Raw genomic sequence first — 115,343 nt, forward strand, 5'->3', positions numbered from 1 at the left:
CGCGCACCGGCGTGCCCGACAAGCCGGAAGCCTGGCTGCTGGCGGTGGCGCGCCGGCGGCGTGTCGATGCGGTGCGGCGGCGGCTGACCAGCGAAGCCGGCCGCGAGCATCTCAGGCTGATCGCCGAGGAAGCGGAGGCGCGCATGACCAACGAAGACTTGCCCGACGAAGACATGCCCGACGAACGCTTGCGGCTGATGTTCGCCTGTGCCCATCCGGCGATCGAATCGAGCGTCCGCGCGCCGCTGATCCTGCAGACCATTCTGGGTTTCGATGCCGCGACCATCGCCTCCGCCTTCCTGGTCTCGCCGGCGACGATGGGCCAGCGCCTGGTGCGTGCAAAGACCCGAATCCGTGAAACCGGCATTCCGTTCCGCGTGCCGGAGCGGGCCGAACTCGGCGAGCGGCTGGACGCGGTGCTGGAAGCCATCTACGCCGCCTTCGCCGAAGGCTGGTCGGACCCGGCCGGCACCGAAACACAACGCCGCAACCTGGCGACCGAAGGCATCTGGCTCGGCCGGCTGGTGGCCTCGCTGATGCCCGATGAGCCGGAGGCGCTGGGTCTGCTTGCGCTGATGCTGTTTGCCGAGGCCCGCCGGGCCGCGCGGCGCGATGCCGAAGGCGACTTCGTGCCGTTGGCGCTACAAGATTGCGAGCTGTGGGACCGTGCCCTCATCAATGAGGCGGAGGCGCTGCTGTCCCGCGCCGCGCAGAGTGGCGTCATCGGCCGTTACCAGCTCGAGGCCGCAGTCCAGTCGGCGCACGCGGCGCGACGGCTGACCGGTCGCACCGACTGGGTGGCGATCCGCGAGCTCTATGACGCGCTGTTTTCGATCGCCGGATCGCCCGTCGTGGCGATCAACCGTGCGGTGGCGGTCGCCGAGGCCGAGGGCGCCGTGGCGGGACTGGCGGCCCTTTACGTGCTGGGTGACGACAAGCGCCTTGACGACTATCAGCCTTATTGGGCCGCGCGCGCCGGGCTTTTGGCCAGGCTCGGGCAAGTGCCGCAGGCGAGCGAAGCCTATGACCGGGCGATCGGCCTCGAGCGCGACCCGGCGGTACGGCGCTTCCTGCAAGGCAAACGGGCAGCGCTGCGAAATTGACCTTCAGCCCGGCCACATCTCGTGCGACGTGTTGAGCGTCTTCATCAGCGGATGGCCGCGCAGCTTCGCCCACAGGCGTTCAATGTTCGGCCATGCCATCCGCGCGGCCTCGATGTCTGGATGCCAGGCCACCAGCATGACGAGATAGATGTCGGCCAGCGACAGGCCGTCGCCGACCAGCCAGTCACGGCCTTTGAGCACGTTGTCGAGAACGGCGAAGCCACGATCCATCTCGGCGACCGCCGCCTGCTTTACGGCCTTCGTGCCGTCGGCATCGGACGTGTAGCGAGGCGCGTAGTAGAAACGCAGCACCGCCGGATAGAGCACCGACGACATGAAGGCCATCCAGCGCAGGAAATCGACGCGGGCCGGCGCGCCGATCGCCGGCGCCAGGCCGGCCTCGGGATGGCGCTCGGCCAGCAGGATGCAGATCGCCGCCGATTCGGTCATCGACTGCCCGTCCGGCAAGGTCAGCACCGGCACCTGGTTCAGCGGGCTGATGTCGAGGAAGGCCGGATCCGGCCGGTCGGTCTTCGGCACGTCGATCTGCTCGAACGGCGCGTTCGCCAGCGCCAGCGCCGCCTCGACGACGAAGCCGCCGCTGCCGGGCCGTGTGTAGAGTTTGTACATCGGATTCTCCCCCGGCCCGCACCAATCGGGCCGTAGGCGATATGGACCGGAAGCAGGGTTATGCTCAAGCGGGCGTCGGTCGCCACGGCTGGTTTTTTCAGCGGGCCAGATGGCTGGTCGATGCAGAACTTTCTATGCTGTCGGGCCAGCGCCCCCCTCTGTCCTGCCGGACATCTCCCCCACGAGGGGGGAGATCAGCTTCGCCACCGATTTCGCCAATCGCAGGCGGTGCGAGAAAGGCGGGACGACCAACACGGCCAATCTCCCCCCTCGTGGGGGAGATGCCCGGCAGGGCAGAGGGGGGCGCGAAGGATCTCGGCGCTTAAGTTCCGCGCGCCTACGCCCCCAGCCCTTCGAACAGGATCGTCGACAGGTAGCGTTCGGCGAAGTCGGGGATGACCACGACCAGGGTCTTGCCCTTGTTTTCCGGCCGCGAGCCGACGACGATTGCCGCCTGCAGGGCGGCACCCGACGAAATGCCGACCGGCACGCCTTCGAGGCGGGCGACGAGACGAGCATTGGCGACGGAATCCTCGTTCGAGACCTTGACGATCTCGTCATAGATCGTGGTGTCGAGGATTTTCGGCGCGAAGCCGGCGCCGATGCCCTGGATCTTGTGCGGACCGGGCTGGCCGCCCGACAGCACCGGCGATGCCTCCGGCTCGACGGCGACGACATGCAGCGAGGGCTTGTGCTTTTTCAGCACCTGGCCGACGCCGGTGATCGTGCCGCCGGTGCCGATGCCGGCGACGAAGATGTCGACCTCGCCATGCGTGTCGTTCCAGATCTCCTCGGCCGTCGTCTTGCGGTGGATCTCCGGGTTGGCCGGGTTTTCGAACTGCTGCGGGATGATCGCGTTGGGGATGGTCGCGGCCAGCTCGTCAGCCTTGGCTATGGCGCCCTTCATGCCTTTCGGGCCCTCGGTCAGCACCAGTTCGGCACCGAGCAGCGCCAGCATCTTGCGGCGCTCGACCGACATCGTCTCCGGCATGGTCAGGATCAGCTTGTAGCCCTTGGCGGCGGCGGCGAAGGCGAGCGCGATGCCGGTGTTGCCCGAGGTCGGTTCGATCAGCGTGGTCTTGCCGGGAGAAATCTTGCCGGCCGCCTCCAGCGCCTCGATCATCGCCACGCCGATGCGGTCCTTGACCGAAGCGATCGGGTTGAAGAATTCGAGCTTGGCGACGAGCTTGGCGACGATGCCCTTTTCCTTGGCGAATTTGTCGAGCCGCACCAAAGGCGTGTCGCCGATCGTGTCGGTGATGGAATTGTAGATGCGGCCGCGGCCGGGGGCGCGGGCGGAGGTGACGGGCTTGTTCATTGGTTTCGCTCCCAGGAGTCAGGCAAGTAATTTCAGGCAATTGGCGGCAAAGGGCCTTCGGTCGCGCAAGATAGACCGTCAGCGAAGAATATCCGAGTGGGGCGCATGTCTAAAGCGCCTGCGTCTCGGAAAAGCGTTTTCCGAAAAGGCCGATATCTGGAATATTTTGGCCGGGCAGAGGCTACTGGCGGGCAGCGATCGCCGCCGCGGCGCCGACCATGAAGCCGGCGGCGGTGCGGTTCAGCACCCTCAGCGCACGCGGCGATTTCAGGAACCAGCGCGCCTTGGCGGCCAGCGCTAGGTAAGGCACCAGCACGACGAACAGGACGACGATCGTCAGCGCGACGAGAATGCCGTAGTCGGCCAGCGTGATGGTCTTCAAGTCGACGATGGTCGGCGTGATCGCCAGATAGAAGATCATCGTCTTCGGATTGCCGAGCGTGACGGTCAGCCCGGCGATGAAGCTCGACGCCAGTCCACCCTTGCCCTTCCGGGCTTCGACGGTTTCGGGTGTGATGCCGGCGGTCCAGAAGCGCCAGCCGAGGAAAGCGAGATACGCGACGCCGGCCCATTTGACGGCCAGGAACACCATGCCGAAAGTCTGCGCGACGAAGGCGAGGCCGAGGACCACGGCGGTCAGGTAGGTGAGGTCGCCGAGCATCAGGCCAAAGGACATGGCCAGCGACGAGCGGAAGCCGGAGCCAAGCGCCCGCGCGACAAGCGCGGTGACACCGGGACCGGGAATGGCGGCGGCGATGCCGAGAGCGGCACTGTAGGCGAGGAAGCCGGTGAAGGTCATGGCTGGTGGTCCCGGATTGGCCTGCCTTGTCGCATGGAACGGACCAGGATTGAATTCTCTGGGGTCGGAATCCATTGCACCAGACATCCGAGATACCTCGCGCTGGCCCCCTCGTCCGGGTGAGGGGGCTTGCGCCGCCCTGCAGGATCAGGAACGGCCGCCATCGTAGGTGACGCGCCAGATGGTGCCGTTGCCGTCTTCGGTCACGATCAGCGCGCCATCCTTGGCCACAGTCACGCCGACCGGCCTGCCCCACACCTCGCCGTTGGAGACGACGAAGCCGGTCATGAAATCCTCGTATTCGCCGGTCGGCTTGCCATCCTTGAACAGCAGGCGCACGACCTTGTAGCCGGTCCTGTTGCCGCGGTTCCAGGAGCCGTGCAGGGCGACGAAGGCATCGCCGCGATATTCCTTGGGAAACCCGGTGTTCGCGGGCAGGTCCTTGCCGTCGTAGAAGGCGATGTTGAGCGGCGCCGAATGCGCCTGCATCAGCACATCGGGAATATCGACCTTGCCGGCAAGGTCGGGGCGCTCGCCCTTGTGGCGCGGATCTTCGTTGTTGCCGATATAGTACCAGGGCCAGCCATAGAAGGCGCCTTCCCTGACCGATGTGGCGTATTCGGCTGGCACATTGTCGCCGAGCGCATCGCGCTCGTTGACGACGCACCACAGCGCGCCGGTCGCCGGCTGGACGGTCATGCCCGAGCAGTTGCGCAGGCCGGTGGCGACGACGCGGCCGTTCTTGCCGTCGGGGTCGAAGGCCTGCACGTCGGCGCGTCCCTCTTCGGAGCCCCAGCTGGCACCGAGCGGCTTTGACTTGATCCATGCATCGAGTCCGCCCCTCGGCCTCTTGCCCATGTCCCCGGCGGCGTTCGAGCCCGAGCCGACCGACAGATAGAGCGTCTTGCCATCGGGCGAAAAGGCGATGTCGCGGGTCCAGTGATGGTTCGATGGAATGTCGTCGACGATGGTTTCCGGGTCGGCGGATGCCTTGAGATCGCCATTGCGGTAGGCAAAGCGCACGATGCTGTCGCTGTTGGCGACATAGACCCATTGCGGGTCGCTGCCCGGCGGGTAGAAGGCAATGCCGTAGGGCTGGTTGAGATCGCCGGCGAAGATGCTTTTCTCGGCGGGCTTGGCGCTGCCCTCGGTCAGGCGGTAGACGCGGATCTGGTTGGCTTCGCTGTCGGCGACGAACAGGTCGCCATTGGGTGCCGCGCGTACCACGCGCGGATTGTCGATGCCGGACGCGATCAGCTCGGCCGAAAAGCCTTCCGGCAGTTGCGGTTTGGCGTCCGCCGGCCTTTCGGCAAGGCCGGCGCTGTTCGAGGCCGACTTGGCGAGATTGGGCTTCGGTAGGTCTTCCGGCTTGATCAGGCGGCGCACGCCGGGCTTGTCGGCGCGCCAGTCGCCAAAGGCGGCCGGACCCTTCAGCACCGGCTGGTCGGCCTGCTGGGCGAACGCCGCGGTCGCGAGGAGCAGTGCGGAAAGCCCCAGTCCGGCCATTCGGGTCCCAGCGATCATTGTCGTCCCTCCACCTGGTCGCGAAGGAAGTATCAACGGCCGGTTTGTCCCTGGGTTCCGTCTTGCTTCCGGGTTCAGGTCCCGGCGGCGTAAAAATCGTCGTCGAGGCGCTTTTCCAAGGCGACGAGATCCGCCGGCAGCGGCAGGCCCATGGCGCGCATTTCGCGCAGCTTCTCGCGCAGCTGTTCCTGGATTTCGTGCTGGTCTTCCGGCTGGTTGACCATTTCCTCCAGCAGCAGGCTGATCCGGGCCTTGAACTCTTCGAGCGCCATTCTTTTTCTCCTTGGCGGCCAGGAAGCGCAGGAAGTCGCCGCTCGCAGGCCGGCTGAATATCAATATACCTAGCGCAGCATGCGCGATATCAGCTGCGCCGTGTAATCCACCATCGGCACGATGCGCGCGTAATTCAGCCGGGTCGGGCCGATGACGCCGAGCGCGCCGACGACGCGGGCGTCCTTGTCGCGATAGGGCGCGACCACCAGCGACGAGCCCGACAGCGAGAACAGCTTGTTTTCCGAGCCGATGAAGATGCGCACGCCCGATCCCTGCTCGGCCAGATCAAGCAGCTGGATCAGCCCGTCCTGCGTCTCCATGTCCTCGAAAAGGTGCCGCAACAGTTCGATATCGGCCTGCGCGGTGACGTTTTCGAGGAGGTTGGCCCGGCCGCGCACGATGAGCCGCGCCGGCAGGCCGCTTTCGGCGCCCGCCCATACCGCCAGCCCCTTCTCGACGAGATCCTGCGACAGCGTGTCCAGCGCTGCCCTTGTCTCTTCCTTGATGCGAGCGATCTCGGTCCGTGCCTCGGCCAGCGTGCGGCCCCGAATATGCGCGTTGAGGAAATTCGAGGCCTCGTGCAGCTGCGAGACGGTGATGCCGGCGGGCAGCTCGACGACGCGGTTCTCGACGTCGCCATTCTGCGACACCAGCACGGCAAGCGCCTTGGTCGGCTCCAGCTGGATGAATTCGATGTGCTTCAGCGCCACCTCGTTCTTGGCGGCCAGCACCAGGCCGGCGCCGCGCGACATGCCCGACAGCATCTGGCTGGCCTCGGTCAGCATATGCTCCAGCGTCGCGCCCGAGCCCGAGGCCCGCACCTGTGCCTCGATGGTGCGGCGCTCCTCGTCGGAGAGGTCGCCAAGTTCCATGAAGGCATCGACGAAGAAACGCAGGCCGGCCTGCGTCGGCAGCCGGCCGGCCGAGATATGCGGCGCGTAGATCAGCCCGAGATGTTCCAGGTCGCTCATCACATTGCGGATGGTGGCCGGCGACAGCGAGGAGGGCAGGATGCGCGACAGGCTGCGCGAGCCCACGGGCTCGCCATCCCTGAGATAGGAATCGACGATGCGCCGGAAGATGTCGCGTGAGCGCATGTCGAGTGATTGAAGTGCGGGCGATTGCGAACTCGGATCGACTGCCTTGGTCATACGGCCAAAAACCTCCTTGTTCAGGATATAGACTTCGGCACGGTGGGCGCAACCCGGTGTCTGCATCAGATCGCCCGGCGTCTGTGTCAGATCGCCCGGTGCCGCGTTTGCGCTCAGCCGGCCATTTTCCTTTGCGCCATGCTCCCCATGCGGCTACAAGCCGGCCAAGATTCCGAAAATGACAAGAAAGAAGCCTGAATGCGCCCCTCCAAACGCCAATTCGACGAAATGCGCGCCATCTCCTTCGAGCGCGGCGTCTCCAAGCACGCCGAAGGCTCGTGCCTGGTGAAGTTCGGCGACACCCATGTCCTGTGCACGGCGAGCCTCGAGGAGAAGGTGCCGGGCTGGATGCGCAATTCCGGCAAGGGCTGGGTGACAGCCGAATATGGCATGCTGCCGCGCTCGACCGGCGAGCGCATGCGCCGCGAGGCATCCGCCGGCAAGCAGGGCGGCCGCACGCTGGAAATCCAGCGTCTCATCGGCCGTTCGCTGCGCGCCGTGGTCGACCTGCAGGCGCTGGGCGAACAGCAGATCACCGTCGACTGCGACGTCATCCAGGCCGATGGCGGCACCCGCACCGCCTCGATCACCGGCGGCTGGGTGGCGCTGTACGACTGCCTGCGCTGGATGGAAGCGCGGCAGATGACCAGCGTTTCCAAGGTGCTGAAGGACCATGTCGCGGCGATTTCCTGCGGCATCCATGACGGCCAGCCGGTCATCGACCTTGATTATCTCGAGGATTCCTCGGCCGGCACCGACGCCAATTTCGTCATGACCGGCAAGGGCGGCATCGTCGAGATCCAGGGCACCGCCGAGGGCGAGCCGTTCTCCGAAGGGCAGTTCGCGGACTTGATGGGCCTGGCCAAGAAAGGCATCCAGCGCCTGGTGAGTTTGCAGCAGATGGCGGTGGCGTAGGGTCAAATGCCGAGCTTGAGCGCCCCCCTCTGCCCTGCCGGGCATCTCCCCCTCGAGGGGGGAGATCGGCTATGGTTGCGGGTTTCGCCAATCATCAACGTCGAGGCGCCGTCAGCGAAACTGCCAATCTCCCCCCTTGAGGGGGAGATGGCCGGCAGGGCAGAGGGGGGTGCCTCGTGACTCCCTCTGCCATTCTTGAATCAGCCCTCTACGTCACAGACTTGCACGCCGCCGAACAATTCTATCGCGACACCCTCGGCCTTCACCTCCTTGGCAAGGCCGACGGCCGCCACCTCTTCTTCCGTTGCGGACCCGGTGTGCTGCTCATCTTCAACGCCGAGGCAACCAAGATCCCGCCAGCGCCCGATGCCAAGCTGAAGGTGCCGCCGCATGGCGCAGTCGGCGAGGGCCATCTCTGCTTTGCGGCGACCGCCGTGGAAATCGCGGCCTGGACGGCCCATCTCAAGGCGAGGAACGTCGCCATCGAAAGCGAATTCGAATGGCCGCAAGGCGGCCGTTCGATTTATATACGCGACCCCTCGGGCAATTCGATCGAGTTTGCCGAGCCAAGAATCTGGGGCCTTTGATGCATTCGCCAACTGTTCACTCACTCGACGGCAAGAAGATCGTCGTTGCGAGCCACAATGCCGGCAAGCTGCGCGAGTTCGCCGACCTGATGCGGCCGTTCGGTTTCGAGGCGAAGTCGGCCAAGGACTATGGCCTGCCGGAACCGGACGAAACCGGCACCACTTTCGAGGAAAACGCCTACATCAAGGCGCTGGCCGCCGCGAAGGCGACCGGCCTGCCAGCGCTATCCGACGATTCCGGCCTGTGCGTCGACGCACTCGACGGCGCGCCCGGCGTCTACACCGCCAACTGGGCCGAAACCCCCGAGGGCGGCAGGGATTTCGCCATGGCCATGCAGCGCACCGAAGTGGCGTTGCAGGAAGTCGGAGCCGCGTTGCCGGAGCAGCGCAAGGGCCGCTTCGTCGCCGTCATCTGCCTCGCCTTCCCCGACGGCGAGGCCGAATATTATCGCGGCGAGGCCGAAGGCACGCTGGTCTGGCCGCCGCGGGGCGAGCTCGGCTTCGGCTACGACCCGGTGTTCTTGCCGGATGGTTTCGACAAGACGTTTGGCGAGATGAGCGCCGAGGAAAAGCATGGCTGGAAGCCTGGCCAGTCGACCGCGCTGTCGCACCGTGCCCGCGCCTTCCAGAAATTCGCCCAGGCACGATTGGATCTGGCGAGATTGGGCGAGGCATGAGCATGCTGCTCGACCGGGCCCCCGGCTTCGGCGTCTACATTCATTGGCCGTTCTGCGCGGCCAAATGCCCCTATTGCGACTTCAACAGCCATGTTCGCCACCAGCCGGTCGACCAGGAGCGCTTTGCCGCCGCCTTCGAGGCGGAACTGGCGACGATGCGCCAGCGCACCGGCCCGCGTGAGGTGACAAGCATCTTTCTCGGCGGCGGCACGCCCTCGCTGATGAAGCCGGAAACCGTGGCCAGGGTTCTGGACGCCGTCGCCAGGAACTGGACCGTGCCTGACGGCATCGAGGTGACGCTGGAGGCCAATCCGTCCTCGGTCGAGGCCGAACGGTTTCGCGGCTACCGGACGGCCGGCGTCAACCGCGTCTCGCTTGGCGTACAGGCGTTGAACGACAAGGATCTGCGCTTCCTCGGCCGCCTGCACAATGTCGAGGAGGCCTTGCACGCCATCGGGCTGGCGCGGGAAATATTCCCGAGGCTCTCCTTCGATCTCATTTACGCCCGGCCCGGCCAGACGCCGGAAGCCTGGGCATCGGAGCTCGAACAGGCGATCGGCCATGCCGCCGACCATCTGTCGCTCTACCAGCTGACCATCGAGGAAGGCACGCCCTTCCACGCGCTGCACGCGGCGAAGAAATTCATCATCCCCGACAACGATCACGCCGCCGACCTCTATGCGTTGACGCAGGAGATCACCACGGCGCATGGTTTGCCGGCTTACGAGATTTCCAACCACGCCCGGCCGGGCGCCGAAAGCCGCCACAATCTGACCTACTGGCGCTACGGCGAATATGTCGGTGTCGGTCCCGGCGCGCATGGCCGCTTCGTCGAGCATGGCCGCCGCACGGTGACGATCGCCGAGCGTATGCCGGAGACCTGGGCCAATCTGGTCGAGGCCAAGGGCCACGGCATCACCGGCGGCGAGATCCTGACGCGCTCGGAGGAGGCCGACGAGTTCCTGCTGATGGGACTGAGGCTGGCCGAAGGCATCGACCTTTCGCGCTACGAGGCGTTTTCCGGCCGCGGCCTGTCGAGCGCGCGGCTGTCGGTGTTGCAGGGCGAAGGACTGGTGGCGCCGATCGGCAATACGCGGCTGCGCGCCACGCCGGCCGGCATGATCGTGCTCGACGCCGTGGTGGCGGATTTGGCGCGATAGACCAAAAGGTAATTTTCTGCTCAGGCAAAAATGCTACATGCTTGGCTGAAAACCGTCACGCCGTTTCCGATGTGGGTGCGCCATGAAGTATCTGATCCATGAGACGCTGCGCACGGTGAACACGGATGATGTCTTCGAGTTTGGATTGACCGAAATTTCAAAGCCTCAGGCCGACGAGGATTTCTATCGAGCCGATGCCGTAATTATCAAAAATCAGAAGGTCATATCGAGACACAAGCCCTCTGGCATGACTGAGTTCGATGTAGTCCGGGGCTTTCTTACCTATGTCGGCATAAATCTGAGAGCACTGCCGCACGAGCACGCCGTAGAGTTTGAACTCTACGGACTGACACTTGATCAGTACATACCGCTGACCAAGTCGATACGCGAAATGTTCGATGAGTAATGTCGCAGCCGCAGCGCCACTGAGCCAGGAAGCCAAGAGCTGGTGAAAAATGTCCTCTTCGTCTGCAGCCAGAACCGCTTGCGCAGTCCCACGGCCGAACAGGTGTTTTCCAAGCGCCGGGATATCGAGGTCGCATCGGCGGGAACCAACCACGACGCCGATACGCCGCTGACGCACGAACTGGTCGCCTGGGCCGACATCATCTTCGTCATGGAAAAGGTGCACCGCACCAAGCTGCAGAAGAAATTCAAGGCCAGCCTGAACAAGGCCCGGGTCATCTGCCTCGATATACCCGATAACTACGAGTTCATGGATCTGGAGTTGATCGAGCTTCTTAAGGCGCGCGTTTCACGCTATCTCGGTTGAAACCCGAAGCGCGAGGCCCGAATGAACCTGACCTTCTCCTCCTGGCAATTCTGGGCGCTGCTGTCCGCGGCCTTCGCGGCACTGACGGCGATCTTCGCCAAGGTCGGCATCGAGAACATCAATTCCGACTTCGCCACCTTCATCCGCACGGTGATCATCCTGGCCGTGCTCGGGGCGATCCTGCTGGCCAGCGGCCAGTTCCAGTCGCCGTCCACGATCTCCGGAAAGACCTGGCTGTTCCTCGGCCTCTCCGGTCTGGCGACCGGGGCCTCCTGGCTCTGCTATTTCCGCGCGCTGAAGATCGGCAATGCGGCGCAGGTGGCGCCCATCGACAAGCTAAGCGTCGTGCTTGTGGCGGTGTTTGGCGCGGTCTTTCTCGGCGAGCGCCTCTCCGGAGCGAACTGGCTTGGCGTCGCCCTTATCGCGGCGGGTGCTGTGCTGGTCGCCTATCGGGGTTAGCGGCACGCCATGGCGTGCGCTCTTCGTTTCAAGACGGGTGATGAAGATATCGAAGCGATTGGGCATCGTCCGGTCAGTGCTCCGTCATGCTTTGGGGTTCGGTGTCGGAATGCCTGATGGTTGTCGGCACGGTGCTCATCGGCAAGCCGCGTGCGGGCCGCCTGGTCGGGCTGGCGTCGGTCTCTGCAGGCAGCCGCGTGTCCTTGGCAACGCGGTTGCGGCCGGCATAATAGGGCTCGAAAGCGTCCTGTATCTTGAGGCTGTCCATCCTGTCCTCCCGGGGAATCAGGGACTAAATCTGCCAAACCCGGTTTCGTTCCCTACTGTGGCAAAGGAATGGCGATTGCCTTACATCGACGTGAGCTTTTGCAAGCCCGCGCCAGCCATGCCAAACAAGGATTTGGCATGGCCAAACAGGCCGAAGGGAGAGTTGATCAGTGACCGGTGAGACGGGCAAGCGCAGCTATGTGGTCGGGCAGGCCGAGATCGCGGCCCGGCCGCTGGAGCCGGCGCTCTATCTGGTGGCGACGCCGATCGGCAATCTCGCCGACATCACGCTGCGCGCGCTGGAGACGCTGGCCGCCGCCGACATCGTCGCCTGCGAGGACACGCGGGTGTCGCGCGTGCTGCTCGACCGCTACGGCATCCGCCGCCGCACCACGGCCTATCATGAGCACAATGCCGGCGAGGCCGGGCCGAAACTGATATCGTCGCTTCAGGCCGGCCAGAGCGTGGCGCTGATTTCCGATGCCGGCACGCCGCTGGTGTCCGATCCCGGCTACCGACTGGTCGGCGAAGCGCTCGACCAGGGGATTCGCGTCGTGCCCATCCCCGGTCCGTCGGCGCCGCTTGCCGCGCTGACGGCGTCGGGCCTGCCGTCGGACGCTTTCCTGTTCGCCGGCTTTTTGCCGGTCAAGGTTGGCCAGCGGCTGTCGCGGCTGGAAGCGCTGAAAGCCGTGCCGGCGACGCTGATCTTCTTCGAATCGCCGCGCCGGCTGGCTGAGTCGCTCGGCGCTATGGTTGAAACCCTGGGCGGCGAACGCAAGGCCGCTATCGGCCGCGAATTGACCAAGACGTTCGAGGAGATGCGCACCGGCACGCTGCAAGCGCTGGCCGATCACTATGCGGCGGCCGATACGCCGAAGGGCGAGATCGTCGTCTGTATCGGTCCGGCAGAGGCCAAGGCGGACGAGCCGGCCGATATCGACCGGTTGCTTTTGTCGCTCGCCGCCGAGATGCCGGCCTCCAAGGCGGCGGCGGAAGCGGCCAAGATGACCGGCGGCCAGAAGCAGACGCTTTACCGGCGGCTCCTGGAACTGAAGGATATGGAAGGCAGCGGTGGCTGAGCGCCCGACCGCCAGCCGCCAAAAGGCCTATCGGCGCGGCCATCGCGGCGAATGGCTGGCCGCGGTGGCGCTGATGCTGAAGGGTTACCGGATCCTGGCGCGCCGCCACCGCACCCGCTTCGGCGAGATCGACCTCATCGCGCGGCGCGGCGACCTCGTGCTGTTCGTCGAGGTCAAGGCGCGCCGCACGCTGATGGAGGCCATGGAGGCGATCGGTCATGAATCGGAGCGCCGCATCGAGGGGGCGGCCGACATCTGGCTGTCGCGGCAGGCGGACTATGGCAAGCTGTCGATGCGCTTCGACATGGTCGCGGTGCTGCCCTGGCGCTGGCCGGTGCATGTCGAGAATGCGTTTTATGGGAGGAGTTAGAGGGTTACTTGCCGGCGTTGCTCGCCCTTCGCTGGCTCAGGGCGTTCGTCGTTCGGAAAGCCAAGCAATTGGCTTTCCGTCCGCTACGCGGACCACTCCTCACCCCCAGATCATCAACGCCACCAGCCCGACGCCGCCGACCACCAGCCGCCACCAGCCGAACAGCGAATAGCCGTTGCGCGAGACGTAATCGAGCAGGAAGCGCACCACGATGAGTGCCGTGACGAAGGCGGCGACGAAGCCGATGGCGATGATCGGCAGGTCGGCACTGCTCAGCACATTGCGGTTCTTGAACAGGTCGAAGGCGAAGGCGCCGACCATGGTCGGAATGGCGAGGAAGAACGAAAACTCCGCCGCCGCCCGCTTGTCGACGCCCAAAAGCAGCGCGCCGACGATGGTCGAGCCCGAGCGCGATGTGCCGGGAATCAGCGACAGGCACTGGAACAGGCCGATCTGCAGGTAAAGCCGGGTCGGAAACCGCTCGACGTCGCGATAGACCGGCTTGAGGTTCATGCGGTCCACCGCCAGCAGCACGACGCCGCCGATGATCAGCATGATGCAGATCAGCCTTGGCGATTCGAACAGCACCGTCTTGATGAAATCATGCGCCAGCGCGCCGATGACCGCCGCCGGCAGGAAGGCGATGAGGATGCCGATGACGAAATGCCTGGTCAGCCGGTCGTGCGGCAGTTCGAGCAGCATTTTCCAGAGGCGGCGGAAATAAACGCTGAGGATCGCCAGGATGGCGCCGAGCTGGATCAGGATCTCGAAGGCCTTGCCGGTCGAGTGGAAGCCGAGGAAATGGCCGGCGAGCAGGATATGACCGGTCGAGGACACCGGTATGAACTCGGTCAGCCCCTCCAGCAGGCCGAGCAGCAGGGCTTCGACGAAGGTCTGGCTTTCCATGGCTACCTCGGCATTTGCGTGATGGCTGACAGAACGGCTTGCTTGTCATGGCCTGCAAGTCCCCCTATAGGTCGCAACACCCTGACGGCCCGCTAACCGGGCGGCCAAGACTTACCGGTGCGCCCGGCGATTCGCCAGTGTGGCAATCCGGAATTCGCCACAGCTGGGACGAGCGCGATGCGCGAATTCCGGATTCTGAGCCACACTGCCAACTTAAGTTCTGGTGTGGTTTGGATTTGAAGTTCCTGAACGCGGATGCCGTTGAGGGGACAGGAACTTCAAATCCGAACCACACCAGTGCGCTTTATCATCGCGGAACCATGCTGACGCTTTTCCACCATCCCATGTTCGCCACCTGCCGCTTTGTCCGCCTCGCCTTTGGCGAGTATGGCGAGGAGCTGGCGCTGATCGAGGAGAAGCCGTGGACGCGGCGCAAGGAGTTCCTGGCGCTGAACCCGGCCGGCACGCTGCCGATCCTTTTGGCCGAAGGCGACGTGCCGATCGTCGGCGCAACGGTCATCTCGGAATATCTCGACGAGACGCGCGGGGTCTTGAAGCGCGACAAGCGGCTGTTCGCCGAGGACCCGATGCAGCGCGCCGAGATCCGCCGGCTGATCGACTGGTATCTCAACAAGGCCGAAAGCGAGGTCACAAGGCATCTGGTGCGCGAGCGCGTGCTGAAGCCGATCATGCCGGAAACGGCGGGCGGCGGCTCACCCGATTCAGGCGCGATCCGTGCCGCGCGCGCCAATATCCGCCAGCACATGAAATACACCAACTGGCTGGCCGGCACCCGCCATTGGCTGGCCGGTTCCAGGGTCACCTATGCCGATCTCGCCGCCGCCGCGACGCTGTCGGTGCTCGACTATCTCGGCGAGATCGACTGGCGCGAACACACTGCCGCGCGCGAGTGGTACACGCGGGTGAAGTCGCGGCCCTCCTTCCGGCCGCTTTTGACCGACCGGGTGCGCGGCCTGTCGCCGGTGTCGCATTATGCGGACCTCGACTTCTGACGCCGCGAAACTGCGCGCGCTGATCGACGCGGAGGCGCGTCGCGCCGGCTTCGACGCCGTCGCCGTCACCTCTCCCGATGCGATCCCGTTGGCGCCGTCGCGGCTGGCCGAATTCGTCGCCGACGGTTTTCACGGCTCGATGGACTGGATCGCCGAGACGCTTGCGCGGCGCAGCGAGCCTTCCACGCTCTGGCCTGAAGTGCGCTCTATCATCGTGCTGGCGATGAACTACGGACCGGACCACGATCCGCGCGATCTGCTGGCCAGGCGCGACCGGGGCGCGATCTCGGTCTATGCGCAAAACCGCGACTATCACGAGGTGATGAAGGGGCGGCTGAAGGAGATCGCCGGCAAGATCGTCGCACGCGCCGGCGGCGACGTCAAAGTGTTCGTCGACACTGCACCGGTCATGGAAAAGCCGCTTGCGGAAGCCGCGGGCCTGGGCTGGCAGGGAAAGCACACCAATCTGGTCAGCCGCGAACACGGTTCCTGGCTGTTCCTCGGCACCATCTTCACGACCGCCGAACTCGCGCCCGACCGGGCCGAGATCGACCATTGCGGCTCCTGCCGCGCCTGCCTTGATGCGTGCCCGACCGATGCCTTCCCGGCGCCCTATAGGCTCGATGCGCGGCGCTGCATTTCCTACCTCACCATCGAGAACAAAGGGCCGATCCCGCATGAATTCCGCGAGGCGATCGGCAACCGCATCTATGGCTGCGACGATTGTCTAGCCGCTTGCCCCTGGAACAAGTTCGCCAGGGCGGCTTCCGAGGCAAAACTCGCCGCGCGCGACGATCTGCGTGAGCCGGCGATCGCCGACCTGCTCGAACTGGACGATGCGGCCTTCCGTGCCTTCTTCTCGGGCTCGCCGATAAAGCGCATCGGCCGCGACCGCTTCCTCCGCAACGTTTTGATCGCAGCCGGCAATTCCGGTGATCCCGCGCTCGCCGGCACCGTGCGCGGACTGCTGGGAGATACCTCGCCGCTGGTGCGGGGCGCGGCAATATGGGCGCTGGCGCGGCTTGTGCCCGATGCCGAATATGCCGAACGGGCCGCCATCGGCCTGGCAACCGAGAACGATGCGGCGGTGCGCGAGGAATGGCGCCTGGCGCGGCCAACCAGGGCACATGCATGAGCGAAAAACAGGTCTTCGTCTTCGGCGCCGGCTACTCGGGCAAGGCCTTTGCCCGGGCCAACCCGGGTGCTGCCGCGATCATCGGCACCACGCGCTCGCCCGACAAATTCGAGGCGCTGCGCCAGGCCGGCATCGCACCGCTGTTGTTCGACGGCGCGCTGACCGCTGAAGTCGGCGAGGCGCTGAAGAAAACGACGCATCTGATGGTTTCGGTCGCCCCCGACGACGCCGGCGATCCCGTGCTGAATGCCGCCCGCGCGGCGATCGCTCGAATGCCGGCGCTGGAGTGGATCGGCTATCTCTCCACCGTCGGCGTCTATGGTGATTATGCCGGCGCCTGGGTCGATGAAACAGCCGAATGCCGGCCGGTGTCGAAGCGCTCGGTGATGCGGGTCGCGGCGGAGCAGGATTGGCTGAAGCTTGGCAGGGACATCGGCCGGCCGGTGGCGATCCTGCGGCTATCCGGCATTTACGGTCCGGGCCGCAACGCCCTGGTCAATCTGGAAAACGGCACCGCGAGGCGATTGGTCAAGCCGGACCAGGTGTTCAACCGCATCCATTGCGACGACATTGCCGGCGCGCTCTGGCAGCTCATCGGGAGCAACAAAGGCGGCATCTTCAACGCCACCGATGATGAGCCGGCGCCGCCGCAGGATGTCGTCGCCTATGCCGCGTCGCTGATGGGCGTCACGCCGCCGCCCGAAATTCCTTTCGACGCCGCCCAACTTTCGCCCATGGCGCGGTCCTTCTATGGCGAAAACAAACGGGTCGCCAATGCGGCGATCAAGGCGGCGGGCTATCGTTTTCGCTTTCCGGATTACCGCACCGCCTTCGACCATATGTGGGCTGACGGCAACTGGCGCGCCGGCGAAGCGCGTAGCCCGATGAAGCGCTGACTGTTGCGTGCTATGATTCGGTCTTGGGCTTGCGTTGGGGATCCGGTTTCATGAATACGGCGATGCGGCTGGGCAAGAAATCACTGTTGGCGGCGGCACTTGGCCTGCTCGCTCTCGCTGCGCAGCCTGCAATGGCCGAGGAGCGGGCCAAAGACCTGTTCGGCGCCAAGAAACTGCCGGCGGCGACCGCGGCGCAGTCGATCGGCTTCTACTCCAAGGGCTGTTTCGCCGGCGGCGTCGCCATTCCAATGGACGGCCCGACCTGGGAGGTGATGCGCCCCTCGCGCAACCGCCGCTGGGGCCATCCGGCGATGATCGCGGTGATCGAGAAATTGTCGCGCGACGCTGCCGCCGATGGCTGGCCCGGCCTTTTGATCGGCGACATTTCGCAACCGCGCGGCGGCCCGATGATGACCGGCCATGCCTCGCACCAGATCGGCCTCGACGCCGATATCTGGCTGACGCCGATGCCCAGCCGACCGCTGTCGACGGCACAGCGCGAATCGATGAGCGCCACCTTGATGGTCGACGAGAAGACCCATCTGGTGAAGGACGCATTGTGGACGCCGCAGCACACGGCGCTTCTGAAACGGGCGGCAAGCTATCCGCAAGTCGAGCGCATCCTGGTCAATCCGGGCATCAAGAAAAAGCTCTGCGACACCGTCAAGGGCGACCGCGCTTGGCTGCGCAAGGTCAGGCCGTTCTGGGGCCACGACTATCATTTCCACATGCGCATCGGCTGCCAGCCGGGTTCGCCCAATTGCAAGGCCCAGGAAACGACGCCGGATGATGACGGCTGTGGCAAGCCATTGGCCTGGTGGTTCACGCAGGAGCCGTGGCGGCCCAACAAGAACCCCGATGCGCCGAAAGCCCGTGACGTGATGACGATGGCGAACCTGCCCAGCGAATGCCGCGCCGTGCTCGACGCGCCGGGGCCGGCCTCGGCCGAAGCCGCGACCTACCATGGCGGCGCCGTGCCGGTCGCGGTGGTCGCATCCGAACCGGAAGCGCCGGCACAGCCCGTCACCACGGTCAGCGGCGCTGGCGATTTGCCAAGCGCGGCCAATGCGTTCGCAGCCACCCCCAGGATGGGCGCTCCGGTGCCACGTCCGCGACCGCCGGCGAACTGACCGCCGCGCACAATGATAGCGTCCCTCGCCCCGTTTACGGGAGAGGATGCCGGCAGGCAGGTGAGGGGCGGCGCCGGCGCTTGAAAACTGGCACTGAAGCGGCTTTCCCTTTGCGGGACCATGCGCTAGTCAACGACGAGGCAGCGAGAAGCTGCCGAGAACGAGGCGGACGAAGAGCATGGCAGGCGATGACGACACTTTGCTGCGGTTTCCGATCCTGATCGGCGACATCGGCGGCACCAATGCGCGCTTTTCGATCGTGCTCGACGCCAATTCCGAACCTACCGAGCCGCAAATCGTCCAGACCGCCAACTACAACACCATCGACGAGGCGATCCAGGCGGCAGTGCTCGACCGCTCGTCGGTCCGGCCCAATTCGGCGGTGCTGGCGGTGGCCGGGCCAGTCGACGGCGACGAGATTGAGCTCACCAACTGCCCTTGGGTGGTCAAGCCCAAGCAGATGTTCGCCAATCTCGGCCTGAGCGACATCGTCGTGCTCAACGATTTCGAGGCGCAGGCGCTGGCCGTCGTCGCGCTCGGCGAGGAGCACATGGAAAAGATCGGCGGCGGCACGCCGGAGCCCAATGCCGGGCGTGTGGTGCTCGGACCCGGAACGGGCCTCGGCGTTGCCGGGCTGGTCCATGCGCTGCGCCACTGGATCCCGGTGCCCGGCGAGGGCGGCCATATGGACATAGGCCCACGCACGCCGCGCGATTTCGAGGTTTTCCCGCATATCGAGAAACTCGAGGGCCGCATTTCGGGCGAACAGATCCTGTGCGGGCGCGGCCTCGTCAACGTCTACCGGGCGGTGGCCAAGGCCGACGGCAAGCCGGCGCCGTTCACCACGCCGGCCGAGGTCACTGGCGCGGCATTGGCCAAGACTGATCCGGTCGCGCAGGAAGCGCTGGAAACATTCGTCACCTGCCTCGGGCGCACCGCCGGCGACCTTGCCCTTGTGTTCATGAGCCGTGGCGGCGTGTTCTTGACCGGCGGCATCGCGCAGAAGATCGTGCCGGCGCTGAAGCAAGGCAATTTTCGCGCCGCCTTCGAGGACAAGGCGCCGCACAGCGCGCTGATGCGCACCATGCCAGTCTATGTCATCACCCATCCCCTGGCGGCACTTCTGGGCCTTGCCGCCTATGCCAGGAACCCCTCGCTGTTCGGCGTCCAGACGGCGGGCCGGCGCTGGCAGGCCTGAAGCTCAGGGGCCGCGGTCCGCTTGGGCGCCCGCGACGAAGTTAATCAGCCGCGGCCATAGGCAAGCCGGCCGCATGGCGCTAAGAGGGGTGCCGAATTTGCAGCCCGGTCCTACGAGGCGGAAAACCACAAAGCGCTCCCGATTTGACCCTTCAAGCCCCACACAAACAGAAAGTCCGGCCCAGCGAGGTCACGGCGGTGCTCCGCCGCATCCTCGCTGAGAACGGCAATGAGTATCGCTGGACCTATGTCGTTGCCGTCACCTGCCTGCTGATTGTTTCCGGCACCACTGCCTTCACGGCGTGGATCATGGCCCCGATGATCAACCAGATCTTCTACGAACGGCGCGGCGATATGATCGTCTGGATCTGCGCCGGTTTCATGGGCGCCTCGGTGCTGCGCGGCTTCGCCGGCTACGGTCAGGCCGTCGCGCTGGCCAAGATCGGCAACAATCTGGTCGCGCGCTACCAGAAGCGCAGCTTCGACCATCTGATGAAGCTCGGCGTCGACTTCTTCAACGATACGCGTTCCGGTCGGCTGGCGGCACAGGTCAACGAGAATGTCGGCGGCGTTCGCGATCTTCTGTCGCTGACACTGACCTCCATCAGCCGCGACGCGGTCACGCTGATCGCTCTCGTCGGCGTCATGATCTACCAGGATCCAGTGTTGTCGCTCAGCTCGCTGCTTATCGGCCCGCCGCTGATCTGGGCCGTCGTCTACATCACCCGCCGACTGCGGCGCATCAACCGGGAATCCGTGCTGATCAATTCGCGGCTGAACGGGTCCGTGCAGGAGGCCACGCAGGGCATCGCCATCGTCAAGGCCTTCACCCTGGAGGAGGAGCTGGCGCGCCGCATCGGCATCATGGCCGATACGGCCGAGCAGCGTAACAACAAGATCGCCCGCGTCTCGGAGCGGCTGTCGCCGATTTCCGAGATCCTGGGCGGCCTCGCCATTACCTCCGTGCTTGCCTATTCCGGCTACCGGGCGTTGGTGCTTGGGCAACCGCCGGGCGCGGTGTTTTCCTTCATCACCGCGCTGATCATGGCCTACGACCCGGCAAGACGCCTGGCGCGCACACAGGTGGGCATGGAACGTGCGCTGGTCAACGCGCGCATGATCTACGAGTTGCTGGACCTGGAGCCGAAACAGGGCGACGCGCCCGATGCCGTCGAGGCCAGGGTCACCACCGGCGAGGTGCGCTTCGACAATGTGACGTTCGGCTACAGCGCCGACCTGCCGGTGCTGAGGGATCTGAGCTTTACTGCCGCCGCCGGCAAGGTGACGGCGATCGTCGGTGCGTCGGGCGCCGGCAAATCGACGCTGGTGGCGCTCCTGCAGCGCTTCTACGACGTCGACCAGGGCACCATCGAGGTCGATGGCCAGGACATCTCGAAAGTGACCAAGCATTCGCTGCGGCAGTCGATCGCCTATGTGGCGCAGGCCCCTTATCTGTTCGAGGGCACGATCCGCGACAACATCCGCTACGGTCGTCTGTCGGCCACGGACGCCGAGATCGAACAGGCGGCCAAACAGGCGGCAGCCGACGAGTTCATCCGCCAGCAGCCGCAAGGTTACGACACGCCGGTCGGCGAAGGCGGCTCGACCCTTTCCGGCGGCCAGCGCCAGCGCGTCTCGATCGCCCGCGCCATCGTGCGCCAGGCACCGATCCTGCTGCTCGACGAGGCCACATCGGCGCTCGACAACGAGGCCGAAGCGCGCGTCCAGGAGGCGCTGACGCATGTCATGCAGGGGCGCACGACGATCGTCATCGCGCACCGGCTGTCGACAGTGATCAATGCCGACCACATCATCGTGCTGGAAGAGGGACGGCTGGTCGAGGAAGGCACGCACGCGACGCTGATGGCCGACCCGGACAGCATCTATGCCCGCTTCCACCGCATACAGGGCGTCAAGGGCCTGGGGCTTGTCGACGACAGCGCGCCGATCCAAACTTCGGGCCGAGACCTAGAGACGCAAAACATCGCCGGGAGCACGGCATGAGCGAGATATCGGCAACGACCGGCAAGCCTGCAAGCGATGGCAAGCCTACAGGCGATATGGGCCTCGTGGTGGTGGGCGCGGCCGGCCGCATGGGCCAGACGCTGATCCGCGCCATCCACACCATTCCGGGCGCGCGCGTCATCGGCGCCGTCGAGCGGGCGGGCTCGCCCCATCTTGGCAAGGATGCCGGCGAATTGGCGGGCATCGGCATCATCAATGTGTCGATATCAGACGATCCGCTGCCGGCCTTCGCCAAGGCCGACGGCGTGCTCGATTTCACCACCCCGGCCTCGACGGTCGAATTCGCCGGCTACGCTGCGCAGGCGCGCATCGTCCATGTCATCGGCACCACCGGCTGCTCGGCGCAAGACAATGCGAAAATCGCGGCCGCCGCGCGCCACGCGACGATCGTCAAGTCAGGCAATATGAGCCTCGGCGTCAATTTGCTGGCGGTGCTGGTCGAACAGGCGGCGCGGGCGCTCGACGCCGACGATTTCGACATCGAGATCCTCGAAATGCACCACAGGCACAAGGTCGACGCGCCGTCCGGCACCGCGTTGCTGCTCGGCGAGGCCGCCGCCGCCGGACGCGACATCGCGTTGGCCGGCAATGACGTGCGTTCACGCGACGGCCACACAGGCGTGCGAAAAACCGGCTCGATCGGCTTTGCCACGCTGCGCGGCGGCTCTGTCGTCGGCGACCACAGCGTGATCCTGGCCGGCACCGGCGAGCGCATCACGCTGTCTCATCATGCCGAGGACCGTGCCATCTTCGCCCGCGGTGCCGTCAAGGCGGCGCTTTGGGCACGCGGCAAGAAGCCGGGGCTGTATTCGATGCGGGACGTGCTCGGCTTAAGCTGAGGCGGACCGTCACATCTTGTAGCGATTGTAGGGAGCAAACATGTCGAGAACCCTCGTGCTCGTGCGCCACGGCCAGAGCGAATGGAATTTGAAAAACCTGTTCACCGGCTGGCGCGACGTCGACCTGACCGAGCAGGGCCATGCCGAAGCCAAGGCCGCCGGGCAAAAACTGAAGGCGCGCGGCCTGAAGTTCGACATCGCCTTCACCTCTGCCCTGGTCCGGGCGCAGAAAACCTGCCAGCATATTCTCGACGCCGTCGGCCAGAGCGACCTCGAGACCATCCGCGACCAGGCGCTGAACGAGCGCGACTATGGCGACCTTTCCGGCCTCAACAAGGACGATGCCCGCAAGAAGTGGGGCGAGGACCAGGTGCACGTCTGGCGCCGCTCCTACGACGTGCCGCCGCCCGGCGGCGAAAGCCTCAAGGACACCGGCGCGCGCGTCTGGCCCTATTACCTGCATGATATGCAGTCGCACGTGCTGCGCGGCGGCACCGTGCTGGTTGCCGCCCACGGCAACTCGCTGCGCGCGCTGATCATGGCGCTGGACGGCAAGTCGGGCGAGGAGATCGTCAAGCTCGAACTCGGCACTGGCGTGCCGGTCATCTACCAGCTCAACGCCGATTCCACCGTCGCGTCGAAGGAAGTGCTGGAGGGCTGAGCCGGCAAGCGGCGAACCGCTTTGAAAAAAGCGCGTTGACAGCAATCACTTGCCCGCTTACATGAGCCCGCACCAGCCCAGATGGCGGAATTGGTAGACGCGCACGGTTCAGGTCCGTGTTCCGCAAGGAGTGGAGGTTCGAGTCCTCTTCTGGGCACCAAATTCCCGTTTCGAACCGTTCTATGTGGTTCAGACGCTTAGACAAAAAGCCCGGTTCGTCCGGGCTTTTTTGTTATTCCGCGGCAGCAAGCTGTCGGCCCTGGCTGTACTCAGACCAAGCCTGTCTCAGGATCTGAACGGACGAGGTCAGGAATATCCCGGCCATCAGTGCGGCGACGACGAGATCCGGCCAGGCGGTGGATGTGCCCCAAACCCCTATGGCGGCAGCCATCACCACCACATTTCCGATGGTGTCGTTGCGCGAGCAAAGCCAGACCGAGCGGACATTCGCGTCGCCATCCTTGTAGGGACGCAGCAGCAGGACGGAGGCGAGGTTTGCCGCCAGCGCCATGAAGCCGATGACACCCATGACCTCCGCACTCGGAACGCCGAGGATCAAGGTCTGGTAGGCCGTCGAGCCGAACACCCACAGCGCCATGACGAACAGCGACAGGCCCTTGAACAAGGCCGCCGTCGCGCGTGTCTGCAGGGTCGCGCCGATCACGGCGAGGCTGAGGCCGTAGGTGACGGTATCGGCGAGGAAGTCCAAGGCATCGGCCTTGAGGGCTTGCGATCCGGCCAGCTGCCCGGCAACCATCTCGGTGAGGAACATCGCGCCGTTGATCGCAATGACAGCCCAAAGCACGCGTTTGTAGCGAATATCCATGCCATCGAAGACGGCCACGCCGCCCGAGCAGCATGAGGCATTCGCCGAGCCCACACCTGCCGCTTCCGCCTTGCCGATCCCGGCCGGCAGCACCAGAGGCGGCGGGCCTGCGCAGATCGTCGTTTCGTGAGCGCAGCAATCGTGGGCCATTGAAAATCTCCATGTTTCAAGCCACTTTAGTTCCTCTAGCCACTAGAGGTTCAAGGGGTTTTATGGATTTCTCAATCGGCGAGCTTTCGCGGCGAACGGCGGTGAAGGTCCCCACCATCCGCTACTATGAGCAGATCGGCCTGCTGCCGGCGCCACCGCGCACCGACGGGCAGCAAAGACGCTACGCCAAGGGCGCCGTTTCGAGGCTGGCTTTCATCAAACATGCCCGCGAACTGGGCTTTGAGGTCGACGCCATTCGGACGCTGCTGGCGCTTCAGGACAGACCAGAGCAGTCCTGTGCGTCAGCCGACGCCATAGCCAAGGCCCGGCTGGCGGAAGTCGAGAGCAGAATCGCCAGCCTCAACGCTCTGCGACTGGAGCTGGCACGCATGGTCGATGAGTGCGCCTGCGGCCGGGTGGCTGAATGCCGGGTCATCGAGACTTTGGCTGATCGGAGCCATGAACACGGCCCTTTGGCTCTGGGGTGAAGTGTCCAATCCGCATGGGCTCTGCTCGGCGGCCAGCCAAATGTCAGCTGCAGCACGGCTTTCCCTCAATTGCCGGTGCACAACATGAAACGCTGGCCTTCTGTTGCGCCTCGAGCCATCGGTCGCGCGGCTTGCAGCTCGCTGGCCGCGGTGACAAGTCGACACGCACGGTGCCCGCGACGATTTCGGGCAGGGCCGCGCTGTAGAGTTGCATGGGCCGCACGCCGTCGCTGACCTCGAAGGTCAGCTTGGCCGAATGGTCGAGCCCGACATGCTCGGTTACCTTGCGGATGATGGCCGAGAACCTGGCCGCCGGCATATGCGTGCGTTCGGCCTCATCCACATCAAGCAACTGCACAAAGATCTCCGACCAGGATTCGGGATTGGCGCTGCAATCGAGCGCGGCGAACTGGCCGGCCTTCACCTCGGTCACGTGATAGCCAGACCGCACCGCGTGTCCGTCATAGACAAACACCAGGGCTTTTTCCCCGTGGGCGGACAGGAACCCAAGCAAGCCCTCTATGGTGATGTCGGCCGAGCCGGGCGGCAGGATATGGTCGAATTCGGGGTGGTCGAATTCGTTGTTGTCAGGGCCGACCATCTGCGGTAATCCTTATTTTGATATTTTTAGGATTATTGAAATATGGATGAACGTCAAGCCCTTTCCGCATTCGGAGCGCTGTCGCAGGAAACGCGCCTGAGGCTCCTGCGGCGGCTGGTCATTGCGGGGCCCGACGGCATCGCCGCCGGTGTCCTGGCCGAGCAGATGGAGGTCTCGCCCTCCAACGTCAGCTTTCACCTGAAGGAACTTGAACGCGCCGGCCTGGTTGCCGCACGGCGAGATTCCAGATCGATCGTCTATAGTGCCGCGTATGACGCGCTGACCGGCCTTATCCGGTTTTTGATGGAGGATTGCTGCTCCGGCCGGCCGGAAATCTGTTCGCCGGCGCTCAACCCGACATGCTGCGTCCCGAACGATGGAAGCCGTGCCGATGCCTGAATACAGCGTGCCGCGCCGTGTCGCGGCCGAGGCGCTCGGTACTGCTTTCCTCGTCGCCACGGTGGTCGGCTCCGNATACAGCGTGCCGCGCCGTGTCGCGGCCGAGGCGCTCGGTACTGCTTTCCTCGTCGCCACGGTGGTCGGCTCCGGCATCATGGCCGAGACGCTGACGCCGGACAAAGCTGTTGCGTTGCTCGGCAACACGCTGCCGACAGGCGCCATTCTTGTGGTCCTCATCACCATCCTGGCGCCCATCTCCGGAGCGCATTTCAATCCGGCGGTCACGCTGGTCTTCACAGTCCTGCGGCAGCTGCCGATGAGCTTGGCTGGACTGTACATCGTGGCCCAGACCCTCGGCGGCATTGCCGGCACGGTGACGGCGCACGCAATGTTCGGCCAGTCGTTCGTGCAGGCCTCAACGCACATACGCACCGGCGGCGCTCAATGGCTGTCTGAAGGTGTCGCGACCTTTGGCCTGGTCGCCGTCATCCTGGCGGGCGTGCGGTTCGAGCGGAAAGCCGTTCCCTGGCTGGTCGGTCTCTACATCGCCGCCGCATACTGGTTCACGGCATCGACGTCGTTCGCCAACCCCGCGGTTGCCGTGGCGCGTTCGCTGTCCAACACCTTTTCCGGCATTCGGCCTGCCGACCTTCCCGGATTCATCGTCGCCGAACTGGCCGGCGCACTCATCGCCGCCGGCACGATGAGCTGGCTGCTTTCGCCAGCCTCGACCGTCGCACACACCGAAAGGGCAGCGCCATGACTGTCACCATCTATCACAACCCGGCTTGCGGCACGTCACGCAACACGCTGGCTCTGATCGAAGCGAGCGGCGAAACGCCCGAAATCATCGAGTATCTGAAAAATCCGCCCTCGCGCTCTCGCCTTGTCGGCCTGCTCAAGGCCATGAACATGCCCGCGCGCGCGCTGCTGCGTGAGAAGGGCACGCCCTATGCCGAGTTGGGCCTGGCCGACGCAAAATGGAGCGAGGACGAGTTGATAGACCAGATGCTCGCCCATCCAATTCTTATCAACCGGCCGATTGTCGAGACACCGCGCGGCACGCGGCTTTGCCGGCCGTCGGAACTGGTGCTGGACTTGCTCGACCAGCCTGTGGGCCGCTTCACCAAGGAGGATGGTGAAGTGGTGACCTATCCGGCCCGTTGATGAGCCGCGACCACCCGATGCCGGACCGTCGCGTCATCGTCACGGCGCTCGGGCTCACGCAAATCATGGCGTGGGGCTCTTCCTACTACCTGCCGGCGGTCATTGGCCCTGCCGTGTCGGCTCGGACCGGCTGGCCGTTTCCCTGGGTGATCGGCAGCCTGTCGCTCGGGCTGCTGGTCGCGGGCCTGATATCGCCGCATGTCGGCGCGGCAATCGAACGCCATGGCGGCCGCATGACGCTCGCCTTCAGCGCCGTTTGCCTCGGCATCGGCCAAGCCGTGCTTGCCGCATCGCCGAACCTGCCCGTCTTCATCGCCGGCTGGCTCATCATGGGTTTCGGAATGGGCGCCGGCCTTTACGATGCGGCCTTCGGCACGCTCGGACGGCTGTATGGGCGCGGTGCCCGTTCGACGATCACCAGCCTGACGCTGTTTGGCGGCTTCGCCAGCACGGTGTGCTGGCCGATTTCGGCGCTTCTGCTCGATGCGTTCGGCTGGCGCGGCGTGTGCCTGGTGTATGCGGCAATCCAGCTCCTGGTGGCGTTGCCCGCCTATCTGCTCGTGCTGCCGCGTGGCGTTCCCGCCGAACCGCCGCTCGCGGCGGCCACCGGCCCGGAAGCCGGCCTGGCGCCGCGCAGCCTGCCCCTGATGGCCACGCTGGCGGCAAGCATCACGCTGTCGGCGGTCATATCGTCTACATTGTCGGTGCATCTGCTGACCGTGCTGCAGTCGACTGGCCTTGCGCTCGCTGCCGCGGTTGGCCTTGGCGCGCTGGTTGGCCCTTCGCAGGTCGGTGCCCGGGCCGTAGAGATGGCCATCGCCCGCTATCATCATCCGATATGGACCAAACTGGCCTCGGTGGCATTTGTCGTCTTCGGCGTTGCCGCGCTGTGGACCGGACTGCCGATGCTGCCCGTCGCCCTTGCGCTTTACGGCGCCGGCATCGGCCTGGAATCCATCGCGCGTGGCACGTTGCCTCTGGCGCTGTTTGGCGCCCCCGGTTACGCGAAACTGATGGGTCGGCTTGCCATGCCAAGCTTGATTGCCCAGGCCGCCGCGCCTTCGCTGGGCGCTCTCTTGCTGGAGCATGTCGGCGCGTCGGGCTTGCTGTCGGTGCTGCTTGGGCTCGCCCTTGTCAATGTCCTATTGGTCGCCGCCCTGCTTGCCTTTCAACGCAACTCCTCGCGACCTGCCCGAACCATCGTACCATCCTAGTCTAGATCGGATACACCGGTCGCGTACCACTATTGCACGATAGCATACCTCCACCGGCCGCTTTTTTTTGCTGGGTGGCAACGTATGTTGCTCAGTACGTTCAATATTGAGTCCATGGACAGGGTGGGAATGAGTGGCTTTCGCATCCGCATCGATTGGTTATCATCGTTTCGGACTCGGGCCGCGATCCCGCGATCTGTCTCTATTGGATGGCGATCCACGCACTGTTCTTCTCAATGAGCTGGATGAGCCGGATATTGCCCTCCTTACTGGTGGGGGTCTCCTGTCCGCCGCCGAAATCATCACGCAACGACATCGCCAGGATCGCCTTCCGCGCGGCTATCTCGCGGCGGCGATCCGCCGCCTCACCTTCTTCGTGCCGATCGATCGCCGGGTGCTCGAAGCGGAAGTCAGGGCCCGGATAGACCGCGCCCTGATCGCCAGGACAGGGCTCGTCGAGCGGCTGGTGACATTCTGGATGAACCATTTCGTGGTCGAGACCAGTGCCAATGGCACTGTCCGGCGCACCGCGGCGGCATTCGAGCGGGAAGCCATCCGGCCTTTCGTGCTCGGGCGGTTCGAAGACATGCTTGTCGCTGTAACCCGGCACCCGGCAATGCTTTCCTACTTCAACAGCGCCAATTCGGTCGGACCGAATTCGGTGATCGGGCGCCGGTCCGGGCGTGGCTGCAATGAAAACCACGCGCGCGAATTGCTGGAATTGCACACGGTCGGGGTCGAGGCGGGCTATTCGCAGGCAGATGTCAGCGCGCTGTCGAAAGTGTTGACCGGCTGGAGTTACAGGGGCGCCAGCGAGGATGATGAACTCGCCGATGACTACGGCTGCTTTTGCTTCACCGCAGATGCACACGAGCCTGGCGGCCAGCAGGTGATGGATGTCGACTATCCGCAAACCGGCCTGGATCAGGGCGAGGCGGTTCTGTCCGCCCTGGCGGGCCATAAAGCAACGGCAAGGCGGATCGCCTGGAAGCTCGTCCGGCACTTCATCAACGATGATCCCGCGCCCGACATTGCCGAAACGATCGCGGCAATCTTCCTGGAGAGTGCCGGGGATCTGAAAGCGTGCGTACGAATGCTGCTTCTCCACGACAAGGCGTGGGGCCCGGCGGTGAAGATCAAGAGCCCCAGCGAATTCCTGTGGTCGGCTCTCAGGGCACTGGATCTCCGCACCGATGTCGCGCAGGTCGCGCGCGTGTTGAGTGCGCTTGGGCAGCCATTGTGGAATCCGAACGCTCCCAATGGCTTTCCTGATCATGCCGATAGCTGGCTGGCGGGCAATGCGATGACCGATCGCCTCGATTTCGCCGAAGAGCTGGCGGCGCGCGCCCGTGTCGACCTGGATCCGCTGGCCCTCGTCGATGCGGTGCTGGGCACGGCCTGTTCCGCAACCACGCGGGAGCATATCGCGCACGCCCGAAGCAGGTCCCAGGCGCTGGCTTTGCTGCTCATGAGCCCGGAGTTTCAACGCAGATGACGGGGACGCCCCCTATGCCTGCTGCAAACGGCAGTTTCGTCGCCTGGTCGAGAATGCCACGCATGGCCCACGCGGCGCCGCGCGATCCACGGATGGTGGTCGTGATCCTGCGCGGAGCTTTGGACGGCCTGGCCGTTGCGCCACCCATCGGGGACCCGGATTACGCCCGGCTGCGGGGCGAGCTTGCGATTGGCGTGGCCGGCATCGGCCGCATCCTGTCATTGGACGGCTTTTTCGGCTTGCACGACGCGATGCGGACATTGCACGACCACTACGTGGCCGGCGACACCCTGATCGTCCATGCCGCCGCCACGCCCTACAGGGATCGATCCCATTTCGACGGCCAGGATGTCCTGGAAAGCGGCATGCCCGGACCGAGAGATACAGCATCCGGCTGGCTCAATCGTGCGGTGCTGGAACTTCCGGTCGGCGACCGGATCGAGATCGCCCGTCCGGTCGGGCTGGCCGTCAGCCCCACTGTCCCGCTGATTTTCCGCGGTGCCGCACCGACATTGACATGGACGCCGCCAAATTTCCGGTCAGCCTCCCCGGACACGCAAGATCGCCTCATGGGCCTTTATGGCGAAATCGATCCGGCGCTGTTGCGTGCCTTTATCGAGGGCCGCGAGATAGACAGCCTGTCCGGTCATGGCGACGATCCGGTGCCGCGCACCAAGATGGCGGGGCCTTCATTTCGCGAGGCTGCGGAGGGCGCCGCGAAATTGCTTGCGTCCGAGTCCGGCCCGCGCATTGCCGCACTCAGCTTCGACGGCTGGGACACACACGCGAAAGAGGGCGCCAAGGACGGGAAGCTGGCAAGGCTGTTGGCGGCCCTGGACGGCGCTTTGGAGGGTTTGGTCAGCGGCCTGAAGTCCGTCTGGCACGATACCGTGATCGTGGTCATCACCGAATTCGGGCGCACGGCGCGGATCAACGGCAATGAGGGGACCGATCATGGTACCGCCACGACGGCCTTCCTGATGGGTGGCGCCGTCAACGGCGGACGGGTGGTGGCGGACTGGCCGGGACTTGGAACCTCGCAATTGTATCAAGGCCGGGACCTGATGCCGACCACCGATCTTCGGGCGGTGCTGAAGGGCCTTCTGCGCGACCATCTCGGCATCTCGGAGCTCGCTTTGTCGCAGCGTGTATTCCCGTCCAGCATCGCCGTCAGGCCCTTGAACGGGCTGATCGGGTAGCGCGCGCTGAACATCTGCGCCCGACGCCGTCTGTCGGCACCTCGTGTCGCTGGCCTCGCCTCCCGGCTAGGCATCAAACAAACCGCTTCAAACCCGGCGCTCGCTTCGTTACGCTCAAGACCATGTCTCAATCCAGCATGTCTCAATCCAGCACCGCGATCTTCGGCGCCCGTCGCGACCAGGCCTTTCCAACGCTGGCCGAGGTGGACATCGACCGGATGCGCCGGTTCGGCGAGGCCGCCGCCTATGCCGCCGGCGAGCCCATCATCAAGGCCGGCGACGTGGCGCCAGGCCTGATCCTCGTGCTGTCGGGCAAGGTCGATATCACACAGGATGGCGGGCTCGGCCGGCGCGAGACCATCGTCACCCATGGACCCGGCAGCTTCGTCGGCGAACTGGCGCAGCTTTCGGCCCGCCCCTCGCTGGTCAATGCCGAGGCCGCCGAACCGGTCGAGGCGTTCGTCATCCCCTCGCAGCGTGTGCGCGACCTGATGGTGCAGGAGGCCAATCTCGGCGAGCGCATCATGCGGGCGCTGATCCTGCGCCGTGTCGGGCTGCTGGAAAGCGCTACCAGCGGGCCGATCATCATCGGACCATCAGACAATGCCGACGTGTTGCGGCTGCAGGGCTTCCTGGCCCGCAGCGGCCAGCCGCACCGCGTGCTCGATTCCGCCAGCGACCCCTGCGCCAAAACCCTGGTCGAGCGCTTCGACGTCGATCCACACCATCTGCCGGTCGTGCTGTGTCCGAACGGCAGGCTGCTGCGCAACCCCACCGAGAAAGACCTCGCCCGCTGCATCGGCCTGCTCAGGCCGATCGATGCCGATACGCTGTATGACGTCGCCATCGTCGGCGCCGGGCCGGCTGGGCTGGCGGCCGCGGTCTATGCGGCGTCCGAAGGGCTGTCGACCATAGTGCTCGACTGCCGGGCCTTCGGCGGGCAGGCCGGCGCCTCCTCGCGCATCGAGAACTATCTCGGTTTCCCGACAGGCATTACCGGCATGGCGCTGATGGCGCGCGCCTACAACCAGGCGCAGAAATTCGGCGTCGAAATGGTGATCCCCGACGAGGCCAAGCTGTTGAGCGCCACGACCGACAAATCCGGCGCCCGCTATCTGCTCGATGTCGGCGACGGCGAGACCGTGCGCGCGCGCAGCGTGGTCATCGCCAGCGGCGCGCGCTATCGCCGCCTCGATGTCGCCAATTTGGCGCAGTTCGAGGGAACCTCCGTGCACTATTGGGCCTCGCCCATCGAAGGGCGGCTTTGCGCCGGCCAGGAAGTGGCGCTGGTCGGCGCCGGCAATTCGGCGGGCCAAGCCGCGGTCTACCTCGCCAGCCATGCGCACAAGGTGGTGCTTTTGGCGCGTGGTGGCAGCCTCGAAGCCTCGATGTCGCGCTATCTGGTCGAGCGCATCAGGGCGCAGCCGAACATCGAGGTGCTGACCGGGACCGAAATCGAGGCGCTGGAGGGCGAGGGTGGCAATCTTGCCACGGTGCGCTGGCGCAACCGCGTCAGCGGCGAGGAGACGACACGCCCGATCCGCCATCTCTTCCTGTTCATCGGCGCCGACCCCAACACCGACTGGCTCGCGCAGTGCAACGTGACGCTGGACGCCAAGGGGTTCATCCGCACCGGATCGGAGCTGGGGCCGGCGCACGGCCTGATGGAGACCAGCCTCGGCGGCGTCTTTGCCATCGGCGACGTGCGCTGCGGCTCGGTCAAGCGCGTCGCGGCGGCCGTTGGCGAAGGTGCCCAGGTGGTCGCCGCATTGCATGCCTATCTTGCGCAAACGAAGAGTTGAGCCTCAACTGGCAGGGAGAGTGTGATGGCGGATGAATGCAAGCATGCGGCCGGGATCAAGGACGTTACGCCGAGCGCGCTTGGCTGCGAGGAGTGCCTGAAAAGCGGCTCGTGGTGGGTGCATCTGCGGCTCTGCCGCACCTGCGGCCATGTCGGCTGCTGCGACGACTCGCCCAACCGCCACGCGACAAAACATTTTCATGCCACCAGCCATCCGATCATCGAAGGCTACGATCCGCCGGAAGGCTGGGGCTGGTGCTATGTCGACGAGGTCTTTCTCGACCTCGGCGACCGCACGACGCCGCAGAAGGGACCGATCCCACGGTTCTATTGAAGGGCGCCGAGATTCAAAGAAAAGCCCGGGTCGTCCGCCAGCCCCTAACTAATATGTGGAGCGGCTAGAATCCGTCGGCTCCACATTCTTTCCCGTTGGGATCTAATAGGCGTATGGACAAACCGGAAGCCTATAATTCGCTCACGGTGCGTGCCGGACTGTCAAAGCGATGGGAAAGCTGCCGCACAAATCGGTCATTGGCTCATACTGCGAATAGAATCGCATAACACCAAACGCATAGAAATTGCGCGCATCCAAATAAGAGAAAAACACGATATTTTGGAATTTTAGAATTCCACTCGGCAACAAACGCCGGAGGGATGGATTTATTATCTAAATTTACATGAGTTTGATTCCTATAACCAAATCTTGCAAATTTCCCAAACCCTTTGTGTTTGCTCACAATTCTGACCTTCATATACAAGAAGGTGTGGACGCTGATCATGAATACCGCTGTAGAGATCATCGTCGCAAATTTCATGTGAAATAGATTACCTCCCCGAACCGCACAGGACCCTTGGCCAGTCCCAGCCGCATGGCTGGCGTCGTCCTATCCCTGCCGCGCTTCTTTCCCCACCCATCTTCAAGTTCCGCAGCCTTCCCGAAGTTCGAGCACAACGGGTCTTGCAGAAATTGACGTTCACCCCGTTGAAGGGGCGGGGAAGGCGCAGTTTTTCGTCTGTTTCAGATCTTTCCAGCAAGAGAAAACCCCGCAAGCCGTTGTGACTTACGGGGTTCGCTAGGAACTTCAACCAGAAGTCCACATTTTGGTTAAGGGCTGGGGGTCGTCCGGGCCTTTCTTGGTCGACGCATCGTGCCATCCGATACCCTGTTGTCAGCGAACTGACAGGTTGCCTGTTCCAGTGTTCATCGAATCACGATCATCACGGCCTTGTCCTTGGACGCTCTCTTGAAAGAGGGGCTCGTCCTCGAACAAAGCTTTGACATGGTCGCGGCTAGTTTAGAAACGTTCAAAACTGGAAGACACGCATGAATCCTACCTATACGAGCGCGCAGAAGGCCATTCACTGGGCAGTGTTCCTGCTGGTCATCGGCCTTTATGGCCTGACATACGTCGAGGAGCTTTTTCCGCGCGGGGATCCGGGACGAGCGCTCGTCTGGTGGTTGCATATTTCGTTCGGTCTGCTGCTTTTCGCGCTGGTCGTCGTCCGAGTCGGCCTGCGCCTGACGCTTGGAACGCCCGGGTTGCCGACGGAAATGTCAGAGCTTGAGCGATGGGCGGCCAAGGTCGCGCATGTGGTGCTTTACGCGCTGCTGGTGGCCATTCCGGTTCTTGGCATCCTGCTGACCTGGTACCGGGACGATGCCTTGAGCTTCTTCGGCCTCTTCACCATCCCGGCCCCGGTTTCGCCGGATCGCGACACGGCCCGGTTCCTCAGGGAGCTGCACAGCCTATGCGCCAATTCCATCCTCATCCTTGCCGGTGTGCATGCGGCGGCGGCGCTGTGGCACCATTATGTCCGCAAGGACGACGTGCTCAAGCGGATGTTGCCGGAAACTGCGCCCTGACAGGCGCACGCCATCTTCCTTCGATCAGTCCGATTGGCGTCACCGGTGCGGATGTCGGATTGTCGACGCTGTTCTGATTAACCTGGAAGGCCTTTCCTTCGACCTTCTTTTTCGTCAGGTCGTCGCCGTCTGCGGTGGCGGCGGGCGCTCGGATCATAATGTTCTCCAGGGGGAATGCCCTGGAGCACAATGGTCAACGCGACGCGGGGGTTCCGCTGAAGGCTCGACCACTGGTGCCGAGCACTGCCGGATGATCTATCGCACCGACCCGGTGACCGTCCGGTCGACATCGGGAACGGATCTGCGTTCGTTGCCGGCAAGGGCGGCGATGGCCAGCAGGCTGGCAACCACCGGAACGAACAGGATGGCGACGCGGGCCTGTACATAAAGAATGGCGCGCCATTCGCTGCGCTTGTCGGGGCTGTCGCTCATCATACTCACTTTGCCATGGACCCCCCGGGCGTCACATAGAGGTGAACGGTTAAACAACTCCTTCCGGCTTCGTTAACGGGTGCAGCGCGCAAAGCTTTCAGTTCAGGCCAATCCGCCTGGCGCCTTGCCGGAACAGCGCCTCGGCATCCGGCTCGAAGCGGAAGGTGCCGATGAAATCGTCGGCGCGGTAATCGGGCATTGTCTTGCGGATGGCGGCGGCGAAACCGTGCGCCTCGTCGAGCCGACCGGCCAGCGCCAGGCAATGTGCCGCGATCGCCAGGATGATGGCATGGGCGTTGGGCCGCGCCGCCGCCTTTAGCGCCCATTCGGCCGCCTCCTCGAACTGGCCGAGCCGGACATGCGACATCGCCCGCGCGCCCAGCATGCCGAACAGCAGCGGGTCGAAGGGGCTGAGATGCCGCGAATGGTCCGACGAACTTATCGCCGCCTGCGGGTCGCCCGACTGCGAATGCACGAAGGACAGCGCGTAGTGGCCGAGCGCGAAATTCGGGCTGAGGTCGACCGCGCGTTCGAGTTCGGAGAGCGATCCGTCCTGCTCGCCGCGCAGCCACAGCGCCCGTCCCATCGCCCAGTGCGCGGCCGGATTGTGGTCGTCGACCAGCACGCTCTGGCCGGCGCTTTCGAAGGCCAGCGCGCTTTCGCGGTCGCGGTCGCCCCAGCGCTGGAAGGCGGCCTGCCAATGGGTGAAGGAGAGGCCGGCATGGGCGCGGGCAAAGGTCGGATCGAGTTCGACGGCCGTGGCAAAGAGGTTCCGCGCCTGCTCGTTTTCCGCCTGCGTGAAACGGTACATGTGCCAGAGGCCGCGATGATAGGCCTCCCAGGCATTGAGCGAATTGGGCGCCTTCAGCATGGCGCGGTTGCGCTCGACGGTTTCGATCTCGGCCGAGATCGACGAGACGATGCTGTCGCCGATATCGTCGAGCACGGCGAAGATGTCGTCGGGCCGGCGTTCGAAGGTCTCGGCCCAGACGATCCTGGCCGTGCGCACCTCGATAAGCTCGACGCTGACGATGAGGCGGCCGGCCGGGCTGCGCACCGTGCCGGTGGCGACGTAGTCGACATTCAGTTTTCTGCCGGCTTCGTCCGGCGCGATGTTCATCTGCGCCAACGCGAACACCGATCCGCGCGCGATGACGAAGAAATCCCTGAGCTTGGCGAGACGGGTGATGATGTCGTGGGTGAAACCATCGGCAAGCCCGCCGCGCGTGCCGCCGGCTTCCTCGACAAACGGCATCACCGCCAGCGAAGCGTGGCTTGGTTCGACCGTGCCGGCATCGCCCGACGGTGCCACCGGCTGCGACAGCGCGGACACCGGCGGCACCCGGAGCGAGACAGCTGGCGCCTGATCGCGGATTGTCCGCCAGGCGGCGCGGAGCGGTGCGAAATCCAGATCCTCCGACTGGAACAACTGTTGCGCCGCCGCCAGATGCCGCTCGGCCGCGCCAACTTCGCCGCGCCGGGCCATGCTGGCCAGCAGCGCGGCGTGTGCGCGCCCGTCGAACGGCGCCAGTTCCACCCATTTGTCGAGATGGCCGATCGCCTCGTCGCAATCCGCAGGCAATCTTGCGACAAGCTGCTCCAGCACCGCCGCATGGCAAGCGCCGAGGCGCCGCCGCTGCGCGATCAGCCAACTGTCGAAAAGCGGGCTGCGGTCGAGCTCCAGCCCATCGAGGAACGCGCCGGCGAAGAGCCCGGCCAGCGTTCGCAACGGCTCCAATTCAAGCGTTTCGATCCCCTGTGTCGCGGCGTGGCTCACCTCCAGCGCGTCGACAGGACAATCGTCGAGATCGAGTGCGACCGTGTCGCCCTGCGTCAGGACCCGGCGCCGGTCCGGCGTGTCGAGCACGCCGCGCAGCTTGCTGAGGCACCAGCGCAATTCGCCACGCGGGTCGTTCGGCACATCCCACAGCATTTCGCACAGGCGGCCGCGGCCGACCGGATGCGGCGCCAGTGCCAGATAGGCAAGCAATGCGCGCACCTTGCGCGACGCCGGCAGCACCACCGGCACGTCATCGCGCATTACCGCCAGCGATCCGAGCGTGCGCACGGAGAGGATCGGCATGTCGCGATCCAGTCTCGATGGTGCGGATTCCACGGCTGTTTCCACGCCTGCTCCCACGCTGGCCTGTCGGCCCCTGCTGTATCATCAAACACGATACGGCATCCGGCAGCGCGTTTTCGCGCCGGCCGCGGCCATTGCCGCAGTGCCGTCCGATCAATCCTAGCGCGGCAAGGTCTCCAAACCTCGCCGCCCAAACCGTCGGTTTGTAACCGGCCTGTGAAGGCAGACACGACGACGAGACACAACGATCGAGGAGATCAGAGATGTTGAACAAACAAAAGATCAGGACCACCGCCGGGCGCGGCCGCCTGTTCGACAGCATTCTTGATACCGTCGGCGACACGCCGGCGGTGCGCATCAACAATCTGGGACCGGCCCATGCGACGATCTATGTCAAGGCCGAGTTCTTCAACCCGGGCGCCTCGGTGAAGGACCGCCTGGCGCTCAACATCATCGAGGAAGGCGAGCGCAGCGGCGCACTGAAGCCTGGCCAGACGGTGGTCGAGGCGACGAGCGGCAACACCGGCATCGGGCTTGCCATGGTCTGTGCGCAGAAAGGCTACCCGCTGGTCGTCACCATGGCCGATAGCTTTTCCGTCGAGCGCCGCAAGCTGATGCGCATGCTGGGCGCCAAGGTGGTGCTGACGCCGCGCGCCGAAAAAGGCTTCGGCATGTACAAGAAGGCGGTGGAACTGGCCGAGGCCAATGGCTGGTTCCTCGCCCGACAGTTCGAGACGGCAGCCAACGCCGCCATCCACGAGGCGACCACCGCGCGCGAGATCATCAACGATTTCGCCGGCTCGCGGCTCGACTGCTTCGTTACCGGCTATGGCACCGGCGGCACCGTCGTCGGCGTGGGGCGCGTCCTGCGCCGCGAGCGGCCGGACACCCGCATCGTGCTCGCCGAACCGGCCAACGCGCAGCTCATCGGCAGCGGCAAGGCGCAGCAGCGCGGCGCCGATGGCGCGCCCGCCGCCAGCCATCCGGCCTTCGAGCCGCATCCGGTGCAAGGCTGGACGCCGGACTTCATCCCCAATGTCCTGCAGGAGGCGATCGACACCAGCCTCTATGACGAGGTGATGCCGGTCGCCGGGCCCGAGGGCATCAAATGGGCCAAGGCGCTGGCACGCCAGGAAGGCATCTTCACCGGCATTTCCGGCGGCGCCACCTTCGCCGTGGCGCGTCAGGTCGCGGAGAATGCGGCGGCCGGCGCGGTGATCCTGTGCATGCTGCCCGACACCGGCGAACGCTACATGTCGACGCCGCTCTTCGACGGCATCGAGGCCGAGATGGACGCCGACGAGACCGCGCTGTCGCGTTCGACGCCGGGCTGCCAATTCCCCGTGGCTTGACGTGAGGACGCTGTCATGGACGTCGCGCCGGAAAGCCTCGGCATGGTGACCGAGGAAACGCTTGACCCTTTGGACTGGGCCGAAGTCCAGGCCCTGTCGCATCGGCTCATCGACGAGGCAGTCGACTATCTGTGCGACCTGCGCGGCCGCCCGGTCTGGCGGGAGATGCCGGCTGATGTGAGAGAGGCTTTCACGGCACCCCTGCCGCGATCGCCGGCGCCGCTGGACGCGGTCTATGGCGAGGTCTCCCGCACGGTGATGTCCTATCCGATGGGCAACGTCCATCCGCGCTTCTGGGCCTGGTACATGGGATCGAGCAATTTCACCGGCGCGCTCGGCGATTTCCTGGCGGCGATCCAAGGCTCCAACCTCGGCGGCGGCAACCACGCCGCCGGGCTGATGGATAACCAGGTGGTCAACTGGTGCAAGGAGATGCTGGGCTTCCCGGCTTCCGCCTCCGGCACGCTGGTCAGCGGCGGCTCGATGGCCAACATCATCGGGCTGACGGTGGCGCGCAACACCAAGGCCGGCATCGACGTGCGCGAACACGGCGTCGCCGCCATTGAAAAGCCGCTGCGCTTCTATGGCTCCGACCAGATCCATTCCTGCCACCGCAAGGCGATGGAAGCGCTCGGCCTCGGCAATCGCGCGCTGCGACGCATCCCGTCCGACGCCGGGCTGCGCATCGACATATCGGCCTTGCGGGCAGCGATATCGGAAGACCGTGCGGCCGGCTTCAAACCGGCCTGCCTCATCGGCAATGCCGGCACGGTGAACACCGGCGCGATCGATGATCTGCGGGCACTCGCCAAACTCGCGCATGAGGAAGACCTCTGGTTCCATGTCGATGGCTGCATCGGCGCGCTGATCGCGATTGCGCCCGACAATGCGCATCGCGTTGCCGGCATCGAATGGGCGGATTCGATCGCGCTCGACCCGCACAAATGGCTGCATGCGCCATTCGAGGCCGGCTGTGCCCTGGTCAGGGATGCGATCGCGCATCGCCGGACTTTCGCGGTCACGCCGGAATATCTGGAATCGACGCCGCGCGGCCTTGCCTCCGGCGACTGGCTGCACGATTACGGCCTGCAGACCTCGCGCGGCTTTCGCGCGCTGAAAGTGTGGATGGCGCTGAAACAGCACGGCATCGACAAGTTCGGCCGCCTGATCGACCAGAACATCGCGCAGGCCTCCTATCTCGCCGGGCTGATCGAGGCCGAGCCGTCGCTGCAACTGGCCATGCCGCCCACCATCAACATCGTCTGCTTCCGTTATCAGCCCGGCGTCAACGGCGAGGCGCTGAAGGCGCTCAACACCGAGATCATGCTGCGGCTTCAGGAGCAGGGCATTGCCACCCTCTCCGATACCACGGTGCATGGCGAGCACTGGCTGCGCGTGGCGATAGCCAACCATCGCACAAGGCGCGACGACCTCGACCTTCTGGTGCGGGAAACGATGCGGTTGGGACGGGAGATCGCGGGTCCAGCGTCTTCCTAGCGACCACGTCTTCCTGGTGATCGAGTCTTCCTAGTTCCCGGCAGGCATGCGATTCTGCCGCGATGATTCGGGGAGGTCCGGCGGTGACGCTGTTTCGTATGGCAGCATTTGCGGCATTGGTCTTCGCCACTTCGGCGCAGGCCGCCGACATGGCCTTCTTCGTCAAGAACCTGCGCAAGGAAGCGGTTGCGGTCGAGCTGTTCAGCCGCGACCGCGAGACGGTCTGGCCGGGCAACGACAAGGTGTTCCTGATCGATCCGGGCTCGCAGAAATCGGTGCCGCTCACCTGCAATCAGGGTGAGCGCATCTGCTACGGCGCCTGGGTCGACGGCAATGATCAGATCTCCGCCGGCGTCGGGCCTGATAACGACCAACCTTGCGATACCTGCTGCTTCATCTGCGTGGAGCACTCGACCGAAACGATCGATCTGGTGCCGTGATCGGCGCTTCTGACCCTGCACGGGAGATCGCGCAGGCGCATCAATCCGGAAGGCCGGCCTTGCGGAAGCCGTCGACGAAATGCTCGAGCATCGCGTCGTCGCGGAAAGGCTCGGTCCAGACCCAGTGGCTGGTTGTGAAATGCGGGTTGCTGACGAGGAACAGTTCGACCTCGGCGCGCGCCTCGTCGAGCCGGCCCAGTTGGGCCAGGCTTGCCGCCAGGAAACGGCGTGAACTCGTGCGATAGGTCTCGTCCCGGCGCAGGGTCTCGACCGCGGCTTCGTAATCGCGCGCCGCATATTGCGCCTGGCCGAGGGTGAGATAGTACCAGCTTGCCGGAAACGGGTTCAGCCGGAACGCCTTGCGGATATGCTCGAGACCCTCCTCGACCCGCCCAGCCAGTGTAGCGATGTCGGCCAGTGTTGCCCAGGCGTCTGCCTCGTTCGGGTCGAGTTCGAACGTCCTGGCGAATTCGGCATCCGCCTCTTCGAAGTTGCGCTCATAGGCAAGCAGATTGCCGAGCACCCAGCGGCAGCCGGCATCGTTGGGATCGATCGCCACGGCCTTGCGCGCCAGCTCCAGGGCGACGCGGCGGTTGGGCTCGACGGGTTCGCCCCAATGCACCCACCCCATCCAGTGGTTCATGGCCAGCCAGCGGTAGGCTTCGGCATAGTCCGGATCGAGCGCGATCGCGCGCGTCAGCATCAGATGCGCTTCCCGCGCCGTCTGCGGCGTATCGTCGATCAGCTTGCGCGCCCGCACGCAGAGATCGTAGGCCTCGAGACTGCTGGGCCGGTTGCGTGGCGGCGGCGCGCGCAGCCGGCCGAGCAGCGCCTCGACGATCTTGGCGATCACCTCGTCCTGTACGGCAAAGATATCGTCCAGCCGACGATCGAAGCGTTCCGCCCACAGGTGTTCGCCGCTCATCGCGTCGACCAGCTGGGCATTGATGCGCACGCGATCCGCGGCGCGCCGTGCGCTGCCTTCCAGCAAATAGCGCACGCCAAGCTCCCTGGCGATCTCGCGCACGTCCATCGCTTTTCCCTTGTAGGCAAAGGTCGAGTTGCGCGCGATGACGAACAGGCCGGAGGCCCGCGACAGGTCGGTGATCAGGTCTTCGGTCAAGCCGTCCGCGAAGGCTTCCTGCCCGGGATCGTTGCTGAGATTGACGAAGGGCAGGACGGCGATCGATGGTTTGTCGGGCAGCGGCAAGGTTTTTCGCTTCACGCCGGCAAGCTGTTCGATGGCCCCGGTAAAGCGGTAGCCGACGCGCGGAACCGTGGTGATCCATTCACCGCCATCGATGGCCGGACCAAGCAGCTTGCGCAGCTGCGCGATCTGGACGGTGAGGTTGCCTTCCTCGACGGCGGTGCCCGGCCACGCCGCATCCATCAACGCCGCCTTGGCCAGGATTTCCCCCGGCCGTTCGACAAACGCCGCAAGCAGCTTCAGCCCGCGGTAGCCGACGGCAACGGGCTCGTCGTTCCGAAGCAGCGTCCCTGCGTCCGGATCAAGCACGAACGGACCGAAGGCAAAGCGCGATCCCTGCATGGAGCGCATCTATAGAGCAATTCCGCGAAAAGTACGAAGCGCTTTTCCGGGCGGAAGCAGGGCGCGCTTTCCCAGCTGGAATTGCATCGAAAACAAACAGTTAGAGCCCGTTTGGAACTTTTGAGAACTATTTGGGAGGCTTTAATTACGGCACCGTCCATATCCGGCAGAATTCAACCTCATTCATTCAGGTCGAGGGGCTCCCAACCCTTGGAACCCCCAACCCTTGGAACGCCATGGAGGTTGTCATGAACAATACCCTTGCATCGGTCCGGCATCAGGCAGCGCGGCCTGCCGGGCGGACGTCGCGCCGGCATTACAGCCTGGCGGCCCTGCGCAGCGCGATCGCGGCCTGGCGGAACCGGGCCCGCTTTCGCTGGGAGCTCAAGCAGATGTCGCTGGCCAATCCCCATTTGATCGACGACATCGGCCTGACGAAACGGCAAGCCGATGCGGAGATCGCCAAGCTGCCCTTCTGGCAACGATGACAGCCGAAAGCACGGGGGAACCTTGAGGTCCGGGGTCGGATTGTCGAAGGGCGGGGTCGGATTATTGAAGGGATTGTCGCCGTCGTCCCTTTAGCGATCGCCTGCATCATGCCATGATCCCGGGATCGGCCGTGGGGCCGATTCTTCATCGGGGGTTTTCATGTCTTTCACTTTCGCGCGCCGGTTCGCCGCCGCGTTTTCGCTTGCCGTCCTTGTCGCACCAGCCGCCCATGCCGGCGACGTCACCTTTGCCATCAAGAACAGCCATCCCAACGCCATGCGCGTCGAGCTCTACAGCCAGGACCGCGATTATATCTGGCCCGGCGGTGGCAAGGACTTCTATCTCGACGATGGCGAGACCAAGCAGCTGCCGATCTCCTGCAACGAGGGCGAATCGATCTGCTACGGCGCCTGGGTCGATGGCGACGAGGAGACCTACTGGGGCGTTGGCCCCGGCAACAAGGAAAAATGCGAGGATTGCTGCTACACCTGCAGCGGCGGCGAGACCGAGGAGATCAATCTGGTCCCCTGACCGGCTTGCCAGCTTGACGTTTTTCCCGCCGACGCCCTAGCCTGCGTCGAGACGATCACCCAGAGCGCGTCGTACAGCTCCCTTTTGAGATGCGGCGTGCTCCAGGCAACAGGAGCACGGCAATGGCGGGCACGGTCGAGGGCGAGAAGATCGACGTCGGGTTCTCCGGCAAGCGCTGCATCCACTCGCGCAACTGCGTGCTCGGCGATCCACATGTCTTCGTGCCCAACGCGCCGGGCCAATGGATCCATCCCGAAGCGGCCAGCGTCGAGAAGATCGTCGCCATCGCCGAAAGCTGTCCGTCCGGCGCCATCACCTACACCAGGAAGGATGGCCGGCCGCAGGAACAACCGCCGGTGGTCAACACCGTGCGGCTGCGCGAAAACGGCCCGCTCGCCGTTCACGCCGAGATCGTGCTCGCCGGCGAGACCTTCCACCGCGCCACGCTCTGCCGTTGCGGCGCTTCGCAAAACAAGCCGTTCTGCGACGGCAGCCACACCAAGGCCGGGTTCACCGCCACCGGCGAACCGGCGCTGAAGGACACGCCGGCGCTTGACGCGAGGAATGGCCCGCTGACGGTGACCCCGACGACGAACGGCCCGCTCAAGCTCGAGGGCAATCTCGAGATCGTCACCGGCACCGGTCATACCGTCGACCGCACGCAACGCACGTTCCTCTGCCGCTGCGGTCACTCGGCCAACAAGCCGTTCTGCGATGGGTCGCATAAGAGGGTTGGGTTTGTGGGGTAGCCAAGCGGCCGAGCTGCCAATCTCCCCCCTCGTGGGGGAGATGTCCGGCAGGACAGAGGGGGGCGCCGTAGGGCACTAACTTCAACAGCCACCGGCATCGCAATGCCTCATACGCCATTGCCGCCAAGGCACCGCGCAAACGCCAGATCGATGCGCAAGGTCATGACATCAGCCGAATTGAAGCTCTGGAACGAGCTTCGCGCGCACCGTCTGATGGGGCTTGGCTTCCGCCGACAATTTCCGGTCGCTGGTTACATTGTCGACTTCGCTTGTCCGGACAAGAAACTCGTCGTCGAAGTCGACGGCTCGCAGCATGCGGAAGCCGGCGCGGTCGCCATCGACGAAACAAGGACATTGCGCTTGGAGCAAGACGGCTGGACTGTCTTGCGCTTCTGGAACGACGACATCATCCGCGACATCGACAATGTCTGCCAGCATATTGTGATTGCGGCTGGGCTCGATGGAACGTCTTGAATGGATCGGCGGGAGGAACTGTAATCGTGGGTAGGCCGGCGGGACAGCCCCCCCCTCTGTCCTGCCGGACATCTCCCCCACGAGGGGGGAGATCGAACTCCTCCCTTGGCCCAGCGCTCGCGGCTTTATCGGCCGGCCCGTATCGGCTAAGGGCTGAGCCAGAAAATTCGTCAGCCGGACCGCCATCCAAAATGACCGCCAAGACCAAGCCAAAACCGCTGTTCCTCGGGATCGATACTGGCGGCACTTATACCGATGCCGTGCTGTGGTCCGAGACCGAAGGCCCGCAGCAGGGGCCGAACAAGGGCAAGGTGCTGGCCAAGGCCAAGGCGCTGACCACGCGGCACGATCTTGCCGTCGGCATTTCCGGTGCCGTCGATGCGGTGCTGCACAAGGCCGGCACCGATCCGGCTGCGATCAAACTGGTCTCGATGTCGACCACGCTCGCCACCAACGCGCTGGTCGAGGGCCAGGGCGGCCGCGTCGCGCTGATCATGATCGGCTTTTCCGAGGCAGATCTCGCCCGCGACGGGCTGAAGGCAGCACTCGGCACCGATCCGGTGGTGTTTTGTCCGGGCGGCCACGATGTCCACGGCAATGCCGCTAAGCTCGATCTTTCCGGGCTTGAGGCCGCCTTGCCGGAACTCGGCGCCTCGGTGTCCGGCTTTGCCGTCTGCGCCTATTTCGCCACCCGCAATCCAGCGCATGAGATCGCCGCCCGCGAGCTGATCCGCGACAGGACCGGCCTGCCGGTCACCTCGAGCCACGAACTGTCGGCCAAGCTCGGCGGCCCGCGCCGGGCGCTGACCACCTTGCTCAACGCCAGGCTGATCTCGATGATCGACCGGCTGGTGGCGGCGACCGAGGGCTTTCTCGCGGAGCGCAACATCGCCGCCCCCTTGATGGTGGTGCGCGGCGACGGCGCGCTGGTCTCGGCGGCCTTCGCCCGCCAGCGGCCGATCGAGACGATCCTCTCCGGGCCTGCCGCCAGCCTGGTCGGCGCTCGCCACATGACCGGGCTCGACAACGCCGTGGTCTCCGACATCGGCGGCACTACGACCGACGTTGCCGTGCTCGATGGAGGTCGTCCACGCCTCGATCCGGAAGGCGCCACCGTCGGCGGCTTCCGCACCATGGTCGAGGCCGTCGCCATGCGCACCTTTGGCCTTGGCGGCGATTCCGAAGTGGCGCTGGAGGATGGCGCGCTCAACCCGAGGATCCTGCTTGGGCCGCGCCGCCTGGTGCCGCTGGCGCTGGCTGGCATGGCGCATGGCGACGCCGTGAGATCGGAACTCGAACGCCAGCTGCGGGCACCCAATACCGGCCGCATGGATGGCCGTTTCGCGGTGCGCACCGGCGTGCCGGACAGGCTCGCCGCCGGGCTGACGGCTCCGGAGGCACGGCTTTACGAGGCGATCGGCGCGACCCCGCTTGCCCTCGACAGGCTGCTGACATCGAATGCCCAGAACGCCACCTTGAACCGGCTGGTCTCGCGCGGGCTGGTGCACATTTGCGGCTTCACCCCCTCGGACGCGGCGCATGTGCAGGGCAAGCAGTCAAACTGGGATGCCGCCACCGCCCGCCTCGGTGCCGAGCTGTTCGCCCGCAAGCGCGACGGCCGTGGCCAGCCCATCGCCGCGTCGCCCGAGGTGATCTCGGAGCGGGTGCTGGTGACGCTGACGCGCTGGTCGGCCGAATACATTCTCGAAACCGCCTTTGCCGAGGACGGGCTCGACGGCGCGGCCACGGTCGCGCACGCGCTGGTGCAGCGCGCCGTCGACGCGCATCCCGGCATCGCCCGCCTCAGCGTCGCGCTCGACCGTCCGGTCATCGGCCTCGGCGCCTCGGCACCGCTGCACTATGCCGGCCTTGCGCCCCTGGTCGGCAATGAATGCGTTGTGCCCCGGGATACCGATGTCGCCAACGCGCTCGGCGCCGTCGTCGGCCAGGTGCGGGTCTCGGCCGAGGCGCGGGTCAGCCAGCCAAAGGAAGGACTGTTCCGCCTTGCCTCGGGTGAAACCGTGCGCGATTTCCTCGACGAGGCGGCGGCGATCGCGGCCGCCGAGGCCGATGTCCGCGCCATCGTCGCCCAGCGCGCCAGGGATGCCGGCACCGACAGCGCCGAGATCGAGGTCGCGACCGAGTTCAAGGTTTCCACAGTCGAAGCCCAGCGCATGTTCATCGAGGCGCATGTGGTAGCGGTGGCCTCGGGACGGCCAAGGATCGCGGTGTAGCTTCTTCCTTCTCCCCGTTTCACGGGGAGAAGGTGCCCGAAGGGCGGATGAGGGGCAGCGCTGGCCAATGCGATTTCGCCGTACCGCTATTCACACAACTCTGCGCCGCCCCTCATCTGGCTGCCGCCATCTTCTCCCCGTAGAACGGGGAGAAGGACGCTGTTGCCGCCGTCTTCGCCAATTCGCCAAAACGCTCGCCTTCAACCTAAGCTGAATTGACCCTGCAACCCCAACATGTCAAACGCCCCGCAAAGCCTTTCATCTGGAGCAGCCTGATGACCGATCGCGTCGAAATCGCCGGATTGCGGATTGCCCGCGAGCTGCATGATTTTGTGGCTGCCGAGGCGCTGCCCGGCACCGGCATCGAAGCGGCGGCCTTCTGGAACGGTTTTTCTGCCATCGTCCACGACCTCGCGCCGAAGAACCGGGCGCTGCTGGCAAAACGCGACGCCATGCAGGAGAAGCTCGACGGCTGGTATCGGGACAATGGTGCCCCCATCGACATGGAGGCCTACAAGGGCTTCCTCAAGGAGATCGGCTATCTCGTGCCCGAGGGGCCGGCTTTCAGCGTGTCGACGGACAATGTCGACGCAGAGATTGCTGTCGTCGCCGGACCGCAGCTGGTGGTGCCGGTGATGAATGCGCGCTATGCGCTCAACGCCGCCAATGCGCGCTGGGGTTCGCTCTACGATGCGCTCTACGGTACCGACGCCATCCCCGAGACCGATGGCGCCGTGAAGGGCAAGGGGTTCAACCCGGCGCGCGGCGCCAAGGTCATCGCCTGGGCCAAGGACTTTCTCGATCAGTCGGTGCCGCTGACCACGGGAAAATGGGCCGGCGTCAACGGCCTCTCGGTGGCGCACGGCGCGCTGAAACTGGGTGAGGGCGCCGGCGTCACCACGCTCGCCGATCCCATGCAATTCGTGGGCTATCGCGGCGACGCCGCCAACCCGCAAGCCGTGCTGCTGGTGAAAAACGGCCTGCATGTCGAGATCGTGATCGACCGCGACAACCAGATCGGCCGCACCGATCCGGCTGGCATTGCCGATGTCATCCTGGAATCGGCGCTGACCACCATCCAGGACTGCGAGGATTCGGTCGCCGCGGTGGATGCCCAGGACAAGGTCGTGGTCTATCGCAACTGGCTCGGCCTGATGAAGGGCGATCTGGCCGAAGAGATCACCAAGGGCGGCAAGAGCTTTGTCCGCAAACTCAATCCTGACCGTGTCTACACCGCACCCGCCGGCGGCACGCTGACCGTGCCCGGCCGTTCGCTGATGCTGGTGCGCAACGTAGGTCACCTGATGACCAACCCGGCGATCCTGGACCGCGACGGCAACGAAGTGCCGGAAGGCATCATGGACGCCGCGATGACGGCGCTGATCGCGCTGCACGATGTCGGGCCGAACGGGCGGCGGATGAATTCGCGTGCGGGCTCGATGTATGTGGTGAAGCCGAAGATGCACGGGCCGGAGGAAGTCGCCTTCGCCGTCGAGATTTTCGACCGGGTCGAAGCCCTGCTCGGCATGCCCGGGAATACCATCAAGATGGGCATCATGGACGAGGAGCGGCGCACCACCGTCAACCTCAAGGAGGCGATCCGCGCCGCACGCGAGCGCGTGGTGTTCATCAACACCGGCTTCCTCGACCGCACCGGCGACGAGATCCACACCTCGATGGAAGCCGGCCCGATGATCCGCAAGGGCGACATGAAGCAGGCCGCCTGGATTTCCGCCTACGAGGCCTGGAATGTCGACACCGGGCTCGAATGCGGGCTGGCCGGCCATGCCCAGATCGGCAAGGGCATGTGGGCGATGCCCGATTTGATGGCGGCGATGCTGGTCGAGAAGATCGCCCATCCCAAGGCCGGCGCCAGCACCGCCTGGGTGCCGTCGCCGACGGCGGCGACGCTGCATGCCACGCATTACCACAAGGTCGATGTCCACGCGGTGCAGGCGGCGCTGAAGAGCCGTCCGAAGGCAAAACTCGACGACATCCTCTCGGTGCCGGTCGCCGTGAGGCCGAACTGGACGCCGGACGAGATCCAGCGCGAACTCGACAACAACGCGCAGGGGATTCTGGGCTATGTCGTGCGCTGGATCGACCAGGGCGTCGGCTGCTCCAAAGTGCCTGACATCAACGATGTCGGCCTGATGGAAGACCGCGCCACGCTGCGCATCTCCTCGCAGCACATCGGCAACTGGCTGCGCCACAAAGTGTGTTCGGAGATCCAGGTGCGGGATTCGCTGCAGCGCATGGCGGCGATCGTCGACCGCCAGAATGTCGGCGATCCGCTCTACCGGCCGATGGCGCCGGATTTCGACAATTCCATCGCCTTCCAGGCCGCCTGCGACCTGGTGTTCAAGGGAACGATCCAACCCAACGGCTACACCGAGCCGGTGCTGCACAAGCGGCGGCTGGAACTGAAGGCAAAAGCGACGGCCTGAAAACGCATCCCGTTTCACGGAAACGGCGAACTGCTCTATCTCTTGTTCTAACGCAATTCCCAAGGGAAAGCGCTATATGCGCTTTTCCCGGGAAAACCGTTCCACACTTTTCCTGGAATTGCTCTACGCCGCCTGCGCCATTCGCTCCGAACTCATGCGATAGGAAATCGCCTCGGCCAAATGGATGCGGCCGACGGTTTCGCTGGCGTCGAGGTCGGCGAGCGTGCGCGCCACTTTCAGCACCCGGTGGTAGGCGCGGGCGGAAAAGGCGAGCTTTTCGCTGGCATCCTTGAGCAGCGACAGGCCGGCGGCATCCGGCATGGCGATCTCCTCGATCATCGCTGGCGCGCAATGCGCGTTGGTGGTGGCGCGGGTGGCGCCGAGCCGTTCGAAGCGTTCGCGCTGGATGGTGCGGGCGCGGGCAACGCGCAGTGCGACCGCCGCGCTTTTTTCCGCCCGGTCTGGCCGGATCAGGTCGCTCGCCGAGACCGCCGGCACTTCGATCCTGAGATCGATGCGGTCGAGCAGCGGGCCCGAAATGCGCGCCTGGTAGTCGGTGCGGCAGCGTTCGCCGCGCAGGCAGCGATAGCCCGGCTCGCCGGCCATGCCGCAACGGCACGGGTTCATCGCCGCCACCAGCTGGATGCGCGCCGGATAGGTGACGCGGTGGTTGGCCCGCGCGATCATGCAGTCGCCGGTCTCCAGCGGTTGGCGCAGCGCATCGAGCGTCTGCGGCGTGAACTCCGGAAACTCGTCTAAGAACAGCACGCCGTGATGAGCGAGCGATACTTCGCCCGGCCGTGCGCGCATGCCACCGCCGACCATCGCCGCCATCGAGGCCGAATGATGCGGCGCGCGGAACGGCCGCCGGTCGGTCAGCTTGCCTTCGCCGAGTTCGCCCGCCACCGAGGCGATCATCGAGACTTCGAGCAGTTCCTTCGGCGCCAGCGGCGGCAGGATCGACGGCAGTCGCTGCGCCAGCATAGATTTGCCCGATCCCGGCGGGCCGATCATCAAGAGATTGTGCCCACCGGCGGCCGCCACCTCCAGCGCCCGCTTGGCGGTCTCCTGGCCCTTGATGTCGGCGAGGTCGGGCAGGTCCAGCGCCGAGGCGTGGATGCCGGCCTCCGGCCGCGACAGCACCTGCGTGCCGCGGAAATGGTTGGCGATGGCAATAAGGCTGCGCGGCGCCAGAATGTCGAATTCCCGCCCCGCCCAGGCGGCTTCCGGTCCGCAGGCGAACGGGCAGATCAGCCCCTTGCCCTCGGCATTGGCGCCGATCGCCGCCGGCAAGGCACCGGCAACGGCGGTGATCGTGCCATCGAGCGAGAGTTCGCCGAGCACGACATAGCCGGCCAGCATGTCTCCGGGAATGGCGCCAAGGGCGGCCATCAGGCCGAGCGCGATCGGCAGATCGTAGTGGCTGCCCTCTTTCGGCAGGTCGGCGGGTGCCAGGTTGATGGTCACCTTCTTCGACGGCATCGACAGGCCGGACGCATGCAGCGCCGCCTGCACCCGCTCGCGGCTTTCGGCCACAGCCTTGTCGGGCAGGCCGACGATGTGCATGTTGACCTTGCCAGGCGCGATCATCACCTGCACGTCGACCGGCACGGCCTCGATGCCCTGGAAAGCGACCGTGCGAACCCGCGCCACCATTTTTAAGCCCCCGGGCCGCAACCCCTGCGATTGACCAAGAATGACCCGTCGCGGAGACAATCACAATTCTTCGGTCAAATCAAGAACATTACGGGAACAGGCAAACGCTGCGGTTGCGGGCGGATCGTGCCCGGTTGCAAAAGCGGAACATGGTTAAGACAAAATGAAAACGGCCGCTTCCGCTTGCCGTCTAAGCGGTGATGAAAGCATCGACCGTACCTGAAAGGGATCGATCGATTGCGATCTGGGGTGGAAGCCACTCCATGACAGGATATCGGAAAGGCCAAGGCATGGAGACCCGGCGCAAAGAGCCGCTTTCCAGAAAAATCTCATTTACAAGGTCTATGAACCGCCCGCGGTCCCGTTCAACTCGTTTCAAAGTTTGCGAACGAATATAGGTCCGGGGAATTCGTCGCTCCTTCAGCGCCAAGACAGCCTCCGCGATGGATCGAGGATCGGGTGGAACCGTAAGCGAATAGTCGTCATCCAGATAAAGGTCTCGGCCACCATGGTTCGGCGTCGTGACCACAGGAAGCCCCGCGAGAAGATATTCCGTGCTGGCGAACATTGGCCCCTCCACTTCGGAGAGACAAATTCCCACGGCGGCACGATTCAGATGCATGTTCACTTGAGCCGGTGCCAATCGGACGGGCTTGCCGGTGCTGTCGAACTCATTGACAAACAGGTGGCCCGGCGCGAGCTCCCTGTGCCGATTTATTCGTGCTCTTTCCGACTCCGCCGTCGATGACTCGCTTGAATCGCGATAAAAGACAAATGCGCAACTCTGGATGCCAAGCGACAGGTCGTGGCGTTTCCACGAAGCCAGTTGCGCGTTGTAGATTGCATCAAATTCCACAGCGATGTCGTCGAGCGGCCTGAATATGTATTCGGAGGTGGTCGAGGTCTTGTTGTGCAGGAAAGCGGCCTCACCGGACTGGTTCAACAGATCCACCTCGGCTTGTGTGTTGCACAGGAAGATCAGCGAGTGACGGGGGTTCCTAAGCCTATGCAGAACGGCATAGGTCCGGATCGTTTTGACGCTGGAATTGTTTTCGATGGACCAGGTTGGCGAGACGAGAAACCAGGCGCGATGGCTGCGTGGAAGGTGAGGCATATGACTTGCCAATCCGAGGGGCGTACCGGACATTCCCGAATAGGATATGAACGGATCGTCCGACAGCAAGCTTGCCTGAAGAGCAGGTTGCGCCTTCGCGGAAGGATGCCCTTTCCGGAGGTTGCGGCGATGGCGCAGCATAGTTCCGACAATCTCGAATCCGGTAGGAGGGCGGTACCGTGCCGTAGAGCCAACATGCGGCGATTACGCGGCCGACTTCAGCCGCTTTCCCTCGACTGCATCCCAGAACAGGCTGGCGATATCGGCGCCGCCGAAGCGCTGGACTTCGCGCACGCCGGTCGGCGAGGTGACGTTGATCTCGGTCATGTAGTCGCCGATGACGTCGATGCCGACCAGGATGAAGCCGCGCTCCTTCAGCGAGGGTCCGATGCGGGCGCAGATCTCGCGCTCGCGTTCCGTCAGTTCGGTCTTTTCGGCACGGCCGCCGACATGCATGTTGGAGCGGGAATCGTGCTCGGCCGGCACGCGGTTGATGGCGCCGACCGGCTCGCCGTCGATCAGGATGATGCGCTTGTCGCCCTTGCGCACGTCCTTCAGGTAGCGCTGCACGATATAGGGTTCGCGGAACATCTGGCCGAACATTTCGAGCAGCGAGGCGAGGTTGCGGTCAGCCTCCAGCATGTGGAAGATGCCGGCGCCGCCATTGCCGTACAGCGGCTTGATGATGATGTCGCCGAACTCCTTGCGGAAGGCGGCGACTTCGAGCGGATCCTTGGTGATCAGCGTGTCCGGCATCAGGTCGGGAAACTCGGTGACGAAGATCTTTTCCGGACTGTTGCGCACCCAGGCCGGGTCGTTGACGACCAGCGTCCCGGGATGGATGCGCTCCAGGATGTGCGTGGTGGTGATGTAGTTCATGTCGAAGGGCGGATCCTGGCGCAGCAGGATGACGTCCATCTCCGACAGGTCGGTGCGCACCTTCTCGCCCAGCGAATAATGGCTGCCCTTCTCGTCGCGCACCTGCATCGCCTCGATGCGGGCAAACACCTTGCCGTCGCGCATCGACAGCCGGTCGGGCGTGTAGTGGAAAAGCTGGTGGCCGCGCCGCTGCGCTTCCAGCGACAGCGCGAACGAGGTGTCGCCGGCGATCGACACGGTGGAGATGTGGTCCATCTGGACGGCGATTTTCAGCTTCATGGCAAGTCCCCAGCACAGTCGACGAGAGCGATATAAGGGTCCCGGCGCCTTCTGCCAATCGCCCCATCCGGAAGATCGGCAACAGCAAGACGCAAACCCGCACACCCGATCCCGACAAGGCAAGTGCCTGCGTCATCGTTTTCTTAAGCCTTCCCATACAAGAATAGGCCTCGAATACCTCAACGGCAGGCGCCGGACGGGGATCCCCGATGGAACAACGACCATGAACGCGCTCACCGCCATCCGCGCCGCCTCGACCAAACAGCTTGAACTCACCATCCTGATGCCGTGCCTCAACGAGGCCGAGACATTGGCTGTCTGCATCGGCAAGGCCAGGGCCTTCCTCGACAAGGCCGGGATTATGGGTGAGGTGCTGATAGCCGACAATGGCAGCACCGATGGCTCGCAGGAGATCGCTGCCCAAGGCGGCGCCCGTGTCGTACCGGTGGCGCAAAAGGGCTATGGCGCCGCTCTTCTGGGCGGCATCGGCGCCGCCAAGGGTCGCTTCATCATCATGGGCGATGCCGACGACAGCTACGATTTCGGCGCGCTGGATGCCTTCGTGGCGCGCCTGCGCGATGGCGCCGACCTGGTGATGGGCAATCGCTTCCAGGGCGGCATCGAAACCGGCGCCATGCCGCCGCTGCATCGTTATCTCGGCAATCCGGTGCTGAGCTTCGTCGGCCGCCTGTTTTTCCGCATCAGGACCGGTGACTTCCACTGCGGCCTCCGCGGTTTCAACGCCGAGAGCATCCGCAAGCTCGACCTGCAGACGACGGGCATGGAATTCGCCAGCGAAATGGTGGTGCGCAGCGCGCTCGCCGGCCTGCGCATCGAGGAAGTGCCGACCACGCTCAAGCCCGACGGCCGCAGCCGGCCGCCGCACCTCAGGACCTGGCGTGACGGGTGGCGGCATCTCAAATTCCTGCTGGTCTACAATCCGCGCTGGATGTTCTTCATACCGGGCACGGTGCTCGCCAGCCTTGGCCTGTTATTTGCGGCTTTGCTGGTGTTCGGGCCGCTGCGGGTGATCGACAATCTTTCGCTCGACCTCAACACCTTCGTCGCCGCCTGCTTCATGATCATCACCGGCATCCAGCTCATCACCTTTGGCGCCATATCGCGATACTATGCCGAGATCACCGGCATCCTGCCGCGCAGCCGTGGCTCCGATTGGCTGACCAGGACCATCAGCACCGATCGTCTTGCCGCCAATGCCGGCATCTGTTTCGCCGGTGGCGTGCTGTTCGTCGGCTATGCCGTGCTGCGTTGGGCACATCTTGGCTTCGGCCCGCTGAACGATTCCGAAATCCCGCGCATCGTCGTGCTGGGCTTGAGCCTGATCGTCATTTCGTTCCAGGCCTTCTTTTCGGCATTCCTGCTCGGGGTCCTGGAGATCCCGGTCAAGCGGCTGAAAGCCGGCCAACCCCACGAAGCGCGGGCACGCGAGGATCAATGACCGACGTGCTGCCGGCCCTTGTCCGGACGCGCCTGTTCCGTTTCCTGGTGGTTGGCGTCGGCGCGGCGTTGCTGCTGTTCGTGCTTTCATGGCTGCTGGTATCATCAGGGCTTTCGCCCTTTGCCGGCAGCGCCATCGCCTATGCGATCGCGTTCGTCGTAGCCTACTCGGCGCAACGCGGCTGGACCTTCGGTGCGGAGCACGGTCACACCAGGGCCTTCCCGCGCTATCTTGCGCTGCAAGCAGGATGCGCCGCCTTTTCCGGTCTTGTGTCGCATGTGGCGGTAACGCATTTCGGCCTGTCGCCTGTCGCCATGTCCGCGCTGACGACCGTCGCGACAAGCACGGTCAGCTATTTCGCATCATTGCTCTGGGTGTTTCCGGCGCGCGGTTGATACCTGCGGCCCAAAAGTGCCCCCGGTTTGCGGCAACGAGATGCATACGGGCAAAGACCTTTGCATTGCTCCGGTTTTACGCTTTGTGAAGCGAGTGGCATTAGCCTGGCACTGACCAATGGCCGAAAGTCGATCCATGACCGCTGCTCACACCGCGATGCCTTCAAAGGACCGTGCCCGCACGCCTTGGCGGGCCGATCTGCTGGCGGCGTTGCTTGCGACGCTAGCGGCGTTCATGGTCAATGCCTCCGCCGGATTCCCGCAATTGGCCAATCCGGCGGGCGACAATGACAGCCTGCTGCAGCTCGTCGAGGTACGCGACCTCCTGGCCGGCCAGGGCTGGTTCGACCTGCACCAGTATAGGATGGGGCTGGAAGGCGGCTTCGTCATGCACTGGTCGCGACTGCTCGACGCGCCGCTGGCCCTCGGTATCCGTGCCCTATCGGCCCTGATGGGCAACACCGTCATGGCCGAACAGGTCGTGCAGGTGGTCTGGCCTGCCCTGCAGTTCGGGCTCGCGGCCTTCTTCATCATCCGCGCCGCACGTGCCTTCGCCGGCGAGCAGGCGGTGCTGCCCGCTATCGTCGTCGGTGGGGCGGCATTGTTTTATATCGGCATTTTCTCCCCAGGCGCGCTCGATCATCACAACGTTCAGCTCATGCTGACTCTAGCGAGCCTAGCTCTGCTGCTTGAAGCTCCCGCGCGCCGGCCGGCCGCCTTTATTGCCGGCATCTGCGCTACGCTGAGTTTGGCCATCGGCATGGAAAGCGCTCCCTATGCCGGTACTCTCGGCGCCGTCGTCGCCCTGCTGTTTATTGGCAAGGGTGACGGCGATAGGCTGATCGCCAGGGATTTCGGTCTTGGCGTCGCCGGCGTCTCGGCTCTCGTCTTCGTCGTCACCGTTCCGGCATCGGCATGGGGCCAAGCCCAATGCGATACATTCTCGATCGTGCAGTTCGCTGTCGCGGCGCTTGCAGGCGCCGGTCTGGCCGTGATCGCCTCATGGAAGGCCGCCAACGCCACGCGCGCCCATCGCCTGACATCGCTTGGCCTGCTTGCGCTTGCCCTGGCGGCAGTCCTGGTCGTCCTGTTCCCGCAATGCCTGGCTGCGCCCTATGCCAGTCTCGACCCGCGCCTCAAGCAGATGTGGCTCGGCCATATCGAAGAGGCGCAGTCGATCTTTAGACTAGTCTTCGATAATCCGGCCATGGTTGTGGCGCGTTTTGCCACGCCGCTGGTGGCGATCGTCCTGATGGCGCTTCGCTTCAGCCATGGCGGTTGGCGGCGGCAGGATAGCCTCGTCGCAGCGCTGCTGGCGGTGGCGTTCCTGGTCAGCGCCTGGGAAGTGCGCGGTTCGACCTTCTCCATCGCCTTCGCGGTGATCCCGCTTTCCGCCTGGATCGCCAAATGGCGGCAGCGGGCCGAGACCAACCCGTCCCGTGGCTCCATGCTCAGGATGGCTACGGTCTGGCTGATCTCGGTCAACGCGGTCTGGTCGGGTGCTGCCGAGGCGGCATCGAGCGCCTTCGAAACCAATGCCGCCGCCAAGGACGCCAGCGCCGATGCGGCCTGCCACGGCAAGGCCTCGTTCGCAGCGCTCGGCCGGATGCCTGCCACGACCGTGCTTGCCATCTCCAATCTCGGCTCGCCGATCCTCGCCTTCACCGGTCATCGTGTGTTCGCCGGACCCTACCATCGCAACGTCGCCGGAAACCTGCTCGTGTTCGACGCCTTGCTGGGCTCGGCCAGCGACGCGAAAGTCGTCGTCGACAACCACCATGTCGGCCTTGTTGCGCTCTGCCGCGGCAATCCGGAGAGCCGGCTGTTCGCGTCCACCGCGCCGGACGGCTTTCTCGCCGGGCTGATGCGCGGCAGCGTGCCGGATTGGCTGGAGCCGGTGGCGGAGACCCGTGGCGCCCCGCTGGAGCTCTATCGCGTCCGTCCCACCGATTGAGCCGGTTGAAAATCGGCGTGAAGGCAAGGCCTTTTCAAGCGCCACGGACACCTTCGCGGAGGCAATGCATTTTAGCCGCGAAAAATCGATTTTCGGGATACGTTTCCTAAAGAGTTTCCTGCCAGTCTCGAACATAAATTCCGACGTCAAGAAAACAGGGACACCGATGCAAACTCCGTTTGGCACCGGTCAGGCAAACAGGGAGAGCACGGATCTGGCATTCACAGATCCGTTGACCGGGCTTGGCAACCATCGCCGCTTCTTCGACAAGGTCGATCGCCTGATCAGCGATCGTGCCGACGATCCCGCACCCTTCACTGTAGGCATCCTCGACCTTGACGGCTTCAAGCCGATCAACGATTTGTTCGGCCACAAGGCCGGTGACGACATCCTGATCCAGGTCGCGATGCGGCTGCGCGCCTCGATGGACGACCACTCGACGGTCTGCCGCATCGGTGCCGACGAATTCGCCTTCCTCTATCCGCTGGTGTTCTCGGAGGAAGCAGCGGCCGAGAAATCCCGCATGCTGATCGAGATCCTGTCGGCGCCCTACGATGTCGGCGAACGCACCGCCAGGCTGTCGGCCTCGGTCGGTTGCTCGCTGTTCTATTCGGGCGACGAGACCACCGAGATCCTGATCAACAAGGCCGAAACGGCGCTCTACCACGCCAAGCGGTCCGGCCGTGGCCGGGTCGTCGTCTACACCCGCGAGATGGAAGAGGCGGCCAAGCGCGTCACCCGCATCGAGCAGGCGCTGCGCCGTGCCGTCTCGGCCGGCGAGGTGGAGCCGCATTTCCAGCCCATCGTCGACCTCACCACGCGCCGCACCATCGGCTTCGAGACACTGGCGCGCTGGACCGACCGCGACCTCGGCGCGGTGCCGCCGACCGTCTTCATTCCCATCGCCGAGGAGCGCGGCATCATCGGCCCGCTGTCGCAGTTGGTGCTGCGCAAGGCGACCGAGGCGGCCCGCAGCTGGCCGAAGGACCTGTTCCTGTCGTTCAACCTGTCGCCTTCGCAGCTCGTCGACCAGAACACCGGCCTGCACATACTGGCGATCCTCGACCGCACCGGCTTCGACCCGCGCCGGCTGGAGATCGAGATCACCGAGACCGGCCTGATGAACGACCCGGCCTCGGCCGCGCAGATCGTCGAGGACCTGCGCCGCGTCGGCATCCGCGTCTCGCTCGACGATTTCGGCACCGGCCAGTCCTCGCTCGGGCGTCTGCGCGAATTCCATTTCGACAAGCTCAAGATCGACCGCGCCTTCGTCTCCTCCATTCTCGACGACCGGCCGTCCGAGCACATCATCCGCGCCATTCTCGCCATGTGCGAGGGGCTTGGCATGGATGTGGTCGCCGAAGGCATCGAAGAGGAGGCGCAAGCCGATCGCCTGGTGCAGTTCGGCTGTGCCGGCGGGCAGGGCTATCTGTTCGGCAAGCCGGTCGATGCCGATGCCACGCTCGGCTATCTCCGCGATTCCTTTCGCGGCGCCTTGCGCGCCAAGGCGATCTGACCGGCGCTTGCGGCATTCCCCACCATGCGATGATGCCGCTTCGCGGTTCCGTCGCCTTTTTGTCTGACATAAGCCCTTGAATCCGCCTTTTCGCCCTTGCCCACGCGACGTCTCTGGCTAGGATGCGCGCCGATTGAGCGCGGAGAGAAAAGACATGATGCCATCGGCGGATTTTGCCGACCTCAAGGGCGCCTCGGTGCTGATCACCGGCGGCGGCTCCGGGATCGGTGCGGCACTGACCGAGGGTTTCGTGCGCCAGGGCGCCAACGTCGCCTTCATCGACATCGCCGATGAGCCCAGCATCGCGCTTGCCGATCGCATCGAGAGGGATTTCGGACGGCGGCCTCTCTATCTCAGGACCGACCTGCGCGATGTCGAGGCGCTGCGGGCCTCGGCTGCGAAGGCCACCGACGCGCATGGCGATGTCACCGTGCTCATCAACAATGCCGCGTGGGATGAACGCCACGCCGTCGAAGACGTGACGGTCGAGTTCTGGGACAACAACCAGGCGATCAATCTCAGGCCGCATTTCTTCACCGCGCAGGCCGTGGCGCCGGGCATGAAGCGGGCCGGCGGCGGCTCGATCATCAACTTCACCTCGACATCCTATCTGATCAACCATCCCGACATGCCGGCCTACACCGCCGCCAAGGCGGGCATCCTCGGTCTCACCAAGGGCCTGGCCGGCAAGCTCGGGCCCGACCGCATCCGCGTCAACGCCGTCGCGCCCGGCTGGGTCATCACCGAGCGGCAGCAGCAACGCTGGGTGACCGAAGAGGCGCTTGCCGCCCATGTCACCAAACAGTGCATCAAGGAGGTCATGCGGCCGGACGACATGGTCGGCACCGTGCTGTTCCTGGCCTCGGATGCCTCGCGCATGCTGACCGCGCAAATGCTGATCGTCGATGGAGGTTTCCTGTGAGTCCAGGGTTTGCCGGCAACGCGCCGGCGGTAGCCGCCGTCGATTGGGGCACGACCCGCATGCGGGTCTGGCTGGTCGATGGACATGGCAAGGTGCTTGCCGAACGCCGCGGCGACGACGGCCTGATCACGGCGCGCGAAAAAGGTTTTTCGAACGTGCTGGAAGGCCACTTGGCCGCCATGGGCGCGCCTGAAGCGTTGCCCGTCATCATCTGCGGCATGGCCGGCTCTCGCCAGGGCTGGATCGAAGCGGCTTACGTGACCGTGCCGGCACCGATCGGCGCGATCCTGCGCGGCGCCGCCCGCATCGAAGGCGAACGCCGCGACATCCGCATCGTTCCCGGCCTTGCCCAGCGCCTGCCCGACGCGCCGGATGTCATGCGCGGCGAGGAAACACAGCTTGCCGGCGCTGGTTTTCCGGCAAAGGGGCGGCATCTCGCCTGCATGCCGGGTACGCACTCGAAATGGGTCGTGGTCGAGGATGGCGCGGTTGCCGGCTTCGGCACATGGCCGACGGGCGAATTGTTTTCGGTGTTGGCCGCGCATTCGATCCTCAAGCATTCGCTGGGCGAGCATCCGGCTCCGGTGGCGGTGGACAGTCCGTTCTTCCGGCAATGGTGCGAACGGGCGCTTGGCGAGGGCGGCGATGTCACTTCGAAACTGTTTGCCATCCGCGCCGCCAGGCTCCTGCAGGACCTGAAGTCGGAGGATGCGGCGGCCTGCCTGTCCGGGCTTTTGATCGGCGGCGAGATCGCCTCGGCAAAGCGCCGCTATGGCGCCGGCGATGCACCGGTCGTGCTGATCTCTTCCGGCGCGCTCGCTTCGCTCTATTCGGCTGCACTCGGGCTTGCGGGACTTGCCTTCCGCAGCGTCGACGCCGACGAAGCCGTGCGCGCCGGCCTCATCGAAGCCGCACGCGAAAACGGCATGATCGCCAGAACCGGAGCCTTGGCATGACCGAGACCGCAGCCTTTCCAAAACTCAAGCGCGGGCTGGTCGCCATCCTGCGCGGCCTGAAACCGGCTGAAGCCATCGCCATGGGCCAGGCCCTGTTCGACGCCGGCATCGAGGCGATCGAGGTGCCGCTCAATTCGCCGCAGCCATTCTCGTCGATCGCCAGGATTGTCCAGGTGCTGCCGAAAACGGCCCTGGTCGGCGCCGGCACGGTGCTGACGCCGGCCGATGTCGACGGGCTGCACAAGGCCGGCGGGCGGCTGCTGGTCAGCCCCAACATCGATGCCGAGGTGATGGCGCGCGCTATGCATTACGGCATGGTCACCATGCCCGGCGTGTTCACGCCCACCGAGGCCTTCCAGGCGATCCGACTGGGAGCTTCGGCGTTGAAATTCTTCCCGGCGAGCGTGCTGGGGGCATCAGGCATTTCCGCGATCCGGGCGGTGCTGCCGGCGCAGACGCTGGTCGGCGCCGTCGGCGGCGTTTCGGAAAAGGACTTTGCCGGCTACAAGGCTGTCGGCGTGACGGTCTTCGGCCTCGGCTCCAGCCTGTTCAAGCCGGGCATGAGCGTCGACGAGGTGGCGGTGCGTGCGCACGCCGCGGTCGCGGCCTGGGACGCAGTGTTCGGAGACGCATGATGAGCGAAGCGATCGTTTCGGTTTTTTCCGATCACGTCTGCCAGCTCGGCGAAGGCCCGAGCTACGATCCTGCCACCGACACGCTGTTCTGGTTCGACATCCTCAATGGCCAATTGCTGGAAAAGCGCCTGTCCGGCGGCGCGACCATCGTCCACCAGCTTGGCCAGATGGCCAGCGCCATCGCCATCATCGACGACAAGCGCCAGCTGATCGCCACCGAGACCGGCCTTCATGTTCGGGACGTCGCGACCGGCAAGCTGACGCTGCACACGCCCGTCGAGGCCGACAATCCGGTCACCCGCTCGAACGATTCGCGCGTCCATCCCTGCGGCGCCTTGTGGATGGGCACGATGGGCAAGGGCGAGGAAAAGGGTGCCGGCTCCATCTACTGGTTTTTCAAGGGCGAGCTGCGCCGCCTGTTCTCGGACATCACCGTCACCAATTCGATCTGTTTTTCGCAAGATGGCGCGCTTGCCTACTATACGGACACCTCGACCGGATTGCTGATGCGGGTCGCCTGCGACCCGGCCACCGGCCTGCCTGCCGGCGAGCCGAAGATCTTCGTCGATCACCGCTCGGCCAAGGGTTATATCGATGGTTCGGTGCTCGACCGCGACGGCATCCTGTGGAACGCCTGCTGGGGCGGCAGCGTCGTCGAGGCCTATGGTCCCGACGGCAAGCTTGTCCGCACGGTCGCCATGCCGGTGACCCAGCCCTCCTGTCCGGCCTTCGTAGGCAAGAATGCCGACCGGCTGGCGGTCACCTCCGCCTGGTCGGGCAAGAGCGAGAAGCAGCGGCTGCTGGACCTGCAGGGTGGCATGACCTTCCTGCTCGACGTTCCCGTCAACGGCCGTTTCGAGCCGCGCGTTCTGATCGCCTGAGCAAGGCCCGGCGATCGGGCGTTTGATTTCCACTGTCACCCAGGCGTCCGGCCCGGGTCGGTTTCGCGAAAGCCGTTTGCGACTGAAGTGCGATGGTGGGCGATCCTACCGCCGGGAAGCGTCCGTCCTATGTCTAGCACCAAGCCCAAGCTGATCCTTGTCCACGAGCCGGAAAAGGCCTGCTTCGACCGCCTCGTCGCCGATGGCCATGCGAGCGAGCGCGCCGCCGAAATCGCTTCCTACCTGGCGCAGTCGACGGACCTTGGCCAGGAATTCGATGCGCTGGACGAGGCCTGCCGGGTGCGCGGCCTGTCCTTCACGCCGGTGCTGCTCGACGATGCCGCGCATGTGCTTGCCGGCGAGGATCCCGCCACGACGCTGGTCTGGACGCTGACCGACGGCATCGCCTATTTCCGTGGGGGCGCCGCCCCCGCTTTGGCGAGGCTGGGCGGGTTCAAGACGATCGGTGCCGACGATGCTCTGTTCGCGCTCTGCCAGGACAAGTTCCGCTCCGGCGCCGTGCTTGGCGCGTTGGGCCTGCCGGTGCCGCAGGCCGGTCTTGCGCGCAATGGCCAATGGCTGGTCGAGCCGCCGGCTTCCGCCGCCGGCTGGTTCGTCAAGCCCAACCGGCTCGGCGCCAAGATCGGCATCTGGCCGGATTCGCGCAGCAGCGATCTCGGCCACGCGCTGGAGCTTAGCCGGCGTGTTTTCGCCGCCTATCGCGACGATGTCGTGGTCCAGCCCTATGTCGCCGGCCGCAACGTGCGCGCCTCCTTCCTTGGGCTGACGCCGGAAGCTGGCGTCGAGGCGCTGGGCATCGCCTTTGTCGATTCAGGCGCCGATTTCCAGACCATGGCCGACAGCCTGGCGCTCTATGGCGAAACCGGCGCGGTGGCGAAGGCGGCGGGGCTCTATGCCGAACCGGAACTCGTTGCCGTTGCCGACGTCCAGCCGGCGGCCGACGCCGGGATCCGTGCGATCGCCGGGCGGCTGATGAGCGGGCTCGGCCTGCGCGACGTCTTTTCCATCGACCTGCGGGTCGAGGCCGACGACACGCTCCACCTGATCGAATTCGAGGTCTGCCCCGGCCTGCCCTGCTTCGATTTCCGCGCCTATTGCCGGTCGCAATGGGGCCTGGGTCTTGCCGATGCCATGGCCGAAACCGCCGCCAGCCGGCTGGCCAGTTAGTATCTCGGCGCATGAGTTTGACGATCGCTTGGATTGACAGATCTCGTGCATTGGCGATTGGCAGAAACATCCATCGCTTCGTCATCCACGGGCGGAGCAAGGAGCGAAGCGACGTAGTGCAGACCCGAGGATCCATGCCGCGACTTCAAGGCGCCACTGCGGTGCAGAATTCTGCTCCGTAGCGCTTCACGACTAGCTAAGGTTCCGGCATGGATCCCAGGGTTTCCGCGACGGAGCTTTGCTCCTGCTTCGCCCAGGGATAACGAAGTTTAGAGGCTTCGGCCAATATCGAATGTCAGTGATTACACCGCTGAAAGACCGATGAAAGTCTTGCCGCCGACAGGCCTCTCCTGTGCGGGGCTGGTGGTTTACTCGGGCTAGGCCGTCGATTGCTCGATGGGTCGCGCGCCGGCCATGTAGCGGATGTTGTCGAACGGCTCCGGCCGCTTGTCGGCCAGGCTCCACAGCTGCCGGCTGGTGCCCGGCAGATCGCCCAGATAGACGTGCAGGGCTCCGGAGCGGGTGCTGCCTGTATTGGCGACCGAGTGAATGGTGCTGGAAGACATGTGCACCAGCGCCGGCGCTGAAAAGTCCTGCCGCTCGGGCTCATCGACCCGGTCGCCGGCGAGCGGGTAGATGAAGTTGGTCTCGCCACCCCAATAGATGCCGACCAGTGCATCCATCAAATGGTTGTGCGGCGGATACTGCACGACGGGCGAAAGCGTGATGTGGTAGATCGTCAGCCTGGGGCTCGCGTGCAGCAACAGCTCGTCGTCGTCCTCTTCGTGAACGAGCCGGCCGAGTGCGTGGAAGCGCTTGGTGTAGTCGCCGAGCACGGCCTTGACCTGACCGAAGGGATCGGCACCTGCCGCCGCGTTGACGATATCGCTGATGGCGGGGTAGAGAGGAGAGTCGGCGGATAGAGGCATTCCACAGCTCCTGTCTGAGATGCTCAGAAACAATAGCTAAGATGGCCAATTCGAGTCAATGCCGACGCGACGCGAGAAACGCATGAAGTCGACCAAAGCCAAGCCACCGAAATCGATCGCACCGCCAAGCGGGACAACCGCGCCGTCGACGGCGGATTTGCTGCGCAGCGAGCAGGCCTACGAGCAGTTGAAGAGCGACATCGTCGCTTGCGTCCTGTCGCCCGGCGAAGCGCTGACCGAGAAACAGATCGAGGCCCGCTACGGGATCAAGAAGGCGACGATCCGTTCCGCACTCGCCCGCCTCATGCAGGAAGGTCTGGTCAGGAGCGAGCCGCGCCGGGGCTACGTCATCACCACGCTGACCTTGCGCGACGTCAACGAGATCTTCGACGTCCGTGGCCTCGTCGAACCCGAAGTGTTCAGGGTCGCCACCACGGGGATCACCGGGCGCGGGCTGGACGAGATCCGGCTGGCGGCGAGAAAGGTGCTGAAGCCCGAGACGCTGCGCAGCCCGGTCGCGTTTCTCGCCGCCGACCGCGGCTTTCGCCTGGCGATCGCCGAACTGTCCGGCAATTTGCGACTGGCGCTGCTGCTCAGCCAAATCCTTGACCAGTCGGAACGGGCGCTCCATCTCGGCTTCAAGTCGCGCGATTTCATGCCGCTGATCATCGAACAGCAGAAGCAGTTGCTCCAGGCTTGTGAGAAGAGCGACGTTCCCGGCATCGTCAAGCTTGCCCGCTCGCACTGCCTCGCCCTCAAGCACCAGCTGATCGGGGCCTTGCTCGGCGGGCCAAAGCTACGGGAAGCGAACCTGCAGGACTTCGTCTGAGAAAGCGTCAGGTTCTGCTTCGCGACGCCCTCAGGCCCCTTCGACCAGCACGATCTCGCCGTCGGCGACCTTCTGGCGGATGGCGACCGCGCGCTGGTATTCCGGCGAGTGATAGCAGTCGTGTGCGGCCGCCAGCGATTCGAACTCTATGATGACGTTGCGAGCGCGGCCCGGCCCTTCGGCAAGCTCATGCGCCCCGCCACGCGCCAGGAATTTCGCCCCGAACCGCTCGAAGGCGGGTTTGGCGGCGGCGACATAGTCCTTATAGCCTTCGGCGTCACGCACATCGACGCGGGCGATCCAATATCCCTTGGGCATTCGTCTACTCCCTGCTTCTTGTGTCTACGCCGAGCGCATCTCTTCCAGAATGGCTTCCGCCGCCGCCCGCCTGTCGTTTGCCGCGACGATTGGCCTGCCGACGACGAGATGGCTGGAGCCATTGCGGATCGCCTGCGCCGGCGTCACGACGCGCTTCTGATCGCCATGCTCGCTGCCCGCCGGCCGTATTCCCGGCGTCACCACCGCCATGTTGGGCCCGACGATGCGGCGCACCGCTTCAGCCTCTTCGGCCGAGCAGACGACGCCGCCCATGCCGGCATGCAGCGCCTGTTCGGCGCGCCTGAGCACCAATGTGTGCGGGTCGTATTCATAGCCGGCGTCGATCACGTCCTGCTCGTCCATCGAGGTCAGCACGCTGACGGCGAGCAGGCAAAGGTCACTGCCGCGTGCCGCTTCCACTGCCGCCTGCATCGCCTTGGGATAGGCGTGGATGGTCAGCATGGTCATGCCCATCTTGACGATGTTCTCGACACCCTTGGCCACCGTGTGGTCGATGTCGAGCAGCTTCATGTCGAGGAAGACTTTTGCCCCGCCGCTGGCCAGCTCCCTGGCGAAGTCGAGCCCGCCGGCGAAGGCCAGTTGATAGCCGATCTTGTAGAAGGAGACGACGCCGTCCAGCTCACGCACCGCCTGTTCGGCTTCCCTCACCGTCGGCACGTCGAGGCCGACGATCAGTCTTTCCTGAATAGACTTGGGCTGCATGGTCTGAGCCGGCATGGATACGGTCACGCCTCGATCCGGGTGGACAGCAGGCGCGAGGTTTCGATCAGCGTGCGGCATAGATGCTCCATCGATGTGTGCAGTCTTTCGTCACGGAACTGGCCGTCCTCGCAGAAGGCGTCGCCGCCCTCCGGCACCGAGCATTCCGGCGTCACCACCTCCATCTGGCAGCGCACCAGTACGGCGCGCAGATGGTTGATGCAGCGGATGCCGGCAAAATGACCGTTGGAGGACGAGCATAGGCCGACAACCTTGCCGGCAAGCGGCCTGACCGGCCGGTTATTGTCCCTGCGCACGCGGCTCACCCAGTCGATCGTGTTCTTGAGCAGCGGCGGGATGGAGCCGTTATATTCCGGCGTGGCGATCAGCAGCCCGTCATGCGCGATGATCAGGCGGCCGAGTTTGACGGCATTTTCGGGAACGCCCTTTTCCTTCTCCAGATCTTCGTCGAGGATCGGCAGGGGATAGTCGGCGAGCGAGATGCGCGTCACTTCGGCGCCCTGCACCGCAAGTTCCTTCTGAGCCACGTCGGCGGTCCTGCCGCTATAGGCGCCGCCGCGCACCGAGCCGGCGAAGACGAGGATTTTCGGGATCACGGCCATTGCTTCGCAAAGGGGGTAGGCAGTGAGGAATAGGCAGTAGGAGATGAGCAATTCCTGACTATTCCCTACTGCCTATTCCCCTATCCTTCCCTTCGGTAAATCCACAGCTGCGTCGGCGGGATGTTGCGGAAGATGAAATCGAAATGCTTGACCGTGTAGTCGCCGCGCCCGGCCGGGATCGGCGACATCGGGCCGTAGGTCAGCTGCACGATCGGGCGGCCCGCCGGGATGCGGTCGAGCAGGCTTTCGATATAGGCGATGCGCTGGGCGACCGGGAAGTTGAGCAACGGCACGCCCGAAACGACGGAATCGAAGATCATCCCGCTCCTCTCGCCAAGCGTGGCGTTGAGGTTGAAGGCGTCACCCTCGATGACGTTGACCCCGGGATAGAGCTGGCGCAAATGGCGCACGAAATCGGTGGAATATTCGACCGCGTAGAGGTTTTCGGGCCGCACGCCCTGGGCGAGGATGGCGCGGGTGATGACGCCGGTGCCTGGGCCGACTTCGAGCACCGGCAGGCCGGACTTGGGATTGACGATCGAGGCCATCTTGCGGGCGGTGATCGAACTGGTCGGAACGATCGAGCCGACCGTCTTCGGCTTGTCGATCCAGCCCTTGAAGAATTTGAGCTCGTCGTCGAACTTTTCGGCCAGCGCCTTCCGCAGTCCGGGACCACGTGTCATGCAAGCTCTCCTCAGCGCTTCCCCCGCAAGCTACTTAACACCTGAGCGGCGCAAGGCAAGGCGCCGCAACACGCATGGCGTGGATAAGATAGCTTTTGTCGCCTATCAACGCTCGCCGAAAGACTCGAAGAAATCCTTCATGCGGGCAAAAAAGCCGCTCGATTGGGGCGAATTGTCTTGCGAGGAGAGCTGTTCGAACTCCTCCAGCAGTTCGCGCTGGCGGCGCGACAGGTTCTGCGGCGTCTCGACCGCGGTCTGGATGTAGAGGTCGCCGACATTGGGCTGGCGCAGCACCGGCATGCCCTTGCCCTTGAGGCGGAACTGGCGTCCGTTCTGGGTGCCTTCCGGCACCTTCACCTTGGTCTGCGTGCCGTCCAGCGTCGTCACTTCGAAGGAACCGCCAAGGGCGGCGGTCGTCATCGAGATCGGCACCTTGCAGTAGAGATCGGCGCCGTCGCGCTGGAAGAACTCGTGCGGCTTCACCGCCAGGAAGATATAGAGGTCGCCGGACGGCCCGCCGCGCAAGCCGGCCTCGCCCTCATTGGCAAGGCGGATACGGGTGCCGTCCTCGATGCCGGCCGGGATGTTGACCGACAGCGACCGTTCTTCGGTGACGCGGCCCTGGCCGGCGCATTTCGGGCACGGATCCTTGATCGTCTGGCCGCGGCCCTGGCATTGCGGGCAAGTGCGTTCGATCGAGAAGAAGCCTTGCGTGGCGCGCACCTTGCCGTGGCCGTTGCACATCGAGCAGGTGACGGGCTGGGTGCCCGGCTTGGCGCCGCTGCCGGAGCATTCCGAACACGAGATCGAGGCCGGCACGCGGATCTGCGCCGTCTTTCCCGCGAAGGCTTCTTCCAGCGAGATTTCCATGTTGTAGCGCAGGTCGGCGCCGCGCTCGCGGCCACCCGACGAGCGGCGCTGGCGGCCGCCCATCATGTCGCCGAAAATGTCTTCGAAGATATCGGCGAAACCGCCGGCGCCAAAGCCTTGCGCCCCGCCATTCATGCCGCCCTGTTCGAAGGCGGCGTGGCCGAAGCGGTCGTAGGCCGCGCGCTTCTGCGGGTCCTTCAGCGTCTCGTAGGCTTCGTTGATTTCCTTGAACTTGTGCTCGCAGGAATGATCGCCGGGATTGCGGTCGGGATGGAACTGCATGGCGAGCTTGCGAAAAGCGCTCTTGAGCTCCTTCTCGTCGGCGCCTTTCTGGACGCCTAGGGTTTCGTAGAAATCAGCTTTCATTTTTTCCCGCAGTCCGGATATTCAACGTCTTGAGGCATATATTGCGTCGTTTGCCGGCACGTTGCCTCGATTTAGGAGCGGTGCTGCCCGGATGCTAGGGCCGGCGTGCGCCTGTCCGGGTTTTTCTGTCATTTTTTCAGCAGGGCCCCGCACTTTTTTCAGCGAGGTTGCAAAAAAGCCCGGCTTGGCGCCGGGCTTTCCGCATTATCTTGCCGTCAGGCGGCTCAGGCCGACTTCTTCTTGTCGTCGTCTTCGTCGATTTCTTCGAAATCGGCATCGACCACGTCACTGTCCTTGGCGGCATCCGCCTTGGCGTCGGCTTCCGCGGCTTCCTTCTGCGAAGCCTCGTACATGGCCTGGCCAAGCTTCATCGAAGCCTCGGCGAGCACCTGACTCTTGGCCTCGATATCGGCCGCATCGTCGCCCTCGGCAGCGGCCTTCAGTGCCGCGATCGCGTCCGATATCGCCGTGCGCTCGGCTTCCGAGACCTTGTCGCCATATTCCTTCAGCGACTTCTCGGAAGAATGCACCAGCGCCTCGGCCTGGTTGCGGGCCTCCACCACGGCGCGACGCTTCTTGTCGGCATCGGCATTGGCCTCGGCGTCTTTCACCATCTTCTCGATGTCGGCGTCCGAAAGGCCACCCGAGGCCTGGATGCGGATCTGGTGCTCCTTGCCGGTGCCCTTGTCCTTGGCCGAAACGTTGACGATGCCGTTGGCGTCGATGTCGAAGGTGACCTCGATCTGCGGCACGCCGCGCGGGGCCGGCGGAATGCCGACCAGGTCGAACTGGCCGAGCGGCTTGTTGTCGGCGGCCATTTCACGCTCACCCTGGAAGACGCGAATGGTGACGGCCGACTGCGAATCTTCGGCGGTCGAGAACACCTGGCTCTTCTTGGTCGGGATCGTCGTGTTGCGTTCGATCAGCCGCGTGAACACGCCACCCAGCGTCTCGATGCCGAGCGACAGCGGCGTCACGTCGAGCAAGAGCACGTCCTTGACGTCGCCCTGCAGCACGCCGGCCTGGATGGCCGCGCCCAAGGCGACGACCTCATCCGGATTGACGCCCTTGTGCGGCTCCTTGCCGAAGAACTGCTTCACGATCTCCTGGATCTTGGGCATGCGGGTCATGCCGCCGACCAGGACCACTTCGTCGATCTCGCCAGCCTTCAGGCCGGCATCCTTGAGCGCCGCCTTGCAGGGCTCGATGGTGCGCTGGACGAGATCCTCGACCAGGCTTTCGAACTTGGCGCGGGTCAGCTTCAGCGTCAGGTGCTTCGGGCCGGTCGCGTCGGCGGTGATGAAGGGCAGGTTGATTTCGGTCTGCGTCGTCGACGACAGCTCGATCTTGGCCTTTTCAGCCGCCTCCTTGAGGCGCTGCAGGGCAAGCTTGTCGTTCTTCAGGTCGATGCCCTGTTCCTTCTTGAACTCGGCCGCCAGATATTCGACCAGCCGCATGTCGAAGTCCTCGCCGCCAAGGAAGGTGTCGCCGTTGGTCGACTTCACCTCGAACACGCCGTCGCCGATCTCGAGCACCGAAATGTCGAACGTGCCGCCGCCAAGGTCATAGACGGCAATGGTCTTGCCTTCCTTCTTGTCGAGGCCGTAGGCAAGTGCCGCGGCCGTCGGCTCGTTGATGATGCGCAGCACTTCGAGGCCGGCGATCTTGCCGGCGTCCTTGGTGGCCTGGCGCTGGGCGTCGTTGAAATAGGCCGGAACGGTGATGACCGCCTTCTCGACCTTCTCGCCGAGATAGGCTTCCGCCGTTTCCTTCATCTTCTGCAGGATCATGGCCGAGATCTGGCTGGGCGACTGCTTCTTGCCGCCGGCCTCGACCCAGGCATCGCCATTGTCGCCCTTGACGATCTTGTAGGGGACAAGCTTCTTGTCCTTCTCCGTCACCGGATCGTCATAGCGGCGGCCGATCAGGCGCTTGACCGCGAAGATGGTGTTTTCTGGATTGGTGACCGCCTGGCGCTTGGCCGGCTGGCCGACCAGACGTTCGCCGTCGCCCGAGATGGCGACGATGGAGGGCGTGGTGCGCGCGCCTTCCGCATTCTCGATAACCTTCGGCTCCTTGCCATCCATGATGGCGATGCAGGAGTTGGTGGTGCCGAGATCGATACCGATTACTTTTGCCATTTTTCTAGTCTCTCCGCTAAGCAGGCTCTCAGGACCCGGTAAGGCGTTCCGACGAAAGCCCCTGTTCACAAGAAATTCCGTTCCGGCAACCGGCATTCCGGCGTCGAACGGCTTGGCGCGTATATAAGAACAGGCAGCATCGCGCGCAAGCATTCTGCGCAAGGCTTCCACGATCGTCGCAGGCGGAGGCAAAACGATCGCCCCGGCCGGCCGGGAGCGGACACGGCGCGCCGCCCCTGTCGAAGGCCGCCGGGCCGAGGTCGCGCGCCAACCGGCGATCAACCCCGGCTCCCCGATTGCCGCGGGGTTCAACCGCGCACGAATTCAATCAGCGCTTCGACCATGCGGTCGTTGAATTCCTGGCGGAATCGGTTCTTCTTCAGCCATTCCGGGTTGGAGCCGACCGTCTTGTTGGCGTCGACGACGATGCCCTTGCCGTCGACAATGAAATAGTCGATCGCGCCGAAATCGAGATGCAGCCGCTCCCTGACCGCTCTCACCTCGGGCGGAACGGCGCCGCCGATCTCATTGCTGATGATCTCCGATCCCTTGCAGAGAACGTCGTTATAGGTCTGCCGCATGTTCACTTCGGCACCGAGAAGGAACATGTAGCGGTGCTTGACGATCGGCAGGTCGAGGCTGTCGAAGGCGAATTTTTCGACCATCAGGCGGTCGTCCCCCCAGGCCTCGGGCGGAACCTGCGCCAAAGTGTCGTAGACGCGGTAGCGGGGGCACAGCCGTTCCTTGTACCCGGGATCGGCGGTTTTGCGGACGAAATGCATCGCCCGCGTCCATCCGTTGCGATACTGCCGCCAGCGCAGTTCGGGCCGGCCCCTGCTGTTGAGAACGGTCTTGACGATGACCGGGCCGGAATGGCCGTCGCCGGCACCGATCCTGAGCGATGAATAGAGCTGCCGGTGGATGGACAGGGCATCGCCGTTGATGGTGCGCGCGTAGCGTCGGGCGATGTCGTGGTAAGGGTGTGGCACATCGGTCAGGTCGATGTGCAGCAGCGCCGCCGGCGCCAGATGCTCCCGCGCTGGACGATCGAGCACGCGCACCGTCATCCCTGCCTGCTCCAGGCGCGGCAGCAGCGACTGGATGGAATACTCCTCTCCCGAACGAAAATTGCCCAGGCTCTCCACATAGACATCGAGATCGGCGACATCGAGACCGGCTCGCATGGCTATGCCGCTATTCGCTGATGTCGACATTCGAGAAGTCGTGATGGTCGAACGGGTCCATGACGTAACCCTGGACCCGTTCGCGCATCGGTATCGACACCACGGAATGGGCAATGACCACCCATGGCGTCTGTTCCCGGAAGATTCCCTGCGCCTGGGCGTAAAGCTTCATGCGGGCATCGAGGTCGACGATCCCGGCAGCCTGCCGGAGCAGATCGTCGAAGGCAGGAAAACACCAGTTGGCGCGGTTGGTGGCGCCGACACCGGCGCAGCCGAGCGGCACCGAGAGGAAATTGTCGGGGTCGCCATTGTCGCCGGTGAAACCGAACAGCATGGCGCCATCGCGGTCGACCGGTTTGGAGCGGGCAAGATATTCGGCCCATTCATAGGTGACGATATCCACGGTGACGCCGATCCGCGCCAGGTCCGACTGGATCATCTCCGCCATGCGCTGGGCATTGGGATTGTACGGGCGCTGCACCGGCATCGCCCAGACCTTCATGTGCAGATCCTTGATGCCGGCATCGGTCAATGCCTGCCTGGCGGCATCGGGATCGAAAACAGGGTCTGGCGTGGTCTTGTCATAGGCCCAGGAGGTCGGCGGCAGCGGATTGCGCGCGATCTCACCGGTGCCCCGGAAGACGACGTCGACAAGCGCCTTCCTGTCGATGGCCATGTCGATCGCCTTTCTGACCCTTGGATCGTCGAACGGCTTCTGCAACGTGTTGAAGGCGAGGTATCCGGTGTTCAGTCCTTCCTGCTGCATGACCTTGATGCCGGGCGCCGTCTTGATCGCCGCCAGATCGGCGGGATTGGGATAGGGCATGACATCGCACTCGCCGGCGCGCAGCTTCTCCAGCCGGACGCTGGCATCGGTGGTGATGGCGAAGATGAGGTCGTCGATCCTCGGCCGGCCGCGCCAATAATCGGGATTGGCCTTGTAGCGGATGACCGCATCCTGCTGGTAGTCGACAAGCTGGAACGGACCCGTGCCGACCGGTTTCGTCGCCAGGTCGAGCGGCCGCTTTTCAGCCAGCAGCCTGTCGGCATATTCCCTGGAAACAACAGAGGCAAAGTCCATCGCCAGATTGGCAAGCATCGGCGCATGAGGCGCCTTGAGCGTCATGACGACGGTGTAGTTGTCGAGCTTGCGCCAACTGGCGACGAGGCGTGGCATGCCCATGCCGTCGAAATAGCCATAGGGGCGGCTGGCATAGTTGTGGAACGGGTTCTGCGCGTCTGCCTGGCGCTCGAAGGTGAACAGCACGTCGTCGGCATTGAAATCGCGGCTTGGCGTAAAGCCATCGACGGTATGAAACTTCACGCCGTGCCTGAGGTGGAAGGTATAGATGAGGCTGTCATCCGAAATCTCCCATTTCTCGGCCAGGCCGGGACGCACCTCGGTGGTGCCAGGTTCGAACTCGACAATGCGGTTGTAGAGCGCCGTGGCGGAGGCGTCACGGGTGCCGGAAGCGAGAGCCGGGTCGAACGTGTCCGGACTGGCCTCCGTGCAATAGACCAAGGTCTTGGCCATCGAATCATCAACTGGCAACGCGAAAAGAGAAAGCGTCGCCAGGAGCAGAACAGAGCGCTTGCTTGTCATGATGCCCCCCAAGGCATGCCCAAAGGGCTGGGCGGATGCTATCAGAAGAGAGCAGCGCCGGTAAGCCGGCCCGCCGACGATGAACCTTTCCGCTTCCGCCCGCGACTGATGTCCAGGCGCCGCATGGTGCGCGCCTGGAAAGGAAGCCCCCATGACCAGCAACCCCGAGGCTCCGAGGTCCGCGGGAACAACAGGAGCTCGGCGCGACCACCGCCTTCGGGACGGGGTCGATGCGCTGGGCTTCCCGCTGATTCCGTTGACCCTGCGTAAGAGCGGTAGTAACGTAACCGTGAGGAAAGCAGACAATTCGATCAGGGAAAAACGTGCCGGACCACCGCTCCTTGCCCTGATTTGCGCGGCGACGCCGGATGTTTCTCCCGTGGCTAACGGGGGTAGCTTCATGTCTCGCGTCCGCGGCACGCGCGTGTCTTCTTCGATATATTCTCCTTTGACATATTCTCTTGAGGGCCGTTTGCGCCGCGCCGTTCACGCAGGCAGCTTGCTGGCGCTGGCGCTCGGCGCGGGCCTGTGGCTTGGCGGTGCCGCAAAGGCGCAGGAAACCCAGATCATCTATCCCGGTTCGATGGCGGTTACCGGATTTTCCGGCACCATCATTCCCAATTTCGACCCCCCTGATTCCGAAAAAGGGGGCCTGCCGCCCGGCGTCGATCCCGTCGACGAAACCTTCATCGACACCACGCGCGCCACCTTGCGCGTGTTCGACGTTTCGCATCTCGGCGGGCCGGCCTCGGGCCAGCTCGTCTTCACGCCGCCGCCTTTCGAGGTGACATCAGGCCAGATCGGCCAGGTGTTCGGCCTCACTTATGACGACGGCGTGCGCGATGGCGTCCCGTCGGGCATACCGAACCTCTATGCCGGCGCCAGCTCGCTGCACGGCATCCGCATCGTCACGCCCGATACCGACGAGGACGGCAGGCCGGAGCGGCAGCGCCGCGGCATGGCGGGCGCCACCTTCATGAAGGGCCAGTTCGGCACCGAGAACGGCGGCGGGCCGGGCACCATCTGGAAGATCGACGGCATCACCGGCCAGGTCGCCAAATTCGCCGACATCGACACCAACAGCGGTCCCGGCATCGGCAATCTCACCTTCGATCCGATCCACCGCCAGTTCTTCGCTTCCGACCTCGACACCGGCCTCGTCCATCGCATCGACGCCGGCGGCAGACTGATCGACACCTTCGACCATGGTGCTGCAGGGCGCCCCGCGCACGGGCTGGCTCCCGCCGCCGACGATGGCGCGGTGATGGACATACAAGGTGCCGCCTTCGACAGCGAAGATCCCGAAACCTGGGGTTACACGCAGGACGAACGCCGCGTCTGGGCCGTCTCCTATCATGGCGGCCGGCTCTATTACTCGGTTGGCGAAAAGGCAGAAATCTGGTCAGTGGGCATTGCCCGCGACGGCACCTTTGCCGGCGACCCGCGCTGGGAACTGACGGTCAAGGCCGACAAGGACTATGCCGTCACCGACATCGCCTTCGACAACAGCGGCTTCATGTACCTGGCCCAGCGCGGCCCGGTCGAAAACCGCTACGATTACAGCCAGTTCGCCGATTCCGGCAAGGGCGAGGTCATCCGCTACTGGCGCGAAAATCCCGACGATCCGGAGACGGAATCGGTCTGGGTGGAAGCGCCGCAGGAATATGCGGTGGGTTTCCCGCAGGCCAACCGGCAGTCGGCCGGCGGCCTCGACCTGCAATATGGCTATGACGCCGACGGCAATCTCGACACCTCGGTCTGCACCCAGACGCTGGTCAACACAGGCGACAAATTGCGCGACAATCCGGCCCTTGCCGAGAAACTCGCCGCCGGCGGACCGCTCGCCGTGCACGGCGTGCAGATCACACCCAAGGAACTGGTCAGGCCGGCCAATGTGCCGCCCTTCGGCTCCTGGTTCATCGACTTCGACGGCTATTTCGAGGATCCCGAAGTGGAAGGCCATGTCGGCGACGTCGCCGTCTGGCACCCCTGCGAGGGCCGCGCTGGCTATTATGAGGAAATCCCGGGCGGCTACCTGCCACCCTTCTATCCGCCGGACTTCCCACCGCCCGGCAATCTGCCTCCCTGCCTCGATGTCGAGGACGTGCGGTATTTCTGCACGCCGCGCGGGCTCGAGGCCGATCTCTACCTCCATGACCATGCCGGCTTCGGCGGCGATTCGATCAAGGCCCAATCCAGGACGCCAGGCGTCGGGGTGACATCACCTCAGTCGCATGCGCCGGGCAAGCCGTACACGATCGATATCACCGGCCATTATCCGGGCGACAGAGTGGATGTCGGGCTTTGCTTCTACAGGCAATCCGACAAGGACAAGGGTGGCTACTACCCTTGCTGCAAGATGACCTTGCCGCTCCGTACCCCAGCCGTCAGCTGCGAACGTTGAGGAGGGGAAGATGAAAAATCTTGCCCCGTCCTCACCCGCGATCCCTCAAAAAACCGTCATGGAGACGATCATGAAACCCCTGTCACTCGCCAGGCGCGGTGCGCGCTGGCTGATGGCGGCCGGTATCGCGGTCGCCACCCTGACCCCGCTGCCCAGCCTTGCGGAAGACGCTGCCCCGATCACCCCGGAGTTGAGGCTCGACCTCGACAATTCACGCATCATCAACCCGCGGCCGGACCGGATCGTGCCCTTCTTCACCAAGACAGGCACGCAAAGAGGCTGCGACTATGTCATCTATTCGCTGAGCTTCGGCTTGCGCGGCGATCCGCAGGGCTTTGCCGATCCAGGTCTCGAGGCCAGGCTCAACAAGCTCAGGATCGAGTTCAAGGACCAGCTCCCGCACGGCCTTGCCATCGTCAACGTGAACGTGTCCGGCGACGGCACGGATTCCTCCGGCGGACCGCTGCCGGGCGCCACGATCAGCAATTCGGCGGGTTCCAACGACACGGCGACGGTTTCCGATTTCCGGATTTCCGCCTCCGACCTCGACGGCTCCGGCGCGCCGAATGAACGCGTCATCACCTTCAAGATCACCGCCAAGATCGACCATGCGGCGTTTCCCTCGCCGACCATCGTCGACAACCAGGGTCTGATCAAGGTGACCAACGGAACCGGCACCGGGACCATCATCCCGTCGCAGGATCCGGGCAAACCCGACGACGGCGACTATAAGACCGGCGCCAAGACGTCGATCAGGATCGATCTCACCAAATGCAACCCGCCACCGCCACCTCCCGGCAAGGAATGCTTCAAGGTGGAGCGCGGCGCGGTCGATTGCGTGCCAGGCGGCGGCGCCTTCATCTACCACATGCCGGTAGGCTCGGAGATGGGCGGCAAGTGGGTCCAGGTCTCGACGACCACGCCCGGCATCACCATCATTCCCGATACGCAACTGGTGCCGGCGGGGGGCGGGGTGCTCAACTGGAAGATCATCGGCGCATCGCCCGGCGACGTCATCCACCTCATCGTCACCGGCATCGAAACCTATGCCGGCCCGAAGGAGGGTTGGGGGCTGTGCTGCACGCAGACCATCGACATCGTCATTCCGCGTGACCAGAAGTGCCCGCCCAGGGATAAGGAGCCGGACCTCAAGGTCGAGAAACGCGCCGACGTGACCCGTTGCACGATGGGCGGCGGCTGCGACTTCACCATCAGGGTCACCAACGTCGGCACCGCGCCCTATAACGGCAAGATCGTGCTCGACGAGGTGACGCTGCCGGCCGGTTCGACGCTGAGTTCAGGGCCCAATCCGCCCTGGGTCTGCGTACCCGGCACCACCCCGATGATTTGCACCCATCCGGTGACCACGCTCAATCCGGGCGCCTCCGTCGATCTCAAGCTCGGCTTCAAGCCGGCTGGAGGCTGGCAAGGCAGCAGCTTGCGCAACTGCGCCACCTACAATTATGGCGCCAGTGGCAAGCCGCTGTTCGGCAGCCAGTCGAACGACCGTGGCTGCGCCTCGATCCCGATCTGCCGCCGTGGCGACCGCGACCGCGACTGCCAGCCGCCGGTGGAGAAGAAGGTCGACCTGATCCTGAAGAAGCGTGCCCGCGTCCCGGTCTGCACGGCCGACGGCATCTGCTACTTCGTGATCGACATCATCAACAACGGCAGCGCCACCTACAATGGACCGCTGACGGTCATCGATAACTACCCGGGCGGCGCGCCGGCCTCTTCGACCTTCGGGCCGAGCCCGCCCTGGACATGCGGACCGAACGGTCCTGGCCAGTTCCGCTGCGACAATGCAGGCATCTCGCTGCCTCCGGGCGCCTCGACGCCGATCGTCGTCAAGGCGGTGATGCCGGCCGGCTACCAGTCGGACACGGTCGAGAACTGCGCGGCGGTAAAGCCCATCCCCGGTGAGGTCGACCTCACCAACAACAGGGCCTGCGCCAAGGAACGCTTCCGTCATCCCAATGGCGGCAAGCCGACCCTGCGCATCACCAAGGTCTGCAATGGCTCGCTCGCCGGTGCCGCGTTCGTCTCTTGCCGCATCACCGTCATCAGCCTTGGCACCGCTGCCCCCACCGGTCCGGTGCGGGTCAACGATGCCGCCATGCTGGTGGCCGGCGGTGCACCCGTCCAGATCCAGACCGTCACTCCAGACGGCGCGGAATGGGCATGCGGACCGGTGCCTGCCAATGCGCTGCCCTGCAAGATTCCCGGTGCCGTCATGACACCCGGAACCAGCCGCCACTTCGACGTGACGGTCTCGGCGAATGGCGAGTTCGAGAACTGCGCGCGCGGCTCCTACGGGCCGGCGCCCGGCGACGACGTCGTCTATCCGATCGGCCAGGCCTGCGCCAAGGGCGGCGGCTCTTCCACCATCCGCGTCGAAAAGACCGGCGACCGCGAATGCAGGCTCGGCCAGCCCTGCTCGTTCGACATCACCATATCAAATGATGGGACGAGCCCCTTCTCCGGTCCGGTCCGCATCGGTGATGCGATCGGCGTGGAAGGCCTCGGCCGGCTGGACGGTGTCGAGATCACCTCGATCGATCCGCCTTTCGGCTGTTCGCCCGAGCCGGCAACCTTGCCGCTGTCCTGCATCGCCAACCTGTCGCTCGGCGCCGGTGAAAGCCGGTCGCATCATGTCACCGTGGTCATTCCCGACGACGGCCGCCTGGCCAACCTGCAGGGCGACGTCAACGGCCAGAACTGCGTTGGCGTCCTGTCTCCCGACACGCGGGTGCAAGGCGGCGGCGACGTCTTGTCCAAGGATACGGCCAATGCGCAGGGCGATCGCGGCAAGACCTATGCGTGCCACCCCTTCATCATCACGCATGAGGTGAAGAAGGAGTGCTCGCCGGGCTTCGTCATGAACGATGCGGGCCGCTGCGTCTGCCCGGAAGGCACCACCTTCCGCAACGGCCAGTGCACCGGCGGCGGCACCAACGTTCTGCCGACGCCACCGCCGCCGAAGCGCTGCGTGCTGCTCGAAGGCCAGATCCGCACCGAGGACGGGCGTTGCGTCTGCCCGCGCGGCACGGCGCTCGAGAACGGAAAATGCGTCAGGACCGACAAGCCCGAGCAGTGCACCATCCGTGGCCAGGTCCACGACGCGGACGGTGACTGTGTCTGCCCGAGAGGAACCGAAGTGCGCAATGGCGCCTGCCGTCCGATCCGGCCGAAGCCCGAGCAGTGCACCATCCGTGGCCAGGTCCACGACGCCAATGGCGACTGCGTCTGCCCGAGAGGAACCGAAGTGCGCAACGGTGCCTGCCGTCCGGTCCGGCCGAAGCCCGAGCAGTGCACCATCCGTGGCCAGGTCCACGACGCCGATGGCGACTGTGTCTGCCCGAGAGGAACCGAAGTGCGCAACGGTGCCTGCCGTCCGATCCGGCCGGAGCCCGAGCAGTGCACCATCCGTGGCCAGGTCCACGACGCCGACGGCAATTGCGTCTGCCCGCGGGGTACCGAGGTGCAAGGCAATGCGTGCCGGCGCAAGCAGCCGCAGTTGGAGCAGTGCGACATCCGCGGCCAGGTCCACAACAAGCGCGGCGAGTGCGTCTGTCCGCGAGGGACCGAGGTGATCGACGGTGCATGCCGCAAGCCCAGGCAACAGACGGAATGCGCTCCGGGCTCGCAGATGATCGATGGCCAGTGCCAGCCGATCATCAGGCGGCGCTGCCCGGAAGGCACGATCGGGCGGTATCCGAACTGCCGGCCGATACGCGGGCAGCCGTCGCTGGAGCTCAACCCGGGACTGCTCCTGCAGCAGGTGCTGCCACGGCTCAGGCCGCAGACCGAACAGCAGCAGGATCCGGCTGCAAACAGGATCCTGAAACTCCAGCAGCAATAACCATCTGCTCGATGCCAGACGAAAAACCCGCCGGAGCGATCCGGCGGGTTTTTCGTCACGGCGCCAGGCAGCGGAAATTGGCCGCAACGCCGCAACGCCACCCGAGCCTGTGGAGCCGCCGTGCCGGCACCCTCGACAAGTCGCCCGCCGCGCATTAGGCAGTCGGTCCAGGGTGACCGGCATGAAGGCGCCCGGAAAGGCCGCGAGATGAGCAAAAAGACCTTGATCGCACCTTCGGTGCTAGCTTCGGACTTTTCCAAGCTTGGCGACGAGGTCGAGGCCGTCGTGGCGGCCGGCGCCGACTGGATCCATCTCGATGTCATGGACGGCCATTTCGTCCCCAACATCACCTTCGGCCCGCCGGTCATCAAGGCGATCCGCAACCGCACCAAGGCCTTCTTCGACTGCCATCTGATGATCGCGCCGGCCGATCCCTATCTCGCCGCCTTCGCCGACGCCGGCTGTGACGGCATGACGGTGCACGCCGAGGCCGGGCCGCATCTCGACCGCTCGCTGCAGACCATCAGGAACCTCGGCAAGAAAGCCGGCGTCTCGCTCAACCCGGCGACGCCGGAAAGCGCTGTCGAATACGTGCTCGACCGGCTCGACCTGATCCTGATCATGACCGTCAATCCGGGTTTCGGCGGTCAGGCCTTCATTCCAGGGATCGTCGACAAGGTGAGACGGGTCAAGGCGCTGATCGGCGATCGGCCGATCCGCATCGAGATCGACGGCGGCGTTTCGGCTGAAACGGCGCCCCTGGTCACCGCTGCCGGTGCCGACGTGCTGGTCGCCGGCGCCGCCATCTTCAAGGGCGGCAGCGTCGAGGCCTACCGTGCCAATATCGAGGCGATCCGGACGGCGGCCGACAAGGCTGCCGGCTAAGCACGGCGCGGTCATCCGTTTCCAGTTGCAAAAGGCCGGCTAAGGATTTGTGCGGATGCCTCTCCGGGTCCGGCACGGCCGAATCAGCCTCGCCCAGGCCGCTTGATAGCGGCGCGTGCTTCGTTGTCTTTGCGCGCGACAGAAAAGATGCTCGCACAAGCACAGAGGAATAGATGATTCTGCGTGCATACAAAACATGTTAAGCTTCCAGTGGTTGTAGCGGCATGAAAATCCGCGCGAGCCGGCGCGGATTGGCATATATTTCTTTGTTCTAAAGTACGATAATGCGATCTTCTGCTTGAGCGCCCGAAGGTAGGCGTTATAGGGTACATGTACGGAGAGGGACTGTTTCCGGACTCGAATTGCCCAAATTAAGAACTGGGGACAAAGGAGTCGTCTTTTGACCTACGGAGCTGCCAATCTGAACGACGACGGCACAGGATCCAAAAGCACGCTTGCCAGTACCGTCTATCATCAGCTGCGCGATGATCTTCTCGGCGGCGCTCTCGAAACTGAAAGCAAGCTGCGGGTCGAGTGGGTTGTTTCCAAGTATGGCGCCGGCGCCTCTCCGGTTCGCGAAGCCCTCAACCGCCTTGCCTCCGAAGGGCTTCTTGGCCGCCACGACCAGCGCGGCTTCTTCATCATGCCGGTCACCGCGATGGAGCTCGAGGAGCTGACGCGCACCCGCTGCTGGCTCGAGGAACGCGCTCTTCGCGAATCCATTGCCCACCGCACCGCCGAATGGGAAGAACAGCTGGTGCTGGCGCTGCATCGCCTGGGGCGCGCGTCACGGCTCTCGCCGCCTGATCTCCCGTCGATCAATCCGGATTGGGAGAAATTGCACCGCACCTTCCATCGGGTGCTGATCTCGGCCTGCCGGTCGCACTGGCTGGTGGGTTTCTGCGACCAGCTTTCCGATCACGCTTATCGCTATCGGCAAATGGCCAGGGACGGCGAAGGCATCCAGCGCGACGATTTCGCCGAACACCGGCTGATCGCCGAATGCGCGCTGGACGGCAATGCCGACGGTGCCGTCCAGGCACTGATCGATCACTACCAGCTGACCGCTTCCATGTGCATGGAGCGCTTCAAGCAGAACGAAACGGCCGCCGCCCCGGCCGAACGCGCCCGACGCTAGCGACGCCTCGATCGTCAGGCTATCGCCGATCATTCCAATCATTCGCGACCGACGTTGCGGGCTGGATCGCCGTTTGCGGTCTTGACGGCACGGCCAGGAAACGCGAACGCTTCGCCGCCGACGCATGCGGCCAGAAGCGTGTGCCCGGCGCCGCCATTGCCGTCACCGCAGGAAGACTTCATGAGCAATCATCTGTTCGATGCGTTCCGGTCCCGGATGCCGGCGCCCGGGCGTCTGTTGATGGAAACCGACGATGGCCGCTCGCTCACCCATGGCGACATGCTGGCGCGGTCGGGACAGCTCGCGCATGCGCTGCTGCAACTGGGTGTCGAGCCCGGCGATCGGGTGGCCGTGCAGGTCGAGAAGAGCCCGGAGGCGGTCCTGCTCTATCTCGCCTGCGTTCGCGCCGGTGCCGTCTTCCTGCCGCTCAACACCGCCTATACGCTGACCGAACTTGGCTATTTCTTCGACGACGCGGCACCTCGGGTCATCGTCTGCGATCCGGCAAGGGCTGCGGATGTCGCTGCGATGATCGAGCCGTCCGGCGCCGTCGTGGTCACGCTCGACCGCAACGGCCAGGGATCGCTGGCGGACCAGGCATCGCGGCAGTCGTCCGACTTCCATGATGTCGAACGGGGCGGGGACGATCTTGCCGCGATCCTCTACACGTCGGGAACGACCGGTCGCTCGAAAGGCGCCATGCTCAGCCACGAGAATCTGGCCTCGAACGCGCGGGTGCTGGTCGATCAATGGCGCTTCACGACGGACGATGTGCTGATCCACGCGCTGCCGATCTTCCACACCCATGGCCTGTTCGTCGCCACCAACGTCGTCCTGATGGCCGGCGCCTCGATGCTGTTCGAACAGAAATTCGACGCGGGCCGCATCGTCTCGCTGCTGCCGCGCGCAACAGTGCTGATGGGTGTGCCGACCTTCTACGTACGCCTGCTGCAGCAGGATGGCCTGGACCGCGAGGCGACGAAGACAATCCGCCTGTTCGTGTCGGGCTCGGCACCGCTGCTGGCCGAGACGCACAGGGCCTGGCGCGAGCGCACCGGCCACGCCATCCTCGAACGCTACGGCATGACCGAAACCAACATGAACACGTCGAACCCATATGAGGGCGAACGGCGCGCCGGCACGGTCGGTTTCCCCTTGCCCGGCGTGTCGCTGCGCATCGCCGACCCCGACAGCGGCAGGACGCTGGCACAAAGCGAGGTCGGCATGATCGAGGTGAAGGGTCCAAACGTGTTCGGCGGCTACTGGCGCATGCCGGATAAGACCAAGGCGGAATTCCGTGCCGACGGCTTCTTCATCACAGGCGATCTCGGCATGATCGACGCGGACGGCTATGTCCACATTGTCGGCCGGGGCAAGGACCTGATCATTTCAGGCGGCTACAACGTCTATCCGAAGGAACTCGAAAGCGAGATCGACGCGCTCGACGGGGTCTTGGAAAGCGCCGTCATCGGCGTCGCCCATCCGGATTTCGGCGAAGGCGTCACCGCAATCGTCGTGCGGGCGCCGGCGTCGCGGATCACCGGCGCCGAAATCCTCCGCGCCATCGCCGGGCGCGTGGCGAAGTACAAGCATCCGAAGCAGGTGATCTTCGTCGACGAACTGCCGCGCAACACGATGGGCAAGGTCCAGAAGAATCTTCTGCGCGATGCCTACAAGGATCTTTACGCGTCCTGATCAGGCCAGGCCTTTTTTCGGAGACAGGGTGAACCGCTCTAACCGCGGTTGGAAGCGCCGGAGCCGGAGCCCCACAAGGCACGCTTCAGCAAGCTGCGTTTGCGCTTGCGCGGGACGAGGTCGATATCGCTGACGAGCTTGGCGCCGCCCTCACGCCTTTCCAGGGTGATCTTGCGGCTGTGGAAGGCTTCGAGCTCCGCGCGATGCGCCACGCTGATGATGGTGACATCAGGCAGTTCGCGGATCACCGTCATCATCATCGTGTCCTGGCTCGTCTCGTCGAGCGCCGAGGTCGCTTCATCCAGCACCACGATATCGGGGCGATGCAGCAGCAGGCGCGCGAAGGCGAGGCGCTGCTTTTCGCCGCCCGACAACGTCTGGTCCCATGGCGCCTCTTCCTTGATCCTGTCGGTGAGATAGCCGAGCCCCACCTTGTCGAGGGCAGCCTTGATCTGCTTGATCGTCCACTTGTCCGCCGCCGCGGGATAGGCGACCGCGCGGCGAAGCGTGCCGGTGGGGATGTAGGGGCGTTGCGGCAGCATGAACAGGCGCCTGCCGGCATGGAAATTGACGTTGCCGCCGCCCCATGGCCACAGGCCCGCAACGGCCCGCACCAAGGTCGACTTGCCCGAACCGGATTCGCCGGCCACCAGCACCCGCTCGCCCGGTTCGATTTCGACCTTTGTTTCCTTGACCACGGAGGAGCCGTCGTCGAGCGTCACGGAAAGATTGTCGAGGCTGAGCATCGCGCCGTCTTCGGTCTCGCCATGCTTGATGCGTCCCAGCTCGTCGCTCTGCTCGGCGCGCTCCAGCCCGTCGAGCGACATCATCAGCGAGGCGATGCGGCGTGCGGAGGCGTTCCAGTCGGCAAGACGTGGATAATTGTCGACCAGCCACCCGAAGGCGCCCTGCACGATGGCGAAGGCCGAGGCCGCCTGCATGACCTGGCCGAGCGACATCGAGCCTTCGAGGAATTTTGGCGCGCACAGCAGCACCGGCACGACCGGCGCGAACAGGCTGGAGCCCTGCGAGACCAGTGCCGTGCGCATATGCTGTCCGGTCAGTTGTGCCCATCGCTTCAGCACGCCGGCAAAGGTTCTGTCGATGCCGCTGCGCTCCTCCTCCTCGCCGCCGAGCAAGGCAATGCTCTCGCCGTTTTCGCGCACGCGGGTCAGCACGTAGCGGAACTCGGCTTCCGACTGGTTCTTTTCCTCGGACAGCCGGACGAAATCGCGGCCGATGATGACCATCGAGGTGGAGGTGATCGCGGCATAGATCACGGCCGTGATGACGAGGAAACCGGGCACGGTGAAGGTCGAGCCTCCCAATGTGAAGCTCAAGGCTCCGCCGATCGTCCACAGCACCACGATGAAGGTCGAGGCCGACAGCGTGGCGATGATCACGCCGGAGATGAAATCGACGGGCGACTCGGTGGCGATCCGCAGATCCTCGGTGAGGCGGGCTTCGGGGTTCGAATGGTCGCCCGCGACGAGGTTCAACTGATAGTAGCGGCCATTGGTAAGCCAGCGCGCTATGACCGACGTCGTGAGCCAGGATCGCCAGCGGCGCTGCATCGTCATGCGCAGATAAACCTGCGCGATGACAAGGCTCGCGCTTCCGGCAACGAGGGGCAGGAATATGGCGCTGAGCACATAGACGGTGTGGACGTTGCGTTGCTCGATCGCGTCGAAGAACGCGCGGTTCCAGACGTTGATCCCGTATTGGAAGCCGACATTGATGACGATCAGGATCAACAGCCCGATTGTAAGCGGCCAGGCGAGCTTGTCGCCCTGCCGTCCCCAATAGCCGCGCCCGCCGATCCAAAAACGCCGCAGCAGGTATTTCTTGCGTGCCTGCTCGGCCTCTTCGGGCGTCAGCTGCGGATCGGGTTCGATAGCTTCCGGTGGCGGCCCCGCCTGACCGTCGACCTCCGGCGCCGCGTCGGCGGGCGTTGGCTTTTCTTCGCGCGGCTTCTCTTCGCCAGGGGTCTGGTCACGCGGCCCTTGCGGCCGCGACTTTCCTCGACGCGGCTTAGGATTGCCGCGCGGTCTGATGCCGTCGGCCGGTGTCGATTTGGGTTTCGCCTCGGACATACGTTCCGACAACGGACTCAAAATCAAAAGGTTTCATGACGTCTGTTCGGGATGCCAAGCTTCCAGCGGCACCGGTCATGCCGGGTACAGCAGCGCGACAACATGATCGGCGATCGCCAGGCTTGCCGTCAGACCGGGGCTCTCTATGCCGAACAGGTTGACGATCCGGCCGAGGCCATGGTCGGCAGGCCCCTGGATCATGAAGTCGGCCGCCGGCTGGCCGGGACCCGACAGTTTCGTCCTGATGCCGGCATAGGCCGGTTGCAGGGCGCCATCGCCAAGGTCGGGCCAATAGCGGCGGATCGCTTCGTAGAAGACGGCGCTCCGGCCTGGATCGACCGTGTAATCCACATGGTCGATCCATTCGACATCAGGCCCAAAGCGCGCGCTGCCGCCAAGATCGTGCGTCAAGTGGACACCGAGGCCGCCTTCGACCGGAACCGGGTAGATCAGCCGCGAAAACGGCGACCGGCCTGGAAGCGCGAAATAATTTCCGCGTGCCAGCCACTGCCGGGGGATGAGGCTTTGCGGTAACCCCTCGATCCGGCCGGCCATGGCCTGCGCGTCGAGGCCCGCGGCGTTGACGAAGGCGCGGGCCTCCAAAGCGAAGGTCTCGCCATCGGCATCGCGCGTGTCGACACGGATCCCGCCTGCGCCGATCGTCGCGCCGGCCACGCAGGTGAGGAAAGCGAAGGTCGCGCCGGCCGCCTCGGCGTCGCCGCGCAGCGACAGCATCAAGGCATGGCTGTCGATAATGCCGGTCGACGGCGACAGCAGCGCACCTCCGCATGTCAGCGCCGGCTCCAGGCTTTCGGCTTCGCCGCGCGTCAAAAGCTCGAGGTCCTCGACCCCGCAGCGGCGCGCATTGGCCTGGATCGTCCGCAACCCGTCCATCTGCCCTGGCTCGCTGGCGACGATCAGCTTGCCGGTCCGCGCATGGCCGACGCCGTGCTCGGCGCAGTACGCGTAGAGGAGTCGGCTGCCTTCGACGCAGAGCCGGGCCTTGAGGCTGCCCGGCGCATAATGGAGCCCGGCATGGATGACCTCGGAATTGCGCGAACTGGTGACGGTGCCGATCGCATCGGCCTGCTCGATGACCACCACCTCGCGGCCCGACAAGGCAAGCGCCCTGGCGACGGCAAGCCCGACGACGCCTGCTCCGGCGACAACACAGTCGATTGCCTGCATGGGCCCGCTTCCAGGATTACGCGCCGGCTGAAAAAACCTTGTCGCCGCCGATCCAGACGCTTCCTATGCCGAGATCGTCCGACAGCGCAACGATATCCGCCGCCGTGCCGTTGGCAAGGCGGCCAAGCCGGTGCGACTGGCCGATCGCCTGTGCCGGATAGAGCGAGGCCATACGCAAGGCTTCGGAAAGGTCGAGTCCGACGACGCGGTGCATGAACCGGATGGCCGAGATCATGTCGAGGTCGGCGCCGGCCAGCGTCCCGTCGGCAAGCCTGAGGCTCCCGTCCTTGCGGTAGATGGTGCGGCCGTTGAGCGTGAACGAGCTCATATCGGTGCCGATCGTCGCCATCGCGTCGGTGACCAGCACGATCTTGCCAGGCCCTTGCTTGGCCTCGAGTGCGATCCTGATGGTTGCCGGATGGACGTGGATGCCGTCGGCGATCAGCCCGGCGGACAAGGTGCCGATGTCGATCGCCGTGCCCGCCAGCCCCGGTTCGCGGTTGCCGATCTGGCTCATCGCGTTGAACAGGTGGGTGACCACGCTGGCTCCCGCCTCGGCGAAGGTTTTCGCCGTGGCATAGCCGGTGTCCGAATGGCCGAGGCTGACGATGATGCCGGCCCTGGTCAATGCCGTGACGCGGGCCGGCTCGACGGATTCGGGCGCTATCGTGGTGAGCAGCACCGGCAGCTTCCGCCGCGCCGCGATCAGCATCGCCTGGTCGGCGTCCGTCATCGGCCGGATCAGCGCCGGATCATGCGCACCCTTGCGCGCGATCGACAGATGCGGCCCTTCGAGATGCAGGCCGAGGAAGCCTGGCACCTTCCGCAGCGTCGCTGCTTCGCCGGCGGCAATCGCTGCGGCGGTGATGTCAGGCGTGTCGGTGATCAGCGTCGGCAGCAGCGCGGTCGTGCCGAACGGCGCGTGCGCCCGGCATATGGTCTCGATCGAGGCGACGTCGGGGTGGTCGTTGAGCATGACGCCGCCGCCGCCATTGACCTGGATGTCGACGAAGCCCGGCACCAGCATGCCGCCGCCGGTGTCGACGATGCGGACGTCCGAAGGGATGGCGCCGGTGGGCAAAATAGCCTCGACAAGGCCGTCGCGCACGACGAGCGCCGCGCCTTCATGCCAGTCGTCGCCGTCGAAAATCCGGGCGCCAGTCAGGGCAAAACGATCGCTCATACGGTCTCCGTCACCTTGCGAAGGTTGCGCGGCGTGTCCGGATCGAGGCCGCGATGGCGCGCGAAGGCCTCGACGAACATGTAGAAGGAGACGATCAGCGTCAGCGGGTCGGTCAGCGGGTGACCGGTGGCGACATGCGGCAGGCGCGTGGCGCGGTTGGCAAGCGCGGAGGTGACGAACACCGGCGCGCCCTTGGCCGCCAGGCTGTCGGCGGCTTCGGCGACGGACGGTTCGGACGCATCGCGCGCGGCCAGCGCCAGCACCGGAAAATCCGGACCGATCAGCGCCAGCGGGCCGTGCATGACTTCGGCCGCGCTGTAGGCCTCGGCATGCATGCCGCAGGTCTCCTTGAATTTCAGCGCTGCCTCGTTGGCCATCGCCGCGGACGGTCCACGGCCGAGGATGAACAGCGACTTCTGCTTTTCGATCGTTTCGGCCAGCACGCTCATCCAGTCGCAGGCGATCGCCTTGCCGAAATGTTCGGGCAGGCGGGCAAGTGCGGCAAGCAGCGCGGCGTCGCCGGTGGAATGCGCCATCAAGGCGAGGCCGGCGACGGCGGAATTGATGAAGGTCTTGGTCGCCGCGACGCTGCGCTCAGGCCCGGCCAGGATGTCGATCGCATAGTCAGAGGCGCGCGCCAGCGGCGAATCGGCGGTGTTGGTGATGGCGATGGTCAGGGCGCCGCCGGTCCGTGCCGTCTCGGCCATGGCGACGATGTCGGGGCTCTTGCCCGACTGCGAGATCGCCAGGCACGCCGATCCGGCGAGCCGGAGTTTGCGGCCATAGATCGAAGCGATGGAAGGGCCGACCGAGGCGACGGCAAGACCCGCGGTCAGCTCGACGGCATATTTCATGAAGGTGGCGGCATGGTCGGACGAGCCGCGCGCCACGGTGACGACGAAATGCGGGTCGCGACCCTTGATGCCGCGTCCGGCTTCCTCGATCACGGTGCCGGAGCCGTCGAGCAGGCGGGCGACGGCCTGCGGGATCTCCTCGATCTCGCGCCGCATATGGGTGATTTCAGTCATGGTCGGCCCTCTTCGCTCGGCCCTGTCAGCCGCAGTTCGGCGACGAAGTCGTAGGCGTCGCCCCGGTAGATCGAGCGGGTGAATTCGATCACCTTGCCGCTCGCCAGATAGGAAATACGTTCGATGTGCAGGCCGGCAATGCCCGGCGGTACTTCGAGCAGGCGCGCGTCGCTGTCGCCGAGATTGGCGGCCGAAATGCGCTGCACCGCCCGCACCGGCCGGTTGCCTGTCATCTCCAGGGCGGCGTAGAGCGAGGAGCCTATGGCAGCCGGATCGGGCAGCACGCTGGCCGACAGCGATGCGCGTTCGATCGCCAGCGGCGTGTCGTTGGCGATGCGCAGGCGCGCCACGCGCGCCACCAGTTCGCTCGACGACAGGCCGAGCACCATCATCTCGTCGGGCGAGGGCGCGTAGAGGCCGCGGTCGAGCCAGGCCGAACGCACCGCCATGCCGCGCCGCGCCATGTCCTCGGTGAACGAGGTCAGTCGCGACAGCGACTGCTCGACGCGCTCCATGCGCGGCGCCACGAAGGTGCCGGAGCCATGGCGCTGCACCAGGATGCCGCCCTTGACCAGATCCTGCACCGCCTTGCGCACGGTGACCCGCGAAATGTCGGCCTTGCTGGCGATGTCGCGCTCGGAAGGCAGCGCGTCGCCCGGCCCGATCAGGCCGCGGTTGACCGCGTCCTCGATGCTCTTGCGAAGCTGCAGATAGAGCGGCGCGCCGCTCTGCGCCGACTGCTTCAGCGTGGCGAAGATCTGGTCGGCGGCGTCGCTCATCGAGCCGCCTCCTTATGTCCAGCGAAAAGCCGCACCGCCATCTGCACGGCGCCGCCCAGTGCGTCGTCGAGCGGCGGCTTCAGGAGCGCCCGGTAGCGCGCCGACAGGCGCGGCGCGTAAAGCGGCGCCAAGCCGCCGAGCAGGCAGAGCGGCGCCCCTTCGGCGAGATCGAGCGCGCCAAGCGAGGCTTCGACATCGGCGACTACCCTGTCCAGGATCCAGTTGGCGACGCTGTCGCCTTTTTCGGCGTGTTCGAACACCTTGGGCGCGAAACCGCCGAAATCGCCGGGCTTGGCATTGGTGGTGAACTCGACCACGTCCTCCGGATTGTTGCGGAAAACCGCCATCATGCTGTCGGTCAGCGGCGACCCCTCGCGCACGCCGTCATAGGCAAGCAATGTCTGTTCGAGAAGGTCGCGGCCGATGCGCGCGCCGCTGCCCTGGTCGCCGACCTGGAATCCCCAGCCGCCGATGGCGCGCGACTTGCCTTGTCTGCGCGCCATGTAGGCGGTGCCGGTGCCGAGGATCGCCATGGCGCCGTCGCCCGATCCGACGGCACCTTCCAGCGCGATCTCGGCATCGGTCTCGACGCGGCTGACGCTGAACGGCAGGACCGCTTCGAGCTGCTGCCGGTAGGTGCCGACATTGGCGCCGGCAAGGCCGAGAATGGCCGGTGTCTGCGGGATCAGCGCCGGGTCCTGCCCGGCGGCGATGAACGCCTGCCGCGCCGCCTCGACGATGTTCGAACGGGCGCCGGTAAGGTCGGTGCGGATGTTGGCGGCGCCGCTTTTGGCACGGCCGAGGACCATGCCGTCCGCATTTGCCAGGGCGGCCCTGCAGCTGGTGCCGCCGCCATCGATACCGAGCACGAAATTCACGTGATTTCTCCTCCGGCCGGATAATACCAATAAAATACCAATAGCCAAGGGTTAATTTCCGTTTCAAAAAGATTAAGGCGTATTTTATTGAAAATCCTAGGAATTTCGTCGACTCAGCGATTTCCGGGCCACGAACTCGTTAATGCTTGTGGACAAGTGGTATTTTTTTGGTATTGTTCTGGTATTGGAGGTACCGGGATGGCCGAAACGCGCACCGAAGCGCTTCACAGGAATGCCGAGGGGCTGGATATCCAAGCCCCGGAAGCCATCCTTGCTTCGCTGGCCGATGCGCAGGTCGAGGCCGCCAAGGCCGTCCGCAGCGCCATTCCGTCCATCGCCAAGGCTGCCGAGATCATCGCCGACAGGCTGAATGGCGGCGGCAGGCTAGCCTATGCCGCGGCCGGCAGTTCCGGTCTGATGGCGCTGGCCGATGCGTTGGAATTGCCCGGCACCTTCGGCATCGAACGCGACCGCATCGCCATACTGATTGCCGGCGGCGACAAGGCTTTCCACACGCTGGCCGGTGGGCCCGAGGACGACACGGAGGAGGCCGCCGCGGCGGTCGCCAGTGCGGGCATCGGCAAGAGCGACTGCCTGATCGCCGTTTCGGCCAGCGGCACGACACCCTATGCCGTGCGCGCCATCGAGGAAGCGGCCCGCCGCGGGGCGGCCACCATCGGCATCGCCAACAACCGGGATTCGGCCCTGCTCCAGCAGGCTGGAACCGCCATCCTGCTCGAAACGCCACCGGAAGTGATCGCCGGCTCGACGCGCATGGGCGCCGGCACCGCCCAGAAGATCGCGCTCAACATGCTGTCGACCTTGACCGCCGTCCATCTCGGCCACGTGCATGACGGTTACATGGTCAACCTCATGGCCGACAACATCAAGCTGCGCGACCGCGCCGCGCGCATCGTCGCCGCCGTCAGCGGACGCGGCAGGGACGAAGCCGCCCAACTGCTCGAGAAGAGCGGCGGCGCGGTCAAGACTGCCATTCTGCTCGCCGCCGGCGCCGACAATGCCGATGCGGCGCGGAAGATGCTGGAAGGGACCGGCCAGAAGCTGCGGCCAGCCCTTTCCGCGCTGGAGCATGATCCCGAAAAGTGGAACCCACTTTTCGGAAAAGATCGTGCTCGAACAAAGAAGTAGGGCCTGTTTCATCCCGATTTCCATCGGGGTGAAACGGGCTTGCGAGGGGAGCAAGGGGTCAAAAGCCTCTGTTCTCATCAAAACCGAACCTGAAAAAGGTCAACAGGGAGACTGAGCATGACAACGAAACTACTGACGGCACTGCTTCTGGGCACCAGCATTCTCGGCTCGGCCGGGTTGGCTCACGCCGCTGACGTAACCCTCAACATCGAAAGCTGGCGCGGCGACGACCTTGCCATCTGGAAGGACAAGCTGATCCCGGCCTTCGAAGCCAAGAACCCAGGCATCAAGGTGGTGTTCGCGCCATCGGCTCCGACCGAATATGACGCCGCGCTCGGCGCCAAGCTCGCCGCCGGCTCGGCGGGCGACCTGATCACTTGCCGCCCGTTCGACAAGTCGCTCGAACTGTTCAAGAAGGGCAACCTCGCCGACCTCTCCGCGCTGCCCGGCATGGAGAATTTCTCGCCGGTGGCCAAGTCCGCCTGGCAGACCGATGACGGCAAGGCGAGCTTCTGCGTGCCGATGGCCTCGGTCATCCACGGCTTCATCTACAACAAGGACGCCTTCGACAAGCTCGGCATCAAGGTGCCGCAGACCCGCGACGAGTTCTTTGCAGCACTCGACAAGATCAAGGCCGACGGCACCTACATCCCGATGGCGATGGGCACCAAGGACCTCTGGGAAGCCGCCACCATGGGCTACCAGAACATCGGCCCCAACTACTGGAAGGGCGAAGATGGCCGTGCGGCGCTGATCAAGGGCGACCAGAAGCTGACCGACAAGGACTGGGTCGCGCCGTATGAGGAACTGGCCAAGTGGAAGCCGTATCTCGGCGACGGTTTCGAGGCGCAGACCTATCCGGACAGCCAGAACCTGTTCACGCTCGGCCGTGCCGCCATCTACCCGGCCGGCTCGTGGGAAATCGGCCTGTTCAACACCCAGGCCCAGTTCAAGATGGGCGCCTTCCCGCCGCCGGTCGAGAAGGCCGGCGACACCTGCTACATCTCGGACCATACCGATATCGGCATGGGCCTGAACGCAGCGTCGAAGAATGCCGATGCGGCCAAGAAATTCTTGTCCTGGGTCGCCTCGCCCGACTTCGCCACCATCTACGCCAACGCGCTGCCGGGCTTCTTCAGCCTGAACTCCGCGCCGGTGAAGATGGAAGACCCGCTGGCGCAGGAATTCGTCTCCTGGCGCGGCAAGTGCAAGTCGACGATCCGCTCGACCTACCAGATCCTGTCGCGCGGCACGCCGAACCTCGAGAACGAGACCTGGGTTGAATCGGCCAACGTCATCAACGGCACCGATACGCCCGAAGCAGCGGCCAAGAAGCTGCAGACCGGCCTCGACAGCTGGTACAAGCCGGCGAAGTAAGAGCTCAGGCAACGGAGCCGGCCGGGCGCAAGCCTGGCCGGTTCCGGATACCCCTGGTCTGCATCCGCAGAGATAGCGATTGTCGGCACCACCTCGTGGCCTTACCCTTGCTGGTCTTGGGAAGGCTAGCTGACCAGTCGCAGGCCTTTGTTCTTGCCGCACCGGGCAAGAATGTCGGGCCGTGCATCGAGGCATCATCTGGCATCAATATTCGTCTGGAACCGAGAGACGGCGGGGACCGAACTCATGGCCGCAGAAATACGACCGAAAAGACCTGTTCGCTGGCACATCGGCATCTTCCTGGCGCCGGCCGTGCTCGTTTACACGGCGATCATGATCCTGCCGCTCGCCGGCACCTTGCAGCTGTCGCTGTTCCGCAACGTCAGCGAGTCCCAGGTCTTCGTCGGACTGGAAAATTTCCGCACCCTGTTCGGCGATCCCAACTGGTCGGTCGGGTTCTGGAACGCGCTCAGGAACAACACCTGGTTCTTCATCATCCACATGCTGGTGCAGAACCCGATCGGCGTCATGCTGGCGGCATTGCTGTCCAGCCCAAGGCTGAGATTTGCCGCCTTCTACCGCACGGCGATCTTCGTGCCGACGATCCTGTCCTTCGTTATCGTCGGCTTCGCCTGGAAGCTGATCCTGTCGCCGCTGTGGGGCGTGGCGCCGCATATGATGGACTTGGTCGGCCTGAAAAGCCTGTTCACGCCATGGCTCGGCAAGGAACAATACGCGCTGACCGCGCTCAGCCTGATTTCGGTGTGGCAGTTCGTCGGCATCCCGATGATGCTGATCTACGCCGCGCTGCTGTCGATCCCCGAAGAGGTGATCGAAGCGGCCGAATGCGATGGCATCACCGGCCTGTCGCAGTTCTGGAAGATCAAGCTGCCGCTGATCCTGCCGTCGATAGGCATCATCTCGATCCTCACCTTCGTCGGCAATTTCAACGCCTTCGACCTGATCTACACCGCGCAGGGCGCGCTCGCCGGGCCGAACTATTCGACCGACATCCTTGGCACCTTTCTCTACCGCGCCTTCTTCGGCTTCCAGCTGCAGGTCGGCGATCCCAATATGGGCGCGGCGATCGCCACGATGATGTTCCTGATCATCCTCGGCGGCGTCTGCGTCTACCTCTTCCTCGTCCAGACGCGCCTGCGTCGCTATCAGTTCTGAGGGGTGGATATGTCGAGCTTGAACACCCCCCTCTGGCCTGCCGGCCATATCCCCCGCAAGGGGGGAGATTGGATGTCACGAAGGCTTTCGCCAATCTTCCACGTCGCAGGAGAAGCGCCGAGCCCGAAGCTGCCAATCTCCCCCCTTGCGGGGGAGATGGCCGGCAGGCCAGAGGGGGGTGCCTGGGCGCCCTTCCTCGGCAAAGTAGCTCGTCAGGAGACCTCCCAATGAGCACCGCCACCCGATCACTCCCCCGCACCATCGGCGCTCACGCGATCCTTTTGACCTACACGGCGATTGCGCTGTTTCCGGTGATCCTGGTCATCATGAATTCGTTCAAATCCCGCGCCGGCATCTTCGGCGCGCCTTTGACGCCGCCGACACCAAAAACCTTCGACCTGATCGGCTACACCACCGTCATCGGCCAGGGCGACTTCATCCATTATTTCCAGAACAGCCTCGTCGTCACCGTCGCTTCGCTGTTCTTCGTGCTTTTGTTCGGCGCCATGGCGGCGTTTGCGCTGTCGGAATACCGCTTCCGCGGCAATTCGATGATGGGGCTTTATCTCGCGCTCGGCATCATGATCCCGATCCGGCTCGGCACGGTCGCCATCCTGCAATTGATGGTGGCGAGCGGACTGGTCAACACGCTGACGGCGCTGATCCTGGTCTATACCGCGCAAGGCCTGCCGCTTGCCGTCTTCATCCTTTCGGAATTCATGAAGCAGGTGTCCGACGATTTGAAGAACGCCGGCCGCATCGACGGCCTGTCCGAATACACCATCTTCTTCCGCCTGGTGCTGCCGCTGGTGCGGCCATCGATGGCAACGGTCGCCGTCTTCACCATGATCCCGATCTGGAACGATCTGTGGTTCCCGCTGATCCTGGCGCCATCGGAAGAGACCAAGACGGTGACCTTGGGCGCGCAGCTCTTCCTCGGCCAGTTCGTCACCAACTGGAACGCCATCCTGGCCGCGCTCTCGCTGGCGATCATGCCGGTGCTCATCCTCTACGTCATCTTCTCGCGGCAGCTGATCCGCGGCATTACGTCCGGAGCCGTCAAGTGAGCGGGGAACTACAATTCTCTGCCGGCGCCATCACCCCACCCGGCGCTTCGCGCCGACCTCCCCATCAAGGGGAGGTAGAAGGGCGCCGCTTCATTCTAAACCGCCCGAGGCCTCAGCTCAGGACGACTTCCTTGGCAGTGGGGAAGTTCACGCCAACGCCCTACCTCCCCTCGATGGGGAGGTCGGCGCGCAGCGCCGGGTGGGGTGACACCCTCTCAGGAAAAATCGGAATATCTGGAGCATCTCGGTGAACTCTAAGCCACCTCTTCGCGTCGTCGTTGCCGGCCTTGGCAATATGGGCCGCAGCCATGCGCTGGCCTATCATCACAACCCGGGCTTCGAGATCGCGGCCCTCATCAATCGCTCCGACGTGCCGCTACCGGACGGACTGACGGGCTACGGCATCAGGCGTTCGTTCGACGAGGCGCTGCGCGACGAAAAGCCCGATGTCGCCTGCATCGCCACCTATTCCGACAGCCATGCCGACTATGCGGTCAGGGCGTTCGAGGCCGGCTGCCATGTGTTCGTCGAGAAGCCGCTGGCAACGACGGTGGCCGATTCCAAACGCGTCGTCGCGGCCGCCAAGGCCAACGGCCGGAAACTGGTGATCGGTTACATCCTGCGGCATCATCCGTCCTGGATCAGGCTGATCGCCGAGGCGCGCAAGCTCGGCGGCCCTTACGTGTTCCGCATGAACCTCAACCAGCAATCCTCCGGCCATACCTGGGAGACGCACAAGCAGCTGATGCAGACCACATCGCCGATCGTCGATTGCGGCGTCCACTATCTCGACGTCATGCTGCAGATCACCGACGCCAAGCCGGTCGAGGTGCGCGGCATGGGTGTGCGGCTGACCGAGGAGGTGGCACCGTCCATGTACAATTACGGCCATCTGCAGGTGCTGTTCGATGACGGTTCGGTCGGCTGGTACGAAGCCGGCTGGGGGCCGATGATTTCCGAGACCGCTTTCTTCGTCAAGGATGTCATCTCGCCCAACGGCTGCGTGTCGATCGTCATGAAGGAAGGCGTGAAGTCCGACGACATCGACACCCACACCAAGACCTCGACCATCCGCCTGCACAGTGCCGCGACCGGCGCTGACGGCAAGTTCGCCAGGCCGGACGAGATGCTGTCGATGGAAGGTGAGCCCGGCCACCAGGATCTCTGCGATCTCGAACAGGCCTTCGTCCTGAAAGCGATCCGCGAGGATCTGGATCTCACCAAACACATGGACGACGCAGTGAAGTCGCTCGCCGTCTGTCTCGCCGCCGACGAGAGCGTGCGCAGCGGAAAGGCGGTGCGATTGTGACAAAGGAATTGTCGTCAGGGGTCGCGCTCTACGAGGCCCCCCTCTGGCCTGCCGGCCATCTCCCCCTCAAGGGGGGAGATCGAATGTCGGTACCGCTTTCGCCAATCGCCAATGCTGCAAGATGGGCGGCAAGGCCAACGCTGCCAATCTCCCCCCTTGAGGGGGAGATGCCCGGCAGGGCAGAGGGACGCGCCCTGGCGCCGACTCATCATTCCGGAGGATCGCCGTGGGCTCGCTGAAGATCGAGAATGTGAAGAAGGCCTTCGGGCCGGTCGAGGTGCTGAAGGGCATCGACCTCGAAGTGACCGATGGCGAATTCGTCGTCTTCGTCGGCCCATCGGGCTGCGGCAAGTCGACCTTGCTCCGGGTCATCGCCGGGCTGGAGGATTCGACCTCGGGCCGCGTGGTCATCGATGGCGCGGATGTTTCCGCCACGCCGCCGGCCAAGCGCGGCATTGCCATGGTGTTCCAGACTTACGCGCTCTACCCGCATCTGACGGTGAAGAACAATATGGGCCTTGGCCTGAAGCAGGCCGGCACGCCGGCGGCCGAGATCGACCGCCGCATCGGCATCGCCTCGTCGATGCTGTCGCTGGAACCCTATCTCGAAAGGCGGCCGGCCGAACTCTCCGGCGGCCAGCGCCAGCGCGTCGCCATCGGCCGCGCCGTGGTGCGCGAGCCCAAGCTGTTCCTGTTCGATGAGCCTCTGTCGAACCTCGACGCGGCGCTGCGCGTCAACACGCGGCTGGAGATCGCGCAGCTGCATCGCCGGCTGAAGGCGACGATGATCTACGTCACCCACGACCAGGTCGAGGCGATGACGCTGGCCGACAAGATCGTCGTGCTCAATGCCGGCAGGATCGAGCAGATCGGCGGACCGATGGAGCTTTACAATTCGCCGGCAAACGAGTTCGTCGCCGGCTTCATCGGCTCGCCGAAGATGAACTTCATCGACGGGACGAGACTGGGCGAAACCGCCAAGACCATCGGCGTGCGGCCGGAGCATCTGACCGTCGATCCGAAGTCCGGCAGCTGGAAGGGTACGGTGGTACATGCCGAGCATCTCGGCGCCGACACCAACCTCTATCTTGACTGCGAGAAGGCGGGGCTGATCACGGTGCGCATTTTCGGCGTGTATGACGCGGAGCCTGGCGCGACGCTTTACGCGACGCCGGATCCGGCGAAGACCTATCGGTTTGGCGCGGATGGCAAGACGATCAAATAGCGCGGCTCGCGCTTTTCCTTCCCCCCTTGTGGGGGAAGGTGGATCGGCGCGCAGCGCCGAGACGGATGAGGGGTGTTCCAGCGGAGTGAGGCGTCGGCGTTCCCTGGAACACCCCTTGTGTCTCTCGAATCATGCATGATCGGGCTGACGGGTGACCCGGGTCATGACCNACGACAAACCTTGGGATCCGGCTTCGGTCTGAGGCACGGTTGCTCATCCGTCGCCTTCGGCGACACCTTCTCCCACAAGGGGAGAAGGAAGAAAGCACGTCGGCCTACACGTCAGCCTTGAAGGTCTGCTTTTGCTGGCCGAGCCCTTCGATGCCGAGCTCCACCACGTCACCGGCCTTCAGGAACACCGGCGGCTTCATGCCTAGCCCGACGCCGGGCGGGGTGCCCGTCGAAATAATGTCGCCGGGGTGCAGCGACATGAACTGGCTGAGGTAGGCGACGAGGTAGGCGACGCCATAGACCATGGTCTTGGTCGAGCCGTTCTGCATCGTCTTGCCGTTGACGGTCAGCCACATTTTGAGGTTCTGCGGGTCGGCCACTTCGTCCTTGGTCACCAGCCATGGGCCGGTCGGACCGAACGTGTCGCAGCTCTTGCCCTTGGTCCACTGGCCCTGCCGCTCGGCCTGGAAGGCGCGTTCCGACACGTCATGCGAGACGCAATAGCCGGCGACATAGTCGAGTGCATCGGCTTCGCTGACATATTTCGCGGTTTTGCCGATGACCACGCCGAGCTCGACTTCCCAGTCGGTCTTCTCGGAGCCGCGCGGGATCAGCACGTCGTCGTCGGGCCCGACAATGGCCGAGCTTGCCTTCATGAAGATGATCGGCTCCGGCGGCACGGTGGCGCCGGTCTCGGCGGCGTGGTCGGAATAGTTGAGGCCGATGCAGATGAACTTGCCGGTGCCTGCGACGCAGGCGCCGAGCCGAGGTTTCCCGGAAACCGCCGGCAGCGACTTCGCATCGAGCCTGGCCAGCATGTCCAGCGAGGCCGGATGAAGCGTGGTGCCGGCAATGTCGGCGACATGGGCGGAGAGATCGCGGATCGTTCCATCCGCATCGAGCAGGCCGGGACGTTCGCTCCCAACCTCGCCATAGCGCAGCAGTTTCATTTAAACCCTTCTCCTGGTTGCGGCCGCATGGCCCTTTGCAAACTCTCCGCCGAGGCGACGGCGGACCCTACTGATCGGCCTGGTTCCGGGCAAGCGCGAGAATCGTGCCGGGCAAGCCGGCGCGCCGGATTTTCAGACTTCACGATCTCCCGACAAACGCGTGCAACGATCCCGGTCTTCCGGTTTGCTCCCGATTTCCGAACCTCAGATCGACCAGCCGCCGTCGATATTATAGGCCTGCCCGGACGTGTAGGTGGCACCGGCCAGGTAGACGGCGAGATCGGCGATCTCCTCCGGCGTGCCGAGCCGGCCCATCGGCTGGCGGGCGATGAAGGCGGCCCGCGCCGCTTCGTAGTCGCCTTGCGCATGCATGCGGTCCTGCAGCGACGGGCTCTCGACCGTTCCGGGGCAGATGGCGTTGCAGCGTATGCCCTTGCCGACATAGTCGGCGGCAACCGCCTTGGTCAGGCCGATTACGGCAGCCTTGGTGACGCCATAGGCGAAACGGTTCGGCACGCCCTTGGTGGAGCTGGCCAGCGAGGCCATGTTGATGATCGACCCGTCGCCGCGCTCCAGCATGCCGGGCAGCACGGCGCGGATGGTGCGGATCATGGCGCGCACGTTGAGATTGAAGGCGAAATCGAGATCGCTATCCTTCATCTCGAGGATCGAGCCGGAATGGACGAAACCGGCGCAGTTGAACAGCACGTCGACGCGGCCGATCTCGGCAAAGGCGGTGTTGACCGCCTCGTCGTTGAGGACGTCCAGCTTGCGGGCCTTGATCCCCGCCGTCTTGGCGAGTTCGGCGAGGAGCGTCTCGTTGATATCGGTGGCGTAGACCGTGGCTCCAGACTTGGCGAAGGCCAGTGCGCTCGCCTTGCCGATGCCTTGCGCCGCCGCCGTGACGACAACGATCTTGCCTGCCAGATCCGCCATGCTCTTCTCCTCGTCCGCTAGGATCATCCGCCTTTATCGGCAGCCGGCCAAGGCGTCATGTGCCAGTCACGAGCCATCGTGCGGCCTGCGCCGTGTCGGTTCACAGATAAAAATGTTTTTTCTCGTTAAAGAACATAGGACCGGGCGTCAAGCCCGGACACGATCACCATTGTGGCTGTCCAAAGGCTCAGTCGCCGTAGGGCACCCAGACATTCTTCACCTCGATGGCGCGGCGCAGCAAGGCATCGCCGGCCGCCTCGTCGGACGCCCAGTCCAGGCTGCGGCCATTGCCGCTCCAGACGCGCTTGAGGTTGCCGATGGACTCCGCTTCCGCCTTGGCGCAGGTCTCGGCATCGGCGAACACCCAGAGCCCGTCGACATCGTCATGCTTGGCCAGCACGCCGGCAAGTTCCGCCGTGCGGCCGGTGACGATGTTGATGGCGCCGGCCGGAACGTCGGAATATTCGATCACCTGGTAGAGATCGGTGGCGAGCAGCGGATAGCGTTCGGACGGCACGGCAACCACCGTGTTGCCCATGGCTAGCGCCGGCGCGATGAGCGAAATCAGGCCAAGCAGCGGCGAGGTATCAGACGCGACGATGCCGACGACGCCGACCGGCTCGTGCAGCGCCAGCGTCACGGCACGTGCCGGCGGCTGGTGCACGCGGCCTTCGAACTTGTCGGCGAGGCCGGCATAGAGGAACAGGCGTTCGATCGACTGGTCGACTTCTTCCCGCCCGGCCTTGGGCGTAGCGCCGGTCAGTTCGGTCAAACGAGCCGCGAATTCGCCGGCGCGGCCGGAAAGGTTTTCGGCCAGATAGTAGAGCACTTGGGAACGGTTGTAGGCCGTCGCCTCCGGCCATGCCTTGCAGGCGCGGGCAGCAGAAACCGCATCGCGGATATCCTTGCGGTTGCCAAAACCGACTTCGCCAGCAAGCTTGCCCTTGGCATTGGCGACGGCCAGCGAATAATTGCCGTCCGGGCGTACTTGCTTGCCGCCGATGAACAGCTTGGCCGTTCGGTCGATGGCCGCGCCGTCGGCCTGCTCGACCGGTTGCGCCGAGATCGTCGCCGGTTTGATGACCGGCCCGAGCGGCAATTTTGCCGCGAGATATTCGAACATGCCCTCGCGCCCGCCCTCGCGGCCGAAGCCGCTTTCGCGGTAGCCGCCGAAACCGCAGGCGGCGTCGAACATGTTGGTGCCATTGACCCAGACGACGCCGGCCTTCAGCTGCGGCGCGACATGCAACGCCAGATTGACGTTTTCGCTCCACACGCTCGCCGCCAGCCCGTAGCGCGTGTTGTTGGCAAGCTCGATCGCTTCCTCGGTGTTGCGGAAGGTCATGGTCGCCAGCACCGGGCCGAACACCTCTTCCTGGGCAAGGATATTAGCCGGCGAAACACCAGTGGCGAGTGTCGGCAGGTGGTAGTAGCCCGAGGACGGCAGCGCGGCGTCCGGCTGCCAGCAGACGGCGCCTTGCCTGGCGCCTTCGGCGACCAGTCCCTTGACCCGGTCGAGCTGCGTGGCGTCGACCAGCGGGCCGATATCGGTGTTCTTGTCGAGCGGACTGCCGACGCGCAACCGGCTCATCCGCGTCTTGACCTTGGCGATCAAGGCCTCGGCGATGCCTTCCTGCACCAGGAGCCGCGAGCCGGCGCAGCAGACCTGGCCCTGGTTGAACCAGATGCCGTCGACCAGCCCTTCGACGGCGCTGTCGAGGTCTGCATCCTCGAAAACGATGAAGGCCGACTTGCCGCCAAGCTCCAGCGACAGCTTCTTGCCCGAGCCGGCGGTTGCCTTGCGGATGATCTTGCCGACTTCCGAAGAGCCGGTGAAGGCGATCTTCTGGATACCGGAATGATTAACGATTGCCGCGCCCGCTTCCGGGCCGCCCTGGACGATGTTGACGACGCCCTTCGGCACGCCGGCGCGTTCGCAAATCTCGGCGAACAGGATGCCGGTCAGCGGCGTGAACTCGGCCGGCTTCAGCACCACCGTGCAGCCGGCGGCGAGCGCGGGTGCGATCTTCCAGGCCAGCATCAGCAGCGGGAAGTTCCACGGGATAATCTGGCCGACGACGCCGACGCCCTTGTGGCCGGGGAAATCCTTGTCCAGCGCCTGCGCCCAGCCGGCGTGATGGATGAAGTGGCGGATCGCCAAGGGCACGTCGATGTCGCGGCTTTCGCGGATCGGCTTGCCATTGTCGATTGTCTCAAGCACCGCGAACAGGCGCTGATGCCGCTGCATGGCGCGGCCGATGGCATAAAGTACTTTTGCGCGCTGGTAGCCCGAGGATGCCGACCATTTCGGCAGCGCCTTGGCGGCGGCGGCAACCGCCGCGTCGATATCGGCGGCGCCGGCATCCGACACCTTGGCCAGCAGCTTGCCGGACGACGGCTCGCTGGTCTCGAAGGTTTTGCCGCCGCTAGCCGCCTTCCAGGCACCGTCGATGAACAGCGCCTTGGAAAAATCGCGCGCGGCAAGCCACGCATCGGCCTCGTTGCGCGCTTCCGGCGCCGGTCCGTATTCCATGGCGTGATAGCGTTCGAGAATGTTCATGGATGGCTCCAGATAATTGTCTCAGGAGGCGTTCTTTCGCGCCCCCCTCTGTCCTGCCGGACACCTCCCCCACAAGGGGGGAGATCGGACTTTACGTCTGTCAGCCGCCATTTTGCAGCGTTGGCGATTGGCGAAATCGCCGATGCCAGCCAATCTCCCCACAAGTGGGGGAGATGTCCGGCAGGACAGAGGGGGCGCCGTAGAGTGCNTCTCCCCCCAAGAGGGGGAGATGTCCGGCAGGACAGAGGGGGGCGCCGTAGAGCTCCACGTTCAAAAACCCAATCCGATCCTCAAGCCATCGCGTGGCGGTGATTGGCCGAATAATGGCCGGTCAGGTGATGCTCGAGCTGGCGCTCGATGTCGGTCAAAAGGCTCGAAGCGCCGAAGCGGAACAGCTCGGGCTCCAGCCAGGGCCGGCCGAGCTCTTCCTTCATCAGCACCAGCCAGTCGAGCGAGGCCTTTGCCGTGGAAATGCCGCCGGCCGGCTTGAAGCCGATGAGATGGCCGGTCTCCTCGAAATAGCCCCTGATGGCGCGCACCATGGCGAGGCCAACGGGCAGCGTCGCGTTGACGCTTTCCTTGCCGGTCGAGGTCTTGATGAAGTCGGCACCCGCCATCATCGCCACCATCGAGGCCAGCATGACGTTGCGCAGCGTGGCGAGGTCGCCGGTGCCGAGAATGACCTTCAGATGCGCGTCCCCGCAGGCGGCGCGCATCGAGACGATCTCGTTGTAGAGCTCCCGCCATTTGGCGCCGAACACCAGCCCGCGCGGAATGACGACGTCGATCTCGTCGGCGCCGTCGCGCACCGAGGCCTCGATCTCCTGCAGCCGGGTCGACAGCGGCGCAAGCCCGTGTGGAAAGGCGGTGGAGACGGCGGCGACATGGATGCCGGTGCCGCGCACGGCGTCCACCGCCGTGGCGACGAAAGGATGATAGACGCAGACCGCGGCCGGCCGGATGGGTTCGCCTGCAATGCCGAGCCCCTCGACGATGTCGCGCCGGAACGGGTTGATCGCCTTGGCGCAGAGCCGGCGCACGCGCTCCTCGGTGTCGTTGGAATTCAGCGTCGTCAGATCCATGCAGGCCACCGCGCGCAGCAGCCAGGCCGCCTGGTTGTCGGCCTTGATCGAGCGCCGCTTGGTCAGGCTGGCGACGCGCCGTTCCAGCGCCGAACGGTTGACGCTGCGCACCGATTCCATGAAGCCGAGATCGAGCTTCATGCCGGGATTGCGCGCGATACGATGGTCCAGCGGGACGGCGCTATTGGCGGCGGCACGCGCGGGCAGCGGCGTCACCTTGGTGCCAAGGTCGGCTTCGCGGATTGTGCTGCTCATCTCCTGCCCTTTCATTCAGCGACGCACGCTTATGTCTTGGTGCGTATTGTCTATCGTCGCCCAAACCGCTCGACTGTTAGGGCGACACGCACGAAGATAGCCCGCGAAGCCATGCTTCACGAGTCCTCAAGCAAGGGATAGCCGAAAAAGGCCGCGAAAGCAGCTAGTTTTTGACCGGAAGGTCAAAAACCGATTCTTGAAGCCCGATTTTTGGCAGAGGTCTCAGCCGACGAAGGCGCGCTCGACCACGAATGTCGCCGGATGGCTGAGCGAGCCTTCCTGGAAACCGAGGCTCTCGGCCAGCTCCTTGACGTCCTTGAGCATGTGCATCGAGCCGCAGATCATGATGCGGTCGGCCTCGGGATTGAGCTTTTCGATGCCGAGATCGCTGTAGAACTTGCCCGAGCCGATCAGCGCGGTGATGCGGCCCATGCAGGCAGACTGCTCGCGGGTCGTCGAATTGTAGAGCGTGACGCGCCCAGTGGTCAGTTCGCCGATCAGCGGATCGCTCTCCAGCGCCGCCACCAGTTCCTGGCCATAGGTCAATTCGGCAATGTCGCGGCAGGTGTGGGTCAGGATCAGCTGGTCGAATTTCTCGTAGGTGTCGGGGTCGCGCAGCAGGCTGGCGAAGGGCGCGATGCCGGTGCCGGTCGAAATCATAAACAGCCGCTTGGCCGGCGTCAGCGCGTCGACCACCAGCGTGCCGGTCGACTTCTGGCGCATGATCACGGTGTCGCCGACCTGGATCTTCTGCAGTTCCGAGGTCAGTGGGCCGTCCGGCACCTTGATCGAGAAGAACTCCAGCTCTTCGTCCCAGGCCGGGCTCGCCACCGAATAGGCGCGGTATACCGGCTTTTCGGCATTGGGCAGGCCGATCATGACGAACTCGCCGGAGCGGAAGCGCAGCGACTGCGGACGGGTGATGCGGAACGAGAATAGCCGGTCGGTGTAGTGCTTCACCGAGACGACGGTTTCGGCATAGACATTGGCCGGTATCGGAAACTGCAGCGGGCGGGCGCCGTCGGTGCTGAACGCGGATGTGGTGTTCATCAAATCCAACTTTCTGGCCCAACTCACGGACGCGGGCGCCAAATCTTTGCTGCGCGCCCGGACCGTTCAGGTCCCGGCGTGCTGCTCGCACACTCCGAGTTGGTAAGCTCTTGTGTCCGGAATTTATTAGTATACAAACGATATTTGCGTCAAGATGGTGCCGCGAAACACCTTTCCAAACTGTGACATATCCGTAGTCCCAGCATTTCGGGTTTCGACTATGAAAGAGAATTTTTCGGTGCAGCAGCCGGATTCCCTGGGCAGCGTGGTTGCCGGCATCGACGTCGGCGGAACCTTCACCGACCTGCTTCTGATCGACGGCAAGGACGGCGGCAAGGTGCATATCGCCAAGACGCCGACCACGGTCGACAACCAGGCCTTCGGCGTGGTTTCGGCGCTCGGCGCCACCGGCTTTCCGATCGACGGCATCGACCTCATCGTGCACGGCACGACCACCACCACCAACGCGGTGCTGGAACGCCGGCTGGCCAAGACCGGCATGATCACCACGCGCGGCTTTCGCGACGTGATCGAGCTGGGCCGGCGCACGCGGCCTCAGGCCTATGGCATGACCGGCACCTTCGTCCCGATTATCCCGCGCAATCTCAGGCTCGAAGTGTCGGAGCGCGTCGAGGCGTCGGGCACGATGCGCACGCCGCTCGACGAGACCGAGATGCGCGCGGCGGTGAAGGCGCTGATCGACGCCGGCTGCGAATCCCTCGTCATCCACTTCCTGCACTCCTACGCCAACCCTTTGCATGAGCGGCGCGCCGCTGAGATCGCCGCCGAGCTCTGGCCGAACGGCTACATCACCACGGGCCACGCGCTGCTGTCGGAAGCGCGCGAATTCGAGCGCGGCGTCACCGCCTCGGTCAACGCTTCGGTGCAGCCGATCCTCGAGCGCTATGTCGAGCGGCTGCGCAAGGAATTGGCGGACAAGGGCTATGCCCGCGACTTCCTGATCATGAACGGCAATGGCGGCATGATCTCGGCCCGCTTCGTCACACGTGAATCGGCCAAGACCGTGATGTCCGGCCCGGCCTCCGGCGTCATCGCCGCCGCCTATACCGGCAAGCGCGCCGGCTTCGAAAATCTCGTCACCTACGACATGGGCGGCACCTCGACCGACGTGGCCCTTATCCGCAACGCCGAGCCTGCTGTCTCGAACGAGATCGAGATCGAATATGCGATGCCGATTCATGTGCCGATGGTGGCCGTGCACACGGTCGGCGCCGGCGGCGGCTCGATCGCCCGCGTCGATGCGGCCGGCCTGATCCAGATCGGACCGGAAAGTGCCGGCGCCAATCCCGGCCCGATCTGCTACGGCCGCGGCGGCCTGGAGCCGACCATCACCGACGCCAATCTGGTGCTCGGCCGGCTAGCGCCGAAGAAGCTGCTGGCGGTCGAGAATCCGGTCACGTCAGAGCGTGTCACCGGCATCTTCGCGGACAGGATCGGCAAGGCCACCGGCCTCTCCGGCGTCGAGGCGGCGGGTGCGGTGCTCAGGCTCGGCAACATGAAGATGGCCGGCGCCATCCGCATGGTTTCGGTGTCGCGCGGCCATGACCCCCGCGATTTCGCGCTGTTCGCCTTCGGCGGCGCCGGGCCGCTGCACGCCACCGCATTGGCGCGCGAACTCGGCCTGCCCAAGGTGCTGGTGCCGGCCCGGCCCGGCATCACCAACGCGCTCGGCTGCGTCGTCGCCGACCTACGCCACGACTTCGTCAACACCGTCAACCAGCCGGTCGCGATGCTCGATGAAGCCCAGCTCCACCACGTGTTGGAACGGCACCGAAACGAAGGCGAGGAGCTGATCGGCAAGGAAGCAGTGAAGCCGGAGACGATCCGTGTCACCCACTCCGCCGACATGCAGTTCGTCGGCCAGACCCACATCATCAACGTGCCGTTGCCGTCCTCGTCGGTGACGCGGCAGGAATTGCAGGCGCTGTTCGAGAAAGCCTACTTTGCCCGCTTCAAGGTCGAACTGCCGGAAATCCGGGCCAACCTCGTCAACCTCAACACCTCGGTCACCGGCATCAGGCCGGCGATCGATCTGTCGCGCCTGATCGACCCGTCCGGGCGTGCCGGAACACTCGACGAAGCGCGGCGCGAAATCCGGCCGGTCTGGTATGCCGGACGCTGGCACGACACGCCGATATACATCCGCGAAAAGCTGCCGCTCGACGCCATCATCGAGGGGCCGGCGATCCTCGAACAGATGGACGCCACCACTGTGCTCGAGCCCGGCGACCGCGCGCGCTCGGACACCGACGGCAACATCATCATCGATATCGGCGAGGCCTGAGATGCCCGACATTGATATGGCAAAGCTCGACGCCATCACGCTTTCGGTTCTCCAGGCCGCCTTGCAGCAAGTCTGCGACGAGATGGACCTGACCTTTTCCCGCGCCGCCTTCTCGCCTGTCATCGCCGAGGCCAACGATCGCTCCGACGGCATCTATTCGGCCGTCGACGGTTCGCTGATCGCACAAGGCAGCCAGGGCCTGCCGGTGTTCGTCGGCGTCATGCAATATTCGACCAGGACGGTGATCGAGATGATCGCCGACGGCCGCTGCCTCGCCCCGGAGCCGGGCGACATCTACATCGTCAACGATCCCTATCTCGGCGGCACGCATCTGATGGATGTGCGCTTCGTCATGCCTGTCTACCGGGCGGGAAAAATCTTCTGCTGGCTGTCCAACACCGGCCATTGGCCCGACATTGGCGGCTCCGTGCCCGGCGGCTTCTCGGCTTCGGCCACTGCCGTCGAACAAGAAGGCCTGCGGCTGCCGCCCGTAAAACTGTTCAAGAAAGGCGTGCTCGACCCCGAGATCTACGCCATCATCTGCTCCAACATCCGCGTCGCCGACCAGCGCATCGGCGACATCAGGGCCCAGGCCGCGGCTCTGCTGATCGGCCAGGACCGGCTCAATGGAATCCTGGATCGTTACGGTAACGAAACCGTTGTCGAGGCGATCGCCGAGCTGCGCCGCCGTGCCGCCGAACAGATGCGCGCCAACATAGCGGCCATTCCCGACGGTACCTACCGCTCCAGGGCCTTCGTTGATTCCGACGGGGTGGTCAACGAACCGCTGACCATCGCGCTTGCGGTCGAGAAACAGGGCGATACGCTGACCTTCGATTTCGCCGGCTCGTCAAAGCCGTGCGCCGGGCCGATGAACAGCGTTCTGGCGACGACCTTGTCCTCGGTCTACCTCGCCATGCGTCACATTTTCCCCGACGTGCCGATCAGTGCCGGCGCCTTCGAGCCCCTGATCGTCAAGCGGCCGGAAGGCACCTTCCTCGACGCCAGATATCCGCGCCCCGTGTCGGGCTGCGCGGCCGAAGTGTCGCAGCGCATCGCCGAGGCGGTGTTCGCTGCCATGGTGCAGGCGCTGCCGGACAAGGTGACGGCGGCTCCCGCCGGCTCCAGCGGCAATTTCGCGCTCGGCGGCAACGATCCGGCACGCGGCCGCGATTACGTCATGTACCAGATTTCCGGCGGCGGCTATGGCGGCAATTCAGGCCATGACGGCCTGACCAATGGCTGCTCGACCATCGGCATTTCCAAGTCGCCTCCGGTCGAGATCATGGAGCAGGCCTTTCCGGTGCTCTACCGCCACTATGCCTTGCGCGAAGGCTCGGGCGGCGCCGGCAAGCATCGCGGCGGTTTCGGCCTCGCCTATGAGGTCGAGATCCTGCGCGGCGACGCGCGCGCCTCCTTCGTCATGGACCACGGCCGTTTCGGCCCGCAAGGCGCGCTCGGCGGCAGCGACGGCGAGCCCAACACGGTGACCGTGTTCCGCAATGGCGAGGCGCACGTGCCGCCGCATCTGTCCAAGGAGCAGGACATCCCGCTGAAGGCCGGTGATCGCGTGCGCGTCGGCACGCCTGGCGGCGGCGGCTATGGCGATCCATTCCAGCGCGACGCCGATCAGGTGCGGCGCGATGTGGCGCTGGGATACTATACACCGAAGGAAGCCAGCGAAAAATTCGGCGTGGTCTTGTCGGCGGGCGACCTCGCCGTTGACCAAAAGGCGACGGAAGCACAGCGCGCCGGCTAACGCACCACCACTCGCCATGGCGTAGATAGCTCACAGCGCCGTGATCGCCGCAGCAGATGTCGTTTCCGTCTCCGCCGCGCCCATGAAAGCCCGTAGACTTCGCCAGTCAACGGGGATCTGGAACATGCGTCTTTTCAGTCATTTCGTGCTTGCCGCTTCCGTCGCTCTCACCCTCGCCACGGGCGCCGCTTCCGCCCAGGACAACAAACTCAGGATCGGCACCGAGGGCGCCTATCCACCCTTCAACTACGCCAATGCCGACGGCACGCTCGGCGGCTTCGACATCGACCTCGGCAAAGCGCTGTGCGCCGAGATGAAGGCCGAATGCGAATTCACGGTGCAGGATTTCGATGGCTCGATTCCCGCGCTGCAGGCCGGCAAGTTCGATGCCATCATCAACATCACCATCACGCCGGAGCGGGCCGAGAAGGTCGAGTTCACCCACAAATACTACCAGACGCCGCCGGCCATCGCGGTGCCGAAGGATTCGCCCATCGCGGGCACGTCTCCCGAGGATCTGAAAGGCAAGGCACTCGGCGTGCAGACCGCCACCATCCATCAGAAATTCGCCGAGCAGAAATACGCGGGCTCGACCGTCAAGGCCTATCCGACGGGTGACGACGCCCGCACCGACATGGCCAACGGCCGGCTCGACGCGATGATGGATGGCTCGATCATCCTCACCGAATGGCTGAAGAAGCCGGACGGCGCCTGCTGCAAGCTGCTCGGCACGCTGACCGCCGATCCGGCCATTCACGGGCCGGGCGTCGGCATCGCGTTGCAGAAGGGCAACAAGGAACTGGCCGACAAATTCAACGCGGCCATCGACGCGCTGCGCGGCAACGGGAAGTACAAGGAAATCAACGACAAGTACTTTTCCTTCGACGTGTACGGCAACTGAGGCTGACACCAAATGCGTTCCGGCAGCGCCGCTTGGCGCTGCCGTTTTCATGAATGGAGACCTTCTTGGCTGAGCGGCGTTCCCCCTTCTACAGCAGCATCGTCGGATCGGGCGCGACCATGGGTCGAGTCGGCGGCGATTTTATCTCGGCCAAGTACTATTCCGGCATCGCCGACGAGCACCTGAACACGCGCGAAAATGTCGGCGTGCAGGATCTCAGCACCATGGGCAAGATGGACATCAAGGGGCCGGACGCCGAGGCGCTGGTCAACCATGTCATCGTCAACGATGCCGCGGCGATGAAGCCGGGCCAAGTGCGCTACTCCACGGTCTGCCGCGAGGATGGCGGCATCCTGGACGACCTCACCGTGTTCCGACTGGGGACCGAGCATTTCATGCTGGTGACCGGCTCGGTCAACCGGTTGAAGATGCTGCCCTGGCTGCTGCACCATGCCGAAGGACGCAAGGCCTATGTCACCGATATCACCGCGGCGGTCGCCTTCCCGACCATCCAGGGCCCGCGCTCACGCGACCTGCTGAAGGCGCTGGTCAGGGATGCCGATCTGGACGGGCTGAAGCGTTGGGCGTTCACCTCGGGGCGCGTCGGCGAGACGAAGGTGCTGATCTCGCGCACCGGCGTTACCGGCGAACTCGGCTTCGAACTGTTCGTGCCGGCCGACGAGGCGGCCTCGGTCTGGGAAAGCCTGATGCAGGCCGGGCGGGACTTCGGCCTGAAACCCTATGGCGTGCTGGCGATGTTCACGCTCGGCTTGGAAAAGGCTTACCCGGCGCATGGCATCGACATGGATGAGAGCCGCACGCCGTTCCATGTCGGGCTCGATCGCTGGATCAAGTTCGACAAGGGCGATTTCATCGGCCGCGAGGCCCTGCTCAAGGTCCGAGACAAGGGCCTCGACGAACGCTGGACCGGATTGATCCTCGATGGCGATAAGCCAGCCACGACGGATGCCAGGGTGATAGCCGATGGCGAGGACGCCGGCATCGTCACCTACAGCGATCATGGCTATTCCCTCGGCAAAGTGCTGGCCACGGCGCATCTGCGACTACCCTTCACCGCCATCGGCACTGAGCTGAGCGTCGAGATAGAGGGCAAGCCGACGCGCGCGGTGGTGGCGCCGATGCCGTTCTTCGATCCGGAAGGGGCGAGGCTGAGGGGTTAGACGCTTGCGCCGATTGACGATTTGCGGAAGCATTCATCCCTTCGTCATCCACGGGCGAAGCAAGGAGCGAAGCGACGCGGCGCAGACCCGAGGATCCATGCCGGGACTCCAACGCGTCGTTACTGTCCAGAATCCTGCTTCGCCGCGCTCTTCGGCTCCGGTCGCGGCATGGATCCTCGGGTCTTCGCGACGGAGCTTCGCTCCTGCTCCGCCCGTGGATGACGAAGTCGGGGAGGCTCGCCGAATCTTCTATCTTCAGCCGGTCCTCACCCCCGCCGATCCAGCCGCGCTACCAGCCGATCCCCGACCCATTGGATCCCGCAGACAAGCACGATCAGCACGATGACCACGGCGATCATCACCGACGTCTCGAACCGCTGGTAGCCGTAGCGGATGGCGAGGTCGCCGAGGCCGCCGGCACCGATGGCTCCGGCCATCGCCGAGGCGCCGATCAGCGTCACCAAGGTCACCGTGAAACCGGCGACGATGCCGGGCAAGGCTTCGGGCACCAGTACCTCGCGGATGATCGTCCAGCGGTTGCCGCCCATGGCGCGGGCCGCCTCGATCAGGCCATGGTCGACTTCGCGCAGCGACACTTCGGCGATGCGCGCATAGTAGGGCGTGGCCGCGATCGACAGCGGCACGATTGCCGCCCATGTGCCGATCGAGGTGCCGACGATCAGCCGGGTCAGCGGGATCAGCGCCACCAAAAGGATGATGAACGGCACCGAGCGGAAACCGTTGATGATGGCGCCGAGCACGCGGTTGACCCACGGGCTTTCGGCGATGCCGCCGCGTTCGGTGGCGATCAAGGCCAGCCCCAGCGGCAGGCCGAACACCAGCGAGATGAGGCCCGAGGCGGCCGTCATCAGCACCGTCTCCCAGATCGAACGCAGCAGAAGCTCAAACAGGATCGGCGACATGGCCAAGCACCTCCACCCGCGCCTGGCGGGATTTCAGGAATGTGATCACCTCGGCGAGATGCTCTGCATCATTGCCGGGGACGGAAAGGAACAGCGTGCCGACGGGCTGCTGCTGAACATGATCGATGCCGCCATGGACAAGACGGAACGGACCAGGCACCGTTGCCGCGAGATCGGACAGCAAGGGCCCGCGTGCGGCGTCGCCGGCGACATCGACGCGCAGGATGGTGTCGGCGCCGGCGGACGGCAGCAGCCGCGCTGCGAGTTCGGAAGGCAATTGCGGCCGGATCGCGCCAAGCAGGCTTCTTGTGATGTCTGATTGTGGGTCAGCGAACACCGACCAGACCGGTCCTTCCTCGACGATGCGCCCGGCGTCGATCACCGCCACGCGGTCGGCGATCGAGCGGATCACCTCCATCTCATGGGTGATCAAAAGGATGGTCAGGCCCAGCTGCCGGTTGATGTCCTTGAGCAGCGCGAGAATGGAGCGTGTCGTTTCCGGGTCGAGCGCCGAGGTGGCCTCGTCCGACAACAGCAGCGCCGGCCGCGCGGCAAGCGCCCGGGCGATGCCGACGCGCTGCTTCTGTCCGCCAGACAGCGATGCCGGATAGGCCTTGGCCTTTTCCGACAGGCCGACGAGATCGAGCAGTTCGGCCGCTCGCGCCAGCCTCTCGGCCTTGGAGCGGCCCTCGATCTTCAGCGGCAGCGCGACATTGTCCTCAACCGTCTTGGCCGACAAAAGGTTGAAATGCTGGAAGATCATGCCGATGCGCCGGCGCAGCGGCTGCAGGTCGCGCTCGCCGAGCCGGCTGATCTCGCGGCCCTCGATGAAGACTTGACCGGAATCGGGCCGCTCCAGCCCGTTCAGGCAGCGGATCAGCGTCGATTTGCCGGCGCCGCTGCGGCCGATGATGCCGAGGATCTCGCCCTTGCGCACCGTCAGCGAGATGCCGTCGAGCGCCGCGGTGGCGCCGAAGCGACGCTTCAGGTCGACAAGACGCACCACGTCTTGCGGCGGTGCGCCAGGCCGATCCATGGCCTCGGTGGTTTCGATGAAATGCTGGTTCATACGCGGATCCTGAAAATGCGATTGCGGCCGCGCAATGCGCGGACCGCCTTCCTGTCGGAGCTGACAAGTCAGTGTCCGATGGTGTCAATAAGCGCTGAGGCCGGTGCCCTTGTAGACCTTGTCGAACTCGGCTTTCACGGCTTCGTTCTGGTAGGAGGCGACCAGCGCCTTCACCCACGCCTCGTTCTCATTGCCGACCTTGACCGCGATGAAGTTGCGGTACGGGTTGTCGGCGATCGGCTCCTGCGCGATGCGGTTCTCCGGCGTCAGGCCGCTTTTCAGCGCCCAGTCGGTATTGACCACCGCCGCGTCGAGATCCTCGACCGAGCGGCCGACGATGCCGGCATCGAGCTCCTTGATCTCGACCTTCTTGGCGTTTTCCGCGATGTCGGCGGTGGTGGCCAGAATGCCGGTGCCGTCCTTCAGCTTGATCATGCCCTCGTTCTGCAGCACCCGCAGCGCGCGACCTTCATTGGACGGGTCGTTCGGCACGCCGATGACCGCGCCTTCTGGCAGGTCGGCGACCGCTTTGTACTTCTTGGAATAAAGGCCGATCGGCCAGACGCCGGTATAGCCGACGCGCACGATATGGTAGCCCTGGGTCTTGATCTGGTTGTCGAGATAAGGCTGGTGCTGGAAGGCGTTGGCGTCGATCTCGCCGCGCTCCAGCGCCTCGTTGGGCTGGGTATAGTCGTTGAACACCACGGTCTCGATGGTGAGGCCCTTTTCGGCGGCCTGGGCGACCACGACGCGCCAGACATCCTCGTCCTCGCCGCTGATGATGCCGACCTTGATCGCCTTCTTGTCTTCGGCGAAGGAGGCATGGGGAGCCATCAGGCTGCCGATCGCCACCGCCGATGCGAACAGCAGAGCGAGGCCATGGCGCCGGTTGAGGGTTGACCAAAGGGAAGCTGGCGAAGTGTTGTTGACGTCGGACATGATTGATCTCTGCGGTTGTGAAGTCGTGGCAGCAAGGGCGGATTGCCTAGGCTTGGTCACATCGTCAGAAATTCTATCGGCCTTATCAAAGAACGTGTTTCGCCGATCTCGCCGAAGCCGGGAATATTCTCTCAAAAATCCTGAGGTGGCGAGCACAAGGCACCGCCGGCCGGGCGAGACGGAACCCAGATGCGACCCTGGGCGCTCTGGAGACGCTCAGATTCTCAAGGAGAGCCGGGGGATCTCAAAGCGCGATCCAGGCAGTCTTCAGTTCGAGATATTTCTCCAGCGCGTGCAGCGACTTGTCGCGGCCGAAGCCGGATTGCTTGACGCCGCCGAGCGGTACGGTGATGTCGGCGCCGCCATAGGTGTTGACGTGGACGACGCCGGCATTGATGGCGCGCACCATGCGGTGCGCGGTGGAAAGATTGGCGGTCCACACCGCCGAGGCAAGCCCGTAGACGGTCGAATTGGCAAGCCGCACCGCCTCCTCCTCGGTCTCGAAGCGCATCACGCCGAGCACCGGTCCGAACACCTCCTCGCGGGCAAGCTGCATGTCCTGTGTGACATTCTCGAAGATCGTTGGCGCCATGTAGCTGCCGCCGGTCTCGGTGAGTATGCGCTCGCCGCCGGTGACCAGCCTTGCGCCTTCTTCGGTGGCCTTGGCGACGAAGCCGAGGTTCTGGTCCAATTGCTCGGCGCTCGACACCGCGCCGACGTCGCTCGCGAGATCGAGCGGATCGCCGACCCTAAGCCGCGTAGTCGCTGAGAGAAGTTCGTCCATGAAGCGGTCATAGGTCGACGATTGGACGAGCAGACGCGAGCCGGCGACGCACACCTGGCCGGAATTGCGGAAGATGCCGTTGGCCGAGACCACCGCCGCCTGCTTCAGGTCTGGAGCATCGGCAAAGACGATGTTGGGCGACTTGCCGCCGAGTTCGAGGAAGACACGCTTAAGGTTGGAACGGGCGGAGTAGTCGAGCAGCCGCCGGCCGACCGGCCCGGAGCCGGTGAAGGCGATGGCGTCGACATCCATATGCAGGCCGAGCGCTTCGCCGGCGACCGCGCCACGGCCGGTGACGACGTTGAGCACGCCGGCGGGCAAGCCGGCTTCGGCCGCCAGTTCCGCCAGCCGCAGCAGCGTCAGTGAGGCGATCTCCGGCGGCTTGACCACCACGCAATTGCCGGCGGCGAGCGCCGGGGCGATCTTCCAGGCGCCGATCATCAGCGGGAAATTCCACGGCACGATGACACCGACGACGCCGAGCGGCTCCTTGTGGATCAGCCCCAGCACATTCTCGGCCGTCGGCGCGATCTCGCCATAGACCTTGTCGATCGCCTCGGCGTAGTAGCGGATGGTGCCGGCCGCCGACAGCGGTTCGGCCTTGTAGGCCATGCCGATTTCGGTGCCATTGTCGCGCACGCCGAGCACAGCCAGTTCATCGACGTGCTTTTCGACCAGCTCGGCGAGCCTGGTCAGCACTTTCTTGCGAAAGGCGGGTGCCGCGCGCGACCACGCGCCCTTCTCGAATGCCTTGCGCGCCGACCGGGCCGCGCGGTCGACATCGGCGGCACTGCCGTCGGCGATGCTGGCGAAAGGCCGGCCGTCGATCGGCGATATCACGGGCAGCGTCGCGCCGCCTGTCGCCTCGGCCTGTGCGCCATCGATGAACAGGCCGCGCGCGCCGATCTCGGCCGCGCGCAGGATATCGATGGCTTTCTGGGTGATCATTGGGAACCGGCTCCGAAACTGACATGCAATGTGGTGGGCGCCCGGAATTCCCAGCCGCGGAACACGGGCTCCTTGCCGGGCACCAGGCTGAGATCGGGAAAGCGCTCGAGCAGCAGCCTTACCGCGAGGCACATCTGCTCGCGCGCGAAAAACCGGCCGGAACAGAAATGATGGCCGAAGCCGAAGGCGGCGTGGTTGCCTTCGTTGCGGTCGATATCGAAGCGGTCGGGGTCGGAAAACCGGCTCTCGTCGCGGCTGGCCGAGGAGACAAGTGCCGCCACTGGCGCGCCGGCGGGGATCGTCGCTCCGCCGATCTCGACCGCACGGGTCGTTTCGCGTGTCTGCGTGCCGATCGGCGCCACCCAGCGCAAGCCCTCGTCTACGGCCTTGGGCACGAAGGTCTCGGGATCGCCGAGCACCTTGCGCAACTGGTCGGGGCTCCTCAGCAGGCCGACAAGGATTGAGCCGGCGCCGTGGCCCGGCTCCTGCATGCCGCCGAGCAGGATCACCTTGACGGTCGGCATCAGGAAGTCGATCGGCCGCGTTTTGCCTTCCGGCATGCCGTCATGCAGCATGTGCGACAGCGCCGAATCGTCGGGCTCGCGGACCAGCCTTTCCAGCGTCGGCG

At 64.7% G+C, this 115,343-nt stretch carries 104 protein-coding genes and 1 tRNA gene (1 of these 105 running past the window's edge); 63 read left to right on the forward strand and 42 right to left on the reverse strand.

Annotation, left to right across the window (positions count from 1 at the left end):
* The coding region (locus X743_RS157910) for a DUF6596 domain-containing protein (RefSeq protein WP_023765301.1) at nt 1-1,103 on the forward strand (1,103 nt) is incomplete at its 5' end.
* A 3-nt stretch (nt 1,104-1,106) separates the two neighbouring features.
* Here X743_RS157910 and X743_RS157905 read toward each other — a convergent pair.
* The 6 genes from X743_RS157905 to hrcA form a co-directional block, all read right to left on the reverse strand.
* Nucleotides 1,107-1,733, reverse strand: coding sequence for a glutathione S-transferase family protein (locus tag X743_RS157905; RefSeq protein ID WP_023765302.1), 627 nt, complete (start codon nt 1,731-1,733; stop codon nt 1,107-1,109).
* Between the two features lie 337 nt (nt 1,734-2,070).
* Nucleotides 2,071-3,051 carry a cysteine synthase A gene (gene cysK, locus X743_RS157900; RefSeq protein ID WP_023765303.1) on the reverse strand — a complete coding sequence of 327 codons (981 nt, stop codon included), beginning with the start codon at nt 3,049-3,051 and terminating at the stop codon, nt 2,071-2,073.
* A gap of 181 nt (nt 3,052-3,232) precedes the next feature.
* On the reverse strand, nt 3,233-3,850 hold the full coding sequence (locus X743_RS157895; RefSeq protein WP_023765304.1) for a LysE family translocator: 618 nt from the start codon (nt 3,848-3,850) through the stop codon (nt 3,233-3,235).
* 147 nt (nt 3,851-3,997) lie between these two features.
* Nucleotides 3,998-5,374 (reverse strand): sorbosone dehydrogenase family protein, encoded by a 1,377-nt coding sequence (locus X743_RS157890; protein ID WP_031257662.1) that lies wholly within the window; start codon nt 5,372-5,374, stop codon nt 3,998-4,000.
* Nucleotides 5,375-5,448: 74 nt separating this feature from the next.
* Nucleotides 5,449-5,646: a hypothetical protein gene (locus X743_RS157885; RefSeq protein WP_013892036.1), complete on the reverse strand. Its 198-nt coding sequence runs from the start codon at nt 5,644-5,646 to the stop codon at nt 5,449-5,451.
* Nucleotides 5,647-5,715: 69 nt separating this feature from the next.
* Nucleotides 5,716-6,798, reverse strand: a complete 1,083-nt coding sequence (hrcA, locus tag X743_RS157880) for a heat-inducible transcriptional repressor HrcA (RefSeq protein WP_023765306.1) — start codon at nt 6,796-6,798, stop codon at nt 5,716-5,718.
* 198 nt (nt 6,799-6,996) lie between these two features.
* Here hrcA and rph point away from each other — a divergent pair, with 198 nt between their 5' ends.
* The 7 genes from rph (at nt 6,997) to X743_RS157840 (ending at nt 11,368) form a co-directional block, all read left to right on the forward strand.
* Entirely contained in the window at nt 6,997-7,713 is a 717-nt protein-coding gene (gene rph, locus X743_RS157875) for a ribonuclease PH (RefSeq protein ID WP_023765307.1), read from the forward strand.
* 176 nt (nt 7,714-7,889) lie between these two features.
* Nucleotides 7,890-8,300 (forward strand): VOC family protein, encoded by a 411-nt coding sequence (locus X743_RS157865; RefSeq protein WP_023765309.1) that lies wholly within the window; start codon nt 7,890-7,892, stop codon nt 8,298-8,300.
* A complete protein-coding gene (gene rdgB, locus X743_RS157860) occupies nt 8,300-8,977 on the forward strand; it encodes an RdgB/HAM1 family non-canonical purine NTP pyrophosphatase (protein WP_023765310.1) in 678 nt (225 codons plus the stop codon). Before X743_RS157865 ends, rdgB begins: the two co-directional genes overlap by 1 nt.
* Nucleotides 8,974-10,137 carry a radical SAM family heme chaperone HemW gene (gene hemW, locus X743_RS157855; protein WP_023765311.1) on the forward strand — a complete coding sequence of 388 codons (1,164 nt, stop codon included), beginning with the start codon at nt 8,974-8,976 and terminating at the stop codon, nt 10,135-10,137. Before rdgB ends, hemW begins: the two co-directional genes overlap by 4 nt.
* Nucleotides 10,138-10,219: 82 nt before the next feature.
* Nucleotides 10,220-10,543 (forward strand): hypothetical protein, encoded by a 324-nt coding sequence (locus X743_RS157850; protein WP_023765312.1) that lies wholly within the window; start codon nt 10,220-10,222, stop codon nt 10,541-10,543.
* Between the two features lie 42 nt (nt 10,544-10,585).
* Nucleotides 10,586-10,909 carry a low molecular weight protein tyrosine phosphatase family protein gene (locus tag X743_RS157845; RefSeq protein ID WP_023765313.1) on the forward strand — a complete coding sequence of 108 codons (324 nt, stop codon included), beginning with the start codon at nt 10,586-10,588 and terminating at the stop codon, nt 10,907-10,909.
* A gap of 21 nt (nt 10,910-10,930) precedes the next feature.
* Nucleotides 10,931-11,368 (forward strand): EamA family transporter, encoded by a 438-nt coding sequence (locus tag X743_RS157840; protein WP_023765314.1) that lies wholly within the window; start codon nt 10,931-10,933, stop codon nt 11,366-11,368.
* A gap of 73 nt (nt 11,369-11,441) precedes the next feature.
* On the opposite strand, the gene X743_RS157835 is transcribed toward X743_RS157840, so the two are convergent.
* Complete coding sequence (locus tag X743_RS157835) at nt 11,442-11,636, reverse strand: hypothetical protein (RefSeq protein WP_023765315.1); 195 nt, start codon at nt 11,634-11,636, stop codon at nt 11,442-11,444.
* A gap of 169 nt (nt 11,637-11,805) precedes the next feature.
* On the opposite strand from X743_RS157835, the gene rsmI reads away from it, so the two are divergent.
* Together rsmI and X743_RS157825 are read left to right on the forward strand one after the other, a co-directional pair.
* The gene (rsmI, locus tag X743_RS157830; protein ID WP_023765316.1) at nt 11,806-12,714 is read left to right on the forward strand and encodes a 16S rRNA (cytidine(1402)-2'-O)-methyltransferase; all 909 of its coding nucleotides are present in this window, start codon (nt 11,806-11,808) and stop codon (nt 12,712-12,714) included.
* A complete protein-coding gene (locus X743_RS157825) occupies nt 12,707-13,084 on the forward strand; it encodes a YraN family protein (protein ID WP_023765317.1) in 378 nt (125 codons plus the stop codon). The genes rsmI and X743_RS157825 overlap by 8 nt, the downstream gene beginning before the upstream one ends.
* Nucleotides 13,085-13,183: 99 nt before the next feature.
* Here the strand turns inward: X743_RS157825 and X743_RS157820 are convergent, their stop codons facing one another.
* Nucleotides 13,184-13,990 carry an undecaprenyl-diphosphate phosphatase gene (locus X743_RS157820; RefSeq protein WP_023765318.1) on the reverse strand — a complete coding sequence of 269 codons (807 nt, stop codon included), beginning with the start codon at nt 13,988-13,990 and terminating at the stop codon, nt 13,184-13,186.
* A 320-nt stretch (nt 13,991-14,310) separates the two neighbouring features.
* Here X743_RS157820 and X743_RS157815 point away from each other — a divergent pair, with 320 nt between their 5' ends.
* The 9 genes from X743_RS157815 (at nt 14,311) to X743_RS157775 (ending at nt 23,046) form a co-directional block, all read left to right on the forward strand.
* A complete protein-coding gene (locus X743_RS157815) occupies nt 14,311-15,003 on the forward strand; it encodes a glutathione S-transferase family protein (RefSeq protein WP_013892024.1) in 693 nt (230 codons plus the stop codon).
* Complete coding sequence (gene queG, locus X743_RS157810; RefSeq protein WP_023765319.1) at nt 14,984-16,138, forward strand: tRNA epoxyqueuosine(34) reductase QueG; 1,155 nt, start codon at nt 14,984-14,986, stop codon at nt 16,136-16,138. Before X743_RS157815 ends, queG begins: the two co-directional genes overlap by 20 nt.
* Nucleotides 16,135-17,034, forward strand: coding sequence for an SDR family oxidoreductase (locus X743_RS157805; RefSeq protein WP_023765320.1), 900 nt, complete (start codon nt 16,135-16,137; stop codon nt 17,032-17,034). Before queG ends, X743_RS157805 begins: the two co-directional genes overlap by 4 nt.
* A 50-nt stretch (nt 17,035-17,084) precedes the next feature.
* Nucleotides 17,085-18,164, forward strand: a complete 1,080-nt coding sequence (gene mepA, locus X743_RS157800; protein WP_023765321.1) for a penicillin-insensitive murein endopeptidase — start codon at nt 17,085-17,087, stop codon at nt 18,162-18,164.
* A gap of 178 nt (nt 18,165-18,342) precedes the next feature.
* Complete coding sequence (locus X743_RS157795) at nt 18,343-19,362, forward strand: glucokinase (protein ID WP_013892020.1); 1,020 nt, start codon at nt 18,343-18,345, stop codon at nt 19,360-19,362.
* 143 nt (nt 19,363-19,505) lie between these two features.
* Nucleotides 19,506-21,365, forward strand: a complete 1,860-nt coding sequence (locus X743_RS157790; protein WP_023765322.1) for an ABC transporter ATP-binding protein — start codon at nt 19,506-19,508, stop codon at nt 21,363-21,365.
* Nucleotides 21,362-22,225: a 4-hydroxy-tetrahydrodipicolinate reductase gene (gene dapB, locus X743_RS157785; protein ID WP_051508531.1), complete on the forward strand. Its 864-nt coding sequence runs from the start codon at nt 21,362-21,364 to the stop codon at nt 22,223-22,225. Before X743_RS157790 ends, dapB begins: the two co-directional genes overlap by 4 nt.
* Before the next feature lie 40 nt (nt 22,226-22,265).
* Nucleotides 22,266-22,886, forward strand: coding sequence for a 2,3-bisphosphoglycerate-dependent phosphoglycerate mutase (locus tag X743_RS157780; RefSeq protein WP_023765324.1), 621 nt, complete (start codon nt 22,266-22,268; stop codon nt 22,884-22,886).
* Between the two features lie 75 nt (nt 22,887-22,961).
* Nucleotides 22,962-23,046, forward strand: a tRNA-Leu gene (locus tag X743_RS157775).
* Nucleotides 23,047-23,118: 72 nt separating this feature from the next.
* Here the strand turns inward: X743_RS157775 and X743_RS157770 are convergent.
* Entirely contained in the window at nt 23,119-23,862 is a 744-nt protein-coding gene (locus X743_RS157770) for a cation transporter (RefSeq protein ID WP_023765325.1), read from the reverse strand.
* Between the two features lie 62 nt (nt 23,863-23,924).
* On the opposite strand from X743_RS157770, the gene X743_RS157765 reads away from it, so the two are divergent.
* On the forward strand, nt 23,925-24,350 hold the full coding sequence (locus tag X743_RS157765; RefSeq protein ID WP_023765326.1) for a helix-turn-helix domain-containing protein: 426 nt from the start codon (nt 23,925-23,927) through the stop codon (nt 24,348-24,350).
* 43 nt (nt 24,351-24,393) lie between these two features.
* Here X743_RS157765 and X743_RS157760 read toward each other — a convergent pair whose 3' ends face one another.
* Complete coding sequence (locus X743_RS157760) at nt 24,394-24,951, reverse strand: DUF6428 family protein (RefSeq protein WP_023765327.1); 558 nt, start codon at nt 24,949-24,951, stop codon at nt 24,394-24,396.
* Between the two features lie 42 nt (nt 24,952-24,993).
* Between X743_RS157760 and X743_RS157755 the strand changes: the two genes are divergently transcribed.
* The 9 genes from X743_RS157755 to X743_RS157715 all read left to right on the forward strand — a co-directional run bounded on the left by X743_RS157755 (nt 24,994) and on the right by X743_RS157715 (nt 34,090).
* Nucleotides 24,994-25,350 (forward strand): metalloregulator ArsR/SmtB family transcription factor, encoded by a 357-nt coding sequence (locus X743_RS157755; protein ID WP_023765328.1) that lies wholly within the window; start codon nt 24,994-24,996, stop codon nt 25,348-25,350.
* Nucleotides 25,343-26,113, forward strand: a complete 771-nt coding sequence (locus X743_RS157750) for an MIP/aquaporin family protein (protein WP_245264207.1) — start codon at nt 25,343-25,345, stop codon at nt 26,111-26,113. Before X743_RS157755 ends, X743_RS157750 begins: the two co-directional genes overlap by 8 nt.
* On the forward strand, nt 26,110-26,517 hold the full coding sequence (arsC, locus tag X743_RS157745; RefSeq protein WP_023765330.1) for an arsenate reductase (glutaredoxin): 408 nt from the start codon (nt 26,110-26,112) through the stop codon (nt 26,515-26,517). Before X743_RS157750 ends, arsC begins: the two co-directional genes overlap by 4 nt.
* Entirely contained in the window at nt 26,517-27,731 is a 1,215-nt protein-coding gene (locus tag X743_RS157740) for an MFS transporter (protein WP_023765331.1), read from the forward strand. The genes arsC and X743_RS157740 overlap by 1 nt, the downstream gene beginning before the upstream one ends.
* Nucleotides 27,732-27,864: 133 nt before the next feature.
* Complete coding sequence (locus X743_RS157735; protein ID WP_031257666.1) at nt 27,865-29,226, forward strand: DUF1800 domain-containing protein; 1,362 nt, start codon at nt 27,865-27,867, stop codon at nt 29,224-29,226.
* Nucleotides 29,227-29,240: 14 nt separating this feature from the next.
* Nucleotides 29,241-30,425 (forward strand): DUF1501 domain-containing protein, encoded by a 1,185-nt coding sequence (locus X743_RS157730; protein ID WP_023765333.1) that lies wholly within the window; start codon nt 29,241-29,243, stop codon nt 30,423-30,425.
* A gap of 137 nt (nt 30,426-30,562) precedes the next feature.
* Nucleotides 30,563-32,227 carry a cyclic nucleotide-binding domain-containing thioredoxin-disulfide reductase gene (locus X743_RS157725; RefSeq protein WP_023765334.1) on the forward strand — a complete coding sequence of 555 codons (1,665 nt, stop codon included), beginning with the start codon at nt 30,563-30,565 and terminating at the stop codon, nt 32,225-32,227.
* 24 nt (nt 32,228-32,251) lie between these two features.
* Complete coding sequence (locus X743_RS157720) at nt 32,252-32,560, forward strand: UBP-type zinc finger domain-containing protein (protein WP_023765335.1); 309 nt, start codon at nt 32,252-32,254, stop codon at nt 32,558-32,560.
* A gap of 990 nt (nt 32,561-33,550) precedes the next feature.
* Nucleotides 33,551-34,090 carry a cytochrome b gene (locus tag X743_RS157715; protein ID WP_023765337.1) on the forward strand — a complete coding sequence of 180 codons (540 nt, stop codon included), beginning with the start codon at nt 33,551-33,553 and terminating at the stop codon, nt 34,088-34,090.
* A gap of 255 nt (nt 34,091-34,345) precedes the next feature.
* On the opposite strand, the gene X743_RS20200 is transcribed toward X743_RS157715, so the two are convergent.
* Nucleotides 34,346-34,522 carry a hypothetical protein gene (locus X743_RS20200; RefSeq protein WP_023765339.1) on the reverse strand — a complete coding sequence of 59 codons (177 nt, stop codon included), beginning with the start codon at nt 34,520-34,522 and terminating at the stop codon, nt 34,346-34,348.
* A 97-nt stretch (nt 34,523-34,619) separates the two neighbouring features.
* Nucleotides 34,620-36,605, reverse strand: a complete 1,986-nt coding sequence (locus X743_RS157710) for a BTAD domain-containing putative transcriptional regulator (protein ID WP_023765340.1) — start codon at nt 36,603-36,605, stop codon at nt 34,620-34,622.
* Nucleotides 36,606-36,868: 263 nt separating this feature from the next.
* Here X743_RS157710 and X743_RS157705 point away from each other — a divergent pair, with 263 nt between their 5' ends.
* The 3 genes from X743_RS157705 to X743_RS157695 all read left to right on the forward strand — a co-directional run bounded on the left by X743_RS157705 (nt 36,869) and on the right by X743_RS157695 (nt 39,894).
* The gene (locus tag X743_RS157705; protein WP_023765341.1) at nt 36,869-37,957 is read left to right on the forward strand and encodes a pyridoxal-phosphate dependent enzyme; all 1,089 of its coding nucleotides are present in this window, start codon (nt 36,869-36,871) and stop codon (nt 37,955-37,957) included.
* A gap of 15 nt (nt 37,958-37,972) precedes the next feature.
* Nucleotides 37,973-39,454 carry an aspartate aminotransferase family protein gene (locus tag X743_RS157700; protein WP_023765342.1) on the forward strand — a complete coding sequence of 494 codons (1,482 nt, stop codon included), beginning with the start codon at nt 37,973-37,975 and terminating at the stop codon, nt 39,452-39,454.
* An 83-nt stretch (nt 39,455-39,537) separates the two neighbouring features.
* A complete protein-coding gene (locus tag X743_RS157695; protein ID WP_023765343.1) occupies nt 39,538-39,894 on the forward strand; it encodes a hypothetical protein in 357 nt (118 codons plus the stop codon).
* Between the two features lie 40 nt (nt 39,895-39,934).
* Here the strand turns inward: X743_RS157695 and X743_RS157690 are convergent, their stop codons facing one another.
* On the reverse strand, nt 39,935-41,443 hold the full coding sequence (locus X743_RS157690) for a winged helix-turn-helix domain-containing tetratricopeptide repeat protein (protein ID WP_023765344.1): 1,509 nt from the start codon (nt 41,441-41,443) through the stop codon (nt 39,935-39,937).
* 248 nt (nt 41,444-41,691) lie between these two features.
* Between X743_RS157690 and X743_RS157685 the strand changes: the two genes are divergently transcribed.
* The 6 genes from X743_RS157685 (at nt 41,692) to X743_RS157660 (ending at nt 48,367) form a co-directional block, all read left to right on the forward strand.
* Complete coding sequence (locus tag X743_RS157685) at nt 41,692-41,931, forward strand: DUF1127 domain-containing protein (protein WP_023765345.1); 240 nt, start codon at nt 41,692-41,694, stop codon at nt 41,929-41,931.
* A gap of 160 nt (nt 41,932-42,091) precedes the next feature.
* Nucleotides 42,092-42,463, forward strand: a complete 372-nt coding sequence (locus X743_RS157680) for a hypothetical protein (RefSeq protein WP_013891997.1) — start codon at nt 42,092-42,094, stop codon at nt 42,461-42,463.
* 122 nt (nt 42,464-42,585) lie between these two features.
* Nucleotides 42,586-43,212 (forward strand): CDGSH iron-sulfur domain-containing protein, encoded by a 627-nt coding sequence (locus tag X743_RS157675; protein ID WP_023765346.1) that lies wholly within the window; start codon nt 42,586-42,588, stop codon nt 43,210-43,212.
* Between the two features lie 102 nt (nt 43,213-43,314).
* Nucleotides 43,315-43,686: an endonuclease domain-containing protein gene (locus X743_RS157670; RefSeq protein WP_023765347.1), complete on the forward strand. Its 372-nt coding sequence runs from the start codon at nt 43,315-43,317 to the stop codon at nt 43,684-43,686.
* 191 nt (nt 43,687-43,877) lie between these two features.
* A complete protein-coding gene (locus X743_RS157665; RefSeq protein WP_023765348.1) occupies nt 43,878-45,920 on the forward strand; it encodes a hydantoinase/oxoprolinase family protein in 2,043 nt (680 codons plus the stop codon).
* 275 nt (nt 45,921-46,195) lie between these two features.
* Entirely contained in the window at nt 46,196-48,367 is a 2,172-nt protein-coding gene (locus X743_RS157660; protein ID WP_023765349.1) for a malate synthase G, read from the forward strand.
* A gap of 123 nt (nt 48,368-48,490) precedes the next feature.
* Here the strand turns inward: X743_RS157660 and X743_RS157655 are convergent, their stop codons facing one another.
* From X743_RS157655 to gshB, 3 genes are all read right to left on the reverse strand, one after another.
* Complete coding sequence (locus tag X743_RS157655) at nt 48,491-50,023, reverse strand: YifB family Mg chelatase-like AAA ATPase (RefSeq protein ID WP_023765350.1); 1,533 nt, start codon at nt 50,021-50,023, stop codon at nt 48,491-48,493.
* A gap of 190 nt (nt 50,024-50,213) precedes the next feature.
* Complete coding sequence (locus tag X743_RS0135865; RefSeq protein WP_023765351.1) at nt 50,214-51,278, reverse strand: glycosyltransferase; 1,065 nt, start codon at nt 51,276-51,278, stop codon at nt 50,214-50,216.
* A 63-nt stretch (nt 51,279-51,341) separates the two neighbouring features.
* A complete protein-coding gene (gene gshB / locus X743_RS157650; RefSeq protein WP_023765352.1) occupies nt 51,342-52,295 on the reverse strand; it encodes a glutathione synthase in 954 nt (317 codons plus the stop codon).
* A 223-nt stretch (nt 52,296-52,518) separates the two neighbouring features.
* Between gshB and X743_RS157645 the strand changes: the two genes are divergently transcribed.
* The 9 genes from X743_RS157645 (at nt 52,519) to X743_RS157605 (ending at nt 62,201) form a co-directional block, all read left to right on the forward strand.
* Nucleotides 52,519-53,754 carry a glycosyltransferase family 2 protein gene (locus X743_RS157645; RefSeq protein WP_023765353.1) on the forward strand — a complete coding sequence of 412 codons (1,236 nt, stop codon included), beginning with the start codon at nt 52,519-52,521 and terminating at the stop codon, nt 53,752-53,754.
* Nucleotides 53,751-54,149, forward strand: coding sequence for a GtrA family protein (locus X743_RS157640; protein ID WP_023765354.1), 399 nt, complete (start codon nt 53,751-53,753; stop codon nt 54,147-54,149). The genes X743_RS157645 and X743_RS157640 overlap by 4 nt, the downstream gene beginning before the upstream one ends.
* A gap of 136 nt (nt 54,150-54,285) precedes the next feature.
* Complete coding sequence (locus tag X743_RS157635; protein WP_023765355.1) at nt 54,286-56,103, forward strand: hypothetical protein; 1,818 nt, start codon at nt 54,286-54,288, stop codon at nt 56,101-56,103.
* A 166-nt stretch (nt 56,104-56,269) separates the two neighbouring features.
* The gene (locus X743_RS157630) at nt 56,270-57,619 is read left to right on the forward strand and encodes an EAL domain-containing protein (RefSeq protein ID WP_023765356.1); all 1,350 of its coding nucleotides are present in this window, start codon (nt 56,270-56,272) and stop codon (nt 57,617-57,619) included.
* 154 nt (nt 57,620-57,773) lie between these two features.
* Nucleotides 57,774-58,541: an SDR family oxidoreductase gene (locus tag X743_RS157625; protein WP_023765357.1), complete on the forward strand. Its 768-nt coding sequence runs from the start codon at nt 57,774-57,776 to the stop codon at nt 58,539-58,541.
* Complete coding sequence (locus X743_RS157620) at nt 58,538-59,497, forward strand: 2-dehydro-3-deoxygalactonokinase (protein ID WP_023765358.1); 960 nt, start codon at nt 58,538-58,540, stop codon at nt 59,495-59,497. Before X743_RS157625 ends, X743_RS157620 begins: the two co-directional genes overlap by 4 nt.
* Entirely contained in the window at nt 59,494-60,132 is a 639-nt protein-coding gene (locus tag X743_RS157615; RefSeq protein WP_023765359.1) for a 2-dehydro-3-deoxy-6-phosphogalactonate aldolase, read from the forward strand. Before X743_RS157620 ends, X743_RS157615 begins: the two co-directional genes overlap by 4 nt.
* Nucleotides 60,132-61,013, forward strand: a complete 882-nt coding sequence (locus tag X743_RS157610) for an SMP-30/gluconolactonase/LRE family protein (RefSeq protein ID WP_023765360.1) — start codon at nt 60,132-60,134, stop codon at nt 61,011-61,013. Before X743_RS157615 ends, X743_RS157610 begins: the two co-directional genes overlap by 1 nt.
* 129 nt (nt 61,014-61,142) lie before the next feature.
* A complete protein-coding gene (locus X743_RS157605) occupies nt 61,143-62,201 on the forward strand; it encodes a hypothetical protein (protein ID WP_023765361.1) in 1,059 nt (352 codons plus the stop codon).
* A 377-nt stretch (nt 62,202-62,578) separates the two neighbouring features.
* On the opposite strand, the gene X743_RS157600 is transcribed toward X743_RS157605, so the two are convergent.
* Complete coding sequence (locus X743_RS157600) at nt 62,579-63,130, reverse strand: autotransporter (RefSeq protein ID WP_023765362.1); 552 nt, start codon at nt 63,128-63,130, stop codon at nt 62,579-62,581.
* Between the two features lie 82 nt (nt 63,131-63,212).
* On the opposite strand from X743_RS157600, the gene X743_RS157595 reads away from it, so the two are divergent.
* On the forward strand, nt 63,213-63,959 hold the full coding sequence (locus tag X743_RS157595) for a GntR family transcriptional regulator (RefSeq protein WP_023765363.1): 747 nt from the start codon (nt 63,213-63,215) through the stop codon (nt 63,957-63,959).
* Nucleotides 63,960-63,989: 30 nt separating this feature from the next.
* Here X743_RS157595 and X743_RS157590 read toward each other — a convergent pair whose 3' ends face one another.
* The 8 genes from X743_RS157590 to X743_RS157555 all read right to left on the reverse strand — a co-directional run bounded on the left by X743_RS157590 (nt 63,990) and on the right by X743_RS157555 (nt 72,467).
* Nucleotides 63,990-64,277 carry a DUF1330 domain-containing protein gene (locus tag X743_RS157590; protein WP_013891978.1) on the reverse strand — a complete coding sequence of 96 codons (288 nt, stop codon included), beginning with the start codon at nt 64,275-64,277 and terminating at the stop codon, nt 63,990-63,992.
* A gap of 24 nt (nt 64,278-64,301) precedes the next feature.
* Nucleotides 64,302-65,015, reverse strand: a complete 714-nt coding sequence (gene pyrF / locus X743_RS157585) for an orotidine-5'-phosphate decarboxylase (protein WP_023765364.1) — start codon at nt 65,013-65,015, stop codon at nt 64,302-64,304.
* An 8-nt stretch (nt 65,016-65,023) separates the two neighbouring features.
* Nucleotides 65,024-65,620, reverse strand: a complete 597-nt coding sequence (locus X743_RS157580; protein ID WP_023765365.1) for an NADPH-dependent FMN reductase — start codon at nt 65,618-65,620, stop codon at nt 65,024-65,026.
* Between the two features lie 80 nt (nt 65,621-65,700).
* On the reverse strand, nt 65,701-66,303 hold the full coding sequence (gene pmtA, locus X743_RS157575) for a phospholipid N-methyltransferase PmtA (RefSeq protein ID WP_013891975.1): 603 nt from the start codon (nt 66,301-66,303) through the stop codon (nt 65,701-65,703).
* A gap of 105 nt (nt 66,304-66,408) precedes the next feature.
* Nucleotides 66,409-67,539 carry a molecular chaperone DnaJ gene (gene dnaJ, locus X743_RS157570; protein WP_023765366.1) on the reverse strand — a complete coding sequence of 377 codons (1,131 nt, stop codon included), beginning with the start codon at nt 67,537-67,539 and terminating at the stop codon, nt 66,409-66,411.
* Between the two features lie 224 nt (nt 67,540-67,763).
* Nucleotides 67,764-69,680, reverse strand: coding sequence for a molecular chaperone DnaK (dnaK, locus tag X743_RS157565; protein ID WP_023765367.1), 1,917 nt, complete (start codon nt 69,678-69,680; stop codon nt 67,764-67,766).
* A 308-nt stretch (nt 69,681-69,988) separates the two neighbouring features.
* Entirely contained in the window at nt 69,989-70,894 is a 906-nt protein-coding gene (locus X743_RS157560; RefSeq protein ID WP_156934415.1) for a hypothetical protein, read from the reverse strand.
* Nucleotides 70,875-72,467 (reverse strand): ABC transporter substrate-binding protein, encoded by a 1,593-nt coding sequence (locus X743_RS157555; RefSeq protein WP_023765369.1) that lies wholly within the window; start codon nt 72,465-72,467, stop codon nt 70,875-70,877. Before X743_RS157555 ends, X743_RS157560 begins: the two co-directional genes overlap by 20 nt.
* 151 nt (nt 72,468-72,618) lie before the next feature.
* On the opposite strand from X743_RS157555, the gene X743_RS157550 reads away from it, so the two are divergent.
* The 4 genes from X743_RS157550 (at nt 72,619) to X743_RS157535 (ending at nt 80,756) form a co-directional block, all read left to right on the forward strand.
* Nucleotides 72,619-74,871, forward strand: a complete 2,253-nt coding sequence (locus tag X743_RS157550) for a hypothetical protein (RefSeq protein ID WP_031257673.1) — start codon at nt 72,619-72,621, stop codon at nt 74,869-74,871.
* A 10-nt stretch (nt 74,872-74,881) separates the two neighbouring features.
* On the forward strand, nt 74,882-78,733 hold the full coding sequence (locus X743_RS157545; RefSeq protein ID WP_023765371.1) for a DUF11 domain-containing protein: 3,852 nt from the start codon (nt 74,882-74,884) through the stop codon (nt 78,731-78,733).
* 207 nt (nt 78,734-78,940) lie between these two features.
* A complete protein-coding gene (gene rpe / locus X743_RS157540; protein WP_023765372.1) occupies nt 78,941-79,618 on the forward strand; it encodes a ribulose-phosphate 3-epimerase in 678 nt (225 codons plus the stop codon).
* Between the two features lie 400 nt (nt 79,619-80,018).
* Entirely contained in the window at nt 80,019-80,756 is a 738-nt protein-coding gene (locus X743_RS157535; protein ID WP_023765373.1) for a GntR family transcriptional regulator, read from the forward strand.
* A gap of 38 nt (nt 80,757-80,794) precedes the next feature.
* Here the strand turns inward: X743_RS157535 and X743_RS1000000172005 are convergent, their stop codons facing one another.
* Complete coding sequence (locus X743_RS1000000172005; RefSeq protein WP_023765374.1) at nt 80,795-80,938, reverse strand: hypothetical protein; 144 nt, start codon at nt 80,936-80,938, stop codon at nt 80,795-80,797.
* On the opposite strand from X743_RS1000000172005, the gene X743_RS157530 reads away from it, so the two are divergent.
* Nucleotides 80,937-82,451 (forward strand): malonyl-CoA synthase, encoded by a 1,515-nt coding sequence (locus X743_RS157530; protein WP_023765375.1) that lies wholly within the window; start codon nt 80,937-80,939, stop codon nt 82,449-82,451. The genes X743_RS1000000172005 and X743_RS157530 overlap by 2 nt on opposite strands.
* A gap of 38 nt (nt 82,452-82,489) precedes the next feature.
* On the opposite strand, the gene X743_RS157525 is transcribed toward X743_RS157530, so the two are convergent.
* From X743_RS157525 to X743_RS157500, 6 genes are all read right to left on the reverse strand, one after another.
* A complete protein-coding gene (locus tag X743_RS157525; protein ID WP_023765376.1) occupies nt 82,490-84,544 on the reverse strand; it encodes an ABC transporter ATP-binding protein/permease in 2,055 nt (684 codons plus the stop codon).
* 75 nt (nt 84,545-84,619) lie between these two features.
* A complete protein-coding gene (locus tag X743_RS157520) occupies nt 84,620-85,732 on the reverse strand; it encodes an NAD(P)/FAD-dependent oxidoreductase (RefSeq protein WP_023765377.1) in 1,113 nt (370 codons plus the stop codon).
* Between the two features lie 16 nt (nt 85,733-85,748).
* Nucleotides 85,749-86,915, reverse strand: coding sequence for an N-acetylglucosamine-6-phosphate deacetylase (nagA, locus tag X743_RS157515; RefSeq protein WP_023765378.1), 1,167 nt, complete (start codon nt 86,913-86,915; stop codon nt 85,749-85,751).
* Complete coding sequence (locus X743_RS157510) at nt 86,912-87,943, reverse strand: SIS domain-containing protein (protein ID WP_023765379.1); 1,032 nt, start codon at nt 87,941-87,943, stop codon at nt 86,912-86,914. The genes nagA and X743_RS157510 overlap by 4 nt, the downstream gene beginning before the upstream one ends.
* On the reverse strand, nt 87,940-88,722 hold the full coding sequence (locus tag X743_RS157505; protein ID WP_023765380.1) for a GntR family transcriptional regulator: 783 nt from the start codon (nt 88,720-88,722) through the stop codon (nt 87,940-87,942). The genes X743_RS157510 and X743_RS157505 overlap by 4 nt, the downstream gene beginning before the upstream one ends.
* On the reverse strand, nt 88,719-89,600 hold the full coding sequence (locus X743_RS157500) for an N-acetylglucosamine kinase (RefSeq protein WP_023765381.1): 882 nt from the start codon (nt 89,598-89,600) through the stop codon (nt 88,719-88,721). The genes X743_RS157505 and X743_RS157500 overlap by 4 nt, the downstream gene beginning before the upstream one ends.
* Before the next feature lie 198 nt (nt 89,601-89,798).
* Here X743_RS157500 and X743_RS157495 point away from each other — a divergent pair, with 198 nt between their 5' ends.
* The 6 genes from X743_RS157495 (at nt 89,799) to X743_RS157470 (ending at nt 96,903) form a co-directional block, all read left to right on the forward strand.
* Entirely contained in the window at nt 89,799-90,749 is a 951-nt protein-coding gene (locus X743_RS157495) for an N-acetylmuramic acid 6-phosphate etherase (RefSeq protein ID WP_023765382.1), read from the forward strand.
* A gap of 117 nt (nt 90,750-90,866) precedes the next feature.
* Entirely contained in the window at nt 90,867-92,126 is a 1,260-nt protein-coding gene (locus tag X743_RS157490) for an ABC transporter substrate-binding protein (RefSeq protein WP_023765383.1), read from the forward strand.
* 246 nt (nt 92,127-92,372) lie between these two features.
* Nucleotides 92,373-93,302: a sugar ABC transporter permease gene (locus tag X743_RS157485; protein ID WP_013891957.1), complete on the forward strand. Its 930-nt coding sequence runs from the start codon at nt 92,373-92,375 to the stop codon at nt 93,300-93,302.
* Nucleotides 93,303-93,529: 227 nt separating this feature from the next.
* Nucleotides 93,530-94,369, forward strand: coding sequence for a carbohydrate ABC transporter permease (locus X743_RS157480; RefSeq protein ID WP_023765384.1), 840 nt, complete (start codon nt 93,530-93,532; stop codon nt 94,367-94,369).
* A gap of 247 nt (nt 94,370-94,616) precedes the next feature.
* A complete protein-coding gene (locus tag X743_RS157475; RefSeq protein WP_023765385.1) occupies nt 94,617-95,678 on the forward strand; it encodes a Gfo/Idh/MocA family oxidoreductase in 1,062 nt (353 codons plus the stop codon).
* A 226-nt stretch (nt 95,679-95,904) separates the two neighbouring features.
* The gene (locus X743_RS157470; RefSeq protein WP_023765386.1) at nt 95,905-96,903 is read left to right on the forward strand and encodes an ABC transporter ATP-binding protein; all 999 of its coding nucleotides are present in this window, start codon (nt 95,905-95,907) and stop codon (nt 96,901-96,903) included.
* 274 nt (nt 96,904-97,177) lie between these two features.
* On the opposite strand, the gene X743_RS157465 is transcribed toward X743_RS157470, so the two are convergent.
* The 5 genes from X743_RS157465 to X743_RS157445 all read right to left on the reverse strand — a co-directional run bounded on the left by X743_RS157465 (nt 97,178) and on the right by X743_RS157445 (nt 103,906).
* The gene (locus tag X743_RS157465) at nt 97,178-98,023 is read right to left on the reverse strand and encodes a fumarylacetoacetate hydrolase family protein (protein WP_023765387.1); all 846 of its coding nucleotides are present in this window, start codon (nt 98,021-98,023) and stop codon (nt 97,178-97,180) included.
* Nucleotides 98,024-98,227: 204 nt separating this feature from the next.
* Nucleotides 98,228-98,959, reverse strand: a complete 732-nt coding sequence (locus X743_RS157460) for an SDR family oxidoreductase (RefSeq protein WP_023765388.1) — start codon at nt 98,957-98,959, stop codon at nt 98,228-98,230.
* A gap of 187 nt (nt 98,960-99,146) precedes the next feature.
* Nucleotides 99,147-101,519: an aldehyde dehydrogenase family protein gene (locus tag X743_RS157455; RefSeq protein WP_023765389.1), complete on the reverse strand. Its 2,373-nt coding sequence runs from the start codon at nt 101,517-101,519 to the stop codon at nt 99,147-99,149.
* 290 nt (nt 101,520-101,809) lie between these two features.
* Nucleotides 101,810-102,856: a deoxyribose-phosphate aldolase gene (gene deoC / locus X743_RS157450; RefSeq protein ID WP_031257674.1), complete on the reverse strand. Its 1,047-nt coding sequence runs from the start codon at nt 102,854-102,856 to the stop codon at nt 101,810-101,812.
* 222 nt (nt 102,857-103,078) lie between these two features.
* On the reverse strand, nt 103,079-103,906 hold the full coding sequence (locus X743_RS157445; protein ID WP_023765391.1) for a ferredoxin--NADP reductase: 828 nt from the start codon (nt 103,904-103,906) through the stop codon (nt 103,079-103,081).
* Nucleotides 103,907-104,126: 220 nt separating this feature from the next.
* Here X743_RS157445 and X743_RS157440 point away from each other — a divergent pair, with 220 nt between their 5' ends.
* The 4 genes from X743_RS157440 (at nt 104,127) to X743_RS157425 (ending at nt 110,052) form a co-directional block, all read left to right on the forward strand.
* Complete coding sequence (locus tag X743_RS157440) at nt 104,127-106,211, forward strand: hydantoinase/oxoprolinase family protein (protein WP_023765392.1); 2,085 nt, start codon at nt 104,127-104,129, stop codon at nt 106,209-106,211.
* Nucleotides 106,212-106,227: 16 nt separating this feature from the next.
* Nucleotides 106,228-107,970 (forward strand): hydantoinase B/oxoprolinase family protein, encoded by a 1,743-nt coding sequence (locus tag X743_RS157435; protein WP_023765393.1) that lies wholly within the window; start codon nt 106,228-106,230, stop codon nt 107,968-107,970.
* Between the two features lie 124 nt (nt 107,971-108,094).
* A complete protein-coding gene (locus X743_RS157430) occupies nt 108,095-108,871 on the forward strand; it encodes an ABC transporter substrate-binding protein (protein WP_023765395.1) in 777 nt (258 codons plus the stop codon).
* 65 nt (nt 108,872-108,936) lie between these two features.
* Nucleotides 108,937-110,052 (forward strand): aminomethyltransferase family protein, encoded by a 1,116-nt coding sequence (locus tag X743_RS157425; protein ID WP_023765396.1) that lies wholly within the window; start codon nt 108,937-108,939, stop codon nt 110,050-110,052.
* Between the two features lie 266 nt (nt 110,053-110,318).
* Here the strand turns inward: X743_RS157425 and X743_RS157420 are convergent, their stop codons facing one another.
* The 5 genes from X743_RS157420 to X743_RS157400 all read right to left on the reverse strand — a co-directional run.
* Nucleotides 110,319-110,975 (reverse strand): methionine ABC transporter permease, encoded by a 657-nt coding sequence (locus tag X743_RS157420; RefSeq protein WP_023765397.1) that lies wholly within the window; start codon nt 110,973-110,975, stop codon nt 110,319-110,321.
* Nucleotides 110,956-112,044: a methionine ABC transporter ATP-binding protein gene (locus tag X743_RS157415; protein ID WP_023765398.1), complete on the reverse strand. Its 1,089-nt coding sequence runs from the start codon at nt 112,042-112,044 to the stop codon at nt 110,956-110,958. The genes X743_RS157420 and X743_RS157415 overlap by 20 nt, the downstream gene beginning before the upstream one ends.
* An 84-nt stretch (nt 112,045-112,128) precedes the next feature.
* Nucleotides 112,129-112,983 (reverse strand): MetQ/NlpA family lipoprotein, encoded by an 855-nt coding sequence (locus tag X743_RS157410; RefSeq protein ID WP_023765399.1) that lies wholly within the window; start codon nt 112,981-112,983, stop codon nt 112,129-112,131.
* Between the two features lie 244 nt (nt 112,984-113,227).
* A complete protein-coding gene (locus tag X743_RS157405; RefSeq protein WP_031257678.1) occupies nt 113,228-114,715 on the reverse strand; it encodes an aldehyde dehydrogenase in 1,488 nt (495 codons plus the stop codon).
* Nucleotides 114,712-115,343 carry the 3' portion of a cytochrome P450 gene (locus X743_RS157400; RefSeq protein WP_023765401.1) on the reverse strand. The gene runs 568 nt beyond the window's last position, so only the last 632 of its 1,200 coding nucleotides appear in the window; its start codon lies off the right edge, out of view — the gene reads right to left on this strand; it ends in the stop codon at nt 114,712-114,714. The genes X743_RS157405 and X743_RS157400 overlap by 4 nt, the downstream gene beginning before the upstream one ends.

Origin of the sequence: Mesorhizobium sp. LNHC232B00 (genome assembly GCF_000502435.1) — a bacterium.
GTDB lineage: Bacteria > Pseudomonadota > Alphaproteobacteria > Rhizobiales > Rhizobiaceae > Mesorhizobium > Mesorhizobium opportunistum.

Coding starts and splice junctions, on each gene's coding strand:
- X743_RS157905 (WP_023765302.1), bottom strand. CDS start 1,733: ATGTACAAACTCTACACACGGCCCGGCAGCGGCGGCTTCGTCGTCGAG.
- cysK (WP_023765303.1), bottom strand. CDS start 3,051: ATGAACAAGCCCGTCACCTCCGCCCGCGCCCCCGGCCGCGGCCGCATC.
- X743_RS157895 (WP_023765304.1), bottom strand. CDS start 3,850: ATGACCTTCACCGGCTTCCTCGCCTACAGTGCCGCTCTCGGCATCGCC.
- X743_RS157890 (WP_031257662.1), bottom strand. CDS start 5,374: ATGATCGCTGGGACCCGAATGGCCGGACTGGGGCTTTCCGCACTGCTC.
- X743_RS157885 (WP_013892036.1), bottom strand. CDS start 5,646: ATGGCGCTCGAAGAGTTCAAGGCCCGGATCAGCCTGCTGCTGGAGGAA.
- hrcA (WP_023765306.1), bottom strand. CDS start 6,798: ATGACCAAGGCAGTCGATCCGAGTTCGCAATCGCCCGCACTTCAATCA.
- rph (WP_023765307.1), top strand. CDS start 6,997: ATGCGCCCCTCCAAACGCCAATTCGACGAAATGCGCGCCATCTCCTTC.
- rdgB (WP_023765310.1), top strand. CDS start 8,300: ATGCATTCGCCAACTGTTCACTCACTCGACGGCAAGAAGATCGTCGTT.
- hemW (WP_023765311.1), top strand. CDS start 8,974: ATGAGCATGCTGCTCGACCGGGCCCCCGGCTTCGGCGTCTACATTCAT.
- X743_RS157850 (WP_023765312.1), top strand. CDS start 10,220: ATGAAGTATCTGATCCATGAGACGCTGCGCACGGTGAACACGGATGAT.
- X743_RS157840 (WP_023765314.1), top strand. CDS start 10,931: ATGAACCTGACCTTCTCCTCCTGGCAATTCTGGGCGCTGCTGTCCGCG.
- X743_RS157835 (WP_023765315.1), bottom strand. CDS start 11,636: ATGGACAGCCTCAAGATACAGGACGCTTTCGAGCCCTATTATGCCGGC.
- X743_RS157820 (WP_023765318.1), bottom strand. CDS start 13,990: ATGGAAAGCCAGACCTTCGTCGAAGCCCTGCTGCTCGGCCTGCTGGAG.
- X743_RS157815 (WP_013892024.1), top strand. CDS start 14,311: ATGCTGACGCTTTTCCACCATCCCATGTTCGCCACCTGCCGCTTTGTC.
- queG (WP_023765319.1), top strand. CDS start 14,984: ATGCGGACCTCGACTTCTGACGCCGCGAAACTGCGCGCGCTGATCGAC.
- X743_RS157805 (WP_023765320.1), top strand. CDS start 16,135: ATGAGCGAAAAACAGGTCTTCGTCTTCGGCGCCGGCTACTCGGGCAAG.
- mepA (WP_023765321.1), top strand. CDS start 17,085: ATGAATACGGCGATGCGGCTGGGCAAGAAATCACTGTTGGCGGCGGCA.
- X743_RS157795 (WP_013892020.1), top strand. CDS start 18,343: ATGGCAGGCGATGACGACACTTTGCTGCGGTTTCCGATCCTGATCGGC.
- dapB (WP_051508531.1), top strand. CDS start 21,362: ATGAGCGAGATATCGGCAACGACCGGCAAGCCTGCAAGCGATGGCAAG.
- X743_RS157780 (WP_023765324.1), top strand. CDS start 22,266: ATGTCGAGAACCCTCGTGCTCGTGCGCCACGGCCAGAGCGAATGGAAT.
- X743_RS157770 (WP_023765325.1), bottom strand. CDS start 23,862: ATGGCCCACGATTGCTGCGCTCACGAAACGACGATCTGCGCAGGCCCG.
- X743_RS157765 (WP_023765326.1), top strand. CDS start 23,925: ATGGATTTCTCAATCGGCGAGCTTTCGCGGCGAACGGCGGTGAAGGTC.
- X743_RS157760 (WP_023765327.1), bottom strand. CDS start 24,951: ATGGTCGGCCCTGACAACAACGAATTCGACCACCCCGAATTCGACCAT.
- X743_RS157755 (WP_023765328.1), top strand. CDS start 24,994: ATGGATGAACGTCAAGCCCTTTCCGCATTCGGAGCGCTGTCGCAGGAA.
- arsC (WP_023765330.1), top strand. CDS start 26,110: ATGACTGTCACCATCTATCACAACCCGGCTTGCGGCACGTCACGCAAC.
- X743_RS157740 (WP_023765331.1), top strand. CDS start 26,517: ATGAGCCGCGACCACCCGATGCCGGACCGTCGCGTCATCGTCACGGCG.
- X743_RS157730 (WP_023765333.1), top strand. CDS start 29,241: ATGCCTGCTGCAAACGGCAGTTTCGTCGCCTGGTCGAGAATGCCACGC.
- X743_RS157725 (WP_023765334.1), top strand. CDS start 30,563: ATGTCTCAATCCAGCACCGCGATCTTCGGCGCCCGTCGCGACCAGGCC.
- X743_RS157720 (WP_023765335.1), top strand. CDS start 32,252: ATGGCGGATGAATGCAAGCATGCGGCCGGGATCAAGGACGTTACGCCG.
- X743_RS157715 (WP_023765337.1), top strand. CDS start 33,551: ATGAATCCTACCTATACGAGCGCGCAGAAGGCCATTCACTGGGCAGTG.
- X743_RS20200 (WP_023765339.1), bottom strand. CDS start 34,522: ATGAGCGACAGCCCCGACAAGCGCAGCGAATGGCGCGCCATTCTTTAT.
- X743_RS157710 (WP_023765340.1), bottom strand. CDS start 36,605: ATGCCGATCCTCTCCGTGCGCACGCTCGGATCGCTGGCGGTAATGCGC.
- X743_RS157705 (WP_023765341.1), top strand. CDS start 36,869: ATGTTGAACAAACAAAAGATCAGGACCACCGCCGGGCGCGGCCGCCTG.
- X743_RS157700 (WP_023765342.1), top strand. CDS start 37,973: ATGGACGTCGCGCCGGAAAGCCTCGGCATGGTGACCGAGGAAACGCTT.
- X743_RS157690 (WP_023765344.1), bottom strand. CDS start 41,443: ATGCAGGGATCGCGCTTTGCCTTCGGTCCGTTCGTGCTTGATCCGGAC.
- X743_RS157685 (WP_023765345.1), top strand. CDS start 41,692: ATGAACAATACCCTTGCATCGGTCCGGCATCAGGCAGCGCGGCCTGCC.
- X743_RS157680 (WP_013891997.1), top strand. CDS start 42,092: ATGTCTTTCACTTTCGCGCGCCGGTTCGCCGCCGCGTTTTCGCTTGCC.
- X743_RS157675 (WP_023765346.1), top strand. CDS start 42,586: ATGGCGGGCACGGTCGAGGGCGAGAAGATCGACGTCGGGTTCTCCGGC.
- X743_RS157670 (WP_023765347.1), top strand. CDS start 43,315: ATGCCTCATACGCCATTGCCGCCAAGGCACCGCGCAAACGCCAGATCG.
- X743_RS157665 (WP_023765348.1), top strand. CDS start 43,878: ATGACCGCCAAGACCAAGCCAAAACCGCTGTTCCTCGGGATCGATACT.
- X743_RS157660 (WP_023765349.1), top strand. CDS start 46,196: ATGACCGATCGCGTCGAAATCGCCGGATTGCGGATTGCCCGCGAGCTG.
- X743_RS157655 (WP_023765350.1), bottom strand. CDS start 50,023: ATGGTGGCGCGGGTTCGCACGGTCGCTTTCCAGGGCATCGAGGCCGTG.
- X743_RS0135865 (WP_023765351.1), bottom strand. CDS start 51,278: ATGCTGCGCCATCGCCGCAACCTCCGGAAAGGGCATCCTTCCGCGAAG.
- gshB (WP_023765352.1), bottom strand. CDS start 52,295: ATGAAGCTGAAAATCGCCGTCCAGATGGACCACATCTCCACCGTGTCG.
- X743_RS157645 (WP_023765353.1), top strand. CDS start 52,519: ATGAACGCGCTCACCGCCATCCGCGCCGCCTCGACCAAACAGCTTGAA.
- X743_RS157640 (WP_023765354.1), top strand. CDS start 53,751: ATGACCGACGTGCTGCCGGCCCTTGTCCGGACGCGCCTGTTCCGTTTC.
- X743_RS157635 (WP_023765355.1), top strand. CDS start 54,286: ATGACCGCTGCTCACACCGCGATGCCTTCAAAGGACCGTGCCCGCACG.
- X743_RS157630 (WP_023765356.1), top strand. CDS start 56,270: ATGCAAACTCCGTTTGGCACCGGTCAGGCAAACAGGGAGAGCACGGAT.
- X743_RS157625 (WP_023765357.1), top strand. CDS start 57,774: ATGATGCCATCGGCGGATTTTGCCGACCTCAAGGGCGCCTCGGTGCTG.
- X743_RS157615 (WP_023765359.1), top strand. CDS start 59,494: ATGACCGAGACCGCAGCCTTTCCAAAACTCAAGCGCGGGCTGGTCGCC.
- X743_RS157610 (WP_023765360.1), top strand. CDS start 60,132: ATGAGCGAAGCGATCGTTTCGGTTTTTTCCGATCACGTCTGCCAGCTC.
- X743_RS157605 (WP_023765361.1), top strand. CDS start 61,143: ATGTCTAGCACCAAGCCCAAGCTGATCCTTGTCCACGAGCCGGAAAAG.
- X743_RS157600 (WP_023765362.1), bottom strand. CDS start 63,130: ATGCCTCTATCCGCCGACTCTCCTCTCTACCCCGCCATCAGCGATATC.
- X743_RS157595 (WP_023765363.1), top strand. CDS start 63,213: ATGAAGTCGACCAAAGCCAAGCCACCGAAATCGATCGCACCGCCAAGC.
- X743_RS157590 (WP_013891978.1), bottom strand. CDS start 64,277: ATGCCCAAGGGATATTGGATCGCCCGCGTCGATGTGCGTGACGCCGAA.
- pyrF (WP_023765364.1), bottom strand. CDS start 65,015: ATGCCGGCTCAGACCATGCAGCCCAAGTCTATTCAGGAAAGACTGATC.
- X743_RS157580 (WP_023765365.1), bottom strand. CDS start 65,620: ATGGCCGTGATCCCGAAAATCCTCGTCTTCGCCGGCTCGGTGCGCGGC.
- pmtA (WP_013891975.1), bottom strand. CDS start 66,303: ATGACACGTGGTCCCGGACTGCGGAAGGCGCTGGCCGAAAAGTTCGAC.
- dnaJ (WP_023765366.1), bottom strand. CDS start 67,539: ATGAAAGCTGATTTCTACGAAACCCTAGGCGTCCAGAAAGGCGCCGAC.
- dnaK (WP_023765367.1), bottom strand. CDS start 69,680: ATGGCAAAAGTAATCGGTATCGATCTCGGCACCACCAACTCCTGCATC.
- X743_RS157560 (WP_156934415.1), bottom strand. CDS start 70,894: ATGTCGACATCAGCGAATAGCGGCATAGCCATGCGAGCCGGTCTCGAT.
- X743_RS157555 (WP_023765369.1), bottom strand. CDS start 72,467: ATGACAAGCAAGCGCTCTGTTCTGCTCCTGGCGACGCTTTCTCTTTTC.
- X743_RS157550 (WP_031257673.1), top strand. CDS start 72,619: ATGACCAGCAACCCCGAGGCTCCGAGGTCCGCGGGAACAACAGGAGCT.
- X743_RS157545 (WP_023765371.1), top strand. CDS start 74,882: ATGAAAAATCTTGCCCCGTCCTCACCCGCGATCCCTCAAAAAACCGTC.
- rpe (WP_023765372.1), top strand. CDS start 78,941: ATGAGCAAAAAGACCTTGATCGCACCTTCGGTGCTAGCTTCGGACTTT.
- X743_RS157530 (WP_023765375.1), top strand. CDS start 80,937: ATGAGCAATCATCTGTTCGATGCGTTCCGGTCCCGGATGCCGGCGCCC.
- X743_RS1000000172005 (WP_023765374.1), bottom strand. CDS start 80,938: ATGAAGTCTTCCTGCGGTGACGGCAATGGCGGCGCCGGGCACACGCTT.
- X743_RS157525 (WP_023765376.1), bottom strand. CDS start 84,544: ATGTCCGAGGCGAAACCCAAATCGACACCGGCCGACGGCATCAGACCG.
- X743_RS157520 (WP_023765377.1), bottom strand. CDS start 85,732: ATGCAGGCAATCGACTGTGTTGTCGCCGGAGCAGGCGTCGTCGGGCTT.
- nagA (WP_023765378.1), bottom strand. CDS start 86,915: ATGAGCGATCGTTTTGCCCTGACTGGCGCCCGGATTTTCGACGGCGAC.
- X743_RS157510 (WP_023765379.1), bottom strand. CDS start 87,943: ATGACTGAAATCACCCATATGCGGCGCGAGATCGAGGAGATCCCGCAG.
- X743_RS157505 (WP_023765380.1), bottom strand. CDS start 88,722: ATGAGCGACGCCGCCGACCAGATCTTCGCCACGCTGAAGCAGTCGGCG.
- X743_RS157495 (WP_023765382.1), top strand. CDS start 89,799: ATGGCCGAAACGCGCACCGAAGCGCTTCACAGGAATGCCGAGGGGCTG.
- X743_RS157490 (WP_023765383.1), top strand. CDS start 90,867: ATGACAACGAAACTACTGACGGCACTGCTTCTGGGCACCAGCATTCTC.
- X743_RS157485 (WP_013891957.1), top strand. CDS start 92,373: ATGGCCGCAGAAATACGACCGAAAAGACCTGTTCGCTGGCACATCGGC.
- X743_RS157480 (WP_023765384.1), top strand. CDS start 93,530: ATGAGCACCGCCACCCGATCACTCCCCCGCACCATCGGCGCTCACGCG.
- X743_RS157465 (WP_023765387.1), bottom strand. CDS start 98,023: ATGAAACTGCTGCGCTATGGCGAGGTTGGGAGCGAACGTCCCGGCCTG.
- X743_RS157460 (WP_023765388.1), bottom strand. CDS start 98,959: ATGGCGGATCTGGCAGGCAAGATCGTTGTCGTCACGGCGGCGGCGCAA.
- X743_RS157455 (WP_023765389.1), bottom strand. CDS start 101,519: ATGAACATTCTCGAACGCTATCACGCCATGGAATACGGACCGGCGCCG.
- deoC (WP_031257674.1), bottom strand. CDS start 102,856: ATGAGCAGCACAATCCGCGAAGCCGACCTTGGCACCAAGGTGACGCCG.
- X743_RS157445 (WP_023765391.1), bottom strand. CDS start 103,906: ATGAACACCACATCCGCGTTCAGCACCGACGGCGCCCGCCCGCTGCAG.
- X743_RS157440 (WP_023765392.1), top strand. CDS start 104,127: ATGAAAGAGAATTTTTCGGTGCAGCAGCCGGATTCCCTGGGCAGCGTG.
- X743_RS157435 (WP_023765393.1), top strand. CDS start 106,228: ATGGCAAAGCTCGACGCCATCACGCTTTCGGTTCTCCAGGCCGCCTTG.
- X743_RS157430 (WP_023765395.1), top strand. CDS start 108,095: ATGCGTCTTTTCAGTCATTTCGTGCTTGCCGCTTCCGTCGCTCTCACC.
- X743_RS157420 (WP_023765397.1), bottom strand. CDS start 110,975: ATGTCGCCGATCCTGTTTGAGCTTCTGCTGCGTTCGATCTGGGAGACG.
- X743_RS157415 (WP_023765398.1), bottom strand. CDS start 112,044: ATGAACCAGCATTTCATCGAAACCACCGAGGCCATGGATCGGCCTGGC.
- X743_RS157410 (WP_023765399.1), bottom strand. CDS start 112,983: ATGTCCGACGTCAACAACACTTCGCCAGCTTCCCTTTGGTCAACCCTC.
- X743_RS157405 (WP_031257678.1), bottom strand. CDS start 114,715: ATGATCACCCAGAAAGCCATCGATATCCTGCGCGCGGCCGAGATCGGC.